The sequence below is a fragment of the Pseudomonas sp. WS 5078 genome, assembly GCF_012985745.1.
In the GTDB taxonomy this organism is placed as follows: domain Bacteria; phylum Pseudomonadota; class Gammaproteobacteria; order Pseudomonadales; family Pseudomonadaceae; genus Aquipseudomonas; species Aquipseudomonas lundensis_A.
Map to the genome: position 1 here is coordinate 1 of NZ_JAAQWX010000004.1, position 113,231 is coordinate 113,231.

A 113,231-nucleotide genomic window follows, 5' to 3' on the forward strand; every position below is an offset into this window, starting at 1 on the left:
CGATGGTAGTGTGGGGTTTCCCCATGTGAGAGTAGGTCATCGTCAAGATTAAATTCCAGAATCCCTGTCTGCTCACGCAGACAGGGATTTTGTTTTTGTGGCTGAAAAAGAGCGTGCACGCCATCTCAACCACATAGCGCGCAGAATCAGTGTTTATGCTGATTTTTGTCAAAAAAAACCTGCGGACATGCTGTTCGCAGGTGGGGGTGAAACTAAAACGCTAATTACGAAATTATTCGCCGCGATAAATGCAGCCGCTGGTACAGGTTTCGTGAATTCTTATCGCTGACAGCTCTGGCAGCAAAGGTTTTAGCTCCTGCCATATCCACTTGGCAAGCACTTCGCTCGTTGGATTTTCGAGGCCAGGAATGTCATTCAAATAATTATGATCAAGCTGTTCATATAGAGGCTTGAAAATTGCTTTGATCTCTGAAAAGTCCCGGATCCATCCAGTCGAAGCGTCTATTTCGCCGCTTAAATGGATTGCTACTTTGAATGAATGGCCGTGCAAGCGTCCACATTTGTGTCCTTGCGGGACGAAAGGAAGGCGGTGCGCGGACTCGAAGGTAAACTCTTTGAAAATTTCCACAATGTTCGAAGCTCTTGAAGAAAAGGGTCTTTCACGTGTGTGATGACAGCAGAAATAGAGTCTAACAGTTAACCCCGGTATAGCGCTCAACCTGCGCGGAACCGGAGTATGATCAGCGACAAAATGCCTGACATCTTCAGTTTAAGTTAAGCCATGACCCGTAGAGTTAACACCTCCAGCATGGAACACCATCCTCTGCGCTGGACAACAGGAGATTCCATGTACATGAGCGGGCGCGCTATAAGTCTGCTGGTTTTTATGCTTTGTGCTTTTTGCTCGCAGGCTATGGCGCGGGATTTGGGACAGGATGAAGCGCTGCGTCTGCGTCAAAAAGGGATTATTTTGCCGTTTGAACAGTTGGTAGACAGAGCCCTTAAGCGTTATCCGGGTTCTCGATTATTGGAAGTCGAGCTGGAAAAAAAACACGGTCGTTATGTGTATGAAATCGAATTGTTGACCACGCAAGGCGTTGTGCGAGAACTCAAGTTCGATGCCCGTAAAGGTGAATTGTTCGAAGATAAGGAAGACGACTAATGCGTTTGTTGCTGGTTGAAGATCATGTGCCATTGGCTGATGAGTTAATTGCTGCCCTGACCCGTCAAGGGTATGCCGTTGACTGGCTTACAGACGGGCGTGATGCTCTCCATTCGGGGCAAAGCGAACCGTATGATCTGATCATTCTTGACTTGGGGTTACCAGGCCTTCCAGGTATCGACGTTCTGCAGAAGTGGCGCGCAGGTGGGGTGACTACGCCAGTGTTGATTCTCACAGCGCGCAGTTCGTGGGCGGAACGAATTGAGGGCCTAAAGGCGGGAGCTGATGATTATCTGACCAAGCCGTTCCATCCAGAAGAACTGCAATTGCGCGTGCAAGCGCTGTTACGCAGGTCTCATGGCCATGCCAATCAACCGCTTTTAACCTCTGCAGGCCTGCAGTTGGATGAAGGGCGTCAATGTGTCACCCGGGACGGGGTCGATATTCAACTGACTTCTGCCGAGTTCCGATTGTTGCGGTACTTCATGTTGCATCCCCAACAAATCCTCTCTAAAAGTCATCTTTCGGAGCACCTCTATGATGGTGAGACAGAACGTGACTCCAATGTATTGGAAGTGCATGTAAACCATCTGCGCCGCAAGTTGGGGCGCGATGTGATTGAAACTCGCCGCGGGCAAGGATACATATTTGGATCAATCACCCCATGAGGTCGATCCAGCGCAGGCTTAGCCTTGGGCTTGTCAGTGTGTTGCTGGTAGCGGGCCTTGTGGTGGGGCAAGTTAGCCTGTGGTTATTTGAAACCGGTTTGCAGCGTTACCTGGAATCAGGTTTGCAAAATGACAGTGAAAACCTGTTGATTGCATTAAGCCGGGGGCCTCAAGGATTACAGCTGGACGAGCGACGTCTTGCACCTGCTTATCAGCGTCCGTTTTCCGGGCATTACTTCAGTATTGAGTTTGGTGATACTCACTGGAGATCTCGATCCCTCTGGGACAGTCAACTGCCAAAAACAGCCCAGCCTGGCTTGAGCGGTACACTTCAGCCGGGCCCTGAAGGCCAGATGTTGCTCGTGCTGCGCAGTGACTACAAACGTTTAGGGCAGGTGGTTTCCATCACGGTTGCCCAAGATTACTCGCCCATACGCGCCAGCCTGCGGCAAGTACAGCGCATTGGATTGGCCATGGGCGTGGCAGCGTTGATAATCATCCTGATGTTGCAACGTGTAACCGTACAACGTGCACTGCGGCCGCTGGAGATAGCCCGTAAACAAATAGCTCAGTTACAGCAGGGGCAGCGCTCTCAGTTGGATACACAAGTCCCTCTTGAGCTGGAACCGCTGGTCAAACAAATTAACCACCTCCTGGCGCACACCGAGGACACCCTCAAGCGTTCACGTCATGCATTAGGCAATCTGGGGCATGCTCTGAAAACGCCCTTGGCTGTGCTGATGAGCCTTGCCAACGACGCACGCCTCGCAGCTTATCCCGACATTCAGCGCACATTACATGACCAGCTGGAGCACATTGAGCAGCGCATGAATCGTGAGCTTAATCGGGCACGGCTCGCAGGAGATGCCTTACCGGGTGCCCAGTTTGATGCCGACGCTGAATTACCTGCGTTGCTCGCCACTTTAAGCATGATTCACGGCCAGCATCTGGCGATTACCTTTGACTCACCGCCGAACCTGCATTTGCCCTGGGATCGCGAAGACATGCTTGAGTTATTGGGCAACTTGTTGGACAACGCTTGCAAATGGGCGGATGCACGCGTCGAGCTGCGTCTACGGCAAACGACTGCCGGGTATGACATCGAAGTGCAGGACGACGGTCCAGGCATCCCGGAGGCAGAGCGCGATCAAGTGTTCAGTCGCGGTACGCGTCTCGACGAGCAGACGGCTGGCCATGGCCTTGGGTTAGGGATCGTGCGCGACATCGTCGACGCATGGGGCGGGAGCATGCAATTGACGACAGGTGAGTGGGGCGGTTTATTGGTCACCATCCAACTTGTGCAGCGTGCAAACGGGGCGACGACAGCCTGAGGCATGTCGTCGCCTTTGCACAATCAGACCCTGAACTGATCCATGAGTGTCTGTTGTTGATTGGCCAGTTCGTTAAGCGACTGACTGACCCGCGCCGATTCGTTTGCCTGTTCAGACAATGACTCGGTCACGTCACGAATAGTCGACACATTGTTGTTGATCTCTTCCGCGACCGCGCTCTGTTCTTCCGCCGCACTGGCAATCTGCAAATTCATGTCAGTAATGACTGTCACAGCATTGCCGATTTGCTGCAGTGCAGTCACGGCTTGTCCGACCTGTTCAACACTGCCTTGCGCTTGACGATGGCTATTGCTCATCGAACTCACCACCACCTGCGTGCCAGCTTGCAAGTGCTCAATGACCTGACGGGTTTCCTCGACCGATTCCTGCGTGCGACGAGCCAGGTTGCGTACCTCATCAGCCACCACTGCAAACCCGCGGCCTGCTTCGCCTGCGCGGGCCGCCTCAATAGCAGCGTTCAGCGCGAGCAGGTTGGTTTGTTCGGCAATCGCGCGAATCACTTCAAGTACCGATCCGATTTTTTCACTGTTGGCGGCCAGTCCCTCCACTTGGGTCATGGCCTCGCTCATGTCTGCAGCCAAGTGATCGATGCTGCGGGTGGTGCGATCAATGATGGTCAGACCTTCACGGGTTGCCTGATCCGCCTCACGTGCAGCTTGCGCGGCCTGAGCAGCGCTGCGGGCGACGTCTTGTGCAGTGGCGCTCATTTCGTGGGATGCCGTGGCGGCCTGATCGACCTGACGGTATTGCTGTTCCATGCCAGCGCTGGTCTGCGTGGCAATCGCCGCCGACTGATCAGCCGTACTGCGCGCATCCTGTACGGAGCGTTTAACCTCGGCGATGATCGGCTGTAATTTGTCCAGAAAGCGGTTAAACCAGCCGGCTAACTGGCCTAGCTCATCTTTTTTATCGTACGTCAGGCGCCGCGTCAGATCGCCCTCGCCACTGGCAATATCCTCCAGCATATTTGCTACGCCAAGGATCGGGCGAGTTACGCTGCGAGCCATCAACCAGACAAGCACCAGGCCTATCACCGCTGCGAGCAAGCCCAGGCTTAACTCCATCAATGCCCCGGCATTGTTGCGTTCATCAAGTTCGGCTTGCAGGGTCTCGGCAGGACCGACCAGAACTTTTTCAGGTACATCCAGTAAAACGCCCCACGGCTGGCTCCCCGGAATCGGGTAGAAAGGCGTGAGTACTTTCAGCCGGCCATGATCCCGTATGCTTTGGGCTTGCCCACCTGTGGCCATCATTTGTAGGAGCTGTGCGCCATCATTGCTGTCGACGGCGTCCAGACGCTGACTGAGTTTGCTGGCATCGGCACTGTAGCCAGCCAGCAGGCCGACCGAGCTGATAATCCCGACATGGGTCTGGCCGCCATAGAGTTTCTGGCTGGCCTCCTGGCTAAGGGCTTGCAAGCTATTGAGGTTGATATCCACCGACAGTGACGCAATCACTTTGCCGTTTACCATGAGCGGAAACACAATGCTGGTCAGCAGCACGTTTTGCCCGTCTATTTCATAAAAATAGGGCTCAATGATGCACGGTTTTAGCGTCTTGCGCGGGCATGTGAACCACGTGTTATTGGCCTGTCCGCTTGGACCGGTAGTGGTATCGGCCATATCACTTTCCGGAAGCGCCATCGACGTCAGCTTGCCCGGCGTCGGTTGCGACCAATACAGGGCAAAACGGCCTTTGTCGTTACTGCCCAGCTCTTTTTGATGATCAAACAGCTGGTCTTTGCCATCCAGCGCGTTCGCTTCAAACACAAGAGACAAACCGAGCAAGTCCGGGTTGGCCTGCAAGGCGGCTTTTACCTGACGGGTCAGGTCTTCGCGCAGATCAAACGCATCCAGAAAACGTTTTTCCGATTGCTCGCGCAGAAAGAGCACCTGACGGGCGAAGCCATTCCCATATTGATACGCATCCATGAACTGGCGACTGATGGCCAGTGCCTGAGCTTCGCCCTGTGATTCGATACGGGCTTGGGCGGACTCATTGAGCATCTGGGTGCTGGAGGCTTTCACCAGCTCCGAATTGTGCTCCATGCGATAAAGGGACAATCCCACCAGCAACGTCACAATCGCCAATAAACAAAGTCCGGAAAGCAGGGTGATTTTCCATTGAATGGAAAGCTGTCTGATCGACATGGAGACATCCTAAAAAGAGGCTTTGTCTGTTAGCGGCCGACAGACGCATTTCTTTACCGTTGAAACCTGAAATCAGGCTTTTTAAAATTTGATTTGGCCCTGTATTTATTAGGGTTAAAGCCGGATGGATGGGGTTTGAGGACGACGCATGGCACGCGCTTTGACAAGGCGGCGAAGCTGCTGCAAAGTGTGCGCCCTCAAATAAATCCTCCTTTCCAAATCCGGCGACTGGAACAGCAGTCTTTTGCCCGGAATCATCTGCATGACGGTGTTTTTCCGTCGTGTGTGCCATGAGGTTGTAATGATAAATGCAGTTGTTGCCGCGGTCGGCATCATGTTGGTGCTCAGTCTGTCCCGTGTGCATGTGGTCATCGCCCTGATCGTCGGTGCTGTCGTTGGCGGGCTGGTGGGCGGGTTGGGTGTCGAAGCCACCCTGAATGCGTTCAACAACGGGCTGGGCGGTGGCGCACAGGTCGCGCTTTCGTACGCGATGCTGGGGGCGTTCGCTGTCGCCATTGCTAAATCGGGCCTGGCACATGCCTTGGCTGACAAGGCACTGACACTGGTGAACACGCAACAGGCCGTTGGCGGGAATCGGGTGAAGTGGCTATTGATCGTCCTGTTACTGGTGGTGGCCATCTCCTCTCAGAACATCTTGCCGATCCACATTGCGTTTATTCCTTTGCTGGTTCCGCCGCTGCTGTATGTCCTGACCAAATTGAAAATCGACCGTCGTCTGATCGCCTGCGTCATGACGTTTGGTTTGATCACGCCGTACATTTTTTTGCCCGTGGGCTTTGGCAACATCTTTCTCAACCAGATCTTGCTGGCTAACGTCAGCAAAGGTGGCGTAGACGTCAGTCAGGTCAATGTCACCCATGCGATGGCCATTCCGGCATTGGGCATGTTGTTCGGTTTATTGGTCGCCGTGTTCATCAGCTATCGCAAAAAGCGTGAGTACGACTTGTCGAAAATCGAGCAGGTCGAGCAAGTTGCCATTCGCTACAACCCGCGCACCCTGTTGGTTGCCGGGGGTGCCATTGCGGCGGCATTCATTGTGCAGTTGTGGCTGGGCTCGATGATTATTGGCGCCCTGGTCGGCTTCCTGATCTTTTCAGCTTCGGGCATTGTGCGCTGGCGTGAAACCGACGATCTGTTTACTGAAGGTATGAAAATGATGGCCATGATCGGCTTCATCATGATCGCCGCCTCGGGTTTTGCCGAAGTGATGAAAGCCACCGGTGAAGTGAAATCGCTGGTCGAAGCTTCTGCTGGCTGGATCAATCACAGTAAAGGCATCGGCGCACTGCTGATGCTGCTGGTCGGCTTGCTGGTGACCATGGGTATCGGTTCGTCCTTCTCGACAGTGCCCATCCTGGCAGCAATTTTTGTTCCCTTGTGCGTGCAACTGGGCTTCAGCCCAATGGCCATCGTTTGCATCGTCGGTACTGCTGGCGCATTGGGGGATGCCGGTTCGCCTGCTTCGGACTCAACCCTCGGCCCGACCTCCGGTCTGAACGTTGACGGCCAGCATCACCATATATGGGATACCGTGGTGCCCACCTTCTTGCATTACAACCTGCCGCTATTGGCGTTCGGCTGGGTGGCGGCGATGACGCTGTAAACCGCTTGCCCGAAGTACCTGAATAAACAAGTTGTGTGGCGGGTCTTAACTTTGAGCGTTTCAGGCCGTTAACGCAGTACGTAGTCCCTAAATAGAGTAAAAGCCATGCGCCTGAGCCTGAAGGCAAAAGTATTGTCCCTCGCGGTGTTGCCGGTCTTGTTGTTTGCCCTGGTCATCAGCCTGACGACTGTCTGGATTTTGCAGGACCAGGCCGACAAGGAAGTTGAGGAAACCCGGCAACGCCTGCTCAATGATGCCAAGGCCACCCTGCAAAGCTACGTGGAAGTGGCGATGAGCGCGATCAAGCCCCTCTACGATGCGGCGCAACCCGGGGATGAGGCGGCACGGGCGCAGGTGATCAAGTTACTTTCCAACATTACCTATGGCACTGATGGGTACTTTTTCGGCTACGACTCGCAGACGGTGCGCCTGTTCAAGGGCAATAGCCCGGAAGGTGTCGGCAAAAACTTTCAGGACAACCGCGACCCGAATGGCGTGTACACCAACCGCGAGTTGGTACGCGTGGCCAAGGATGGCAGCCACTATGCCCAATACAGCTCATCATTGCCGGGGAACGAGCACGTACTGGTACCCAAGCTGGGCTATACCGAATACTTGCCCAAATGGGACATGGTGATAGGTACCGTTGTTAATCTGGATGGCATCGAAGCGCAGGTTGCAGAGGTCGAGGCGGGTGTCAAAGAACGCATGCGGGGCATGATCCTTAGCACCGTGGCCATCACCGTTGTCGTCCTGCTGGTGATCGCGGTGATTGGCATGCTCGTAGCCAACACCATCCTGCGACCGTTGCACCTGATGAAAGCCAACCTGGACGACATTGCAGCCGGAGAGGGTGACTTGACCCACCGCCTGGCAATCACCAGTCAGGACGAGCTCGGCGAATTGGCCAGTTCCTTCAACCGCTTCGTGGATAAAATTCACGCAATGGTTCGCCAAATCACTGACATGACATTTCAATTGACAGCGCTGGTCGGGCAAGTCTCTGAGCAGGCCCACCGGTCTGAGCAGGCGATGGAGCGTCAGCGTCACGAAACGGATCAAGTTGCCACCGCCATCAATGAAATGTCCTCGGCAGCCCAAGAAGTGGCACGCAGCGCTCAGGGCGCTTCCGTAGCGGCACAGAAAACCGATGAAGAAGGCCAAATGGCCAAGCGTGTTGTCGATGGCAGCATTCAGCAGATTCACGCGTTGGTCAGCGATATCCGCAGCAGTGGGTCTTCGCTGGACAGTTTGCAGCAGGATGTAACCTCTATTGTCAGCGTGCTGGGTGTGATCCGCTCGATTGCAGACCAGACCAACTTGCTGGCCTTGAACGCTGCCATTGAAGCTGCGCGTGCGGGTGAAGCAGGTCGAGGCTTCGCGGTAGTCGCCGATGAAGTGCGGGCGCTGGCCAGCCGTACACAGCAAAGTACGCAAGAGATTCAAGGCATGATCGACCGCCTGCAGCAGGGCACTGATGAGGCCGTCCAGGCGATGCGTCGATCGAGTGAAGCGGGTGTCGGGACTTCGGAGCAAGCCAACCAGGCAGGCGAATCACTGGACGCCATGGCGCAATTGATCGGCACCATCAACTCAATGAACGCACAGATTGCCAGTGCAGCAGAAGAACAGACAGCGGTCGCCGAAGAGATCAATCGCAGTGTTCACCAAATTGCTGTTGCCGTGGATAACGTGGCAGACGAGACCCAGCAAAGCGCTCAAACGACTCGCAGCCTTGCACAGTTGGGGCAGCGCCTCGGAGACCTGGTAGGGCAGTTTCGTATTTGATTGACAGATGCTGCCGAAGACAACGCACCTTTCGTTAACTTCGGCAGCGGTTTCAGGTTCAGGGTAATTCGATGCGGCCCATCTCGCCCGGCACGATTGGCCATTGCCCGGCCGCCCAACGCGCCCTGGCCCGTTCAATGAGTGCCTGATCGCTGGCGACGAAATTCCAGCTCATCCGGCGCGGCCCATCCAGTGGCGCGCCGCCGATGATTACGACGTGACAGGGGCTGTCAGCGCATAACGTCACGTCCTCTCCTGCCGACAGCACGTTGAGGGTGCGCACTTCCAGCGGCTCGCCATTGGCTTTCGCATCGCCTTCCAGCACATACACCGCACGCTCTTCATGCTCGGCCGGGATCACCAGGGTGGTCGCGGTTTGCATTTGTACGTCGGCGTAGAGCGTGGGGGAAAGCACGGGTACCGGCGAGGTCAGGCAAAACCCGGAACCTGCGATCAGGCAAATCCTTACCCCCAGGGAATCGCTCACAGGCAGGCTATCAGCCGGGTGATAGCGATAGTGGCCAGCCCCTTGTTCCTCCTCTTTGGGAGACGCAAGCCACACTTGCAGCCCGTGAATGTCAGAGCCGGCAGACAGAAAGGGTTCAGGGGTGCGCTCAATGTGAGCAATGGCGGCCCCTGCCGTCATCCAGCTGACGTCACCCGGACCGACGTGTTGATCGGAGCCCAAGCTGTCCTTGTGCTGCAAATGGCCTTCATACAAATAGGTCAGTGTCGACAGACCGATGTGAGGATGCTGTCGGATATTCATACCGCGGCCTGGCAGATAGCGGGTATGCAGGATGTGATCAAAGAATACAAAAGGGCCGACACTGCGGCAATTGGCAGAAGGTAGCGGGCGCAAAATAGGTTGACCTTCCACCTGTTCAGCGCGGGGGCGAATCACGATACGTGCAGACATGAGCCTGCTCCGGCAATCAAGGAGCGCTGAGCATAACCCAGCGCTCCCTGTTAGCGCGTACTGTTTACTGGCTGAACGCGCCTTCGGACAGGTGCGTTTCAATATCGATGTGAGCGGATGTCATCAGTTTGTGTACCGGGCATTTGTCGGCAACTTTGTGTAGCTCCTCGCGCTGTGCGTCCGTCAATACGCCCTTGAGCGTCAACTTCACGATCAGCTTGTATTGACCTTCTTTTTCCTGCTCCGCATCGTGCTTGATCTCGACGGTTACGCCTGTCAGCGGGATGTCTTTTTTTTGTGCATACATCTTCAGTGTCAGCGCTTTGCAGGCGGCCAATGACGCATCGAAGTAATCGTGAGGTGACGGTGCGCTTCCTTCGCCGCCCGCGCTTTTAGGCACGTCGGTAAACACTTCGTAGTCATCGATCTTGATGCTGTGACGAAAACCATCGTGTGACACGGTATTAACGGTAACAGTCATGGCAAACCTCGGCTTGGCAGTGATTAAAGGTCCTGATCTTTATAGAGCATCTGGGGGATTCTGCGTTCCATTTAAAACCGTGACATGAACCCCAGCGGCCCTGATCGGGTCTACCTGTATCAACAAATGAGGATGACGCATTGAGATTCACATCAGTGTTTTTGGCTTTTGGGGCGTTGGTGGTCAGTGCCGCGGTGGATGCTCGCGAATACGCCTACAGCGACGCGCATTTGCATTACGTGGATTTTTTCCAGGAAACCGCAGGCATGCCAGAACTGCTGCGAGCGATGGAGAAAAATCGCATCGAACACGTCATGATTTCTGGTATTCCAGTGGCAAAAAAATGGCATGAAGACGAGCCCAAGCGTCCTCGTTACTACGCCGGCGATGACGCTGACGCCTATTGGTACAGCGCCACCGATGTGTGGGTTGCCGAGGCGGTCAAGCAACTTAGCGCTGAGCAGCGTCGGCATTTTCACCCATTTCTGTCCGGCTTTAATCCGAATGACAAGAACTCCGCAGCGCACATACAGCGCATGCTCGACCTCAATCCGGGTCTGTGGCAGGGCATTGGCGAGGTATTCACCCGCCACGACGACCTGACGGCATTGATTTCCGGGGACACGCCGCGCGCCAATAATGAAGCCATGATGCGTATTTACACCTTGGCGGCCGAGCATGACCTGCCCGTCTTGGTGCACTCCAATATCACCTCCAAGCGTGAAAAAAACCCTTTGTACCTGGCAGAAATTGAAGAACCGTTGGGGCAGCATCCGGATACGCGCTTCATATGGGCACACGCCGGTACGAGCGCCGAGATTCATCGGCATCAAACGCAGATGGATTTTTTATTACCGACGCTGACACGACTATTGGCAACGTACCCCAACCTTTATGTCGACCTCTCCTGGAGCATGCTCACGCCTTATTTGCTGGATGAGCAAGGCAAGCCAAGGTCGGAGTGGGTGGCGTTAGTTGAGCGCTTCCCTGAGCGCTTCATGCTGGGGTCCGATGTAGTGGGACGTTTCGACAAATTAGGTCAGGAAATGCGAAGTTTTGATCCCTTTTTAAATGCGCTGCCTGTTGAAGTCGCTCACAACGTCGCTAAGGATAATTTTTTGGCGGTCTTACCAAAACATCAACCTTGAATGGGTCTGTTAGCGCAGATGCGTAACATTGTTTAAGTGAGTGCGGCCAGAGGCCTGGATGGAAGTAACGCGCATAAACATGCGTGTCAGTTCAATGATGCCTCTGGGCGCGCACTCACGGATGCAGGTCAATCTGTTGGTTTACAATCCGCGAGGCGCGGGATCATTCATCCGATGATGTAATGACCTTGGAGAGTATTTAGTTTTGCCAGCGCGGGATTGTAGTTTATTGAGGAAGACAGTAACTGAAAGTCGATTTCTCTTCTTTCACTGCTTGTTTTGCGGTCGGCGGCGGACCATGTAAGTTCAATTTCTCCGGTGTCTTCATTATGGGTGCAAGCTGTCCAGGGTTTTTTAAACAGAATTGTTCCTGGCGCCACTGTAAAAGAGACGCGCCAATAGCTGACATTTTCATCAGGTAAGTCAAGGCTAATCTTGTGGCTGTAGACGCGTCTCTTGCTGGCGTAGTCTTCCCAACTGGCCAGCAGCGCTTCTCGCATATTCAGTTCTACCCGGGGATCAAAAGGTGCTCTGACTCTCAATGGGGTAGAGACGCCTGGCACCCCTTCAGGGCTGTAATACGTGAATGTACCCAGCTCTACCACGCTTGCGTCTGCAGGTAAGCCACGAGGTGTCACCGTGACGAAAATCTCGGGCTTCCAATGTTCTGAATTGTAGGTAGGTGTGTAGTACCAATGTCCGTCACAACCATTGGCATGCGGTTGGTAACCATATTGCGTGTTGTACATGAAAATGGAGTCAACTTTACTGCCGTTGTGCATGACCGCTTCAATCCTCGCCCCGATGCGCTCCTTTTCGCCTGTTGTTTTTAGCTTGATAGTGAGTGTGCTCTTAACACCATTGATGGCGTCTGGTAACGCCGGTTGCGTCATGTTCGTCATGATCGGTTTCATCGCTCTTCCTTGTGCGCGTGAGTATTTATGTGGAGTAGGACTGTATTAACTAACCGTAGTCGATGCGAACTGTAATGCAGTAAATCGATGTTATTAAATGTGACTCAGTGCATTCAAATAATCAGAACTTACGGACGCTTTATCCGCAGTAAATGATTCTGTTGTTTTATGGCGTTAAGGGGGCGTGATCGGAAGTGGTCAAGTGGAGGGGTAACAGGCACTTAGTGCAGCGCTGTTTTCAACGCTCCAATACTACGGATGTAGCAAAGTAGCGGGCATAAAAAAGCCCTGAGCATGTCAGGGCTTTTTTAATGAGGCCAGGGATGAGCTTATTTGCCAGCCCAGCGCTTCAGAACCAGCGTGGCATTGGTGCCGCCGAAACCGAAGCTGTTGCTCATGACAGTGTCGATTTTTGCATCTTCACGGGTTTTGGTCAGGATCGGCATGTCAGCGACCGCCGGGTCCAGTTCCTCAATGTTGGCCGAGCCGGCAATGAAGTTGCCTTCCATCATCAGCATGCAGTAGATCGCTTCGTGAACGCCTGCGGCGCCCAGGGAGTGACCCGACAGGCTCTTGGTGGAGCTGATGGCTGGCGCGTTTTCGCCGAACACTTCTCGCACGCCTTTCATCTCGGCAATGTCGCCTACCGGGGTCGAGGTGCCGTGGGTGTTGATGTAGTCGATAGGCGCGTCAACGGTAGACATCGCCATCTGCATGCAGCGAATGGCGCCTTCGCCGCTTGGGGCAACCATGTCGTAACCGTCGGACGTTGCACCGTAACCTACGATCTCGGCGTAGATTTTGGCGCCACGGGCCAGTGCGTGCTCCAACTCTTCAACCACAACCATGCCACCACCACCGGCAATGACGAAACCGTCACGCTTGGCGTCGTAGGCACGTGAGGCTTTTTCCGGCGTGTCGTTGTACTGGCTGGAGAGGGCGCCCATGGCGTCAAACAGGAACGACTGGCTCCAGTGCTCTTCTTCACCACCGCCGGCAAATACGATGTCTTGCTTGCCCATCTGAATTTGTTCCATGGCGGTACCGATGCAATGAGCACTGGTGGCGCAGGCAGACGCGATGGAGTAGTTCAGGCCCTTGATCTTGAACGGTGTAGCCAGGCAAGCCGATACGGTGCTGCTCATGGTCCGCGTTACACGGTATGGGCCAACACGTTTCACGCCTTTTTCGCGCAGGATGTCGAGCGCTTCCATCTGGTTCAGGGTCGATGCGCCGCCCGAACCGGCAATCAGGCCGGTACGCGGGTTGGAGACTTGCTCCTCGGTCAGGCCCGAATCAGTGATGGCGTCTTTCATGGCCAGGTAAGCGTAAGCAGCTGCGTGGCCGACGAAACGATAAATCTTGCGATCGATCAGTTCTTCGAGGTTCAGGTCAATGGAGCCGGAAACCTGGCTACGCAGACCCATTTCGGCATATTCCGGGTTGAATCGGATGCCAGGGCGACTTGCACGCAGGTTAGCGGAGACGGTCTCTTTGTCATTGCCCAGGCACGAAACGATGCCCAGACCAGTGATAACGACGCGGCGCATGCGGATAACCCTTAGAAGTTGTCAGTTGAAGTGAAAACGCCGACGCGAAGGCCTTCGGCGGTGTAAATTTCGCGACCGTCAACGGTCACCGAACCATCGGCAATGGCCAGGTTCAGCTTGCCTTTGAGCACGCGCTTGATATGGATGTTGTAAGTGACTTTCTTGGCGGTCGGCAGTACCTGACCGAAGAATTTCACTTCACCCGAGCCCAAGGCGCGGCCACGGCCCGGCAGACCTTGCCAGCCGAGGTAGAAGCCCACCAGTTGCCACATGGCGTCGAGGCCCAGGCAACCTGGCATCACCGGATCACCTTCAAAGTGACAGGCGAAGAACCACAGGTCAGGGGTGATATCCAGCTCGGCGACCAATTCACCTTTGCCGTACTTGCCACCCTCTTCACTGATATGGGTGATGCGATCCACCATCAGCATGTTAGGGGCGGGCAGTTGCGCGTTACCTGGGCCGAACAGTTCGCCGCGGCTACAGCGCAGCAGATCTTCCCGAGTAAAGGCGTTTTGTTTGGTCATGCGAGCTCCTCAATAATCCCATGCGGCAAGGTGGGGCAAATCTTCCCGACCAACTGAAACATATCGGCTTCAGTTCGCCAGCCTACACATAGACTATTGCGTAGTAGTGAAAGTCACAGCGCCAAGGGCACAAATGTACACTTGTTCACTGAAATTTAAATTCAGGCCGGTTCAGGGCCCCAATCGGGTGCCTAAGACTGCCGCACTTTTAGGTTTTACGCCAGTCGCAGGTAGGCTAATAGCCATAAGTTACTGGACCCAGCGCAGCAGTATTTGTTCCAGATCAGTGCGTTTGAACGGCTTGGCCAGGTAATCGTTCATTCCGGCTTGCAGGCACGCTTCGCGGTCGCCCTGCAACGCGTTGGCAGTCAGCGCAATAATGGGCACGTCCCTGCAACCCACCAATTGGCGGATCTGTCGGGTCGCCTCATAACCGTCAATGACCGGCAGCCTGCAGTCCATCAGGATTGCAGTAAACGCTTCAGTGTTGGCCCGATGGATGGCCTGAGCACCGTCACTGACCATGCTCACTTCATACCCCAGGCTGCTAAGCATGGCTTCGATAACGGTCTGGTTGACCGGGTTGTCTTCCACCAGCAGTACCTTGCGTCCTTTAATGCATGCGCTGTCCGCAGTCATCGTCGGCCTTTGGTTAATGGCAATGCGCTGGTGCAATTCCAGGGGGATTTCCAGGGTGAAGACTGAGCCGTGAGCTTCTTCGCTCTGGGCAAGCAAGCGACCGCCCATGCGTTCCGCCAGGGTGCGAGCGATGGGCAAGCCAAGCCCGGTCCCACCGTAACGTCGAGAAATCGAACTGTCGGCTTGCTGGAAAGCCTTGAACATCGACTCAAGTTTGTCTGCGCCGATCCCGATCCCGCTGTCGCGTACCGTGCAAGTGAACCAGATGAGTTCATGATCCAGCGGTTGCCAGGCAGGCTCGATGCTGACTTGACCCTGCTCGGTGAACTTCAGTGCGTTGCCGATCAGGTTCACCAGTATCTGACGAATCCGGGTTGGGTCGCCCAGTACATGCAGGTCCTGCAGACCGTCCGCCATGTTCAAGTTCAGTTTCAAGCCCCGCTGTACGGCACTGTGCTGAAAAGCTTGCGCGCAATTGCCCACCAGCTCGGCAAGGTTGAACGGGATTTGCTCCAGCTCCAGGGTTGAACGCTCGATTCTGGAGAAATCGAGGATGTCATTGATCACTTTGAGCAAGTGTTCCGTGGACTCCGATGCCAGGGCGGCGTACTCGGCCTGTTCGTCTGTCATGTGGGTGGTTTCGAGCAATTGCAGCATCCCCAGAACACCGTTCATCGGGGTCCGTAATTCATGGCTCATCATGGCCAGAAAGTCGGTTTTTGCGCTGTTGGCGCGCTCTGCTTCCTCGCGGGTCTGTATCAACTGGGCAATCGCTGTCTGCTGTTCACGGCTGGCCTGTGCCAGACCTTCTGCCAGGTTATTGATGTGCCGGGCCAGGCTGCCGAGTTCCCCATCGTCAACCACCGGTAAAGGCGTGTTGAAATGGCCCTGTTGAATAGCCTTCACCGCATCGCTCATGTCGCTGATGGGGCGGGAGAGGTTGGAAGCCAGGCGCCGGGCCAGTAAGTAGGTAAAGCCCAAGGCAAACAGCGCAAGGATCATGGCTTTTAACAGAATGTCCTGCTGGCGCTGGTTGAAGGCATCACTGGACATGCCGACCAACACCCGCCCCAGATAATCCTCGGTCGCAGGTGTCATGGGATCGTTATCGGGCTTTCCTGAAATGCTCTGCACCCTGACAGGCGCCTGAAACACTTCCACATCGTTGCTGCGCCCTGTTTCATTCAACGGTTGCTCTGCATGCACCAATACGTTGTTGGCCCGATCCTGAACCTGGACGAATTGCACGTGCGGTGTGTTCAACGAGGCTTTCATCAAGGTTTCCAGCACATGCGTGTTGCCGGAAATCACCCCAAACTCAGTGGCGGGGGCCAGTTGGTTGGCAATCAGCTGGCCTGTGTGGTTGAGCTCTTGACGCAAGTCCTGCAGGCGCACGAAGGTAAAAAAGCTGATGAGCAGCAACGTCAGTAGCAGGGCGGGGCCCAAACTCATCATTTGGGTGCGGGCGTGAATATCCCAGCGGCGTCGGTCAGCCATGAGTGTGAGGTTCCGTAAGCCGGCGCCAGGGTGCCGAGATCAGCCGTGACGTGCAGTCAGTCATGCATGTGTACAGCCAGGCTGCCTCGTGTGTGAATGAATGGGCGGCATGTTAACCGAGCTGAATCAGTTTTCCAGTCAAAACCCTGCACTTTCTGAGGGAACAGACGCGCCTGGTCGCTGCAGGGGGGACTGGTCGCAGCGGATGTGCTCCGTATAATGCCGCCATTGCCACGGCTAGATGGATAACGGGATTGCTATGACTGAACAGCGCGCTATTGCGGTCTTGGGGGGCGGGAGTTTTGGCACCGCGGTGGCCAACCTGCTGGCGGAAAACGGTCACCCGGTACGTCAATGGATGCGCGACCCGGTGCAGGCCGAGGCGATTCGGCTTAACCGTGAGAACCCTCGTTACCTTAAAGGCATCAAGATTCATCCCGGCGTTGATCCGGTCACTGACTTGCAAGCCACCCTCGACGCATGTGAATTGTGTTTTGTCGCCTTGCCTTCCAGCGCGTTGCGTACTGTGCTGTCAGCGCATGCCGATCGCTTGAGTGGCAAGATGCTGGTCAGCCTGACCAAGGGCATTGAAGCCCACAGCTTCAAGCTGATGAGCGAAATCCTTGAGGAGATCGCCCCGCAAGCCCGGATTGGCGTGTTGTCGGGGCCTAACCTGGCGCGCGAAGTCGCGGAGCATGCGCTCACGGCCACGGTCGTTGCCAGTGCTGATGAAGCCCTGTGTACGCAGGTTCAAGCGGTTTTGCACGGTCGCACGTTTCGCGTATACGCCAGTGCCGACCGCTTTGGCGTAGAGCTGGGTGGGGCGCTTAAAAACGTCTATGCAATTATTGCCGGCATGGCGGTAGCCCTTGGCATGGGGGAAAACACCAAAAGCATGTTGATTACCCGTGCCTTGGCAGAAATGACGCGATTTGCTGTCAGTCAAGGCGCCAACCCGATGACATTCCTGGGATTGGCCGGGGTAGGGGATTTGATCGTGACCTGTTCTTCCCCTAAAAGCCGTAACTATCAAGTGGGGTTCGCCCTGGGTGAAGGCCTGAGCCTGGACGAGGCGGTCTCGCGCCTTGGGGAAGTGGCGGAAGGCGTCAACACGCTGAAAGTGCTCAAGGCCAAGGCCCAAGAGCTGAATGTCTATATGCCGTTGGTGGCGGGTCTGCATGCCATCCTGTTTGAAGGGCGTACCCTCAATCAGGTGATTGAAGTGCTAATGCGGGCCGAGCCCAAGACAGACGTCGATTTTATTTCCACCAGTGGTTTCAACTGAGCTCGACAGGAGCAGCCCATGAATGACAATCCGAATGCCCCCAAGTACGAATCCATAGTGTTGCGTGTGCTGTGGATGCTGGTTTTTCTGCTGGTTTGGCAAGTTGCGCAGTTAGTACTGGGCGGCCTGGTACTGGTGCAGCTGATTTATCGGCTGGTGTATGGCGCACCCAACGGCGGTCTGATGAATTTCGGTGACACGTTGAGTCAGTATTTGGCGCAAATCGGCCGCTTTGGCAGTTTTCATACTGAGCAAAAGCCTTGGCCTTTTGCTGACTGGCCTGCATCCCGAGCGCCAGAAGGTGAGGCGCCGTATGCCGAGCCTGCGTCGCAGACCAAGCAGCCATGAAGCTGTGGATTTTGCGTCATGGTGAAGCGCAACCGCACGCCCCCCGTGATGCCGAGCGCAAGCTCACCGAGCTTGGGCGTCAGCAGGTAGTGCGCAGCGCGGCCCACTTGATAGGCCAACCGCTGGATTGCATCCTGGCCAGTCCGTATGTCCGGGCTCAGCAGACGGCCGCCCTCGTGCGCGACGCGCTGGGCTTTTCTGCGGCTCTGAAAACCGTGACGTGGCTAACCCCTGAAAGTGATCCCAAGTTCGCCGTCAGCCAACTGCCGGATGCCGGTAATGTGCTGTTGGTCAGCCATCAACCCTTAGTAGGTGACCTGATCAGTCTGTTGCAGCATGGCCACTGTCGGCAGCCTCAACCTATGCACACCGCCAGCCTGGCAGAGCTCGAAGGTGAGTGGCCGCTCGCTGGCAGCCTGCGCTTGCTGCATGTGTGGCACCCGTAAGCGCAGCACGTCGCATCGCTGACGAGCCCCATTCAAATACGTTCTGCGTTGATTGCCCTGAACCGGCCCGGGCAAGCGGCACAGTTGCGCCCTCGACATATTTTGTGGCAAGACTGTATGCCTCTCACCGATCAAGGACTGAGCAATGAGCGTGTGGACAACCCCGCCAGATCTGGCACATCTCAATGCACTTCGCAAAAACTCCATTTGTGAGGTGCTGGATATCACCTTCGATGCGTTCGATGACAACTCCATCACCGCGAGCATGGTGGTCGATCATCGCACCCATCAACCGTTTGGCCTGCTGCACGGTGGGGCATCGGTGGTATTGGCTGAAACCCTGGGGTCGATGGCCAGCTATATGTGCATCGACCCAAAAAAGTTTTACTGCGTAGGACTTGAAGTCAACGCCAACCACCTGCGCGGTGTGCGCAGCGGGCGAGTGAGCGCGGTCGCACGGCCTGTGCATATCGGTCGAACGACCCATGTCTGGGATATCCGTCTGACCGATGACAGTGGCAAACTCAACTGCATTTCCCGGCTGACAATTGCGGTTGTACCCCTGGGTCAAACACCCCCGTTCGCGGAGTAATCGGCCAGGCGATGGCCGTAGTGGCGTCATTGATGGCGCATACGGTCGTTGCTGTTAAGAATTTTCCTACAGACAATAAGGCTAATTCCTAGTTTGGATGCCTTATATGTCCCGGCAGATTTTCTTCGCCCATGCCAATGGCTTTCCCTCGGGCACGTACGGCAAATTGTTTGCTGCCCTGGCGCCTGACTATCGTGTGGCGCACCTGCCCCAGCACGGGCACGACCCGCGTTTCCCGGTTGACAACAACTGGCGCAACCTGGTCGACGAACTGATCTACCACCTTGAGCAGCAGGAGGGCCCGGTGCTGGGGGTGGGCCACTCATTGGGCGGCATGTTGCACTTACATGCGGCCATCCGTTGCCCGCAGCTCTACAAAGGCGTGGTAATGCTTGATTCGCCGGTCTTGACGCGTACGGATCAGTGGGTGATTCGCGCCGCCAAACGCTTTGGCCTGATTGATCGCCTGACGCCTGCCGGGCGTACCTTGGGCCGTCGTGAAGAGTTCACTGACCGCGAGGCTGCGCGCGCGTACTTCGCCGGGAAATCGCTGTTTCGCAGCTTCGATCCGGAGTGTTTCGACGCCTATCTGGAGCATGGTTTACAGACGATGGATGACCGCTTGCGCCTGAGCTTTGATCCCGCCACGGAGATCGATATCTACCGCAGCGTGCCCCACACCAGCCCGGGTCTGGTCACGCAATTGCAGGTACCGCTCACGGTGGTGCGTGGGCGCGACAGCCGGGTGGTTATGCGCCATCATGCCAAGGCCGTAGCGCGCTTGCCGCTTGGTGAAGCCTTGAGCGTGCCGGGCGGGCACATGTTCCCGCTTGAGCAGCCGCACGATACTGCCCGCTTGTTGAAGATGATTTTTAGCCGCTGGGAAGCCCGTAATTCCGGCCTTTGAGAGTGTACGCATGAGTCCCGTGGTTGAAGAGATTCGTCTGAGCCTGCCGCATATTGAACTGGCGGCGCATGTGTTCGGGCCCGAAGACGGCATTCCGGTCATTGCGCTGCATGGCTGGCTGGACAATGCCAACAGCTTTGCGCGATTAGCGCCAAAGCTACACGGATTGCGTATTGTGGCGCTGGATCTGGCCGGGCATGGCCATTCCGCCCACAGGCCGCCTGGGGCCAGTTACTCCCTGTGGGATTATGCTTTCGATGTATTGAGCGTGGCCGAACAGCTGGGCTGGGAGCGTTTTGCGCTTTTGGGCCACTCCTTGGGGGCGATTATTTCGGTGGTGGTGGCCGGTTCGTGCCCTGAGCGTGTCACGCATCTGGCGCTCATTGATGGTGTGATGCCGCACACCGGAACTCAACACAACACCGCTGAGCGCATGGGGCAGGCGCTGCAAGCCCAACTCCAGCTGAACCACAAACGCAAGTCGGTGCACAAAACCTTCGACCGTGGCGTCGAAGCGCGCATGAAAGGTATGGTCGCCGTCAGCTGTGAAGCGGCGCAGTTGTTGGCTCAACGCGGGTTGATGCCGGTGCCGGGCGGATACAGCTGGCGCAGCGACAGCCGCCTGACGCTACCCTCACCGCTGCGCCTGACCGATGAACAAGCCCTGTCTTTCGTAGAGCGTATGAGTTGTCCTGCCACCCTGATCGTGGCCGAAGAGGGCATGCTGGCCACCCATCCCGAGCGGCTGGATAGACTACCCTTTAACCTGGAACGGTTACCCGGTGGCCATCATTTGCACATCAATGACGAATCCGGGGCAATCCTTGTTGCAGACTGTTTCAATCGGTTCTTCGCTGCTCCTTGACTTGCGGCGACCAACTGCCGAGGCTTGGCGGGTTGAAATGGGAGACAACCATGATAGATCTCTACACCGCTGCGACCCCGAGAGGCCACCCGATCTCTTTCGTAAACAGGCTGATTCACCCTTCACCTGCGGGTGACGCGTGCCGATGAAATTGACCAATCGCTTGATCGGCGTACTGGGTTTGAGTTGCCTGAGCCCTTTGTTGTGGGCGGCCGATGTACCAGGCAGTCAGGATTTGCAGGACGTGCCACGGCTGGCTGACGCACAAATTGTCGATTACACCGTTAAGCCGGATGTCGAGCGTATCTACCCGATGGGGCCGATCCGCAAAATAAGCGGGCGCCTGCGCTTTGACGGGCAAGTGGATGCGCGGGGGCAGACCACCGCTATCACGTATGAACTTCCCACCGGCCATTCGGCCACCGAAGCCTTTACGGCTGCGCGCAAGGCGCTGCAAAACAAGAACGCTGAGTTATTGTTCTGGTGCCAGGCGCGGGACTGCGGAGAAAGCAGTCTTTGGGCCAACGAGGTGCTAGGCAACGCCAAACTGGTGGGCTCCGATGAGCAACAATCCTATCTGTTGATCCGGATGGCCGCCCCAGAGCGCAATCGATTGGTGGCGCTGTATGCCATCAACCGGGGTAACCGAAAAGGGTACCTGCACGTAGAACAGCTCGTGGCCACTACCGATCTCGGGGTCTTGTTGCCCACGCCTGCAACGCTGCAGCGTCAACTGAAAACCACCGATTCGCTGGATTTCCCGATGCTGACGCAAGCGCCCGACGCTCCATGGCTGCCGTTAATCAGCCGTGCTTTAACGCTCGATACCACCACGCGGGTCAGTTTGAGCGGCGTCAAGGCGGGTGCCTGGCGTGAGGCCCTGATCAAGAGCGGCGTGCGCGCCTCGCGTCTTGAACTGAGCGACAGCGAAACCCCAGGGTTGCATATCGAGTTGCTGCGCTAAGCACTGCCCACGACGGCTACACTTCGCGTAGCCGTCGTCTTTTTGTTTTCGAATTTCTGTGGAATACACATGCTCAATAACGATCGCCTGCTGGTGCAAATCCTGCTGCTGGTGTTGTTCGGTGCCAGCCTGTGGGTCATGGCACCTTTCTGGTCGGCCCTGTTCTGGGGGGCTGTTCTGGCGTTTGCCAGCTGGCCGCTGATGCGGTTGCTGACCCGTTGGCTCAATGGTCGCGAATCATTGGCTGCTGGCATTTTGACCTTGGGGTGGATGTTGCTGGTGGCCGGGCCGCTGGTGTGGCTGGGTTTCAACTTGGCCGATCACGTGCGCGACGCCACGACGTTCGTGAAAGATGTGCAGTTGGAAGGCTTGCCCGAAGCGCCGGCATGGCTGGCTGGCATTCCGCTGGTGGGAGAACGGCTGGTGGGCATCTGGGACACCATCGATGAGCAGGGCGCTGCGATGATTGTCGCGGTCAAGCCGTACTTGGGGCAGGTGGGTAATTGGTTGCTGGCCCGCAGTGCGCAGATCGGCGGCGGGATCCTGGAGCTGACCCTCAGTATTGTCTTTGTGTTCTTTTTCTATCGTGATGGCCCGCGGCTGGCGACATTTGTACACCGTTTACTCGAACGCCTGATCGGTGAGCGCGCGTCTTACTACCAGGAACTGGTGGCGGGCACTATTCAGCGAGTGGTCAACGGGGTGATCGGTACGGCGGCGGCGCAAGCGTTGCTGGCGTTGATCGGCTTCCTGATTGCGGGTGTGCCGGGTGCGCTGGTGCTGGGCCTCGCCACGTTCCTGCTCAGCCTGATTCCGATGGGCCCGCCCTTGATCTGGATTCCGGCCACGGCATGGCTGGCCTGGAAAGGCGATTACGGGATGGCGATTTTTCTCGGTATCTGGGGCACGCTGATCATCAGCGGCGTGGATAACGTGCTCAAGCCTTACCTGATCAGCAGGGGCGGCAACCTGCCGTTGGTCATTGTGCTGCTAGGGGTGTTTGGGGGGTTGATTGCGTTCGGCTTTATCGGCCTGTTCATCGGCCCGACCTTGCTGGCGCTGGCCTACAGCCTGCTGGTGGACTGGAGCGCCAGCCATCAAAACAAAGCCCAGGGTTAAACACCCCCGCATGCAATGATGAAGGCGTGAGGCTGCGGCGCATCGCAGCCTCACACGTATGTCAGACGCTTTTCACGATTTTCCCTTCAACTTCGTCCTTCATGCGCAGCAATTCATCGCCTGCGCGTTCAATGTCAGAACGCACGCTGTGCAGTTGCTGGCGACTTTTTTCCAACAGGCGCTTGGTGGAGCTGTGGCCGGTTATGCCGCGCTTGAGCGCCATGGCACCGATGCCCACCTGAATCAGGCCGATAAACCCGCCGCGGCGAATGCCTTTGCCGAGCATCACCACGCCGCCCGCCAAAGAGCCCACGCGCTCCCAGCCCTCTACGTTTTGATACGGCACATCGTTATAGGCCGGGGATTCAATGCGCTCTACAGGATTTCTGTTGGTCATGCTCTGTCTCCAAGGGATGGTGGATACAGAGCTGACTGTCAGCGAAGGCGTGTCGTTCCCTTGAAGGGCATGTGGGGGTCAGAATTTAGGCCCTGATCGGGTGTTGTTACCCTTGGCCAAGCGGTCGTAAAGCACCACGTTGACGGTGGCCGCGAGGTTCATGCAGCCGTTGGTCGGGATGTAAATCACATCCTCACACCAGTCCAGTATTTCTTTATCCAATGAACCGTCTTCCGGCCCGAACACATACAGCGCACGATCCGGATGGGTGTACTCAGGCAAGGAGCGGGCGCCCTCTACCAGCTCCACCGCCACAGGAATGCAGCCCAGTGGCAGGATCTTTTTCAAGTCATCAATGCCAATCAGCGGAATGTCCTGATGCACTTTTTTCGTGTCGGTGACGAAGTCTCGGGCGCGTTCATAGCGCTTGCCGGTGTAGAACACTGACGCCACGTTATAGCAACCAGCCGCACGCATCACCGAGCCGACGTTTTCCGGTGATTTGGGGTTATACAAACCAATGCAGCTGTACCGTTTGTTCGCCACGTGCCCGAGCCCTTCAGAAAAAAGACGCGAGTATACGCCTGTTGAGGCTGATCCGGAGCCGCCCAGTCGGCTGCGGCTCCGGCAGGCGCGTGGCTATTCGTCCTTTTTCATCAACCCGGCCAGTGCGGCGAACGGGTTGTGGGTGGCCTTGGCCACTTTCGGGCTACTGGTCGAGCTGTCCGAAAAGTATTGCTGGTCGGTGTAGCGCGAGTGTTCGTTGTCATGGCAGTACAGGCACAACAACTCCCAGTTGGAGCCGTCCTGCGGGTTGTTGTCGTGGTTGTGGTCGCGGTGGTGCACCGTCAGCTCACTCAGGCGTTTGCCTGAGAACTCACGGGCGCAGCGGCCACACACGTGCGGGTACATTTTCAGGGCTTTGTCGCGGTAGCCCATTTCACGGTCACGCTGGGCATCGGCCAGGATGCGATCCAGCTTCGCGGTATGGGAGGGAGGGTTGGCCGAGCTCATGGGTTCACCTTTCAAGACGAATGACGGTCAGGTCGTTTAGTTTAGCTGTTGATCAGCCTTTGATTTTTTCAGCAATCCAGATGGTATGCCGCGTGCCTTTGTTGCCGTGGGCGAAGACTTGCACTTCCTCGGCCTTGAAACCGGCCTTGAGCAGTTTGTCGGAAAACTGCCTGTCTGCGCTGGCAGACCATACCGCCAGCACGCCTTTAGGGCGCAAGGCCTTGGCGCATGCGCTTAACCCGCCAGCCGAGTACAGCCAGCTGTTGGCTTTTTGAGTCAGGCCTTCGGGGCCGTTGTCGACATCCAACATGATGGCGTCAAACCCGTTGGGTTCGGCTTGCAGCACATTGGCCACGTCTTCCTGGCGGATCACCGTGCGCGGGTCCTGCAACGGATTGCCGGCTTTTTCGCCCAGCGGGCCGCGATTCCACTCCACCACCCCCGGCACCAGTTCCGCCACCACCACTTCGGCTGTTTTGCCCAAGTGCTTGAGAGCGGACGCCAGGGTGAAACCCATGCCCAAACCACCGATCAGCACGCGCGATTGCGGACGTCCTGCGACCTTGCGGCAGGGGATTTCGGCCAGAGCGTCTTCCGAGCCGTGCATGCGCGTGTTCATCAATTGGCCGCCGTCGCCCCCCTGGATCTTGATCACGAAGTCCTCGCCATACTCAAACAGGCACAGGGCGCCGCCGTTATCGGGGATCGGAGTGGTGTCGAGCAGAACAAAACGTTTCATGGGTATCTCATAGAAGAGGACAAAAACCGCAGGTTACGAGTAGCCTGAGGGCAGACAAGCCGGTCTGGCAACGGAGTGACTGATGAAACGCACTATTCTAACGGCCATTGCAGGGGCGGCGCTCTCGATAAGTGCAGCGCAAGCGGGCGGGTTAAGCCCGGTTCCCGTTATGCCGGTAACCCCCGCACCCGGTTCGCCCGGCACTGCGACCCCCACGCCTTATCCGCAGATTACGCCGCGGCCAGTGCCCAAGCCCGTGGCAGGCAGCGGCAGTTTGATCCCGCTGCCACCCATCGACTTGCCCCAACCGCCACCCAAAGACCAGCCCTTACCGGGGCTCGACAGCAAAGACCTGAAAATCAAGCCGGCTGCTGATTGAGCCCGGCCGCTGCAACAGGTGCGGGCTGTTGGTTAAATGCCCAGCACCTTGAACACAAATGCGTATTCCAGCGCCACGTCGCGCAACGCCTGATAGCGTCCGCTCATACCACCGTGGCCAGCGTCCAGTTCAGTCTTGAGCAGTAACAAATTGTCGTCTGTTTTGCTGGCGCGCAATTTTGCCACCCATTTGGCCGCCTCCCAATACTGCACGCGGCTGTCGTTGTACCCGGCAATGACCAGCATCGCGGGGTAAGCCTGTGCCCGAACGTTTTCATAAGGCGCGTAAGCCTTGATTCGCTCATAGACGTCGGGCTCCTGCGGATTTCCCCATTCGTCATACTCGGTAACGGTCAACGGCAAGTCAGGGTCGAGCATGGTGTTGAGCACGTCGACAAAAGGCACCTCGGCAATGGCCGCCTTGAACAGCTCGGGGCGTTGATTGAGGACAGCACCGATCAACAGGCCGCCTGCGCTGCCGCCACTGATGACCAGTTGCTCGGCCTTGGTCAGCCCTTGAGTTATCAAATGCTCCGCGCACGCGATGAAATCGCTGAAGGTGTTGTGCTTATTCTCCTGCTTGCCTGCGCGATACCAGGCTTCACCCAGCTCGCCGCCGCCCCGTACGTGAGCGATCGCAAACGCCACGCCGCGATCGAGCAGGCTCAGGCGCGCATGGGAGAACCACGGGTCGAGGCTTTCGCCATAGGCGCCGTAACCGTACAGGTACAGCGGCGTCGGCTGGCCAAGGGCGCTGCGCTTGACCACCAGGCTGATCGGCACCTGTGTGCCATCAGGGGCGGTAGCCCACAGGCGCTGGCTGACGTAATCGTCGGGATTGAACGGACCCAGTACCGGGGTTTCCTTGAGCACGTATTGCTCGCCAGTACTCAGCGTCAGTTGACGCACGTGCGCGGGGCGGTTCAGCGCCTCATACCGCAGGCGGATATACGGGTTGTCAAATTCAAGACTGTCTTGCACATACAGGCTGTAAGCCGCATCGGGTAATTGCACGCGATAGGGCGTTCCACCGTGCGGGCGGATTTCGATGATCGGCAGCCCACCTTCGCGCAGGCTTAAACACAGGGCGTTGGCATTGAGGGTCAGGCCTTCGAGCATGACCTTGTCGTCGTGGGCGATCAGCAACTGCCAGGCCTCGCGGGTCGGCGTAGACCCTTGAGCGTGATACAGCGCAAAGTTGATGCCGTCCTGATTGGTGCGGATAAACCAGCTCCACTGACCTTGATACAGCCCGTGATCGACGCTGTAATCGTGGCCTTCCACACGTGGCGCGAGGCAACGGAACGGGCGTGTCGGGTGATCGGCATCCAGAACCCAGTTCTCACTGGTGGTTTTGCTGTTGAGCAACAGGATGAGCTGGTGCTCTGAGCTGGAGCGGTAGCAATGCAGGAAAAAACGGCCATCCGGCTCGTGGAATACGTCGTGCGCGCCCGATTCTGTGAGGGTGTGGCGCAACAGTTTGTGCGGACGATGGGTGTCGTCCAGGGTTGCGAAAAACAGCGTCTGGCTGTCATTGGCCCACGTCATGCTGCCATCGCAGTCCTCGAACGGCAGCTCGGTCACCGTGCCGCTGGCGAGTTCCTTGACGAACAGGCGGTAGGTTTCTTCGCCGCTGGTGTCGAGGCTGTAAGCCAGCCGCTGATGATCCGGGCTGATGCTGAACGCGCCCAGAGATAAAAAACCGCCCTCGGCCAGCGCATTTGGGTCCAGCAGCAATTGCTCCGCTGTTTCGTCTACCTGCTGGCTGTCGTCGGCCGGACGCGGGCAACGGAAATGACGGGGGTATTCTTCCCCTGCCTGGGTGCGGGTGTAGTACAGATAAGGGCCCCAAGGCGACGGCAATGAAAGATCGGTCTCGCGAATGCGGCCCTTGATCTCCTCAAACAATGCTTCACGTCGCCAGGCTTCGTCAGCCAACTGGGCTTCCTGATACTGGTTTTCCGCTTTCAGGTAATCCAAAACCTCTTTGCTGTCGCGGTTTTGTAACCACGCATACGGGTCTGAACCTTGAAGCGTGGGTGCGACTGGAGCGCCATTTGCGTAGGTAGATTCGGTCATTTAGTGCTCTCGGAAACCTGAATGAAAAGACGCCGTGCTGACGGCGGGGCAGCCGCACTGGCTAAAAGCCGTTATCATAGCGCCTCATTGCCTGCCGACCATGGATACCATGACCGAGAACGACTATCTGATCGCCTGGGGCCTTTATGCCTTAGCCGCTTTGGGCTGCCTGCTCGTAGGGTGCCGCCTGACCCGCTTCATGTGGCGCTGGTTGCGTGAACCGTTGCGGGTGCTGATGGCCGTGCTGCTGTTCAGTCCGACCATCATTGACCCTGTCAAAGAAAAGTTTGCACCTGCGATCGCCATCACCGCCCTCGATCTGGCGTTCAAGGTGGGCAACAACGCATGGCGGGCCGTGTCCGACCTGTTGATGTACACCATCATTGCGTTTTGCCTGTACGGGCTGTTTGTGCTGATTCGCTGGCCCATTGAGCGCGCGAGCAAAGCCCGACGTGCGCAAGCGGCGGCGGCCGAGCAGGCCCGCCAACACGACCCTGAAGACGATCAGCCCTTCGGTACTGCTGGAGACGACCGCTACGGCCGTCCGGTAACGCCGCGGGTCAGCGGTACTACCCGGGTTGAACCCAGGTTGTAACTTTTTTCCGTCGAGCCTGAATGCGAGAGTGCGAGCGTGTGTGAATTACTGGGCATGAGCGCCAACGTGCCGACCGATATTGTGTTCAGCTTCACCGGCCTGATGCAACGCGGCGGGCGTACCGGCCCGCACCGCGACGGCTGGGGCATTGCATTCTACGAGGGGCGCGGGCTGCGTCTGTTTCAGGACCCGGCTGCCAGTTGCGACTCCGAAGTCGCACTGTTGGTCCAGCGCTACCCGATCAAAAGCGAAGTGGTCATTGGCCACATCCGCCAGGCCAATGTCGGCAAGGTCTGCCTGTCCAACACCCATCCGTTTGTGCGCGAACTGTGGGGGCGCAACTGGTGCTTCGCCCACAACGGTCAGTTGGCTGACTTCAATCCGGCCGTCAGTTTCTATCGGCCGATAGGCGACACCGACAGCGAGGCCGCCTTTTGCGACGTGCTTAATCGGGTACGCGAAGCGTTCCCGGAGCCGGTGGACGTCGAAACCATTCTCCCGGTGCTGGTGGCGGCGTGTGCGGAGTATCGCGGCAAAGGCGTTTTCAACTGCCTGCTCAGTGATGGCGACTGGTTGTTTTGCTATTGCTCGACCAAACTGGCGCACATCACCCGTCGAGCGCCCTTTGGCCCGGCGCGGCTTAAAGATGTCGACGTGATCGTGGATTTTCAGGCAGAAACCACCCCCAATGACGTGGTGACGGTCATCGCCACCGAACCGTTGACCGAAAACGAAACCTGGACGCGCTATGCGCCGGGCCAGTGGGGCTTGTGGCGACGCGGCGAATGCGTCAGCCAGGGCACAACCGAATAAGGATGGGCAAGCATGTTCCTGAGTTACCTGCGGTTGGTGTTGTTCACCCTGGGCTTGTTGATCGGCGTGCAAGTGCCGGGTTTTATCAATGACTACGCCAATCGTGTGGAAGCTCACCTGATTGAAGCGCAAACCGGTTTGGCCGGGTTTCAAAACACCGCCAACCAGTTTTTCAACGGCGACTTGCAAGCACTGGTGGCGCACTATCAGGCCAGCGAAGACCCAGTGTTTCGCAGCGATGCGTCAAGCCTCAATACATTGTTGACCCGTCAACGCCTGCTGGATAACCAGTTCCAGGCCATGCAAGGGCCGTGGTACATGCGCGCCCTGCAAGTGGCATATGCGGCAGATCCTGCGATTCGTCAGGAAACCTTCGACGCATACACCTATCAGGTGCTGCTGTCGCCCACCGCCATTGGCTGGGCCATGGCCGGGGCTCTGCTGTTTTCCTTCGTCATCGAAGGGGTGTTGCGGCTCATTGATTGGGTGGTGCTGGGCGGCAAGCGTCAACGCGAACGCATTGCGCGCCGTGAGCGCAGTTACTGAGCCTCTAAACCCGTCGTGGCTGCCTGAGCCGGCCATTGCGCCCCGGCGGTTCGGTAGCCGCTAAATAGCGGCCCCCACGGCAATCAATTTTTTTTATCCCGGTGTCTGGCTTTTATTAGTTGGACGAACAGCGTACGCCTGTCGAAAAATGTCCTACTTCTAAATTATAAAAAACACCACAGGAGCATCATCGTGAGCCGCCTGTTATTGAACTGCGACATGGGTGAAAGTTTTGGCAGCTGGACCATGGGCCTGGATGCCGAGGTGATGCCCTTCATTGATTGCGCCAACATCGCGTGCGGCTTCCATGCCGGTGATCCGGGGATCATGCGCAACACCGTGGCGCTGGCGCTGGCGCACGGGGTGCAGATCGGCGCCCATCCGGCGTATCAGGATCTGGCAGGATTCGGCCGCCGCTCCATGGCTTATACCGCGCAGGCGTTGCAAGACCTGTTGCATTACCAGATCGGCGCCCTGGATGGCATCTGCCGTGCTCAGGGCACTCGCGTCAGCTACGTCAAGCCCCACGGTGCGCTCTACAACGACATGATGGCCAACCCCGAGCAGTTGCGCGCGGTGGTGCAGGCTGTTGCGGCCTACGACGCGAGCCTGCCGCTGATGCTGATGGCGACCCGTGATAACAGCGTCGCACACGCCATCGGCGATGAGTTTGGCGTCACCCTGTGGTTTGAAGCGTTTGCCGATCGCGCCTATGACGCGGCCGGGCACCTGGTCTCGCGTCAACTGCCGGGCGCGGTGCACCACGAGCCGCAGCGGATCGTTCAGCAAGCGTTGACCCTCGCCGCAGGCCAACCGCTGACAGCGATTGATGGCAGCCCCTTGCACCTGCACGCTCACACGTTGTGCGTGCATGGCGACAACGCCAGTTCGGTGGCCGCCGTGCAGCACATCCGTATGGCCCTGAACGGGCAATCGGCATGAAGCCGCGTATTGAGGTGGCAGCCATCGACTGCCTGATGTTGCGGCTGTTCGACGAGATTGCTGAACACAACATGCCGTGGATGCTGGCCGCCACAGAGCGGGTGCGCAGCGGCTTTGCAGGTTTTCTGATCGATCTGGTGCCGTCCTACACCACGTTGATGATTCACTACGACGGGCTGGCGCTGAGCTCGGCCCAGGCGCGCGAACTCATTCATCAAGCAATGACCGACCTGCAACCCGAAACCCGGGACCGTGGCCAATGCCATGTGTTGCCGGTGTGGTACGACCTGAGCGTCGGGCCCGAACTGATGTTGCTGGCGCAGCGCACGGGGTGGTCGCAGCGCGAAGTGATTCGCCGTCACAGCGAGCGTCCGTATCAGGTGTTCGCGCTGGGGTTCGCCCCCGGTTTTGCCTTCATGGGGCTGGTGGACGAGGTGCTGGCTGCGCCACGCCTCAACACGCCGCGTAAACGGGTGGCAGCGGGCAGTGTCGGGATTGCCGAACGCCAGACGGCGGCCTATCCGGCCCAGTCGCCCGGCGGCTGGAACCTCATCGGGCGCACGCCGGTCAGGCTGTTTGACCGGGAGCGAGAGGGGTACAGCCTGTTGCAACCCGGCGACCGCGTGCAGTTCGAGCCAATCAGTCATAGCGAATTCATCCGCCTGGGCGGCGACGACACCCCACAGGAGCCCTTGGCATGAGCCAATTGTTGATTCAGGCCAGCACCCCGTTATGCCAGTTGCAGGATGCAGGGCGTTTTGGGGTCCGGCATTTGGGCGTGACCCAAGGCGGTGCGGCCGATTGGCAGTCGATGACGTGGGCCAACTGGCTGTTGGGCAATGAGCTGGAGGCAGCGGTGATTGAAATCACCCTGGGCGGTTTTAGCGTAATGGCTCAGTGCGATTGCACGTTAGCGCTGGCGGGCGCGGACCTGGCCGCCACTGTGGATGGCCAGCCGCTCAAACCGTGGCGCAGTTTCAGCCTGCGCCAGGGGCAGACCCTGTGTTTCGCGCAGCCACTCGACGGTGCTCGAGCCTACCTGGCCGCGCCGGGAGGCTTCGACGCGCCGCGTGTGTTGGGCAGTTGCGCCACGGTCGCCCGGGAGCAGTTGGGTGGGCCGGATGGCAGGGGGAATGCGCTGGAGAAAGGCGCCGAACTGGGCTTCAGGAACGCCCGGCCGGCATTACGTGAAATGAATCACGCCTGGATTCCCGCGTTCACCGGCGTCCCGTTGCTGGACATGATCATGGGCGCACAGATCGGCGATTTCAGCGGGCAAAGCACGTTCGACGCCTTCAATTGCCCGTGGGTGCTCGACAGCCGCGCCGACCGCATGGGCATCCGTTTGCTGGGGCCGACGCTGGTGTATCAAGGGCCACCGATGATTTCCGAAGGGATTGCGTTGGGGGCGGTGCAAGTGCCGCCAGATGGCCAGCCCATCGTGTTACTCAATGACCGACAAACCATTGGTGGCTACCCGCGACTGGGGGCATTGACGCCGCTCTCATTGGCGCGGCTGGCACAGTGTTTGCCGGGGCAACGTGTGTCGCTGCACCCGGCCACGCAGGAAGCCGCGCAGCGCCAACAGGTGGAATGGATGCAGCGCGTCAAGCGCGTCTGAACTTCACCCCGGCGAGGAGGGTGCGTTGCTTCATTTCGCCAAAAAACGCATCCCTTCTTCTAGCCCCTCCAGCGTCAGCGGGTACATGCGGTCTTCAATCAAATCCCGCACGATGCGTGTTGAGGCGGTGTAGTTCCACGTGTCTTTGGGGTACGGGTTGATCCAGATGAGCTTTTTATATTTCTCCATAAAACGCTGCATCCACAGGTAACCCGGTTCTTCGTTCCAGTGCTCCACGCTCCCCCCGGCATGGGTGATTTCGTAAGGGCCCATGGCCGCGTCGCCAATAAAGATCACTTTGTAATCAGCGCCGTATTTGTGCAGCACGTCCTGGGTGGCAATGCGCTCAACCTGACGCCGCTGGTTGTTCTTCCACACCGATTCATAAATGAAGTTATGGAAGTAGTAGTACTCCAGGTGTTTGAACTCAGTCTTGCAGGCTGAGAACAGCTCTTCGCAGATCTGTACATGGGAGTCCATCGAGCCGCCAATGTCGAACAGCAACAGCAGCTTGATGGAGTTGCGCCGCTGCGCACGCATCTGGATATTCAGCAGGCCGGCGTCGCGGGCGGTGTGGTCGATGGTGCCGTCGATGTCCAGTTCATCTGCCGCGCCTTGGCGTGCGAATTTTCGCAAGCGGCGTAGCGCGACTTTGATGTTGCGCGTGCCCAACTCGACCTGATCGTCGAGGTTTTTATACTCGCGCTGTTCCCAGACTTTTGCCGCCTTGCCCTGGCGCGCTCCGGCATCACCGACGCGAATGCCTTCGGGGTGGTAGCCACCTGAACCGAACGGGCTGGTACCGCCGGTGCCGATCCACTTGTTACCCCCGGCGTGGCGTTCCTTTTGCTCTTCCAGGCGCTGCTTGAACGCTTCGATGAGCTTGTCCAGGCCCCCCAACGACTGGATCTGCGCACGCTCTTCATCGCTCAACGAGCGCTCGAACTCTTTGCGCAGCCATTCGTCCGGAATCAAGGCTTCAAGGTGTTGATTGAGGGTTTGCAGCCCGTTGAAATAAGCACCGAAGGCGCGATCAAACTTATCGTAGTGGCGCTCGTCCTTGACCAGAATGGTGCGCGCCAAAAAGTAAAATTCGTCCATGTCGGCGAAGGTCACCCGGTGTTTGAGCGCATTGATCAGGTCCAGCAGCTCACGCACCGAGACCGGCACCTTGGCTGCGCGCATTTCATTGAACAGATTCAGCAACATGCTTATCGCCTCGGGTCCATCAACGATTGCCGCGACGGCTCATGAACGCCAGGCGCTCAAGCAATTGCACGTCCTGCTCGTTTTTCACCAGCGCGCCCGCCAGCGGCGGGATGGCCTTGGTCGGATCACGCTCGCGCAATACCGCTTCGCCAATGTTGTCGGCCATTAGCAGCTTGAGCCAGTCCACCAATTCCGAGGTCGAAGGTTTTTTCTTCAGGCCTGGCACTTTGCGCACATCGAAGAACACGTCGAGCGCCTCGCTGACCAGTTCTTTCTTGATGTCGGGGAAATGCACGTCGACGATTTTTTGCAGGGTGGTGCGGTCCGGGAAGCTGATGTAGTGGAAGAAGCAGCGGCGCAGGAAGGCGTCCGGCAGCTCTTTCTCGTTGTTGGAGGTAATGATGATGATCGGGCGCACCTTGGCTTTGATCGTTTCGTCGGTCTCGTAAACGTAGAACTCCATCTTGTCGAGTTCTTGCAGCAAGTCATTCGGGAACTCGATGTCGGCCTTGTCGATTTCGTCGATCAGCAAAATCACCCGTTCTTCGGCCTCAAAGGCTTCCCACAATTTCCCTTTTTTCAGGTAATTGCGCACGTCGTGGACTTTGTCGACGCCCAGTTGGGAGTCGCGCAGGCGGCTTACCGCATCGTATTCATACAGGCCCTGATGGGCTTTGGTGGTGGACTTGATGTGCCAGGTGATGAGCTTGCAACCGAAGGACTCGGCCAGTTGCTCGGCCAGCATGGTCTTGCCGGTGCCGGGCTCGCCTTTGACCAGCAGCGGGCGTTCCAGGGTGATGGCCGCGTTGACCGCCAGCTTCAGGTCATCAGTGGCCACGTAGGCGCGGGTACCTTCAAACTTCATCTGCACATCCTCAAACCATAACCCCGGTCTGCACAGGGCAGGGCGGGTGACTAATAAAAAAGCATGTCCGACTATAACGCGGCACCCGCGTTGCGTGAACGCAAACGCCTCATTCAGTCTGTGAACGGGCCGTCACGGCATGACTGGACGCACGCGAACACGAAGCCTACCCTTGAAGCCTTTCCGAAAAGTGCATAAGGGACCCCCCGTCATGAGTCGCATTTTTGCAGATAACGCTCAATCCATCGGTAATACGCCGCTGGTACAGATCAACCGCATCGGGCCCCGTGGCGTCACTATTCTGGCCAAGATCGAAGGGCGCAACCCGGGGTATTCGGTTAAATGCCGGATAGGCGCCAACATGATCTGGGACGCCGAGAGTCGCGGTGTGCTCAAGCCAGGCATGACCATCATCGAGCCCACGTCGGGCAATACCGGTATCGGCTTGGCCTTTGTGGCCGCTGCACGCGGTTACAAACTGATGCTGACCATGCCTTCATCCATGAGCCTTGAGCGTCGCAAAGTGCTCAAGGCGCTGGGTGCCGAGCTGGTGCTCACTGAACCGGCCAAAGGCATGAAAGGCGCCATCGACAAGGCTGCTGAAATCCTGGCCAGCGACCCATCGAAATACTTTATGCCCCAACAATTCGAAAACCCGGCCAACCCTGCAATCCACGAAAAAACCACTGGCCCTGAAATCTGGAACGACACCGATGGGCGTGTCGATGTACTGGTGTCAGGCGTGGGCACGGGCGGCACGATTACGGGTATTTCGCGGTATATCAAGCACACACTGGGTCAACCGCTGATGTCAGTTGCCGTTGAACCCATCACTTCGCCAGTCATCACCCAGGCGCTGGCCGGTCAGGCAATTCAGCCTGCGCCGCACAAAATCCAGGGCATCGGTGCCGGTTTTGTGCCGAAAAACCTCGACCTGTCGATCGTCGATCAGGTCGAACTGGTCAGTGACGATGAGTCCAAGGTGATGGCGCGGCGCCTGATGGATGAAGAAGGCATCCTGTGCGGCATCTCCTGCGGTGCGGCCATGGCGGTGGCCGTGCGTATGGCTGAAAAGCCGGAAATGCAGGGCAAAACCATTGTCGTGATCCTGCCGGATTCGGGCGAACGTTACCTGTCGAGCTTCTTGTTCAGCGACCTGTTCAGTGAGCAGGAACTCGAGCAGTAAGACGCACTGTAGTTGCTGTTGCAGGCTGCGAAGGGGGAGTGCAAAGCGTTCTTGTGCACGCATCGCACCTTTCGCACCCTGCGTCTGCAACGGGCTTTGCCTGACTCACATCAAGCGATTTCCCCTCGGCTTATGCTATTTAATGCGCTGTTACGTAATGCTTAACACTGAATGTTGGATCACGCGGGTTTTGTCCTGCGCCGGTAGTGTTTATCATGCCCGGCTGCCACATCGGGCTATCGGTGCCGCACAGTTTTTTCGAGGAGTTGTTGCATGACCTTATCCTTCGCCATCAAGGCAGGGCTGATACTGCTGTTTGTCGGCAGCATCCTTTACGTGCATTTGCGCGGTAAGGCGCGTTTGCCGGTGTTGCGTCAGTTCGTCAACCACTCCGCTTTTTTCGCGCCGTACAACGCCTTGATGTACCTGTTCTCCGGTGTGCCTTCCAAGCCTTATCTGGACCGCAGCAAATTCCCCGAGCTGGATATCCTCAAGGACAACTGGCAGGAAATCCGTGAAGAAGCCATGCACCTGTTCGACGAAGGCTATATCCGCGCCGCCGAAAAGAACAACGACGCAGGTTTCGGTTCTTTCTTCAAAAAAGGCTGGAAGCGCTTTTACCTCAAGTGGTACGACAAGCCATTGCCTTCCGCTGAGCTGCTGTGCCCGAAAACCGTGGCGCTGGTCAACAGCATTCCTAACGTCAAAGGCGCGATGTTTGCGCTGTTGCCGGGCGGCAGTCACCTCAACCCGCACCGTGACCCGTTTGCCGGCTCGCTGCGTTATCACCTCGGGCTGTCGACGCCCAACTCCGATGCGTGCCGCATCTTTGTGGACGGCGAGGAGTACGCATGGCGTGATGGCGAAGACGTGATGTTCGATGAGACGTACGTGCACTGGGTCAAAAACGAAACCGACATCACCCGCGTCATCCTGTTCTGTGACGTGGAGCGCCCGTTGACCAATCGCATCATGACCCACATCAACCGTTGGGTCAGCGCTCAGTTGGGCAAAGCCACCGCGCCGCAAAACCTGGATGACGAACGTGTAGGCGGCATTAACAAAGCCTACGCATGGAGCAAACGCTTCAGCGATCGCTTCAGTGGCGTGGTCAAGCAGTGGAAACGCCGTAACCCCAAGCTGTACCGCATCTTGCGCCCGGTGTTGGCGGTGCTGGTGCTGGTGCTGCTGTGGCGCTGGTTGTTCGGTTAACGTATTGCAAATTGTATCGGGCGCTGGTTATAGTCGGCGCTCACTACCCTTCACAGCGATCAGCTCATGCCGGTTTCCCTTCCACGCCGCGTTGTCAATTCAGCAGTCACTGCTGACGCAGTGCCGTGTGCGAATCAGCAACCGGGGCAGATCAGTCACTATCCCCCTCCTGTCAGCAGCACTGTGGTGTACGTGGTCGTATCGCCACCGGGTGTTGTGACGGGCTGAGCCGAGTCGTCGGTTGCCCGTACCCGTCTGAAAACCACTGAACTTCAGCCTTGGCTGAGTTGGCTTTTTTGCCTGATGACAGGTGTTACTCATGTTTTCGATCTCAAAAGAATCCGCGCTGGCGGCTGCCTCCACCTGTGCGTTTGTGTTGCTGTGGAGCAGCGGCGCGATTTTCTCCAAGTGGGGGTTGGCCCACGCGTCGCCCTTCGCTTTTTTGTTGATTCGCTTTGCCATCGCGTTACTGGCGCTGGTGCTATTGATCCCGTTGCTCAAGCTCCAGCGTCCGCGAGGTGCTCGAGCGGTGTGGTATGCGTTGGTCACGGGCGCCGTCTTGCTGGGCGCCTACCAGATTTTTTATATGCTGGCGCTGGCTCTGCACATCACGCCGGGTGTGATGGCCACGGTCATGGGCGTCCAACCGATTCTGACCGCCGTGATCCTGGAGCGGCGCCAGTCCTGGAGTCGACTGCTGGGGTTGTTTCTGGGGTTGGCCGGGCTGATTCTGGTGGTCTATCAAAGCATCGGTCTGGCCGGGATGTCATGGCAGGGCATGCTATTGGCGGTACTTGCGTTGATGAGCATGACCCTTGGCACCCTGATGCAGAAGCGCATCACCGATAACCCGCTGGGCACCTTGCCGGTGCAGTACTTCGCCGGGTTGCTGGCATGTGCACTGTTTGTACCGTTTCAACCCTTCAGCATTCAGTACAGCGCGGGATTTGTGATACCGGTGTTGTGGATGGGACTGGTGGTCTCGGTGCTGGCCACCTTGTTGCTGTACCGGATGATTGCGCGGGGCAACCTGGTCAATGTCACCAGCCTGTTTTACCTGGTGCCTGCTGTCACGGCGGTCCTGGACTACGTGATTTTCGGCAATACCCTCGCAGCCTTGAGCCTGTTGGGCATGGCCATGATCATCGTTGGCCTGATGTTTGTGTTTCGTAAAACCGCGTAATCGCTGACCCAGGCTGCGAAGGGAGCCTTCGGCTTGCTTCGCAGCGTGCTTCATTCCTTTGTCAAAGCCGGGCGGGTCTGAGCACCAACCACAGCGCCACGGCGATCAGCAGCCCGCCATACACATGCGCCATCGACAACGGTTCGTCCAGAAACAGCGCGCCCCACAGCACGCCGAACGGCGGGATCATAAAGGTCACGGTCATGGACTTGACCGGGCCGATGCTGGTGAGTAGCCGGAAGTACAAAATGTACGCAAACGCTGTGCACAACAGGCCCAACCCCAACAGAGACAACCACACGCTCATCCCACCCCAACTGGCGGGTGGCTGATGGATCAGGCTGACCGCAAACAGCGGCAGCAGGAACAGCGTGGCCCCTAGCATGCTGCCCAGCGCCGAAAGTCGCGGGTCCAGGCCGCCTTGTTGATCCAGCCAGCGGCGCGCCAAAAAGCCGGCGAAACCGTAGCAGGTCGTAGCCAGCAAGCAGGCGAGGGCGCCCATCAGCAAATCCATGTCAAACGCGACAGGCCCCGCCCGGGTCAGAATACCCACCCCCAGCAGGCCCAAAAACACCCCCGCCATTTTGGTCAGCGTGAGTTTTTCGCTGAAAAACAGACCGCCAATCAACACCCCCATCAGCGGCGTGGTGGCGTTGAAAATGGCTGAGTACCCGGCAGGTAGCACTTGGGCTGCCACGGAATACAACGTGGCCGGTATGCCGGAGTTGATGACCCCGAGAATCAGCACCACGTTGAACTTGCCGCCGAAATTCCAGCTAACGCGCATCAGCGCCAGAATGACCAACAAGCCGGTGGCCGCGATGGACACACGAAAAAAAGCGGTCGGTAGGGAGCCGAGAACCGGTGCGATTATCCGCATAAACAAAAAGCTGGCGCCCCAAATGCCTGCTAGCGACAGCATGCGCACGATATCGACGAGTTTCACGGTTGTTTCCTTACGCGTTTTGTGGCGGGCAGTGTAGGGGATGCAGCGCACAAGGCAATGGTTGCGTCTGGTAACAATTGGCCTCTAAGCTCAGGCGAACACCCCCATCAACGACGTTCGTGCAGAGGTTCACCCATGCCCCGTACCTGGCCGGCTGACGCCATCGCGACACTGATTCTCGATGGCTTCGATGATTACCGTGAGCACTTTCGGCACATCACTGACGGTGCCCGTGCCCGTTTTGAAGGTGCGCTGTGGCAGGACGCGCAGGAGGCTTCAGCGGCACGGATCAACCTCTACGAGCAAAAAGTCAGTCAGGTCAGCCAGCGCTTGCAATCGGCGTTCGGTGAACAGGGGTTGCTGGACGCCAGCCAGTGGCCGTTGGTCAAGCGCGCTTACATCTGGCTGATTGACCCGCGGCTGGACGATGAGTTGGCCGAGACGTGGTACAACTCAACGTTTTGCAGCCTGTTCAGCCACGACCTGATCAGCGACGAGTGCATGTTTATTCACACCACGCGCCCGGCCTTGCGTCAGCCGCGGGCCGCACAAACCCGGACATATCGCCCTGCAGGGCAGTTAAGCCTCACACTCACGCAGATCTTCAGTGACTTTGCGTTCAGCGAGCCGTACGCCGATTTACCAGAGGATGTGCGAAGGCTGGAAGTACACCTGCGTGAAAATCTGCCCGACTGGGTGTGCAAAGACCCGGACATGCACATCGAACTGTTTGGCTCGGTGTTGTATCGCAACAAAGGGGCCTACTTGGTGGGGCGTCTGTACACCCGCGACGAACAGTGGCCGCTGGTGATCCCGCTGCTGCACCGCGAAGGACGGGGCATTCAGATTGACGCCTTGATCACCGATGAAGCCGAGGTGTCGATCATCTTCTCCTTCACCCGTTCGTACTTCATGGTCGACGTGCCAGTGCCTGCGGAGTTTGTCGGCTTTCTCAAACGCATCCTGCCGGGCAAGCACATTGCCGAACTCTACACCTCCATCGGTTTTTACAAGCACGGGAAGTCCGAGTTCTACCGCGCCCTGATCAACCACCTGGCCACCACGGATGACCGCTTCATCATGGCCCCCGGCGTGCGCGGCATGGTCATGACCGTGTTTACCCTGCCGGGCTTCAACACCGTGTTCAAACTGATCAAGGACAAGTTTTCACCCTCGAAAAACGTCAACCGGGCCACGGTCATCGAGAAATACCGGCTGGTCAAAAGCGTGGATCGGGTCGGGCGCATGGCCGACACCCAGGAGTTCGCGGATTTCCGTTTTCCGCTCAGCAAGTTCGAACCCGAATGCCTGGCCGAACTGTTGGACGTGGCTCCCTCCACGGTTGAAGTTGAAGGCGACACGGTACTGATTCGACACTGCTGGACGGAGCGGCGCATGACCCCGCTCAACCTGTACCTGGAACACGCCAACCCCGCGCAAATCCGTGAAGCCCTCGACGACTATGGGCTGGCGATCAAACAACTGGCGGCGGCCAACATCTTCCCAGGCGACATGCTGTTGAAAAACTTCGGTGTCACCCGCCACGGCCGAGTGGTGTTCTACGACTACGACGAAATCTGCTTTCTGACCGAAGCCAACTTCCGCCACATCCCCCAACCGCGCACCCCTGAAGACGAAATGGCCAGCGAGCCGTGGTATTCCATAGGCCCGCTGGACGTGTTCCCCGAAGAGTTTCCGCCGTTCCTGTTTGCCGATGCCCGCCAGCGCCGTTTGTTCGACGAGCTGCACGGCGAGATCTACGACGCCGATTACTGGAAAGGCCTCCAAGCCTCCATCGCGTCTGGCAAGGTGATGGACGTGTTTCCTTATCGGCGTCGGGGGTGAGGGTATCGGACGACCTTGCACCTCTCAGAGAATTTGACAGGGTTGGCGTTTTTTGACGCCTCGTTGCTACCTTAAAATTAGCCCCGTTTTGCTACAGATTCGTGCTTGGCACCCTAAATCTGCGACAATCCGCCCCCTGCATTTACCAAGACTTTTACGCACCTGATGACTGACGAATCGCCTGCTATCGACAAGCTGTTGAAAAACCTCGATCACGCCATGATTGCCGACCGCCACAAGCTGCGTCGGCAGTTGCACGAGCTGCGCAAAAAACCGGACGACGCCAAGCTGGCAGCCTGGGTAGCGCGGGTCGAGGCGTCGTGCGCGCAGGTGACAGCGCGGGCGGCCAGTGTGCCGTTGATTCGCTATGACGAACATTTGCCGATCGCCGCCAAGCGCGATGAGATCAAGGCCGCGCTGCTCAAGCATCAAGTGCTGATTCTGGCCGGTGAAACCGGTTCGGGCAAAACCACCCAGTTGCCGAAAATCTGTCTGGAAATCGGGCGCGGTCAGCACGGTTTGATTGGCCATACGCAGCCCCGGCGCATCGCGGCCCGAAGCGTGGCCAGTCGCGTGGCCGAAGAGCTGGGTACGCCGTTGGGCGCGCTGGTCGGCTATCAGGTGCGGTTTGAGGATCAAAGCGATTCCAACACGCTGATCAAATTGATGACCGACGGGATTCTGCTGGCCGAAACCCAGCACGACCGCTTTCTGGAACGCTACGACACGATCATCGTCGACGAAGCCCACGAACGCAGCCTGAACATCGATTTTTTGCTCGGTTACCTGAAAATCCTGCTGCCCCGGCGTCCGGACCTCAAGGTCATCATTACGTCGGCCACCATCGATCTGGAGCGTTTTTCCAAGCACTTCAACGATGCGCCCATCGTGGAAGTGTCTGGCCGCACGTTCCCGGTCGAGACCTGGTATCGCCCGTTGACCTCGGAGCAGGACGAGGAGGGCAACAGCGTCGAAGAGGACTTGAGCGTCGATCAGGCGATCATTGCGACGCTGGACGAAATTGCTGCCCATGAACGCCATGAGCGCAAAAGCCCCGGCGACGTGCTGGTGTTTTTGCCCGGCGAGCGTGAAATCCGCGATGCTGCCGATATGCTGCGCAAAGCCCAGCTCAAGCACACTGAAATCCTGCCGTTGTATGCCCGACTGTCTCCGGCCGAGCAGCAGCGGATCTTCCAGTCACACCCTGGGCGCCGCGTGGTGCTGGCGACCAACGTGGCGGAAACGTCCCTCACGGTGCCGGGCATTCGCTACGTGATCGACAGCGGCACCGCGCGCATCAGTCGCTACAGCTACCGGGCTAAAGTCCAGCGTTTGCCGATCGAAGCCATTTCCCAGGCCAGCGCCAATCAGCGCAAAGGCCGATGCGGGCGGGTTGAGCCGGGGATTTGTGTGCGTTTATACGCCGAAGAAGACTTCAACGGGCGCCCGGAATTTACCGATCCCGAGATTCTTCGCACCAACCTCGCTGCGGTAATCCTGCAAATGCTGCACTTGCGTCTGGGGGAAATAACCGCATTCCCGTTCATCGAACCGCCAGACGGCAAAGCCATCACGGACGGCTTCAACCTGTTGCAGGAGCTGTCCGCGGTCAACCGCGAGAACCAGCTGACTCCACTGGGGCGCCAACTGGCGCGCCTGCCGGTCGACCCGCGCATGGGGCGCATGCTGCTTGAAGCGGCGAAGCTCGGCAGCTTGCAGGAAGTGTTGATCGTGGCCAGTGCGATGTCGGTGCAAGACCCGCGCGAACGTCCACCGGAGCGTCAGCAGGCGGCCGATCAGGCCCACGCGCAATGGAAGGATGTGGATTCGGACTTTGCGGCGCTGATCAATGTGTGGCGTGGTTTTGAAGAGCAGCGCCAAGCGCTGACCGCCAGCCCTCTGCGCAACTGGTGCCGCAAGAACTTCCTGAACTACCTGCGTTTGCGCGAGTGGCGCGACTCTCACCGCCAACTGAGCCTGATCTGCCGTGACCTGCAACTGTCGGTCAATAAAGAACCGGCGGATTATCCGAAACTGCACAAAGCCGTGTTGTCGGGTTTGCTCAGCCAGATCGGACAGAAGTCAGAAGACGGCGATTATCTGGGCGCGCGTCAGCGTCGATTCTGGATTCACCCGTCTTCGGGGTTGGGCAAAAAACGCCCGCAATGGTTGATGACCGCCGAACTGGTGGAAACCACCAAGCTGTATGCGCGCATGGTGGCCAAGATCGAACCGGACTGGATCGAGCCATTGGCCGGGCATCTGGTCAAAAAGAATTACGTTGAGCCGCACTGGGAGAAAAAACGCGGCCAAGTGGTGGCATTTGAGCAAATCACGCTGTTCGGTTTGATCGTGGTGGGCCGTCGCCCTGTGCATTACGGGCCGATTGACCCGGTGTTGTCCCGCGAGCTGTTTATCCGCGAAGGCCTTGTACGCGGTGAGATCCAGTCGCGGGCCAAGTGCCTGGCGGCCAATGCCCGGTTGCTGGAACAGCTCGACGAACTGGAGGCCAAAGCCCGCCGTCGTGACATTCTGGCGGACGAAGAGACGCTGTTTGCGTTCTACGACGCGCGCTTGCCCGCCGAGATCCATCAGACCGCGACCTTCGACAGCTGGTACCGGGTCAACAGCCAGAAAGACCCGCAGCTGTTGATCATGCGAGAAGAAGACGTGCTGGCCCGCGAGGCCACTGAAATTACCGCCCAGCATTACCCGGACACGTTGCGGCTGGGGGAGTTGACGCTGGAACTCAGTTATCACTTTGAGCCCAATCACCCCCGTGACGGCGTGACAGTCAAAGTGCCAGCGCCGCTGCTGTCTGTTCTGCCGCCCGAGCGCCTGGAATGGCTGGTGCCGGGGATGATCGAGGCCAAGTGCATTGCGTTGGTGCGCAGTCTGCCCAAGGCTTTGCGCAAAAACTTCGTGCCGGTGCCGGACTTCGTCAAGGCTGCCTTGCAGCGTATGGAGTTTGGTCAGGGCTCGTTGCCACAAGCGCTAGGACGTGAACTGCTGCGCATGACGGGCGCGCGGGTCAGTGATGAGGCGTGGGCCGAGGCCGCGCAGCAGGTCGAAAGCCATCTGCGGATGAACCTGGAGATCGTCGACGCCAATGGCAAGTTCCTTGGCGAGGGTCGCGATCTGGCCGAACTGACCGCGCGATTCGCTGAAGCCAGCCAGGCCGCCCTTGCGGTGCCGCAGAGCGCCAAAAGCCAGCAGCCCGTGGAAGCAAAAGTATTTGCCCCGGTGGCGGAGAAAACCCAGCAAAAGATTGCCGGTCTTTCAATGACGGTGTACCCGGCGCTGGTAGAAGAGGGCAATACGGTCAAGGAAGGTCGATTCTCGACCCCGGCCGAGGCGGAATACCAGCATCGACGCGCCTTGCAACGCTTGTTGATGCAGCAGTTGTCGGAGCCTGCGAAGTTCCTGCGGGGCAAGTTGCCGGGGCTGACCGAGCTGGGCTTGCTGTACCGTGAGTTGGGACGGGTCGACAGTCTGGTGGAAGACATTCTGCTGGCCAGCCTCGACAGCTGCATTCTTGAGGGCGAGGCCGTGCTGCCTCGTGATGGCGCCGGGCTGGCTTCGCTGGCCGAGCGCAAGCGCGCAGGCTGGACGGAGCATGCGGAGAAACTGGCGAAGCTGACGTTGGAGATCCTCACACTGTGGCACGGCCTGCAAAAGCGTTTCAAAGGCAAGATCGACCTGGCCCAAGCCGTGGCGTTGAATGACATCAAGCAGCAACTGAGCCATTTGGTGTACCCGGGATTTGTTCGGGAAACCCCGCCGATGTGGCTCAAGGAACTGCCGCGTTACCTCAAGGCCATTGAGTTGCGCCTGGAAAAACTGCCGGGTCAGGTGCAAAAAGACCGGGTGTGGAGTGGCGAACTCGGCGGGCTGTGGGCGCAGTATCAGGCCCGAGCAACCAAGCATGCGCAGGAAGGCAAGCGCGACCCGCAACTGGAGTTGTACCGCTGGTGGCTGGAAGAATACCGGGTGTCGCTGTTCGGTCAGCAGCTGGGCACCAAGGTGCCGATTTCTGACAAACGCCTGAGCAAGCAGTGGAGTCAGGTAGAGGCTTAACCATCCCCCTGGCCCCTTTACAGGGTCAGGGGCATCATTGCGGCTATAACGCAAATGTTGCCGTTTATGGCAAACTTCGCGGCTATAACATCCAGACACGAACAGGACCCAAGGCACTTCACTTCCCTTGTCCGGGGTGAGTCCTTTTATGATTTGGTACGAAAGTACCAATATTTTCTGCTTGAACAGAACAGAGGAACGACCGTGCATAACGTCGTCATCAGCGGCACCGGCCTGTATACCCCGGCCAACAGCATCTCCAACGAAGAGCTGGTGCAGTCTTTCAATACCTATGTGCAACAGTTCAACGCCGAACACGCGGCTGCCATCGAGGCCGGTGAGATCCAGCCTCTGGCTGAATCCAGCGCGGCCTTTATCGAAAAAGCGTCCGGCATCAAAAGCCGCTTTGTGATGGACAAGGACGGCATCCTTGACCCGCAGCGCATGCGCCCGCGCTTGCCGGAGCGCTCCAATGACGAAATGTCGGTGCTCTGCGAAATGGCGGTTGGCGCGGCGAAACAGGCGTTGGAGCGCGCAGGCAAAACCGCTGCCGATATCGACGGTGTGATCGTGGCGTGTTCCAACTTGCAACGCCCGTACCCGGCCATTGCTATTGAAGTGCAACACGCGCTGGGCATTCAGGGGTTTGGTTTTGACATGAACGTCGCCTGCTCGTCCGCGACCTTCGGTATCCAGACCGCCAGCAACAGTGTGCAGTTGGGCCAGGCCCGCGCGGTGCTCTTGATCAGTCCGGAAGTGTGCACCGGCCACCTGAACTTCCGTGACCGCGACAGCCACTTCATCTTTGGTGATGCCGCCACGGCGGTGGTCATCGAACGTGCCGACCTGGCAACCTCTGCGCATCAATTCGACATCGTTAGCAGCAAGTTGCTGACGACCTTTTCGAACAACATCCGCAATAATTTCGGTTTCCTCAATCGCGCCTCGGACGAACCTGCTGACAGCCCGGACAAACTGTTCGTGCAGGAAGGGCGCAAAGTGTTCCGTGACGTGTGCCCGATGGTGGCCGAACTGATCGGGCAGCACCTGGAAGAAAACCAGCTGGACGTGGCGCACGTGAAGCGTTTCTGGCTGCACCAGGCCAACCTGAGCATGAACCACCTGATCGTCAAGCGTTTGCTGGGGCGTGAAGCCTCCGTTGAAGAAGCACCTGTGATTCTTGATACCTACGCCAACACCAGTTCGGCGGGGTCGGTGATTGCCTTCCACAAATACCAGGACGACTTGCCCGGCGGCGCGCTGGCCATTCTCAGTTCGTTCGGTGCGGGCTACTCCATCGGCAGCGTGATCTTGCGCAAGCGTTAATCCCGTCGCAGGGGCGTTGCCCGCGTGTGGCAGCGGCCCTGCAATTGTGAGGCCTGATGGCTGACTCTGAACTGCTTTCCCGCCTGTTGGCCGGTGAAGAACGCGCGTTTCGCGAACTGGTCAGCACCTATCAAGGCGCCATGCGTGCCGTGGCGTTTGCGATTGTCGGCACCCGTCACGCCGATGAAGCCGTGCAGGACGCCTGGCTGTCGGTCGTGCGCAACCTGGATGGATTCGAAGGCCGTTCCAGCCTGAAAACCTGGTTGCTGACGATCACGGCCAACGCTGCCAAAAACCGTTACAAGCAGAACCGGCGCGAAGTGCTACTCGATGACCTGCCGTCGCCCCACGGCAGTGTTGACGATGACCGTTTCTCCCGTGATGGCCATTGGCTGTTGGCGCCGTTTGCCTGGCATCAGGACACCCCGGAAGCCTTGCTGACTGAGGACGAACTGCGCGAGTGCCTGGAGCACACGCTGCTCAGCCTGCCGCAGTTGCAAAACAGTGTGCTGGTGTTGCGTGAGCGCGAGGGGTTGGCGCTGGAAGAGATTTGTAATCTGCTGCAGATAACGCTCTCTAATGCCCGGGTGCTGATACATCGGGCCCGGCTTAAAGTCTTTGCGACGGTGGAGCATTTCGAGGAAACCGGTGAATGTTGACCTGCAAGCAGCAAGTAGCGCGTTCAAGTGACTATCTGGATGGCCAGTTGACCTTTCGTGAGCGGTTGCTGGTGCGTCATCATTTACTGTTTTGCCCCAACTGCCGTCGGTTCATCAAGCAAATGCGGTTGCTCAATGCCACCCTCAAACGCTTGCCGCAGGCACCGCCAGCGGATCTGGAGGCGACGATTGAGCGAATGCTGCGTGAGCGGTCGGGTCACAAACAAAGGGATTAAAGACAAGGCGCCGTCGACGGATGAGAGGGGATCGACGGCGCCGTTTCTTTAATTCAAGTGTGGTTTAGAACTTGGCTTCTACATCCAGTTGCAGGGTGTTGGTGTTCGCGTCTTTCTGCGTTGTGGTGGCGTAGTCGGCCTTGGTCAGGTAGTACGTCACGCCGACACCGAAGTTCTTGTCGATTTCGTAACCCAGTTTGACCTTGTGCCCACGCGAGCCCGTGGTGCCGTTGGCAAAGTCGGAGTCAGTGAAGGCACCGACCACGGCGTTACGTTGAACGTCGCGGTAGTTGTAGTCCAGGCTGAAGGCATCCAGCTTGCTTTTGAAACCCACCAGCCAAGCGTCGTCCTGATCGCTGTCGGTGGCGGCGTTGTGCACGTACTGACCGTACAGCGACAGAGGCAGTGGCAGGTTGGCGATGTCGACCTGACCAAAACCTTCATACAGGCGGAATTCGCTGGTGCTGTTGCCATTGACGGCCAGTGCGCACGGCGTGGTTTTGGTGCCAGTGGTCGGGCACTTGCTGTCATCGTCGTTTTTGTAGCCATACACGCTGCCGCCCAAGGTTACTTTGAGGCTGTCGTTGGGTGCGAAACGTGTACCCAACTGGCCGGCATACATGCTCAGGTCGTGACGAAACTGCACACCTTCGCCGTCGACGTTGTCCTTTAGGGTGTAGTAACCCGCACTGCCGAACATTTCGACACCGCTGTTACCCAGGTCGTGTTTGTACGTCGCGGCGACGCCTTCGGGGTTGATATCGCTGTCCCAGATCACATCACCGATGCTGACCCAGGGTTGTGGCATTTTGCCGCCGATCAAGTGCAAGTCTTTGACGGCGGTCGGGTGATAGTCGATGTAAGCCTGATCCAGCCACAGCTGTTTCTTGTCGAAATAGTTGTCCAGGTCCTGGTTAGTCGAACGCGCATCGTCTCCGCCGCCGGTGGCGATACGAATGCCGGTGTTCACTTGCGGGTTGATCTGCGTGTATGCCCCCAGGCGTGCACGGATACGCTGGCGGTCCTTGTTCTTGCCGTCGGACTCGCCGTCGATTTTGATGTTTTCATGGCGCACCCGCACGTCACCCTTGAACTCGGTCTTGGCGGCCCAGGCCACTTTTTGTTCAAACGCACTGAGGTCGGATTTTTTCACCTGATTGGCGGCAGCTTCCTGCTGAGCCTGTTTTTCACTGGCGAGTTCGGTTTGCAACTCGGCGTATTGCCCTGGGGAGATGGACCCGTTTGCCTTGAGCATTTCCAGCAGTTTGGCATCGACCCCGGCGCTGGCCGGAATACTCATGGCTAACGCCAGGCCGCCACATAGTCCCGCCGCAACCCGTGTAGATACAAGACGCATATGAATCTCCCAGTGGTGGAATGGCGATGACCATCCCCGGAAAAACGGCCCTTGGTGGGCTCAAAATGGGTGCGGGGCGAGTGTGTTATTGGCGTGTTGGCAGCCGTCCACTCATAACCCCGCGCTCTAAGAAGCGGCGCCAGTATCGCGGCTGGATATGACAGAAAAGTGGCAAACTGATAGCAAGTCCGTGACACCGTTCCAGCCCTCGGTTCGCAGGCGTTGTCGGATGATGAGGTGTCGCCCAGACCCTGTTTATTGCGGTAGTCGCTATCAGGCACAAGGTGTTCAAGGGCGTTTTCAAACACTGGCGGGGTGATACCATCGCCGCTCTGAAGCGCGTGCCGGAGCCCCTCAATGCCGTTACATCGTCTGGACAGTCTGTCGGCTATCAGCGCCCCTGAATGGGATGCCTTGGTCCCGACCTCCCAACCTTTTTTGCGTCATGCTTTTCTCAGCGCGCTTGAAGACAGTGGCAGCTTGAACCCGCACTCAGGCTGGCAGCCCGAGCATTTGTTGCATTACGCGGACGGCACCTTGCAGGCCGCGTTGCCCAGTTATCGCAAATGGCATTCCTATGGCGAGTATGTGTTTGATCACGAGTGGGCCAACGCCTGCGATCGTGCGGGTATTGAGTATTACCCCAAGCTGTTGACTGCCGTGCCTTTCAGTCCTGTGAGCGGCCCGCGCCTATTGGCCGCCAGTGCCGAGCAAGGGCGTGAGTTGTTGGCGGCGTTGCCCGGCTATCTGGAGGTCGAAGGGCTGTCCGGCGCGCACATCAATTTCACTGACCCGTTGGCAGACAGCGCGCTGGCGCAACAGCCCGGCTGGCTGCAACGTCTGGGCTGCCAGTTTCATTGGCAAAACCGTGATTACCGGGATTTTCAAGACTTTCTCGATGCGCTCAGTTCGCGCAAACGCAAACAAATGCGCAAGGAACGCGAGCAGGTCGCGGGGCAAGGAGTTGCATTTGAGTGGCTAGAAGGTCGACAGGTGAGCGAGGCGCAGTGGGATTTCGTCTACGCCTGTTACGCGCACACCTACGCCGTGCGTCGACAAACCCCGTATTTAACCCGCGAGTTCTTCAGCCTGTTGGCCGAACGCATGCCTGAAGCCATCCGCGTGGTAGTGGCCAAACAGGGCACTACACCGGTTGCCATGGCGTTCAGTTTGGTAGGGGGCGACAGTCTGTACGGCCGTTACTGGGGCTGCCTGGCCGAATTCGATCGCCTGCACTTTGAAACCTGTTTTTACCAGGGCATGGAGTACGCCATCGCCCACGGTATTCAGCGTTTCGATGCCGGCGCTCAAGGTGAGCACAAGCTGATCCGCGGCTTTGAACCGGTGATTACGCACTCATGGCACTACCTGCGGCATCCGGGGCTCAAAGCCGCTGTCAGCGATTTTCTGGAGCGCGAACGCGTGGGCGTGATGGCTTACGCCGAAGAGGCGAGGTCGGCGCTGCCCTACCGGCAGGCCTGAGCCACGCCTCGTTGCGCGTCAGTGGTGTTCCTTGCCCAGCCATCGGTAGGTCAGCCCGCCGATGGCCGCGCCCACCAGTGGCACCAGCCAGAACATCCACAGTTGTTGAATCGCCCAGCCTCCCACAATCAGCGCCGGTCCCGTGCTTCGGGCGGGGTTGACTGAGGTGTTGGTCACGGGAATCGAGATCAGGTGGATCAGGGTGAGCGCCAGCCCGATAGCAATCGGCGCCAGCCCGGCCGGTGCCCGTTTATCCGTGGCGCCCATGATGATCAGAATGAACATGCTGCTCATCACCAGTTCGCACACCAGCCCTGCGGTCATGGAATAACCCCCCGGCGAGTGCTCGCCATAGCCATTGGCAGCCAGCCCGCTGACGGCCAGGTCGAACCCGGGTTTACCGCTGGCGATGAAATACAGCACGCTGGCGGCAATGATCCCGCCCACAACTTGAGCCCCGATGTAGGCGGGCAGTTCTTTGGCCGGGAAGCGTCCGCCTACCCATAAGCCGAACGACACGGCGGGATTGAGGTGACACCCGGAAATATGGCCGATAGCGAAAGCCATCGTTAGCACCGTCAAACCAAAGGCCAGCGCGACCCCGAGCAATCCGATGCCGACATCAGGGAAAGCAGCGGCCAGTACCGCGCTGCCACACCCGCCGAGGACTAACCAGAAAGTGCCGATCAACTCTGTGATGGAGCGTTTGAACAGGTTCATGTCAGGGTCCTGGATAGATGGCTTGATCTATCAGTGATCACTGGGCGCATCCTGCATGTTTAACGACAGAATTCCTCCGAATCCTTTATTCATTACAGCAGTCGGCAACGGATTTTCCATTGCCCATAAAAAAACCAGAGCCCTTTAAAACCGGGCCCTGGCGATGTGTTTCAGGGGGTTTACATGCGGTGTTTTTTTGGATCAGTCGATACCGACAAAGCCACCCGTTTGATGTTGCCACAGACGTGCATATAAACCGCCATGGGCGAGCAATTCGGCATGGGTGCCGCTTTCTGCGATACGGCCTTTTTCCAGTACCACCAACCGGTCCATGCGGGCGATGGTGGACAGCCGGTGGGCAATGGCGATCACGGTTTTGCCTTGCATAAGGGTTTCGAGGCTTTCCTGAATCGCCGCTTCAACCTCAGAGTCGAGCGCTGAGGTGGCTTCGTCCATGATCAGGATCGGCGCATTTTTAAGCAGCACCCGTGCAATCGCAATGCGCTGGCGCTGCCCACCCGACAATTTGACCCCGCGTTCGCCCACATGGGCGTCAAAACCGGTGCGGCCCTGTGCGTCGGACAGCAGCGGGATGAACTCATCGGCCCTCGCCTTGTGCACGGCGGCCCACAATTCTTCGTCGCTGGCGTCCGGCTTGCCATACAGCAAATTGTCGCGGATCGAGCGGTGCAGCAACGAGGTGTCTTGAGTGATCATGCCGATCTGTTCGCGCAGGCTTTCCTGCGTCACCTCGGCAATGTTCTGATCGTCGATCAGGATGCGGCCGCCTTGCAGGTCATACAGCCGCAGCAACAAGTTGACCAGCGTCGATTTACCCGCGCCTGATGGGCCGATCAGGCCGATTTTTTCTCCGGGTTTGATGGTCAGGTTCAGGTCGCTGATGATCCCGCTGCGTTTACCGTAGTGGAAATCCACGTGCTCGAAACGCACTTCGCCACGGGTCACGCTGAGGCGGGGGGCGTTTTCGCGGTCAGTGACCGCCACCGGCTGGGCAATGGTTTGCAGGCCATCCTGGACCATGCCGATGTTCTCGAAGATGCCATTGACCACCCACATGATCCAGCCGGACATGTTGACGATACGAATCACCAGGCCCGTGGCCAGGGCGATGGCGCCGACGCTGATCAGCGACTGGCTCCACAGCCACAAGGCCAGGCCGCTGGTGCTGACAATCAACAGGCCGTTCATGCTGGTGATAGTGACGTCCATGCTGGTCACGACACGGCTGGCCAACTGGGTTTTTTCAGTTTGCTCAATGATGGCTTCGCGGGCGTACTGCTGCTCGTAATGGGTATGGGCAAATAACTTGAGGGTGGTGATGTTGGTGTAGCCATCGACGATGCGGCCCATCAGTTTGGAGCGCGCATCGGAGGACACCACGGAGCGTTCCTTGACCCTCGGCACGAAGTAATAGAGTGCACCGATATACAGCACGATCCAGGTCAGCAGCGGAATCATCAGGCGCCAGTCCGCCTCGGCAAACAGCACCAGCGAACTGATGGCGTAGATCAGCACGTGCCACAGGGCATCGACGGCCTGCACAGCTGAGTCGCGCAACGAGTTGCCGGTTTGCATGATGCGCTGGGCGATGCGCCCGGCGAAGTCGTTCTGGAAGAAATTCAGGCTCTGCCTGAGCACATAGTTATGGTTCTGCCAGCGGATCATGCTGGTCATGCTGGGGCTCAGGGTTTGGTGGACGAGCAAATCGTGCAGGCCGAAAAAGACCGGGCGAATGATCAGCGCCACCACGGCCATCCAAATCAGCTCGGCACTGTGGACCCTGAAAAAGTCAGTATTGGGCGTGCCTTGAGCCAAGTCGATCAAGGTACTCAGGTAACTGAACAGGGAAACTTCAATCAGCGCTGCCACCAGCCCGACCACCAGCAATGCGGCAAAAATTGGCCAGACCTGACGCAAGTAATACAGATAAAACGCCCAGACCGTCGCGGGTGGCGCAGAGGTGGGCGGTTCGCGGAAGATATCGATCAGTTTTTCAAAGCGGCGATAAAGCATGGGCACTGACGCCCGCAGCGCGGGCTCTCCTTTCGTGGTGTGACCGCTGACCCGATGACTGCGCGGCGATTGAAGAGTGCGAGCCGCTCAAGCAGCGTTGGCAGCGCGCACGCTTGGGCAGCGGCTACGTTCAAGGGCAGCGGTCTACGCTTCCTGCAAGACTCAATCCGTCAGTCAATGCGCTTGGCAGACTTGATCAAGACCGGGTCGATGGGCACGTTTTGCATGCCTTGTTTGGTAGTGGTTTGCGAATTGACGATTTGGTCCACAACGTCCATGCCATTGACCACCTTGGCGAACACGGCGTAGCCGGCATCACGGCCCGGGTCGAGGAATGCATTGTCGGCCACGTTAATAAAGAACTGGCTGGTGGCGGAGTTCGGGTTGGAAGTGCGTGCCATCGACAACGTGCCACGTACGTTGTGCAGGCCGTTGGAGGCTTCGTTCTTGATGGGGTCGCGGGTCGGCTTTTGCACCATTTGCGCTGTAAAACCGCCGCCTTGCACCATAAAGCCCGGGATCACGCGGTGGAAAATGGTGTTGTTGTAGAAACCATTGTCGACGTAATCCAGGAAGTTCTTGCTGCTAATCGGGGCCTTGACCGGGTCCAGCTCAATCTCGATCTGGCCGAAACTGGTATCCAGCAGCACGTGGGGAGCCTTTGGAGGTGTGCCCGCCATCAGGTTGGCGGCAAACAGCAGGGCGCCAGCGGCGAGGACAATTTTTTTAAGCATGGGTGTGATCCTGAAATAGTGGGGGTGACGGTTAAGTGTCACGCAGACACACAAGCAGATGTCGCGAGTGGTGGACAGGATATGCCCGAATCCGGTTCCTGCCCACCGCTGTCACGCTTGCAGGGGCGCTGCAAACGGTGCGTCCAGCGGGGCCGTGTCGAAGGTGCGTAATAGCTCGACAAGAATTTGCGTGGCAGGCCCCAAGGGTTTGTCTTTGTTGGAGTACAGATAAAACACCGGGTGACGTGTGCCGCCTTGATGAAGTGGCAACGGTTTAAGCACGCCTTCGTTGATTTCCCGTTCAATCATGTGCCGCGGCAGCCAGGCAAACCCCAGCCCACTGCCGACAAAGGCCGCAGCGGTGGCCAGGCTGCCGACGGTCCAGCGCTGCTCTGCACCCAGCCAGCCCATGTCACGGGGTTGCTGGCGGCCAGAGTCGCGAATGACCACTTGCAGCTGGCTCTCCAGGTCCTGGAATTGCAACTCACGCTGCAGGCGATGCAATGGATGGTCGGGGTGGGCCACGGCGACAAACTCCACAGCGCTAAGTTCGGTGCCCAGATAACCCGGAATGTTGAAGCTGCTGATGGCCAGATCGGCCACGCCTTCGAGCAACACTTCTTCAACGCCGGACAGCACTTCTTCGCGCAATCGCACCCGGCAGCCCCGGCTCTGCGGCATAAATGCACTCAAGGCGCGGACCAAACGTGCGTTGGGGTAGGCAGCATCGACAACCAGGCGTACCTCAGCTTCCCAGCCTTGCTCCATGTGATGGGCCAGGTCTTCGAGCTGGCTGGCCTGTTTGACCAGTTGCCGGGAGCGGCGCAACAACACGCCGCCAGCCTCAGTGAGCACAGCCTTGCGCCCATCGATGCGCAGCAGCGGCACGCCGAGCTGATCCTGCATGCGGGCCACGGTGTAACTGACGGACGATTGCGAGCGGTGCAGCACTTCGGCAGCTTGGGCAAAGCCGCCATGGTCGACCACCGCTTGCAGGGTGCGCCATTGATCAAGGGTCACGCGGGGCGCTTTCACGATGAGTACCTCTGAAAATGAATAGATGAAGGCGGAGGTAGCCGCTTTGGGTCAAGAGAAGTGGGGCTGATGTTCGCACCGACACAACGATTAATAAACAACTTTATAGATAGGTTGTAGCAGGTATTTGCGCTTTTTCATCGAAGCTGTGCCCTATAACCTTCACTTCATCGCCTTACAGCATTTAGAGATGGAGCCTACCTATCATGTCCCGTGTTTTGATCATCGAAAGCAGTGCCCGCCAGCAGGATTCCTTTTCCCGTCAACTGACCCGGCAATTCATTAGCCAATGGCAAGCGGCGCATCCGGCTGACCAGATCACGGTCCGCGATGTGGCGCGCAACCCCGTACCGCACCTGGATGCCAACCTGCTGGGTGGCTGGATGAAGCCTGAAGACCAGCGCAGCGAGGGGGAGCACGCCTCGTTGCAGCGCTCCAACGAACTGACCGATCAGTTGCTGGCTGCCGATGTGCTGGTCATGGCAGCACCGATGTACAACTTCGCGATCCCCAGCACGCTCAAGGCCTGGCTGGATCACGTATTGCGCGCCGGCGTGACGTTCAAATACACCGAAACCGGGCCACAGGGTTTGCTGACGGGGAAAAAAGCATACGTGCTGACGGCGCGGGGCGGCCTATATGCGGGTAGCACCACGGACCATCAAGAACCCTACCTGCGTCAGGTGATGGCGTTTATCGGGATTCACGATGTGACCTTTATCCACGCAGAAGGTATGAATCTGGGTGGGGACTTCCAGGAAAAGGGATTGAACCAAGCCAGATCCCTGATTTCAGAGATTGCATGACGTCTTAATCGGCAGGTAATCGCCCGTTGGCTTAATCGCTTCATTGCTCCTTCAAGCATGCGGTTCGCGCATCGAACCTCCCTTTGCACTTTGCTTCTGAGTGCTCCAGCCCGATCAGCTTTTAGCTGTATCGGGTTTTTTTTGCCCGGGATTTCGTTGCCGGTGGAAAACCGCTAAGGTCGCGCTCATTCCGTTGGGCGGCAGGCGAAAGAGTTATGGGCTATTTATTGATTGTTACGCTGATTCAGGCGTTTTCCTTCAGCCTGATTGGCGAGTACCTGGCAGGTCACGTTGACAGTTACTTCGCCGTTCTGGTCCGGGTCGTGCTGGCGGGGCTGGTGTTTATCCCGCTAACTCGCTGGCGCGCGGTTGAGCCGGGTTTCATGCGCGGCATGCTGCTGATCGGCGCATTGCAATTTGGCATTACCTACGTGTGCCTGTATTTGAGTTTTCGCGTCCTCACCGTGCCGGAAGTGCTGCTGTTTACCATCTTGACGCCGCTGCACGTGACGCTGATTGAGGACGCGCTCAACCGTCGTTTCAACCCGTGGGCACTGGTCGCGGCGGTGGTGGCCGTGAGCGGTGCGGCAGTCATTCGTTTTGACAGCATTAGCCCGGACTTTTTCAAAGGCTTCCTGCTGCTGCAACTGGCCAACTTTACCTACGCTGCCGGGCAGGTGATGTACAAGCACCTGGTGGCGCGCTACCCCAGCGACCTGCCGCACTATCGGCGTTTCGGATATTTCTACCTGGGCGCACTGGCCGTGGTGCTGCCGGCTTTCCTGCTGTTCGGTAAAGCCCATTTCTTGCCCGACGCGCCATTGCAATGGGGGGTGCTGCTGTTTTTAGGGTTGGTATCGACCGCGCTGGGCATGTACTGGTGGAACAAGGGCGCCTGTCTGGTCAGCGGGGGCACGCTGGCCGTGATGAACAACCTGCACGTGCCGGTGGGCTTGTTGCTTAACCTGTTGATCTGGAATCAGCACGAGCCGCTGGGGCGGCTGTTCTTGGGCGCGTTGGTGATACTCGTCGCCGTGTGGCTCAGTCGCCTCGACCGCAGGCCAGTGAGCAGCTAAGGTCACGGGGACTATCCAGCATCCAGAGGAGAGCAGGGATGACCGTCAGAGTGTTGATATTGCCCGGGTTACTTGATTCAGGTCCCGATCATTGGCAATCCCGTTGGGAGCAGCGTTTCAGCGGCTTGAAACGCGTTAAACAGAGCGACTGGCAGACGCCATCTTGCGCCGACTGGGTGCAGAAATTGCACAAAGAGGTGACGAAGAATAATCGCCCTGTGGCTCTGGTGGCGCACAGCCTGGCCTGTACCTTGATTGCCCGGTGGGCACAGGAATACCCGGAAGCGGCAAAGCGGGTGAGGGGGGCGTTGCTGGTGGCGCCCAGTGATACTGAAGCTGAGAGTTATCCGTCAGGCACACAGGGTTTCACCCCCATGCCTTTGAACCCGCTGCCGTTTCAGTCCATCACGGTCGCCAGCACTGACGATCCCTACGTCACACTTGAGCGGGCAAGGGTTTTTAGCGAGGCGTGGGGCAGTACAAAGCTGCAAATACTCGACAGCGCGGGGCACATCAATGCGCAAAGCGGTTTGGGACATTGGCCGCTTGGGATTAGCCTGTTGTTTGACCTGACGGGAGACCAGCAATTCCATACCGCAGCCGGTCACTGAGTAATACGGCCAATGCAGGAGCGCCAGGCGGCAGCTCCTGCTCTTCAGATCATGCGTTTCAGTCGTCAGCGTTGGCCGCTTCAGGCACCACCAATGGTGTTTTGATCTTGTTCAGCAGCCCGTTGCGCAAGTCATTGCCGCTCGGTTGCTGATAAACGCTGAGGCCGAACTCCGGCATCACCGACAGCAAGTAGTCAAAAATGTCGCCCTGGATTTGCTCGTATTCGTCCCACACCGTGGTGCGGGTAAAGCAGTACACCTCCAGCGGCACGCCCTGAGCGGTGGTCTGCATCTGGCGCACCATGCAGGTCATGTTCGGCTGAATCTCGGCATGGCTTTTCAGGTACGCCAGCGCGTAGGCGCGGAACGTACCGATGTTGGTCATGCGCCGACGGTTGGCCGACAACGCGGCAACGTTGCCCTGGGCCTCGTTCCAGCTCTTGAGTTCGGCTTTTTTGCGCGTCAGGTAATCGCGCAACAAGCGCACTTGCTCCAGCCGCTCTTCTTGTTCATCGGTGAGAAAGCCGATTTCGGCCGCATCAATAAACAAGCTGCGTTTGATCCGGCGTCCACCGGACTGCTGCATGCCGCGCCAGTTTTTAAACGACTCGGACATCAGGCGCCAAGTCGGAATCGAGACGATGGTTTTGTCAAAGTTTTGCACCTTGACCGTATGCAGGGTGATGTCGATGACATCGCCGTCGGCGCCTACTTGCGGCATTTCGATCCAGTCGCCCACGCGTAGCAGGTCATTACTGGTCAACTGCACACTGGCGACGAACGACAGCAGGGTATCTTTGTAGACCAGCAAAATGACCGCAGACATCGCGCCCAGGCCCGAGAGCAGCAGCATGGGCGAGCGGTCGATCAGGGTGGCGACGATGATGATTGCCGAAAACACATACAGCAGCATTTTGGTCAGCTGCACATAGCCTTTGATCGGGCGGGTTTTGGCGTAGTTGGTACGCGAGTAGATATCCAGCATCGCGTCCAGCAGTGCGCTGATGACCCGTGTCAGCACGAAAATGGTAATGGCCAGCGCCAGGTTGCCGAGGAAGTGGCGACCGTTGTCGCTCATGTCCGGCACCAGGTTGCGCCCGAACTGCACCATCAGTGATGGCGTCAGTTGCGCCAGGCGGTGGAACACCTTGTGCTCGCGCAAGTCGTTGATCCAGTGCAGCGCCGGTTGGCGGGCGAGGATCTTGGTCACTCGTAAAATAACAATGCGTGCAATGTGGCCTGCGATCAGCGCGATGCTCACCAGCACGATCAGGCCGAGCAGCGCCGACAGCCAGGGATGATCGTCAAGGTTGGCCCAGAGCGTCTGGAATTGAACCCAGAGTTGTTGAATATCCATAAGCGAAAACGTTACCCCAAAAGTAAATGGCGCGTGAATTAGAGCATTTACTGGCGCTTTAGGGGCTGACGTAGGACTAAAGACCTTAAAAAAGCAGTTGTTTCGCGCCGTTTGTACAAAGAAACTCGGCCTCAGCGCTCGAAACCGTTACTCTATGCCGCTGATTTTTTGCATTTCTTCGAGGTAGCACCCGTGTTTTCCGATTTCGCCCTGCACGAACGCCTGCTTAAAGCTGTGGCCGAGCTTAAATTTGTCGAGCCTACGCCTGTGCAAGCAGCGGCCATTCCGCTCGCGCTCGAAGGGCGTGACCTGCGGGTGACAGCTCAGACCGGGAGTGGCAAAACCGCCGCTTTCGTCCTGCCGATCCTGAACCGCCTGATCGGCCCGGCCAAAATCCGCGTGAGCATCAAAGCGCTGATCCTGCTGCCGACCCGCGAGCTGGCACAGCAAACGCTGAAAGAAGTGGAGCGTTTCTCGCAATTCACGTTCATCAAATCCGGCCTGATCACCGGTGGTGAAGACTTCAAGGTTCAGGCCGCCATGCTGCGCAAGGTGCCGGATATCCTGATCGGCACGCCGGGCCGTCTGCTGGAGCAACTGAACGCGGGCAACCTGGACCTCAAAGAAGTTGAAGTGCTGGTGCTCGACGAAGCCGACCGTATGCTCGACATGGGGTTCTCCGAAGACGTTCAGCGTCTGGTGGATGAATGCCCTAACCGCCAGCAGACCATGTTGTTCTCGGCCACCACCGGTGGTTCGGGCCTGCGTGAAATGATTGGCAAGGTACTGACCAATCCTGAGCACTTGCAGCTCAACCAGGTCAGCCAGCTGAACGCCACCACGCGTCAGCAGATCATCACTGCCGACCACAACCAGCATAAAGAGCAGATCGTTAACTGGTTGCTGGCGAACGAGACTTATCAAAAGGCCATTATTTTCACCAATACCCGTGCCATGGCTGACCGTATCTACGGCCGTCTGGTGGCGCAGGAGTACAAGGCGTTTGTCTTGCACGGTGAGAAAGACCAGAAAGACCGCAAGCTGGCCATTGACCGCCTGAAGCAGGGTGGCGTGAAAATTCTGGTGGCGACCGATGTCGCAGCCCGTGGTCTGGACGTTGAAGGCCTGGACCTGGTGATCAACTTCGACATGCCGCGCAGTGGCGACGAGTACGTGCACCGTATCGGTCGCACCGGCCGTGCGGGTAATGATGGCCTGGCGATCTCGCTGATCTGCCACGGTGACTGGAACTTGATGTCCAGCATCGAGCGCTACCTCAAGCAAACCTTTGAGCGCCGCACCATCAAGGAAGTCAAAGGCACGTACGGCGGTCCGAAAAAGGTCAAGGCTTCGGGCAAGGCGGTTGGCGTGAAAAAGAAAAAGACGGATGCCAAAGGCGACAAGAAGAAGTCAGGCGCCAAGGCTCCTACCAAGCGCAAGATTGCCAATCGCCCCAAAACTGACGCTCTGTCGCTGGTCAGCAAGGACGGTATGGCGCCGCTCAAGCGTCGCAAGCCAGAAGCACCGGCAGCGGAATAACGCGCCCGCGTGCTCTGCCAAAACCCGGCTCAGGCCGGGTTTTTTTTGCCCGCTAAACTGCGTATGAACGACTGCGAGGTTTGTCAGTCACTACTTAGGAAGGCTCTTTTATCCAACCGTACGGAGAGTGAAGCTGATGAATATTTACAACTGGCCCCTGATTGAATGTCTTTTGCACAAGGCTCAAAACGGTGCTGGCGAGCCGTTTACCCCGCGTGTGTACGCTGAAGAGCTCGCCGTTACCATGAGCAACAGGGGCGACCCTGTGGGTAACCTTGATGAGTTCAAAGTGCTGGCCACGGATTACGAAGCCATGTTGTTAAAGCAGGGTTACATCGAGCCGCGTCGTGAAAGCGAAGGCGGAACGGGTGAAAACTATGAGCTGACAGAACGTGGGTCTCGCTTGCTAAGCCTGATCGACAGCTCAATACCGGGCGACAGCCATCCGTTAGAGGTGCTGGATGCGCAACAGGATCCGCTCGATCCGCAGACCTTTGATGCGCTGACTGCGCAGCCGCAAATTGCTTGAATGACGCTGCGGTAGTTGCAGGATCAGTAAAACGCGCGCTCGGCCTTGAAGGTGACCAGTCCGTCACATTGCGCGTTTTGCCCCGAATAGGCTGAGCATTGCGTGCCATCAAGGTTTGAGTCGCTGTAGATCAGATTCAGATCAATGCCCATGAACGGGCGTGAGAATTTGATCGACCAGTCATTGAAGGTGCGCACACTCCCGCCCTCGGCAATCGAGACCGGCGAACTGAGCTGGTGCGTGGTGTATTTCATGCTTACGCCAATGCCCAATGGCTGGTTGACACCCAAATCTGCAAACAGGGTGGTGTCCTTTCGGTCCGGGTCGTTGCTGAAGGCCGCGCCGAAGCGGGTGCCCAGAATGGTCAGCCCGGCATAGAACTGTTGGCTGTCGAGCGGGCTGAGCTTGGGGTAGCTGTAGTGAATCATTCCCAGTTCATAGCTCAGGGTCTGGTCGAAGGGGTGTTTGTAGCCCAGATAAGAGTCGATTTCGAGGTTCGTGCCAGGCTTGATGCCCATGGTGGGCGCCCATTGGCCGACGTACCAGCCGCTGTCGTGGGTCAGGTCAAGGCCACCGTGGAAGGTTGAGCCCGCGCTGGTGGGTTTGACCAGGCCCTGTGCCATGCTGCGGCTGGGTTGAGTGGCCAGTTTGAGGTCGAAATCCCCCAGCTCGCGGGAGAAGACGTGTGCATCAACTAACGTGCTGGTCAACAGGGTGCCGGCCAGCATCAATGCCCGGGTGAGCATGGTTCCCTCCTGTATAGGCTCAAAGGCTTGATCTAGAGGCCTTAGAGGATACGGATGAATGCCGGGCACAGGGTGCCGTTGGTCGATTACTCGACGATGGGAGGCGGATCGGGGAGTAGGGCTCGGTAGTCCTAGCGCTTTGTAGGCAAAGCGCAAGAGGACCAGGTCATGCGAGGGGTATTACTTTTTGCCGAGCGTGATTTGCTTGGACGGGCCGAAAGTTTGACCGCTGACACCTTTATCAATTTGCTGAATTTCGCCACCGGATTTCAGGAAGGCGGCAATTTGTGCATTGATAGAATCACTGGTTTCAACAGCAGGAGCTGGCTTTGCTTTGCTGGCGGATGCTTTTACACGCATGGCGGCTATTGACCTGTAGAAAATAACTTGGCCAGCGATAATACCTGAAAGGCTTGACAATTGCTTGTTAAATATCGGCGTAAAATAATTAACGCGTGCGAACATAAGTATGTTGAACCGCTTATTACTCCGCTAACTCGCTGTTTTAATTCATAACGGCGGGCGTTTTTTTAGCCTTTTGCTACTGCCTTTCAGCGCCGGCGGACTGACGAGCGGCACTTGGTAGCGCCCGTGCATGCCGCCAAATCAGGCGTGGCGCAGATTTTTTAAGGCCGCGACCTTGCGGCTTCGATGTGCCCGCCCAAACTCGGGTAGAATGCCGCCCACGTAATGAGGGTATTGGACATGGCTTTAATCGGTCGCTACAACAGTTTGCAAGTGGTTAAACACACTCACTTTGGTTTGTATCTCGATGGCGGGGCTGACGGGGAAATCCTGTTGCCCAATCGTTATATTCCCAAGGATATTCCCAGTGAAGATGAAGATTGGCTCAACGTATTTGTTTATTTGGACAGTGACGACAAGTTAATTGCCACCACTGAAAAACCAAAAGTTCAGGTCGGTGAATTCGCCAGTCTTAAAGTGGTTGAAGTTAATAGCATCGGTGTTTTCCTGGATTGGGGTTTGCCCAAGGATTTGCTGCTGCCGTATTCGGAAGAAAAGCGCCAGATGAAGGCGGGCGAATACGTGGTGGTGCACGTCTATCTGGACAAACATACGCGCCGCATTACGGCCACTGCGCGTCTGGACCGTTACCTGGATAAAACCCCGGCCACCTATCAAGTGGGGCAGGAAGTCGACTTGCTGGTGGCTGAAGCCACTGACATGGGTTTCAAGGCGGTGATCAACAACAAGCATTGGGGCCTGATTCACAAGAATGAAATCTTCAAGTTCATGCGCGCAGGCAAGCAAGAGAAAGGCTTCATCAAAGAAATTCGCGCAGATGGCAAGATCAGCCTGAGCTTGCAGCCGGTCGGCCAAGAGGCCGCCAGCAGCCTGAACTCGAAGATCCTCGGCAAATTGCGCGAAAATGATGGGGTGCTCCCGGTGAGCGATAAAAGCGCCCCTGAATTGATCAGCAGTCTCTTTGGCGTGAGCAAGGGCAACTTCAAAAAAGCCATCGGTTCGTTGTACAAGGAAGGCAAGATTACGATCCACCCGGACCGTATCGAATTGATCTGATCCACCAGCCAAGAGGGTTGTCGAGATGAGGAAAAGTGTTTGGGCGTATATCGGCGTATTACTGGCTTTCCTGATTCTCGACGGCCTGTGGTTGGGCGTGCTCATGAGCTCTACCTATAAAGAGCTGTTCGGCCCCTTGATGCTGGCCTCCCCCAACTGGGGGCCGGCGGCTGTGTTCTATTTGCTGTATGTGGTGGGCGTGGTGTTTTTTGTCGTGCGCCCGGCGTTGGCTCACGGCAGTGCGCGCAGGGCGGCGGTCACCGGCGCCTTCTTTGGCCTGATCGCCTACGGCACCTATGACATGACCAACTGGGCCACCCTCAATGGCTGGTCGGCGCAACTGGCGCTGATGGACATGGCATGGGGCACTTTGCTGACATGCCTGGCCTCGCTTTCAGGTTATTGGACTGCCCGTAAAATGGCTGCGTGACAGACGTGCGTGACCGACGCGTTCTTTGATGGACCCAGGGTGTTGATATGAATGTTTCGCGGCGGCCGACGGATGCGTTTGCACTGCAAGTGATGGTGGGTCTTTGCCTGATCTGGGGCGTGCAGCAAGTGGTGATCAAGACGGCGGCCCCGGACATCGCGCCAGTCATGCAGGCGGCAGGGCGTTCCGGGATTTCAGCGTTGCTGGTGGGCTTGCTGATCTGCTGGAAAGGTGGCTGGGACCAAGTACCGGCTACGTGGCGCGGTGGCTTGCTGGCTGGCAGTCTGTTCGGTCTGGAGTTCTTCTTTATTGCCGAAGGTCTGCAACTGACCAGTGCCGCGCATATGTCGGTCTTCCTTTACACAGCCCCCATTTTTACTGCCCTTGGCGTCAACTGGCTGTTGCCCAGTGAGCGCTTGCGACCGTTGCAGTGGCTGGGGATCTTTCTCGCGTTCCTCGGCATCGTGTTTGCCTTCGCGGGCGGCGTGTCGTTGGCCGACATGGATCGCAACATGCTGTTGGGCGATGCCTACGGGATTTTCGCCGGCATGGCCTGGGGCGCGACGACGGTAGTGGTGCGTGGCTCGCGATTGTCTGAAGCACCGGTCACCCTGACCCTGTTTTACCAATTGATGGTCGGTTTTATTGGGTTGCTGGTGATCGCGGCGGCCAGTGGCCAGATCAGTCATGTCAGCCTGACCACCGTGGCGGTGGCCAGCGTGCTGTTTCAAGGGTTAGTGGTGTCGTTTTTCAGTTATCTGGTGTGGTTCTGGATGCTCAAGCGTTATCTGGCGTCCAACCTGGCGGTGTTCTCGTTCATGACCCCGCTGTTCGGCGTGACCTTTGGCGTGCTGGTGCTCGACGAGCCGCTGAGTTTCAACTTTGTCGTCGGTGCCGTCCTCGTGCTGTTCGGCATCACATTCGTAAGTGCAGAGCAGTGGTTGCGGCGGCGTCTACGCACGCTGTTGGGCCATTGAGCGCGTGCAACGCCGGGTCTAGGGTAAGAGGCTGCAACATGGCGTAATGCCTTCAGTGCAACTTGCTGCATTGGCATGAGTCAGAGTTGTGCGAGATTAGCCTAAAGTTCATTGACTTCTGGCAAGCATTGCGTAGGACTTAGGACTATTATCTGTATGAAGCGACCAAAGATTAAGGGTCGCCGTCGTCACCCCAAGGGGGATCTATGAAAGATAAACTGCAAAGCTGGCTGCATGACTTGGGCGTAGCGCTGGGCCTGATTGAGCCGCCGCTGCAACCTGTACCAATTCCGGTCGAGGAACCGCGTCGTCGCCCGCAACGCCGCCGCTAGGTTCTCACCTGCAGGGGTTGCAGGTGTTGGCTGTCATGAAAAAACGGGTACGACTTGCGTCGTCGCACCCGCTGAAGAACGCATTGAGTCAAACAAAAGACCTTATGCCGTGCGGGTCACCGGGGCAAGTCGCCACGCCATCAGGCTGATCCGTGCGTCATTCACCCCGATAACGCCGAGGTGTAGTTGATCGGTCTCTTGACATTCAGCCCCTCCTTGAACATAAACCCCCCTCGCTGTAATCAAGCTCAGGTTCCTGCTGCAAATTTGAAGAGTTTTTGATCCATGTCTCGTGCCCAATGCCCACTCTGCTTACGCCCTCAATCCCACTGTTTATGTGAACTGATCCCCCGGTTGGATAGCCGCACCCGAGTGTTGGTGCTGCAGCATCCTAGCGAGGTCAACCATGCGCTCAATACGGCGCGTCTGGCTGCGCTGGGGCTGATAAATGCCGAGCTGCGGGTCGGAGAAACGTTTGATGATCTGGACGTGCTGCTTAACGCACCGGGGTATCAGGTGCGGTTGTTATTCCCGGGGGACGATGCACAGTTAATTGGGGCGCCATCCTCTTTAGAGGACAGTCGTCCATGGTTACTGGTGGTGCCGGACGGCACGTGGCGCAAGGCACGCAAGCTGCTGCACCTCAATCCGGGGTTGGCGCAACTGCCGCGCGTAACGCTGGCGCCGGGGGCTGTGTCGCGCTATCGCCTGCGCAAGGCACCGGGGCCGGGGGCTTTGTCTACGCTGGAAGCCATTGTGCAAACCCTGGACATTCTTGAAGCACCGACGTCTTTTGCGTCCCTGCTGCGCCCCTTTGAAGCCTTGATCGAGGGGCAGATTGCCGCGATGGGGCACGACACCTTCCAGCGTAACCATGGGCAGGCTTGAGTTGGAGGGCTCGACCAAAAGGTGAGGGAGAGTCAGGGCTTTTCGAGGGTTTTTTGACGCAGGATGTAAATGCTGACCAGCACTGCACTGGTCAACATGAAGCCGCGGGCCCAGGGGAGCGGCACCAGGTAGCACGACACGCCAATGCTCAACCACATCAAACCGATTGCATAGACTTTGCCTTTAAGCGGGATACCGTTGCCGTCCAGGTAATCGCGTATCCAGGGTCCCAGTCGCGGGTGATCCACCAGCCATTGATAAAAGCGCGGGGAGCTGCGAGCGAAACAGGCGGCGGCCAAAAGCAGAAACGGGGTGGTGGGCAAGACGGGGAGGAAGATACCGATAACCCCCAGCGCTACACTCAGCCAGCCGATGGCGAACAGTGTGTAGCGCAGCAACCGGGGCCGGTTGCCGGGTAAGGGGTTAGCCACTGATCACTCAGTGATGACGAGGTTTGAGAATCGCCGGTTTTTCATCAGGTGCCTGGCACAACAGGTACAGGGCAGTCAGCGCCTCGGGGATCTGAACGATCATGTCGTCCATCAGGTTGGCGTCCTTGGCGATGTCTTCGAACTCGGGTTGTTCGTCGAACAGGCCCGATCCGACCATGATCGGCAGGAGCATTTCGCTGACTTCGTCTTCAGCGGTTTCAAACCAGGCTTCTTCACGCATGAATACGCCTTCCATAAAGCCGATGCACCAGCCGCGCAGCTCGGAATCGTCCGGCTCATCACCCAGATCCAGGTCGCACGGCAGCTCGAACTCTTCGTCGGATGCCAGTTGGCGGGCGATGTGGGCCTTGAGTTGAATCAGTGTGGCTTCGATCTCTTCGCGCTGGGCGTCGTCTTTGTAATGCGGTGGCTCAGAGAAAACAGCGTCGATCCACTCGCGCTCAGGAACGTCTTCAGCGCAGATGGAAAGGGCGGTCAGAAAGCCGTGGGTGGCCACGTAGTCCAGCGCCTCGTCATGCAGATCGTCAGCGTCGAGGAAGACTTGCAGGCGGGTTAGTTGCTCAGCGAAGGACATTAGGACTACCTAGAAAATATACGATGCCGAATTCTAGGCTTTCTTGAGCCCGCAGGCCAGCCGCAGCACGCATTTGCCATCACTTCCCGGTGATCGGTCACGCAATCACAAGGCCCTGCGCAGTAGAGCGCTCGGGTATACTGCCGCGTTTTGTGATGCCCTGCGCTGTATGCAGTGCGTCCCGCGCTGTGTGCCCGGGCCTTTGAACGGGCCCGAGGCCGCGCCGGACGCCCCGCGTGCGCAGGGGTGTTTCAGCGATTTCTGGAGTTTCTATGCTCGAACAGGCTCAACGCGTACTCAAAGACATCTTCGGCTACGACAGTTTCCGTGGCCGTCAGGGTGACATCATTGAGCGCGTGGCCAGTGGCGGCGACGCGTTGGTGCTGATGCCTACCGGCGGCGGAAAATCCTTGTGCTTCCAGGTTCCGGCCTTGTTGCGTGACGGGTTGGCGGTGGTGGTCTCACCCTTGATCGCGCTGATGGACGACCAGGTCGCTACCCTGGAAGAACTCGGTGTGGCAGCAGCCTCACTGAATTCGACGCTGAGCGCTGAGCAGCAGCGTGATCTGGCCAATCGGATCAAGCGTGGCGAAGTAAAAATGCTTTACCTGGCGCCCGAACGACTGGTGCAGCCGCGCATGATGGCTTTTTTGCAGAGCCTCGATATTGCGCTGTTTGCCATTGACGAAGCCCATTGTGTGTCCCAATGGGGGCATGACTTCCGCCCGGAATACCTGCAGTTGGGCCAGTTGGCCGAAATGTTCCCCCAGGTGCCGCGCATCGCCCTGACCGCTACCGCCGATAAACGTACCCGCGAAGAAATCGTCACCCGGCTGCACCTGCAAGACGCTGAGCGTTTTCTGTCGAGTTTTGACCGCCCGAACATCTTTTACCGCATTGTGCCCAAAGAACAGCCGCGCAAGCAGCTGCTGGCGTTTCTTTCCGAACGGCGCAGCGATGCAGGCATTGTTTACTGTCTGTCGCGTAAAAAGGTGGATGAAGTCGCGCAGTTCCTCTGCGACCAAGGATTTCCGGCACTGCCGTACCACGCCGGTTTGCCCAGTGAGACCCGTGCTGCTAACCAGAAGCGCTTCCTGAACGAGGAAGGCCTGATCATGGTCGCGACCATCGCGTTCGGCATGGGCATCGACAAATCCAACGTGCGGTTTGTGGCGCATCTGGATTTGCCCAAGTCCCTTGAGGCGTACTACCAGGAAACCGGTCGTGCCGGTCGTGACGGTTTGCCGGCCGACGCGTGGATGGCTTATGGCCTGCAAGATGTGGTGATGCTCAAGCAAATGCTGCAAAACTCAGAGGGCGACGAGCGCCACAAGCGTCTTGAGCATCACAAGCTCGATGCCATGCTCGCCCTGTGTGAAGAAACGCGCTGCCGCCGTCAGACGCTGCTGGCCTACTTTGACGAAGACATGCCGCAACCTTGCGGGCATTGCGACAACTGTGTCGACGGTGTGCAAACCTGGGACGCCACCGAGCCGGCGCGCCAAGCGTTGTCGGCGATTTACCGCACCGGGCAGCGTTATGGCACCGGCCATTTGATCGACGTGCTGTTGGGCCGCGACAATGAAAAAGTCCGTAGTTTCGGGCATCAGCATTTGTCCGTTTTTGGCGTGGGCAAAGACCGTTCCGAAGGCGAGTGGCGCACCCTGTTCCGACAGTTGGTGGCCCGTGGTTTGGCTGATATTGATATCGAAGGCTACGGCGGCTTGCGCTTGAGCGACAGTTGCCGGCCATTGCTGCGCGGGGAGGTGACCCTTGAACTGCGTCGCGAACTCAAGCCGCAAACCACTGTGCGCAGCAGTTCTGCCAGCCCGGCCAGCCAGCTGGTGCGTGGCGAAGAGCGCGAACAATGGGAAGCACTGCGTGCACTGCGCCGCAAGCTGGCCGAAGAGCACGGCGTACCGCCTTACGTCATCTTCCCCGACTCAACCTTGCTGGAAATGCTGCGCAGCCAGCCCACCTCGTTGTCCGACATGGCCAAGGTCAGCGGCATTGGGGCGCGCAAACTGGAGCGTTACGGCGAAGCATTCCTCGAAGTACTGGGTGGGCAGGCCGAAACGCCGAAAGTGGTGGCCGATATTCGCCACGAGCTGACCAGCCTGGCCCGTGCAGGCATGACGCCGATGCAGATCGCCGGTCAGTTGCAGTGTTCTGAAAAGAATGTTTACACAATGCTGGCTGAAGCCATTGGTCGCCAGGAACTCTCGCTCGAGCAGGCGCTGGACCTGCCAGAAGCACTCATGGAGGAAGTCCAGGACGCTTTCCTGGACGGTGAAGGCGAGCTGCCGAGCGTGGCCAGCATCGCTGAGCAATTCAAGGGCCGGGTACCCGAAGGTGTGCTGTATTGCGTGCGCGCAGCCTTGCAATCGGAGTTTGAAATTTAAATCAAACAGCGATATGTAACGTTTCAGTGACTTCAGGGTCTTGCCTATTAACAGGCTCCATGCTTAGCTGCCTAACAATTAGTTTCACTCTATTTCAGTCTAATCATTGAGTTTTTTATGCCTTTAACCGATCAACACCGTTTCGGTATGCAACTGGCCCAAATGTCTCGCGGTTGGCGTGCCGAACTGGATCGGCGCCTCGCGGGTCTGGGGTTGTCGCAGGCGCGCTGGCTGGTGCTGTTGCATCTGGCCCGTTTTGAAGGGGCGCCCACTCAGCGCGAGCTGGCTCAAAGCGTTGGTGTAGAAGGGCCAACGCTTGCCCGTTTGCTGGACAGCCTGGAAGCGCAGGGCCTGGTGCAGCGCCATGCTGTGATGGAAGACCGCCGGGCAAAAAAAATCGTTTTGAGTGAGACCGCTCGGCCCTTGATTGGCCAGATTGAAGCCATTGCTTCGGCCCTGCGCCAGGAGTTGTTTGTGGGCATTACCGAAGAAGAACAACAGATCTGCATGCGGGTGCACAAGCGGATCCTGGACAACCTCGAAAAAAATTGAGCAACCCCCTTTCCTGCAAGGGCCTGCGCCAGCCCTTGCAGTCCAGACGTCAGAACGTCTGTCCCAGATTCAAATACAACGCCTTCTGATCATCATCATTAAAGCCATAGCTGAAGTTGAGCGGGCCCAATGGTGTGTCGAACCCGATAAAGACGCTGGCGGCATTGATGTAACCGCTGTCGAATTCATTGTCGTTGTTCCAGGCGCGCCCGCGCTCCAGCGAGGCACCCGCATACAGCGGGAAATCAAACGGCAAGTAGGAGCGCGGCGTCAGGCGGCGGTAGTAGACGGCGCGCATCAGGCTGATGTTTTGCCCTGAGATGGCGTCCTGACGGAACCCGGACAGTTGCCGCGCACCGCCTAGCAGGAAGCTGGAGGTCACCACTTCGGCCTTGTCCAGTGTGCGTCCGTAGCGTCCACCCAGAATCCATGTGTTGGGACCGGCGCTCAGCGCTTTGTCCAGGTGGAATTCCCACTGGCGGTAACGATCGTCCGACCCAAGCGCCGGGTCGAACTGACGCACGCTTAAGCCAATGTCTTCGCCCTCATGGGGGAAGTACACGTTATCCAGCGAGTCGAATGAGTACTTAATGTCATAAAAGCCTTCGTTGAAGCTGGTGCTCGGCAGGTCGCGTTCGCCAATTCTCACGTCCGCTTTACCCCACGCTTCACCAACACCCAGACGAATCTCACCGCTATTGCCAATTTGACGGCCAAAGTTCAAGCCAAAACCGTAGCGCTCCAGCCGGTACTCGGCAATCGGGTCATTGTCGAGAATGGCTTCTACGTTCTGCGACTGTGCATGCAGGTAGGGCGCGACAAAATACCGCGAACCCGCATCGAGTGGCTGATAGAACTCGCTGTACAGCTCTTGCTGATCGCCGATCTGCACCCGCGTCAGCCATTCGGCGCCCAGGGTGTTGATGCCGTTGACCCGGTAACTGGCGCCGATGTTGAAGGCGCTGTCGCCTCGCATGTCGTCGGACAGGTTCAGCCCCAGGCGCAGGTAATCGGTGCCGCTGCGTTTGCCGCGTGCGCTGATGACCAGGGTCCGCTCATTGCCCTTGTGCACCACGCGGTATTGCACCTGTTCGAAATAATCCAGCCCGTACAACGTGCCCATGTCCCGCTGCAGGCGACCCAAGTCCAACGGCTCGCCCACGGGTTGGCGGATGTAATAGCGAATCACCGAGTCGCCGATTTTCGAGTCGTTTTCGATTTTGATGGCGGTGATGACCGGGGTGCGCTCTTCGGGAGAACGGGCGGCGTTGAGCTGTGCGTCAGACGGCTGACGCAACCCGCTCATGCGCGTGGCGAGGACTTGAGTGGCGCGGTAGCCAGCGTCAATGATGTCTTGCGAGCGGCCAAAGTCGGTCACGCCATAACTGGCCAGTGCGGGCTGGATCAGGATGTCGTCGGGCGTCAAGGAGGCCAACTGCACTTCTGAGTTGCTGCGGGTCATCAGCGTGATGGATTGATTCAGGATGTCGAATACCGTGTTGAGCTGCTTGCGGCCGCGCAATGGCGTGCCGATATCGACCACGATCACCAGGTCGACGCCCATTTCGCGGGCCACATCCACGGGGATGTTGTCGACCATGCCACCGTCCACCAGCAACTGCCCGTTGATCTCGACCGGTGCGAACACAGCCGGAATCGACATGCTGGCGCGGATCACTTGCGGGAGGTGGCCTTTACGAAAAACCACCTTCTCGCCATTGACGATGTCGGTGGCCACGGCGCGAAACGGGATCGGCAGCTTGTCGAAATCGCGGACATCACTGCTGTGTGCCAGCAGACTTTCGAGCAGCAATGACAGGTTTTGCCCCTGAATCACGCCGAGCGGCAGGCCCAGGCTGCCATCATCACGGAAGCTCAGTTTTTGCTTGACCAGAAAGTCGCGGTCATCCTGTTTACGTCGGAACGGGACGTCTTCGCGCGCCGGCGCGTCGGACAGCGCTTCTTGCCAATCGATGCCGAGTGCGAGTTTTTCCAGTTCGTCGATTTTGTACCCCGAGGCGTACAGCCCGCCGATCACTGCGCCCATGCTGGTGCCCGCGATCGCGTCAATGTGGATGCCTTGCTCTTCCAGCGCCTTGAGCACGCCCACGTGGGCCAGCCCGCGGGCAGCGCCGCCGGAGAGTACCAGCCCGATTTTCGGCTGCGTTTTTTCAGCGGCAAACAGCACCAATGGGCACAGGCAAAGCAGTAAACAACAAAGCAGGCGGCGCATCTTGAATCTCTGGGCAAGCGACAAAGGCGGCTATTATAGCGGCGCCTTTCTCTTCAAGAGCTTTCGAACATCATGTCAATGAACAAGCCGCACATCGTCATCACGTATTGCACTCAATGCCAATGGCTACTGCGCGCGGCGTGGCTGGCTCAGGAACTGCTCAGCACCTTCGCGGACGACCTTGGGCGTGTGGCGCTGGAGCCGGGCACTGGTGGTGTCTTTCGCATCACCTGTGACGACGTGCAGATCTGGGAGCGCAAAGCCGACGGTGGCTTCCCGGAGGCCAAGGTACTCAAGCAGCGGGTGCGGGACCAGATTGACCCGCAACGCGAACTGGGGCACAACGACCGGGCTCAGTGAGCGGCGTCCGGCTTCACGTTGGCCGGGACGGGGCCACTGGCCATACGGCTGGAAACCACAATCGCGATGATGATCAGCGCGCCGCCCAGCAGCATGCGCAGGGTTGGGGTTTCGTGGAACAACAGCCACGCCAGTGTGATGCCATACACCGGCTCTAGCGCGAACACCACGGCCGCCGTGCGGGCCTTGATGACCGCGAGGCTGGCCACGAACAGGCTATGGGCGACGCCGGTGCAGAGCACGCCGAGCAGGCCGATCCACAGCCAGTCGAGCGGGCGTACGGTGCTCAGTTGCGGCGCGCCAAACGGCAGCAGACACACAGCGACCACTGCGTTTTGCCACATGGCCGCTTGCACGGCGGGGACGCGCCCGGCATTGGCGCGGTTGTTGAGTGACAACAATGAAAACGTCAGGCCTGAAGCGATGGCCCACAGCAGCCCTTCCGTGGCCTGACTCGCCAGGTCAAAACTGGGGGTGACCAGAATCAGCCCGACGCTGACCAGTACCACCAGCACGATTTCGTTGAAGCGAATGCGCTCGCGAAAGATCAGCCCTTCGAGCAGCACGGTAAACGCCGGGAAGCTGGCAAAGCCCAAGGTGGCAATGGCGACCCCGGCGACCTTGACCGCGATAAAAAAACTCACCCAGTGCGCGGCCAGCAGCAATCCGCTGAGCAGCAGGTTGCGTGCGTCTTTTAACGTAATCGGGTGCCAGCGCGATTGCCGGGAAAGGCTGGCGAAGCAGGCGAGGGCGATGACGGCGAAACCGGCGCGGCCCAACACAATCACACTGGCCGACGCCGCCGCAAGTTTGCCGAACACGCCGGTGAGGCCAAACATCAACGCGCCGATATGCAAGGCGCCCAAGGCGGTACGCGGAGTCATTACAATCCTTAAGTCGTTTCAGGCTTGGCGTGCAGTCTAGGGTGTCGGGCGAGCCGTTGTCTGTCGCGAAACAGGGCTTAATTGTCGCCAGACTCGCGGCGCAATGCGCGAGGGGACGCGCCGAACTCGCGCAGCATGGCCGCGGCAAAAGCACTTTGTGAGTTGTAACCGACGCGGCTGGCCACCTCACCCACTGCCAGCGAGGTCTGGCGCAGCAGGTACAACGCGTGACGCAAACGGCGCTGGCGAGCGTAGTCCATAGGCGTTTGCCCGCACTCGCTAAGAAAGCGGCTGTGTAAACGGGCGCAGGACAGACCTGCAACACGTGCCAGATCGGCCACTTGCAGCGGGTAAGCAGCGTTCTGATCGATGTAGGCATCGAGCGTGGCAAAAGGCAGGCGTTTACCCGGGGCAGGGCTGGAGGCGTTCAAACTGGCGAGCAACAGGATCGCCCCTTGCCGGGCGATCAACGGGTCTGCTACCGGGCTTGCGGCGAGCCACTGCACCAGTTGCTTTTGACGCGGGTCGAGGGTGTGTTGGGCTGCGGTGCCCAGCAAGCGTCGACTGGCCTCGGCGTGGGTACCCAGCGTGTCTTGCAGCCATTGCTCGTCAGGCACATCCAGCACCAGGCATCGACTGCCCTGTGGGCTGTCGCAGGCATGGTGGGCACCGGCAGGGATCACCATGACGTGTTGCTGGCGCAACAGGCTGGCACGACCCTCGACTTCAAAATCAAGGGCGCCGGACACATTGATCACCATTTGCGCATGTTCATGAACGTGAGCAATCACGTCTTCATGGTAGTGGCGCAGGGAAAGAATGTGGCCCATTGAGACCTCCGGTCAGTGCCGCCAAAATGCCGGGATGCACAGCACGAACACGGTGATGATCTCCAACCGCCCGAGCAGCATGCCCAACGACAGGATCCACTTGGCCGCATCCGGCAGACTGGCGAAGTTGCCGGACGGGCCAATGATTTCGCCCAGCCCGGGACCCACGCCGGACACCGTACTGGCCGCGCCGGTCAACGCCGTCATCCAGTCCAGCCCCAGCAGCGACAGCGCCAGTGCAATCACGCAGATAGTGATGGCAAAGAAGAATGAAAACGTCAAAATCGAACGCACGATTTCTTCGTCGAGCCGATGGCCGTTGTATTTCTGTTTGATAACGGCGCGCGGGTGAATCAACTGATTAAGGTTGGCCTTGAGCAGGATGTACGCAACCTGAAAGCGGAAAATCTTGATGCCGCCCGCCGTCGAGCCGGAACAGCCGCCGATGAAGCCCAGGTAGAAAAACAGCATCAGTGAGAAGTTGCCCCACAAGCTGTAGTCGCCCAGCGCAAAACCGGTGGTGGTGACCACTGACGTTACGTTCAGCGCAACGTGGCGGAAGGCGTCCCACCAGGGCATGTCGGTGGTCCACCACAACCATGCGCTCAGTACCAGCCAGGTCACCAGCAGCAGGCCCAGCAAGCCTTGCACCTGCTGGTCCTTGATCAAGGCTTTGCGATGGCCGCGCAGGGTGGCGACGTAGAGTGTGAAGGGCATGCTGCCCATGATCATGACGCCGATGGCCACCCAGTGCACCGCCGGTTGCGACCATTTGGCCAGCGACTGGTCGGAGGTCGAGAACCCGCCGGTGGAAATGGCTGACATGGCATGGTTGATCGAATCGAACACGCTCATCCCGGCCCACCAGAATGCGAGGCTGCCGAGGATCGTAATACCGACGTAGGTCGCAACAATAAGGCGCGCAACCATGTGTGAGCGCGGCATGACTTTTTCGGAACGGTCAGAGGATTCGGTCTGGAACAGGCGCATGCCACCGATGCGCAGCAGCGGCAGGATCGCCACCGCCATGCCGATAAAGCCGATACCACCGAGCCAGTGCAGCATGGAGCGCCACATCAGGATGCCGGGGGACATGGTGTCCAGCCCGCTCAAGACAGTGGAGCCGGTGGCGGTGATGCCGGACATGCTTTCGAAAAACGAGTCGGTGTAACTGATGTGCTGGGTGAGCAAAAACGGCAGCGCAGCAAAGATGCACACGATGAGCCAGCTCGACACGGTCAGCAGGTACATGTCACGGGGGCGCAGGTGTACTTGCTCGGGGCGGCCCGGAAGCACCAGTGCCAGGCCGGCGATGAAGGTGATCAGGCTGGCCCACAGAAAGGACGGCAGATCGCCCATATGGTCGTAAATCACCAGGGTGAGCATGGGCACGGCCATGCTGATTGCCAACGTAATCAGGAAGATGCCGATTACAAAACCAATGATGCGTAGAGTCGGCAACGCCATGAAGTCAGCTCGGGCATGAAAGAGGGGCGCCATTCTACCTGTGGGCCCGGCTATGTAAACCGCCAGACATTGAGGAGATACCGTTAGAATAGCCGCACATTTTCTTCAGGAGGTGGCCAATGGAGGCTCTCGACGCTTTGCTCAATCGTGTTTCTGCCCCGCGTCTGGTTGAACCGGCGCCCACGGCCGAGCAACGTGAGGTACTGTTTGCGGCCGCCCTGCGCGCGCCGGATCACGGGCAATTGCGCCCATATCGGTTTTTGAGCATCGAAGGCGATGCGCGCAACCGTTTGGGTGAAGTCCTGGCGCAGGCCGTGCAGGCCCAGGGTGGCGAGGTGACGGAGGCTGCGTTGGACAAGGCGCGTGCCATGCCCCTGCGCGCACCGTTGGTGGTGGTGGTGATTGCGCGCTTGCAGGATCACGTCAAAGTGCCCAAAACCGAGCAGTTGATTACTGCTGGCTGTGCGGCGCACGCCATTGAACTGGCGGCTTATGCCCAAGGCGTTGGCGCTGTGTGGCGCACGGGCGAGTTGTCCCATGCACCGTTGGTCACGGCCGCTTTAGGGTTGCAAGAAGGCGAAGAAATCATCGCGTTCCTGTACCTCGGCACACCGCTCAAAGAAATGCGCGATGCGCCCAAGGTCGATACTGCTGAATTTGTACAGGTGTGGTCGGCGGCCAACTGATCGCCACCCGCCCGCGCTGACCGGCTGCGCGGGGCTGCTTCACAGGTTGCCGTCGGGTGTCAGCGGCAACTCCAGCGTGGCGATGAACCCGCCTTCGGGATGGTTGGCCACGATCAGCCTTCCGCCATGCCGTTCAGCCGCGCGCCGGGCGATGGCCAGTCCAAGACCATGGCCTGCGGCCGTCTGACCGGGCGCGCGAAAGAACGGCTCGCCCAGTTGAGCCAGGTGCTCGGGTGCCACCCCCGGGCCGTGATCGCGCACGCTAACGTTGATGTGCTCGCCTTTACTAAATGCCCTCAACTCAATCGGCTGGCCCGGTGGGTTGAAGCGCTGCGCGTTACGCAGCAGATTATCCACGGCACGCTCAATCATAGTGGGCCAGCCCGTCAGGCTCAGCCCCGGCTCGGCCTCCAGCTGAATCCTTTGCTCCGGTGCGCTCAGGGCCGCGTCTTTTTGCAGGTTATTGAGCAACGGGTTGAGGTCAACGTGCTCGGCGCTGGCCTGGTCGGCGTCTACGCGGGCCAGCGCCAGAATTTCACTGATCAAAGATTCCAGCCGGTCACATTCGCGGGTCAGGCGCGGCCATAGCTTTTCGCGTTCTTCGGGGCCTGCGCGTTCAGCCAGCGCTAATGCGATGCGCAGACGCGCCAAGGGTGAGCGCAACTCGTGGGACACGTCGCGCAGCAGTTGACGCTGGCTGCTGATCAAGCTTTGCAGGCGCGCGCCCATACGGTTGAAGTCGGTGGCCAGGACACCAAACTCGTCGCGCCGCGAGGCCAGCCGCGCCAGGCTGTTCTGCTGGTAGGTGGTTTGTCCCAGGTCATGCACGGCCACGCGCAAGCGGCTGAGCGGGCGGGTGATAGACAAGGTCACCAGCAAGCTGAAGAGGGTCAGCACCACCAGCGCTATGCCCAGCGCACTCAGTGGCCAGATCAGGCTTTGACGGTGCCAGGCGTCCAGTTCTGGGTGCGGGATGCGGTAGATCAGCAGGTACGTGTCGGCTGTTTGCGGGCTGGTGTACTCGACGGTCAGGCGGCGCCATGGCAACGGGTCTTCACCCGGATGCTGGCGGGCCTCCCAGGCAGCCGCCCGGCGTGGGAAGGTGCCGCGCACCACAGGGTCGCCGCTTTCGTTGAGCACCTGCACATCAATGTGATAACGGCGCTTGCGCCGCTCAAGGAATTCCTGGGCTGCGTCTGCGCCCTGGGTTTCATAGCGCTGGGTCCATTCTTGCGCCAGATTCGAGATGCCGGGGTGACGGCTCAGAATCCACGCGTCCTGGTTGAGCATGTGCCCCAGCAAGAGTGACAGCCCGGCGACCAAGGCTATCGCCAGCCAAAAGCTGGCCAGAATGCGCCAAAACAGTGATCGCACGGTAGGTCCTCATCATGACGTGAGTGAAACGCGCAAAGCCCAACGGCTGGGAGGCCGTTGGGCTTGGCATGTGCGCGGATTATTGCGCTTTTTGAGTTTGCTGTGCTTTCCAGTCTTTGAACTCTTTCCATTCAGCTTTACGTTCGGCGCGCTGCTTTTGCATTTCGTCGAAGCGCTTTTGCTGTTCAGGCTTGAGCAGGGCACGAATGTCCTTCTGGGTTTTTTCGTGCTTGGCTGCGATTTCGTCTTTCAGCGCTTTTTGATCAGCGGCTGGCAGTTTTTCCAGGTACTTGTCGACCAACTGTTTGCGTTCGTGCATTTGCTCGCCCATCAGCTTGCCGATTTGCTGGCGCTGTTCGCGGGTCAAGTCCAGTTGGCTGTAAGGTGCGTCGCCGCGACCATGGTGTTCACTGCCGTGACGTGGACCCATTGGGCCTTCGCTACCCGGCATGGCCATTGCGACGGTTGGCAGAGCTGCAGCAAACATCAAAGCAATAAGCGTCTTACGCATGGTGTGTCTCCTTTTAGTACGTTCCGGTGAATCCGGATGCGCTCAGTTTAGGGACATCAAGGTCAAGCGCTGTCAGCCAAGCGTAAAGCTTGAGTAAAGAGGGGTTTGCCTCGGGTTTACACACGCGCATCAAGCGCTATAGAAATACCCGCGGCTGCGCAGTGCCACAATGCGCGGGCGACCGTCCGGATGAGGGCCGATCTTCTTGCGCAGGTTGCTGACATGCATGTCCAGGCTGCGGTCATACAATGTCAGTTTGCGGCCCAGCGCCAGTTGCGCCAGTTCCTGCTTGTCAAGCGGCTCGCCCGGTTGGCGCAGCAGCGCTTCGAGGATGCGGCTTTCGGAGACAGTGAGGGTGATGTCATGTTGATTGAGGGTGACCACGCCGCGCATGGGGCTGAAGCACAGGTCGCCCAGCTCCATCTGGCTTGACGCGGGCGCCGGGTGGCTGCGTCGCAGCACGGCACGCAGGCGCGCGGTCAGCTCCCGCGGGTCGCAAGGCTTGGCCAGGTAATCATCGGCCCCCAGCTCCAGCCCCAGAATGCGGTCCAGCGGCTCGCCCCGGGCCGAGAGCATCAGCACCGGCAGCTCCGGGTGGTCGTTACGCAATTGCTTAAGCAGTTCCAGGCCGCTGCCGTCGGGCAGCATCACATCCAGAACTACGGCGTCGGGGCTTGATTCGCTCAATGCCTTGCGTGCGCTCAAACCATCGTGGCAGGCGCGCACATGAAAGCCTTCCTGGCTCAGCCAACTGGTCAGGAGTTCACACAACTCCTGGTCATCATCTATCAGTAACAGGTCGCTCATGACTCACTCTATTTATAGCCATTGCCGACGCTGTTTACGTCCGCCGCCGGCGAAGATACCGCAGAGTAGGGCCAATAGGGCAACTGCGCCACCAATCACAAACCACTGTTGTGAATCAGTCAGCAGATTAAAACCCGGGCTGGAACCGTTTTTTTCGAGCTGCTGCTTGAGTTGCTGGTTTTCCTTGCGCAGTTGTGCGAGCTGGCTGCTTTCGCGCGGGGTGTCGGCGTTTTTCAGGGCCTGAGTCAGTTCACCGCGCAGGCGTTCACTGTCGGCCAGGCGCTGCTGCAAGTCAGTGATGCGCGCACCGGCGCTCAATGAAAGCGGCACGGAAGTATCGGGGGCGGGAGCGTCTTCAGCATGGGCGAGATGGCCCAGCGATAACATGATCAACAGCACACACAGCAAACCTTGGCGCATCGCAACTCCTCATTCCTGGCGGGATTCGGAGAGGTTGTCGGCCGCTGATCGGAAAGAATGAGGCCAACAGCGCAGCGAACCGCAGGTGCGGTCACGCTGCGCCGTGGGCTCAGGGCAGAACTTGCTTGAACGGCTTGACGGTCACGTGGGCATACACGCCGGCAGCCACGTACGGATCGGCGTCGGCCCATGCTTGCGCAGCGCTGAGCGAGTCGAACTCCGCGACAATCAGGCTGCCGCTGAAACCGGCCGGGCCCGGGTCATTGCTGTCGATGGCCGGGTGCGGACCAGCCAGGACCACTCGGCCTTCCTGTTTGAGTTGCTGCAAGCGCTCAAGGTGCGCCGGGCGTGCGGCCAGACGTGCTTCAAGCGAGTTGTCGACATCAGTGGCAATGATTGCGTAGAGCATGTCAATCCTCGGTTTTGGAGGTTGGAGTGTCGGAATCATGCAGGTGGCGCGACAGGTAAATGCCCTGGCCCACCAGGAACAGCACGGTCATGCCGAGGCTGCCGAAGACTTTGAAGTCGACCCAGATGCTCTGGAAAGTGAACGCCACAAACAGGTTGGCGGCACCGCAGAACACAAAAAAGGCGATCCACGCCAGGTTCAGGCGTGTCCACACGGCATCCGGCAGGCTCAGGGCGTGGCCCATGACGCGTTTGATCAGCAGTGTGTTACCGATAAAGTGGCTACCGGCAAACACCAGCGCAAACAGCCAGTTCACCACCGGGGCTTTCCACTTGAGGAAGGTCTCGCTGTGGAACGCAAGCGTCAGGCTGCCGAATACCAGGCAGGCAATTAGCGTCAGCCATTGGCTTTTTTCAAGTTTGCGTTGTTTGAAAAACAGAATGCCGTACACCACCAGTGAGCTGATGATCAGCATGGCGGTCGCGCTGAAAATGCCCCCGAAGGTCAGGCTATGGCCTGCAATGTCGACGGCGCGTGGCTCGATTTTGTAGACGATGAAAAACAGTAGCAGCGGGATGAAGTCGATGAATTGTTTCACAGTGGCAGCCAGAAGCAGGATGTGGCGGCATAATAACAAACATCAATGACAGCGAAAGCGTCAGCTAGAGGTTATTAAATCCCCGTGGAAATTGACTTGCATTGCCATAGCACAGCGTCGGACGGCGCGTTGGCGCCTGCGGTTCTGGTGGCGCGTGCGTTCGAGAAAGGTGTGCGAGTCCTGGCCCTGACCGATCACGACACACTTGAAGGCCTTGATGAGGCTCGCACAGCGGCTCAGGCGCTGAACATGCAACTGGTGAACGGCGTTGAATTGTCCTGTACCTGGGGCGGCGCCACGATTCATATATTGGGTTACGGTTTTGACGTTCAGGCCCCGGCGTTGGTCCAGGCCATTGCGGCGTTGCATGATGGTCGCTGGCTAAGGGCCGAAGAAATCAGCCGCAAGCTTGCCCTTAAAGGCATGCCCGGCGCACTCGAAGGCGCGCGGGCCATTCAGGCTGCGCTGGGTGACAGCGGTAACGCCCCGGCGCGTCCACATTTCGCTGATTTTCTGGTCGAGGCCGGCTACGTCAAGGACCGCGCCGAAGCGTTTCGCAAATGGCTGGGCGCCGGCAAGCTGGGCGACGTCAAGCAGCATTGGCCGACGCTGGAAGAGACCGTGGGCACCCTGCGTGCAGCAGGGGCCTGGGTCAGCCTGGCGCATCCTTCGCATTACGATTTCACTCGCAGCAAGCGTCGGCGCCTGATTGGCGACTATATTCAAGCGGGAGGTCACGCAATCGAGGTGGTCAATGGCTATCAACCCGCCGATCAAGTGGGCAGCCTGGCGATTCTGGCCCGTGAGTTCGGTTTGCTGGTGACTGCCGGCAGCGATTTTCATGGCCCGGGAGGATGGTCCGAGATCGGCGAATACCGCCCGCTACCGGACGACCTGCCGCCTCTGTGGTCTCGTTTCAAATTGGACCCGTCCACAGCCAACGTCTGAACAGGTACACAACGTGAGTCAATTTTTCCAGATTCATCCGGAGAATCCTCAGCCGCGTCTGATCAAACAGGCGGTCGAGATCATTAAAAAAGGCGGTGTGGTGATTTATCCCACCGATTCGTCCTACGCTGTCGGTTGCCAAATGGGCAACAAGGATGCGATTGATCGCATCAAACGCCTGCGTAATCTGGACGACAAACACAACTTCACTTTGATGTGCCGCGACCTGTCGCAACTGGGCCTGTTCGCCAAGGTCGATACCGGCACGTTCCGGTTGCTTAAGGTTCATACGCCGGGCCCGTATACGTTCATTCTCAACGCCACCCGTGAAGTGCCGCGCCTGCTGTTGCATCCCAAGCGCCGTACCATCGGCATGCGCGTGCCCAGCCATCCGCTGGCCTTGGCCCTGCTGGCTGAACTGGGCGAGCCGCTGATGAGTGTCACGCTGATCCTGCCGGGTGAAACCGAGCCGATGGAAGATCCCTACGAGATCCGCGACAGGCTGGAAAAACAGGTCGACCTGATCATTGATGGCGGTTTCGGTGGGCACAAAGCCAGTACCGTAATCAGCCTGGTGGATGACGAACCGCAGGTGGTACGGGTGGGTTGCGGTGATCCCACGCCCTTTATGGTCGAGGCCTGATGTCTGACGTTGAAGTGATTGAACCTGTAGACCCGCAAGCCGATGCGCAGCAAGAGTTGCCGTTCGCCATGGTCTACGGCCAGGCCGTCATTGAAATGCCGCAAGACCTGTACATCCCCCCGGATGCGCTGGAGGTGTTTCTCGACGCGTTCGAAGGCCCGCTTGACTTGCTGCTGTACCTGATCCGCAAACAGAATATCGACATCCTCGACATCCCGGTGGCGGAAATCACTCGCCAGTACATGGGGTATGTCGAGCTGATGAAGACCGTGCGTCTGGAGTTGGCCGCCGAATACTTGGTGATGGCGGCCATGCTGGCCGAAATCAAATCGCGCATGCTGTTACCGCGTTCAGCCGAGGTTGAAGAAGACGAGGGCGACCCACGTGCCGAACTGATTCGCCGCTTGCAGCAGTACGAGCGTTTTAAAGCTGCGGCGCAAGGCATTGACGAGCTTGAGCGGGTAGGGCGTGACGTGTTTGTGCCCAAACTGGATGCCCCCGAAGCCCGGGCGCGCAAGCTGGTGCCGGACGTGGCCCTTGAAGAGTTGTTGATGTCGATGGCCGAGGTGCTGCGGCGCACCGACATGTTTGAAAGCCATCAGGTCAGCCGCGAAGCCCTGTCCACCCGCGAGCGCATGAGCGATGTGCTGGAACGCCTGAAAGGCGGTGGCTTTGTGCCATTTGTCGAACTGTTTACGGCACAAGAAGGGCGTTTGGGTGTGGTGGTGACGTTTATGGCCATCCTTGAGCTGGTCAAGGAATCCTTGATCGAGTTGGTGCAAAACGAGCCCTACGCGGCGATCCATGTGCGGGCGCGAGCCGAATAAAGAGCTGAAACCATGAATTTGACTGATCCCCGCGAGCTGGCCCTGTTGCTGGAGGCGTTTCTGTTGGCCTCGGGCAAGCCGCAAAGCCTTGAGCGTTTGTTCGAGCTGTTTGAGGAAGGCGAGCGTCCGGAGCCGCCCGTGTTTAAAAAAGCGTTGGAGCTGCTGCGAAAATCCTGCCAGGGCCGCTCTTTTGAGCTTAAAGAAGTAGCGTCCGGCTACCGCCTGCAAATCCGCGACACGTTTTCGCCGTGGGTCGGGCGTTTGTGGGAAGAGCGCCCGCAGCGCTATTCCCGGGCGATGCTTGAAACCATGGCGCTGATTGCTTACCGACAGCCCATCACCCGTGGCGAGATCGAAGATGTGCGGGGCGTGGCGGTCAATAGCCACATCGTCAAAACCTTGCTCGAACGTGAGTGGATTCGCGTGGTGGGCTATCGCGAAGTGCCGGGCCGTCCTGCGATGTTTGCCACCACCAAGGCATTTCTCGATCACTTCAACCTGAAAAACCTCGACGACCTGCCGCCACTGGCCCAATTGCGCGAACTGGAGCCCGACCCGATTCTCGATTTCGACGATGCGCCTGTGCCCGAGCACATTCAGGCGTTGGCGGATGCCAGCGCCGAGCCTGAAGAGCCGAAAGACGAAACCAGTTTCCGCACCCTGTTGACGGAACTGGATTCCATGGAAGAAGGTCTGAAAATCGACTTTGACGACTTGCTGCGTGACGACTTGGTCAAAGAGGCGGTTGTGCCTGACATGGCGGTTGAACCTGAAGTCGAACCCGCGCTGCCGCCAGGTGATGCGGAGCAGGCACGCAGCCAGTTACTGGCGGCGGTGGCGGCACTGGAGTTGCCCCCTGTCATGAGCGACGAAGACGCCGAAGCGCTGGCATTGGCCGAAGCCATCGAGCAGGAGCGTCTTGAACGCGAAGAGTGATCCGGCTAACCGCGCATTCTCAGCGACCCCACGTAACGGGAGCACAGGTGATGAGTTCAACCAAAGACCCCTGCATCAGCGTCTGTAGGTTCTCCGATGACGTCTGTATCGGGTGCGGGCGCACCAAGCGTGAAATCAAGGCCTGGAAGAAACTCGACAAAGACGAAAAGCGTGGGGTGCTGGCGCAAGCTGACCTGCGTTTGCTTGCGCTTGGCGCCACCGGCCGGCGGAAAAAGAAATAGACCGGGCATAACACGCCCGGCCTTTGATGCGAAATGCGCAAGATCAGCGTATGATTCGCGACCCTTCGGCGCGCAGTCGCGTGCCAGGGCCTATTTTTAACACTTCAGGCGCCCGCCTGAATTGACACACCGGGAGGTGCCCAGATGAGTGATTTAACCCCTAAAGACGACCAGGAAATTGGCCCAGCAGGCGAGAAGCTGCAAAAGGTCCTCGCCCGTATTGGCGTCGGTTCGCGTCGCGACGTAGAGGCCTGGATCAGTCAGGGCCGGATCAAGGTCAATGGCAAGGATGCAACGCTGGGTTTGCGCGTTGACCTGCATGACGCCATTTCCATCGATGGCAAAGTGATCAAGCGCGAAGAGGCTGCCGAATCGGTGCGCCGCGTGATCATGTACAACAAGCCCGATGGCGAAATCTGCACCCGTGACGACCCGGAAGGCCGTCCAACCGTGTTCGACAAATTGCCGCGTCCGAAAGAAGGCCGCTGGATCAATATCGGTCGTCTCGACATCAACACCACCGGTTTGCTGATGTTCACCACTGACGGTGAGCTGGCCAACCGCCTGATGCACCCTTCCTACGAAATGGACCGTGAATACGCGGTACGTGTGCGTGGTGAAGTGGATGACGAGATGATCGAGCGCCTCAAGGCGGGCGTGGTGCTGGAAGACGGCCCTGCGCGCTTTACCGACATCAAACAGGCACCGGGTGGCGAAGGGTTCAACCACTGGTATCACTGCGTGGTGATGGAAGGCCGTAACCGCGAAGTGCGTCGTCTGTGGGAATCCCAAGGGTTGGTGGTCAGCCGCCTGAAACGCGTGCGTTTCGGCCCGGTGTTCCTCAACTCTGACCTGCCGATGGGTCGCTGGCGTGAAATGAGTCAGTACGAGGTGGACATCCTCAGTGCTGAAGTCGGTCTCACACCGGTTGCCATGCCTGAGATGAATGCCAAGAGCAAAGACAAGCTTGAGCGTATGCAGCGCAAGTCGTCGCGTCCTGTGGCCCGTGCCGACCGTGTTGCCCGCACCTTGCGCCCTGCCAACGGTGAGCCTGCTGCCCCGCGTCCAGCGCGTCAGCCGCACATCGAAGGTGAGCGCCCGGGTCGTCCGGCCCGTGATGAGGCTGCGCGTCCTGCGCGCAAGCCAGCCGGCCGCACTGATCGCGTGCCTGCGGGCCGCGGTGCGCCGGTTGCCGAGCGCCCGAGCGACGTCAACAAGCGTCCTGCCAAGCCGTCTCGCCAGGGTCCAAAACTGGTTGACGATGCGCCGTCAGGCAAGCGTCGTGGCGCCCCGGCCGGTTCGGGTCAGCGCCCTGGCTTCGGTCGTCGCAAGCCGCAATAAGCGTTTAACGCCGTTCAGGAAACGCCAGCCTTCGGGCTGGCGTTTTTTTTTGGGGGTTTCAAAAACCCGATGCGCACAATGGCGCTGCCAGCTGACTGAGTGTTTGGTTTATTCATTCAAAATCAATGAATTAGACCTGCGGCAATCGGTCGCTCAGTGCCACGGGGCGTTTACAGTGGAAATATTTCTTTACGAGTCGTCAAGTAAACGTGACGTTTTGTGCCGTTTATCGAGCGTTCGCGCGAAATGATCACTTTGTGTATAGGAAATGTTCCGCGTTTTACAGATTTGTGACGTTTGAGGACTCATCTGCGGCTTGTTTCGTATTGCAAGCGGCGGTGTGATGGGATCTTGCCTTCGAGCAGGTGTACAATGCGCGGCGTTTTACCTGTGACTCAATTGCGTACCCGCGCATTTTGCGCCGCTCAGCGATGTGCTGACTGGCCAAAACCTCGAGGCAAACCCGCCTTGTAAACTCCGCGATGCCATAAGCATTGCGGGTCCGATTCCGTCACAGATAAAAACAAACAGGTGACGCATGACTCGTGAAACAACCTTGGATTCCTGGCGCCTGCGCTGGGGTTTGATTTGTGTTGTAGACCCTTCGATCACTGCCGGTGCTCAAGCGAAAACGCACTGAACGACATCAAACCTTGTGTGGGACCCTTTTCAATGAGTGGACAAACCTCGCATTCGGGCGAGCTTAAACGCGGCCTGAAAAATCGTCATATCCAACTGATTGCCCTGGGTGGCGCGATTGGTACAGGCCTGTTCCTCGGCTCGGCCGGTGTGCTGAAATCGGCCGGCCCGTCGATGATTCTGGGCTATGCGATCTGCGGCTTTATTGCCTTCATGATCATGCGCCAGTTGGGCGAAATGATTGTCGAAGAGCCGGTTGCCGGCTCTTTCAGCCACTTTGCACATAAATACTGGGGCGGTTTCGCTGGCTTCATGTCGGGCTGGAACTGCTGGGTGCTGTACATCCTGGTAGGTATGTCAGAGCTGACCGCGGTCGGTAAGTACGTGCACTACTGGTGGCCCGAGATCCCGACCTGGGCCTCGGCGGCGGCTTTTTTCGTGCTGATTAACGTCATCAACCTGACCAACGTCAAAGTCTTTGGCGAGGCTGAATTCTGGTTCGCCATCATCAAGGTCGTGGCCATTGTCGGCATGATTGCTCTGGGCAGCTATTTGCTGGTCAGTGGCAGCGGCGGCCCGCAAGCGTCGGTCAGCAACCTGTGGGAACACGGCGGGTTTTTCCCTAATGGCATGACCGGCCTGGTGATGGCCATGGCGTTCATCATGTTCTCTTTCGGGGGGCTCGAAATGCTCGGTTTCACCGCCGCTGAAGCCGACAAACCACGCACCGTGATCCCGAAAGCGATCAATCAGGTGATCTACCGCATCCTGATTTTCTACATCGGCGCCCTGGTAGTGCTGTTGTCCCTGACGCCATGGGATTCGCTGCTTGAAACCCTGAACGCCGGTGGCGACAGCTACAGCAGCAGCCCGTTCGTGCAAGTGTTCTCGATGCTGGGCAGCAACACCGCGGCACACATCCTCAACTTTGTGGTCTTGACCGCTGCATTGTCGGTGTACAACAGCGGCACGTACTGCAACAGCCGCATGCTGTTGGGTATGGCTCAACAAGGTGACGCACCGAAAGTGCTGTCCAAAATCGACAAGCGCGGCGTGCCGGTCAACTCGATTCTGGCCTCGGCTGCCGTGACCGTCATTGCGGTGCTGCTCAACTACCTGATGCCTCACGATGCACTGGAACTGCTGATGTCGCTGGTGGTAGCTACCTTGGTCATCAACTGGGCGATGATCAGCTTTTCCCACGTCAAGTTCCGCCAGCACATGAACAAAACGGCACAAACCCCGTTGTTCAAGGCCTTGTGGTACCCCTACGGCAACTATGTGTGCCTGGCGTTTGTGGCGTTCATTCTGGTCATCATGCTGATGATCCCGGGCATCCGCGTGTCGGTTTACGCGATCCCGGTGTGGGTGATCTTCATGTGGGTCTGCTACCTGATCAAGAGCAAGCGCGAGGTGCACGCCTCGGCAGCGGCTTACAGTTCAGCCAAATAAGCTGAGCGGTTCGTCATGACAAACCCGGCCATTGCGCCGGGTTTGTCGTTTGTGGGGTATCCTGCAGGCCCTGATAAAGGACCCTTTTTAATGCTGGTCATCTCCAACAACGTCCACATCCCTGACGCCGAGATCGAACTCACGGCCATTCGCGCCCAGGGTGCGGGCGGGCAGAACGTCAACAAAGTTTCAAGCGCCATGCACCTGCGCTTCGACATTCCCAACTCGTCCTTGCCGCCGTTTTACAAGGAGCGGTTGCTGGCGCTGCGTGACAGTCGGATTACCAGTGAGGGCGTGCTCATCATCAAGGCGCAGCAATACCGTACCCAGGAGCAAAACCGCGCCGATGCCCTTGAACGCTTGCTTGAGCTGATCGTCAGTGCAACCAAGGTGGAGAAAAAACGTCGTCCGACCAAGCCGACGTTGGGGTCTAAAACCCGTCGGCTGGAGTCCAAGAGCAAGCGCGGCACGATCAAGGCCGGGCGCGGCAAAGTGGATTTCTAGGCGTCGCTGGTTAGCGGTTGCGTGCCTGTCGGTACAGATACAGGCTCAGCATCAGCCCGCTGAACGCGGCCAGTGCGGCGAACAGGAAGATCGACGCAAAGCCGAAACCGGCTGCCACGGCGCCCACCAGCGGGCCAGTAATGCCCAGTGACAAGTCAATGAACAGCGAATACGCCCCAACGGCCGCGCCCCGGCTGGAAGCGGGCACCAGGTTCACCGCCTCGACCCCCAAGGCCGGGAACACCAGCGAAAAGCCAAACCCGCTCAATGCCGCACCGGCCAATGCCAGTTGCGGGTTTGGCGCCAGCCATAACAGCAGCAAGCCCACGGTTTCGACGCTCAGGCAGGCGATCGCTACCCGGAAGCCGCCAAGGCGATTGATCATGTTGCCAAACAGCAGCCGCGCCCCGATAAAGCTGGCGCCAAACAGGCTCAGGCACAGGACGGCGTTTTCCCAGTTGCGGGTTGCGTAGTACAGGGTGATAAACGTGGCGATGGTGCCAAAACCGATGGAGCCCAGTGCCAGCCCGGTGCCATGGGGCAGCACCCGGCCCAGCACATGCAGGAACGGCAGGCGTACGCCACTGACAATCGGCGCGGCCAGCTTTGGCCATGCCAGCAGCAGGCCCAGGGTGGCCAAGGCGATGATGCTTGCGCCCATGCTCCACATGCCCCAATGGTTGACCATCATTACCCCCAGCGGCGCGCCGATGGCGATTGCGCCATAGCTGGCGATACCGTTCCAGGAAATGACCTTGGCCGTGTTCTGTGCACCGACGCGACCGATGCCCCAGCCGATCGAACCCGAGCCTACCAGGCTTTCGGCGCTGCCCAATACCAGTCGGCCGAGCAGCAGGCTGGTGAGGCTCAATGCAGGCATGGCCGACAACCCGCTGGACACCAGCATGAAGACGCCGCTCAGCCCGCACCCGGCCAGGCCATACATCACTGCGCGTTTGCTGCCCAGGTTGTCGATGATGCGGCTGGCATAAGGGCGGCTGAGCAAGGTGGCCAAATACTGCACGCTGATCACCAGCCCGGCGATGACCGTGCCGTAGCCCAAATGGTTGTGCACGTAGCCGGGCAGAACGGCCAGCGGGATGCCGATATTCAAATAGCCAATGAAGGTAAACAGAACGATGGACACCACTTGCAGGGTGATCGCCAGTGGACGTTGTTCGGTCATGGGGCAGGTCCTGCGGGGTTAGAGCGGTGCAACCAGTCGGGTTGCGATCAGGGCGGCCAGTGCGTTTTCTTGCGTGCCGAAACGCTGGAGCAGGGTGGCTTGTTTTTCCGGGGTAAGACGGTCCCACAGCTCGATCATTTGCTCGGCTGTGCCGATCAGTACGCTGGCCTGTGTGTCGTCGAAAGAGTCAGTCACGCTGTTGTCCGGGGGAATAGAGAAGAGGGGCGATTGTGTCAGGCGGTATGAAAAGCTGAAAGCTTTTCGCACCGCCTGAGTGCGAACCGTCAGTCTTCGCTGTCGGCCTTGAGGCTTTCAGGCGCCTCGTCCAGTGCGGTTTTTTCGCCGCTGGTGTGTTGCGGGGTTGGCTGCTGAGTTTCATGCAGGCTTGGGAAGGGGAGGTTTGGGATTTCGTGCATCGTCGCGCTCCTCGCAAGGTGTGTTTTTAAATCGCCGGGTAACTCCGCGCTTTTAAAAAGCTAGGACAGGATACATGACCGGGTGTGACAATTTGTCTTTTTTTATGTCTGGCGGGGGATTGTGGCGAACGTTTCATGTAGCGGTTGTCGTGTTGCTGCCGGAGCGAATGTGCCCGCTCCGGCAGATTCAACGCGTCAGTGCGTGCAGACCTGTGCGATGGCTTTAGCCAGCAGGTTCAGGCGCGTGCCGTCGACCCCGGCCATGTTGGCGCGTCCAGAACCGACCATGTACACGCTGTGCTTGTCGCGCAGCAATTGCACTTGATCGGCGCTCAAGCCAGTGTAGGAAAACATCCCGCGCTGTTGAGTGATATGAGCAAAATGCTCGGCCAGGCCAAAGGGCGTCAGTGCCTCCACCAGACCGCTGCGCAATTGCGCGATCCGGCTGCGCATGGCTTCTACTTCAGCGGCCCACAGGGTTTTAAGTTGCTCGTCACCCAGGATGGTCGCCACCACCGCAGCGCCATGGTCCGGCGGGTTGGACCACAGGTTGCGCGCCAGGTAGGCCAGTTGACTGCGGATGTCCGTCAGTTTCTCGGCGTCACTGGCGCACACGATCAAGGCACCCACACGTTCGCGGTACAGGCCGAAGTTTTTCGAGCAGGAGCTTGTGATCAGCAGTTCAGGCAGTTCACGGGCAAACAGGCGCGTGGACCACGCGTCTTGCTCAAGGCCATCACCGAAGCCCTGATAGGCGAAATCGATCAGCGGCAACAGCTCGCGACGCTTCACCACGTCCAGTACCTGATGCCAGTCGTCTTGCGACAGATCGAAGCCGGTCGGGTTGTGGCAGCAGGCGTGCAACAGCACCACGTCACCTTTGGGTGCCTGTTCCAGCGCCGCCAGCATCGCGGCCACGTTTAGCGTGTTGTCACTGCCCACATACGGGTAGTGGCTGATCTTCAACCCGGCGGCGGCAAAAATGGTTTCGTGGATCGGCCAGGTCGGGTCGCTTAACCAGATACCACGCCCCGGCAAGCACTGAGCAATAAAGTCGGCACTCAAGCGCAAGGCACCGGTGCCACCCGGGGTTTGGGTGGCGCCGGCGCGTTTGGCGCTCAAAAGTGGCGAATCGGCACCCAGCACCAGTTCGCTGATCAACTGGCCAAAACGGCTGTCGCCATGCCCGCCGATGTAGGTTTTGGTCTGCTGCTGGTCCACCAGGCGCTGTTCGGCCTGTTTGACCGATTTCAAAATCGGCGTCAGCCCGTTGGCATCCTTGTACACGCCCACGCCCAAATCGAACTTGTTCGGGTTGGTGTCCTGATTGTAGGCGTCCATCAGGCCCAGAATCGGGTCCCCCGGTACCCGGCCAATGGCCGCGAAGTGCTTCATTTGCGGCCTTCGGCGGTTTTAGCCACTTCGTCAGTGCGCGCGGCCATGATGAAGTCGTTACGGTGCAAGCCCTTGATGGAGTGGCTCCACCAGGTCACGGTCACTTTGCCCCACTCAGTCAGCAGGCCCGGGTGATGGCCTTCCGCTTCGGAAATTTCACCGACGGCGTTGGTGAATGCCAGGGCGAATTTGAAGTTTTTGAACAGAAAGACCTTTTCCAGTTGCATCACGCCGTCGCGAACTTCGATGTTCCAGTCCGGGATCTGTTTGATCAGTACCGGCAGTTCTTCGTCGCTGACCTGTGGAGCATCGGCGCGGCAGGCTTCGCAGTGGGCTTGGTTCAGTGCGTTCATGGTGTGTTCCTGAAGTCAGTTTTTCTTATGTGTGCAAAAAAGTAAGCAAAGGGGGCGGATCACGCCGCCTTGGGTTTAGGCGGAAACTTGGGCGCATGCAGGCCCAGCGCCATGCCTTTTTCAACCAGCCCCATGATGTCTTCATGGGCGAGGTCGAACAGTCGCTTCAAGTCCGGCAAGACAAAATACAGCGGCTGCAAAATGTCGATGCGGTAAGGCGTGCGCATCGCCTCCAGCGGGTCGAAGGCCTGATGTTCCGGTTCTGAGGACAGGCTGTAAACCGTTTCTTTTGGCGATGAAAGAATACCGCCGCCATAGATGCGTTTGCCCTCAGGCGTATCCACCAGCCCGAACTCAATGGTCATCCAGTACAGGCGGGCCAAATACACGCGCTGTTCCTTGGTGGCTTGCAAACCCAGCTTGCCGTAGGTGTGGGTGAACTCTGCAAACCAGGGGTTGGTCAGCAGTGGGCAGTGGCCGAAAATCTCGTGAAAAATGTCAGGCTCTTGCAGGTAATCCAGCTCTTCAGGCGTGCGAATAAATGTCGCGACCGGAAACTGCTTATTGGCCAGCAATTCGAAGAAGGTTTGAAACGGGATCAGCGCCGGGACGCGTGCGACCTGCCACCCCGTGGTTTCACCCAGGACTTTGTTGATCTCGCTCAACTGCGGAATGCGGTCGTGGGGCAAGCCCAGTTTGTCGATGCCTTGCATGTACTCAGGGCAGGCACGGCCTTCAAGCAGCTTCAACTGGCGGGTGATCAGCGTGTTCCACACCCCGTGCTCGGCAGGTGTGTAGTCGATAAAGCCATCGGCATCAGGCTCGCGGGCGACGTATTTCGTTTGCTTCATGGGGCTCTCCGCAAGGAAATCGTTTTTATTATTCGGTGTGTGGCGATGACCTAGTGATACCCCAAAAGACCCGAGAGTGGTGCTGGCGAAAAGCCGTTAATGCTGGGATGATGCACGGCATTCGTAAACTATTCGTTACGAGCTGGGTTCCGGGCAGAGCTTCTTATGCCAATCTAACGCCAAACTGTCACAAAAACGTGACGTTGAAATCGCCGGTAGCGCACAAACGCACTGCTGCCTGGACCCTTCGCCCACCTATTCGAGCCTGCCGCCATGCGCATCAAAGTTCACTGCCAAAACCGGATTGGCATACTGCGTGACATCCTCAACCTGTTGGTAGCCTACGGTATCAACGTCAAGCGCGGTGAAGTGGGCGGCGACCAGGGCAATGCGATCTACTTGTACTGCCCGAACCTGATTAACCTGCAGTTTCAGGCGCTGCGCCCCAAGTTCGAGACCATCGCCGGTGTCTTTGGCGTCAAGCGCGTAGGGCTGATGCCCAGCGAGCGTCGGCACATGGAGCTCAATGCATTGCTCGGCGCGCTGGAGTTTCCGGTCTTGTCCATCGACATGGGCGGCTCCATTGTGGCGGCCAACCGCGCTGCGGCTCAGTTGCTCGGGGTACGCGTGGATGAGGTGCCCGGCATCGCGCTGTCGCGCTACGCCGAAGATTTCGACCTGCCGGAGCTGGTGCGCGCCAACAAGTCGCGGATCAACGGGTTGCGGGTCAAGATCAAGGGGCACGTCTTTCTGGCGGATATTGCGCCCCTGCAATTGGAAAGCGATGACAGCGAGGCCATGGCCGGCGCCGTCCTGACCCTGCACCGCGCCGACCGCGTGGGCGAGCAGATTTACAACGTGCGCAAACAAGAGCTGCGCGGCTTTGACAGTATTTTCCAGAGTTCCAAAGTGATGGCCGCGGTGGTGCGTGAGGCGCGGCGCATGGCGCCTCTGGATGCCCCTCTATTAATAGAAGGCGAAACCGGTACGGGCAAAGAGCTACTGGCGCGCGCCTGCCATCTCGCCAGCCCGCGCGGGCAGTCGCCGTTGATGGCACTCAACTGCGCCGGATTGCCGGAGTCCATGGCCGAAACCGAGCTGTTCGGTTACGGCCCCGGGGCTTTTGAGGGGGCACGGGCCGAAGGCAAGCTCGGGCTGTTGGAGCTGACCGCAGGCGGTACGTTGTTTCTCGATGGTGTGGGCGAAATGAGCCCGCGGTTGCAGGTCAAACTCCTGCGTTTCTTGCAGGATGGTTGCTTCCGTCGGGTGGGCAGTGATGAAGAGGTCTACCTCGATGTGCGGGTGATGTGCGCCACCCAAGTGGATTTGTCGGAACTGTGCGCAAAAGGTGAATTTCGTCAGGACCTTTATCACCGCCTGAACGTGCTGTCGCTGCACATCCCGCCTTTGCGCGAATGCCTGGACGGGCTTGAGCCGCTGGTCGAGCATTTTCTGGACCAGGCCAGCCGTCAGATTGGCTGCGCGTTGCCGCGCCTGGCGCCCGCTGCGATGGACCGCCTGCGTCATTACCACTGGCCGGGCAATGTGCGCCAATTGGAAAACGTACTGTTTCAGGCCGTGTCTTTGTGTGATGGCGGCGTGGTCAAGGCTGAGCACATTCGCTTGCCGGATTACGGGGTGCGTCAGCCGCTGGGCGAGTTTTCGATGGAGGGCGGGTTGGATCAGATTGTCGGCCGTTTCGAGAAAACGGTGTTGGAACGTCTGTATTCCGAACACCCCAGTAGCCGTTTGCTCGGCAAGCGGCTGGGTGTTTCGCACACCACCATCGCCAATAAACTGCGCGAATACGACATCCTCAAACCCGGCAAAGACTGAGCCAGGCGTGTAATCGCTGCACCGGCACGGTGTCGCATGGGCGACGCCTTGCCGCAAACGGCACCCTTGCGCCGTTTTTACGTCTTATCGTGCTCTTCACTTTCCTGTCGTTTACCTCCTGGCCCAATCAAACCGGGCTTTTTCGCCGTCAAAAAAAAGTTGGTGCGCAAATTGCTTAGAGCTCTGCAGTACAGCGGTGGGCGGCAAGCGTCCGTCAGGCAGAGGAAAGACTGTGGACAAGTACCTTTATGTGGCAATGACCGGCGCCAGCCAGAACGCACTGGCGCAGAAGGCGCATGCCAACAATCTGGCGAACATCTCAACCAACGGTTTTCAACGTGACCTTGAACAGGCGCGTTCGATGCCGGTGTTCGGCGACAGCTTTCCGGCGCGTGCCTTTGCACTGTCGGAACGCCCGGCCACGGACTTCACACCCGGCGCACTGGTAGAAACCGGGCGTGACCTGGACGTGGCGGTGCAGGGCAATGGCTGGCTGGCCGTGCAAGCGCCTGACGGCAGCGAAGCCTACGTGCGCACGGCGAGCATGAACGTCGATGCCCTGGGCATTTTGCGGGCCGGCAACGGCATGCCGATCATGGGCAATGGCGGGCCGATTGCCGTACCGCCGCAGCAACAGATCGAAGTCGGGGAAGATGGCACCATCAGCATCCGCGCCATGGGCGAAGGCCCGCGAGTGATGGCTGAAGTCGACCGGATCAAGATGGTGCAGCCCGACCTGAAGAACATGACCAAGGGCCTCGACGGTTTGATCCACACCAAAGACGGTCAGCCAGCGGTGGCGGATGCCAACGTGCGTGTGGTGTCGGGCTTTCTGGAAGCCAGCAACGTCAACGCGGTGGATGAAATGACCTCGGTGCTGGCCCTGGCCAAGCAGTTCGAGCTGCACATCAAGATGATGAACACCGCCAAAGAAGACGATCAGGCCATGACGCGCGTCCTGTCCATCAGCTAATTATTTAACGCGGCGCCGAAAAACCGGCGCGCGAGGAGAACTGCATGCTTCCGGCACTCTGGGTTGCTAAAACAGGTTTGGCTGCACAAGACACCAACCTGACCACTATTTCCAACAACTTGGCCAACGTATCGACCACGGGCTTCAAGCGTGATCGGGCCGAGTTCCAGGACTTGCTTTACCAGATCAAACGCCAGCCCGGCGCGCAATCGACCCAGGACAGCGAGTTGCCTTCGGGCCTGCAAGTGGGTACGGGTGTGCGCATCGTGGGCACGCAGAAGAACTTTCAGGCCGGTAGCCTGCAAACCACCGAGCAGCCGCTCGACCTGGCCATCAACGGCCGTGGTTTTTTCCAGATCATGCAGCCGGACGGCACCACGTCCTACACCCGTGACGGTACTTTCCATCTCGATTCCAACGGCCAGATCGTGACGGCCAATGGTTTTGCGCTGGAGCCGGCGATTGTGGTTCCGCCTGACGCGCAGACCTTCACCGTGGGCCAGGACGGCACCGTGTCGGTGACCATCGCCGGCAACCCGGCCGCGCAAGTGATCGGCAACCTGCAAACCGCCGACTTCATCAACCCGGCCGGCTTGCAGGCTCAGGGCGGCAACCTGTTCCTGGAAACCGCTTCCAGCGGTGCGCCGCAAATCGGTACACCGGGCCTGAACGGTTTCGGTCTGACCATGCAAAGCATGCTTGAGACGTCCAACGTCAGCACCGTGGAAGAAATGGTCAACATGATCACCACGCAGCGCGCCTACGAGATGAACTCCAAAGTCATCTCTACCGCCGACCAAATGCTGTCGTTCGTTACGCAAAATCTGTAATCACGTAGACAAGGCGGCCTGACGGTCGCCTGCACGCGCGGGAGAGGTCATGAAACGCTTGTTTTCTGTTCTGGCATTGGGCGGTATCACCTTGCTGGCCGGCTGTGTCAGCCCACCACCACGGGCGAACGATCCGTACTATGCGCCAGTGTTGCCGCGCACGCCGTTACCGGCGGCGGCCAATAATGGCTCGATCTACCAGGCAGGCTTTGAACAGAACCTGTACAGCGACCGCAAGGCGTTCCGGGTCGGTGACATCATCACCATCACCCTGAACGAGAAAACGCAGGCGAGCAAAAACGCCAACTCGCAGATCGGCAAGAACAGCAACACCAGTATCGGCCTGACCTCGTTGTTCGGCAGTGGCCTGACCACCAACAACCCGCTGGGCAGTGGTGACCTGAGCCTGAACGCCGGGTACAGCGGCAGCCGCGCCAGCAAGGGCGACAGCAAGGCCGGGCAGGGTAACAGCCTGACCGGTTCGATTACGGTGACGGTGGCTGACGTCTTGCCCAACGGCATCATCGCGGTGCGCGGCGAGAAGTGGATGACCCTCAATACCGGGGACGAGCTGGTGCGTATTGCCGGTCTGGTGCGTGCCGATGACATCGCCACCGACAACACGGTGTCGTCGACCCGTGTGGCCGATGCGCGCATCACTTACTCGGGCACCGGCTCGTTTGCCGATGCGAGTCAGCCGGGCTGGTTCGACCGTTTCTTCCTGAGCCCGCTGTTCCCGTTCTAAGCGGACCTTTTATCAGTGTTTTTATTCAAGTGATGGCCCGAACCATGTTCAACCTCAAGCATCTGCTGGCAGCTGTACTGCTACTGTCCACAGCCCTTGGCGCCCACGCCGAGCGGTTGAAGGACATCGCCAGCATTTCTGGCGTGCGGTCCAACCAATTGATCGGCTACGGCTTGGTGGTCGGGCTTAACGGCACGGGCGACCAGACCACGCAAACCCCGTTTACCCTGCAAACGTTCAACAACATGCTGTCGCAATTCGGCATTAAAGTGCCGCCGGGTTCGGGCAACGTACAGTTGAAAAACGTCGCCGCGGTGTCGGTCAGTGCAGACTTGCCCGCGTTTGCGAAGCCGGGGCAGGTGGTTGATATCACCGTTTCCTCCATCGGTAACTCCAAAAGCCTGCGCGGCGGGACGCTGTTGCTGACACCGTTGAAAGGCATCGATGGCAATGTGTATGCCATCGCCCAGGGCAACCTGGTGGTGGGCGGTTTTGATGCGGAAGGTCGCGACGGCTCGAAAATCACGGTTAACGTGCCCTCGGCCGGCCGTATTCCCGGCGGTGCTTCGGTTGAGCGCGCCGTGCCCAGTGGTTTCAACCAGGGCAACAGCCTGACGCTGAACCTCAATCGCTCTGACTTCACCACCGCCAAGCGCGTGGTGGACAAGATCAATGACTTGCTCGGCCCTGGCGTCGCGCAAGCCATCGACGGCGGCTCGATCCGCGTCACCGCGCCCCTGGACCCAAGCCAGCGCGTGGACTACCTGTCAATTCTGGAAAACCTGGAAGTGGACCCGGGCCAAGCGGTGGCCAAAGTCATCATCAATTCGCGTACGGGCACTATCGTAATCGGCCAAAACGTCAAGGTATCGCCTGCGGCGGTGACCCACGGCAGCTTGACCGTGACCATCACCGAAGACCCGATTGTCAGCCAGCCCGGCCCGTTGTCCAACGGCCAGACGGCTGTGGTGCCGCGCTCGCGGGTTAATGCGCAACAGGAAGCCAAGCCGATGTTCAAGTTCGGTCCGGGCACCACACTGGATGAAATCGTACGTGCGGTGAATCAGGTGGGGGCGGCGCCAGGCGACTTGATGGCGATTCTTGAAGCACTGAAACAGGCCGGCGCGCTGCAAGCCGACCTGATTGTGATCTGAGGCCGGCATCATGGATATGCGTAAGAGTGGTGTCGTCAGCGGCAGCGATTCGGGGGCGTTCACCGACCTGAACCGTCTGAACAACCTGAAAGTGGGCGACCGCGAAAGCGACGGCAACATGCGCAAAGTGGCGCAGGAATTCGAGTCGCTGTTTCTCAACGAAATGCTCAAGTCGATGCGCTCGGCCAACGAAGTGCTGGGCAAGGACAACCCGCTCAACACCCCGGCGGCCAAGCAGTATCAGGAAATGTACGACCAGCAGTTGTCCGTGACGTTGTCGCGGCAGGGTGGCGGCATTGGCCTGGCAGACGTGTTGATGCGTCAGATGTCGAAAAACAAAGCGGCCGTGCCGGGCGAAACACCCGCGGCTACGGCCCTGACCACTGAGGCCAAGGCCGCCACCCCAACCGCAGCGGTGACCCCGGCTGACAGCCCGTTTGTCCGTTCCAATGGCCAGCGGCCGTTGTGGGCGGCGCGGGTGGCGCTGGCACCGGGTGCAGGGCAGGGCGGCCATCAAAATGACATGGCACTGCTCAATCAGCGGCGTCTGGCCTTGCCCACCAAACTCACCGACCGGTTGCTGGCAGGCATTGTGCCATCGGCTGACCCGGCCCGCGCCACGATCAATACGGCGGCAGTGCCGGAGCGCACCAGCGCGTCAATGGACGCCGTGCTCAAGGGCAGTCGGCAGCCGATGGTCAGTGCCGCTGGCGCGCAGGGGCGGATGCAGGTGTATGGCCGTGCCGTGGCCCAGCCACCCTTGGCGCCCGCCAAAAAAGCCTTTGAATCGCCGGATGCGTTCGTGGCCACCATGTTGCCGATGGCCCAACAAGCCGCCGACCGCATCGGCGTCGACCCGCTGTACCTGGTGGCGCAAGCGGCACTGGAAACCGGCTGGGGCAAATCGGTCATGCGTCAACAAGATGGCACTAGCAGCCACAACCTGTTCGGCATCAAGGCCACCGGCAGTTGGCAGGGTGCTCAGGCGCGTGCCATCACCAGTGAGTTCAAAGGCGGGCAGATGGTCAAGGAAACGGCGGCCTTCCGTTCCTACGACTCTTACCAGGACAGCTTCCACGACCTGGTCACGTTGTTGCAGAGCAACAATCGTTATAAAGAAGTGCTGAGCGCTGCCGATAAACCAGAACAATTTGTACGCGAGCTGCAGAAGGCCGGTTACGCAACCGACCCGAATTACGCCAGCAAGATTTCGCAGATAGCCAAACAAATGAAGACCTACCAGAGCTATGCCTCAACAGGTTCCTTCGCGCATTTATAAGGTTTGAACCATGGCGAGTTTGATCAACATCGGGATGTCGGGGCTGAACGCCAGTCAAGGGGCATTGGCCACGGTCGGCAATAACATTGCCAACGCCAACGCGGCGGGCTATTCGCGCCAGCAAATCGTGCAGGGCACGGCAGGCTCGCAGCAAGTGGGCGGGGTCTTTATCGGCACCGGCACCACGCTGGCGGACGTGCGTCGCGTCTACAACGCCTACCTCGACGCCCAGTTGCAAACCACCACATCGCTCAATGGCGACGCGCAAGCCTACCTCGACCAAATCGGCCCGATCGACAAACTGCTGTCGGATAAGAGCACGGGCGTGTCGGCGGCGTTGAGCAGTTTCTTTGCCTCGCTGCAGACCGCAGCGGCAGCACCGGGCGACGCGTCGTCTCGTGACTTGCTGCTGGGCAATGCCAAGACCCTGAGCAACCGTTTCAACGCCATTGCCAGCCAGCTCAACCAGCAAAACGAAGGCGTCAACAGCCAGCTGGAAACCCTGACCTCTATGGTCAACCAGCACACGGCGACCATTGCTTCGCTGAACAAGCAAATCGCCCAGGCGACGACGGGCGGCAACACGCCCAACGACCTGCTGGATGCGCGTAACGAAGCTGTCCGTTCGCTCAACGAACTGGTCGGCGTGACGGTGCAAGAGCACGACAACGTGTACGACATCACCCTCGGCACCGGGCAATCGCTGGTGTTGGGCAACACGTCCAATACGTTGTCGGCCGTGCCGGGTAAAACCGACAAGAGCCAATACACGATCCAGATCAACTACGCGTCTTCCAGTTCGGATGTGACGTCTGTCATCAGCGGCGGCAAGATCGGCGGCCTGCTGCGTTACCGTGATGATGTGCTGGCGCCTGCGATCAATGAGCTGGGGCGCACCGCGCTGGTGGTTGCCGATGCGATCAATCAGCAACTGGGGCAGGGCCTGGATGCTAACGGCGAATTCGGCGCGTCACTGTTCAACAACATCAACAGTGCCAAAGCCATCAGCGAACGCAGCCTGGCCTCGACCGGCAACAGCGCCGGGTCAGGCAATCTGGATGTGACCATTACCAACAGCGGCGCGCTGACCACCTACGACTATGAGGTGACGTTCAGCAGCAGCAATGACTACACGGTGAAGCGTTCCGACGGCACGGTCATGGGCGCTTACAAACTGGACCAGAAGCCAGCACCTGAAATTGACGGTTTTACTCTTAATCTCAATGGCGGTGGTCTGGATAAGGGCGACACGTTCAAAGTCAGCCCGACCCGCAGTGGCGCGACCAATATAGGCGTGCAAATGACCGACGCCAGCAAGTTGGCGCTGGCCGGCCCGCTGGTGGCGAGCCAGGGTGGCTCCAACAGCGGCACCGGTTTGGTCAGTGGTCTGGACTTATCCCAGGCGCTGAATATCTACGGCGGCGCGGACCTGGGCCTGGCGCAAAGCGAGATCGAAGGCGCCATGCCTGTTCGTCTGGCATTTGATGAAGCGGCCAACGGCGTTCAGGGCTATCGCGTACTGAATGAAAAAGGCGAAGAAATCGGCAAAGGCACGATCGTGCCGGGTCAGGACAACAAGGTCACGATCAATGTGCCGGTACTGGACGCCGCCGGTCAGCCGGTGCTGAATCCGGACGGTTCGAAGAAAACCGTCGGCTTCGAGACCACCATCAGTGGTTCTCCCGGTAAGGGCGACAGCTTTGACATCAAGTTCAACAAAGACGGCAAGGCGGACAACACCAACGCCAACAAACTGCTCGACCTGCAAACCAAACCCACCGTCGGCGTGAACAGCGGCGGCGGTGGCGTGAGCATGGCCACGTCCTACAGCCAGTTGGTGTCCAAGGTGGGCGGCAAGGCCAGCCAGGCTCAAGTTGACGGCACGGCCACCAATGCAGCGTTGTCTTACGCAGCTGCCAGCCGCAGCTCGGTATCGCAGGTCAACCTGGACGAAGAAGCGTCCAACCTCGTCAAGTTTCAGCAGTACTACACGGCATCGTCGCAGATCATCAAGGTCGCGCAGGATACCTTCACGACGCTGATCAACAGTATTTAAGGGAGTTATCGACGATGCGTATTTCTACTGCCCAGTTCTTCGAGACCACCTCGTCCAAGTACCAGAGCAATTACTCCTCGGTGATTAAAACCCAGGAGCAGATCGATTCCGGCGTGAGAATCCAGACAGCCGCCGATGACCCGGTCGGTGCCGGGCGCCTGCTGCAACTTCAGCAACAGCAAGACATGCTGGCGCAGTACACCACTAACATGAACAGCATTAAATCGTCTCTGGCCAATCAGGAGTCGGTGCTCGACACGATCAACAATGCCCTGCAAAAAGCCAGCGAGCTGGCGTTGCAAGCGGGCGGTGGCGTGGTCAGTGATGCAGACCGGCTGTCGATAGCCAATGAATTGGGCAATATCGAAGATCAGGTGTTCAGCCTGCTCAACAGTAAGGACGCTTCGGGTAACTACATGTTTTCCGGCTCCAAAACCGATACGCCGCCGTATACCCGTAACAACGACGGGACCTACACCTATCAGGGTGATGACACGCAACTGAACCTGAAGGTGTCTGACACGCTCACCCTCGCGGGCAGTGACACTGCCAAAAGCATCTTTGATGGTGCTATCAATACCGGTCGAACGCAGGCTGAACTCACCACCAAGCCCGCGACGGCTGTGGATGGCACGGTCTCGGTGTCGGGTGGCCTGATCACCTCAAGTCCTGTGTTCAACAAAGATTTTTCCCAGGGCCAGCCTTATCAGGTGGAGTTCCTCAGCAGCACGCAGTACGTGGTGCGCGACGGCTCGGGCAACGACATCACCTCCGAGGTGCCGGGCAACGGCGTGTTCGACGCCACCAAGGAAGGCGCTCATAGCATCAGCCTGCGGGGGGTGGATTTTGATATCAACCTGAACCTTAAGGACGTCGCGGCAGCGGATCAGGACGATGCGGTCAAGGGCCACATCTTTACCCTTGAAGCCAAGCCGGACTCGTTCAACGCATCACGTTCGCCGGGTAATGCTTCGACCGCGCAAATCACTGGCAGCACCGTTAACGATCCTAAGGCCTATGGCGACAGCTTTCCGGCCAGTGGCGCGGTGATCAAATTCACCAGCGACACCGAGTATGAAATTTATGCTCAACCCATGACGGCCAACAGCAAGTCGATTGCCAAGGGCACCATGACGGGCGATTCACTGACGGCGATGGGCGTGACGTTTGACTTTAACGGCGCGCGCGCAGCGGGCGACCAGTTTGTGGTCAGCGCAAATAATCATCAGAGTCAGAGTGCGCTGGACACCATCAGCCAGTTGCGACAAGCGCTGGCCACGCCCAGTGATGGCGATGTGCTTGCGCAGCAGAAGCAGCGGGATGCGATCAACTCGGCCATTGGCAACCTGAAAAACGCCAGTGCCGGTGTCGACACGGCGCGGGGTTCGATTGGCGCACGATTGAAAGCCGTGGACACCCAGACGGCCGAAAACGAAAGCATGGTGATGGCCAACAAGTCGACGATTGCGGCTATTGGCAACACGGATCTGGCCGGGGCATCCATCGATCTGGCCTTCCAGAAAGCCATGCTCGAAGCCTCGCAGTTGGCCTTCGTGAAAATCTCCCAGTTGAGCCTGTTCAACAAGATCTGATCCCGCCTTGTGCGCCGTGACAGCTTCTCGATGAGTGGCTTGTCACGGCGAGCGCACTGTAAACCCTCTCTTTTCCCCAACTGGCGGCCCCTGTGGCGGCATCAGCGTGCGCGTGCTTATCTGAAAGTCGCGTTGAAACGTTTTGTATAAACCACACAAAATAGAGTGACCTATGAGTCATAACGCGCATCTTCACTGTATCGTGTGAAACGTACGGGCGGGTGCCGGGCTTTTCACAGGCCGTTTTGGGTATTTTCAGGCATCCACATTCGCTGCATTTTTGGCGCGGCGAAGCCCTTTTATTGTTAACGCCCCTCGATTCCTGAGCGGGTGATCTCCAGCTATTCAGTATTGGGAAGCCACAATGATTGGCATTAAAAGCATCGCCAGTTACGTGCCTGCAAACGGCGTAGACAACTATGCCCAGGGCGCGAAGTTCTCCAAGGACGAAGAATTTATTCTGGGCAAGATTGGTTCGGCATTCCTGCCGCGCAAAGATGCTGACCAGGAAACCTCGGATCTGTGTGTCGAAGCGGCCAATGCGCTGTTCGCCAATAACCCTCATCTCAAGCGCGAGTCCATCGATGCGCTGATCGTCATCACCCAAAACGGTGATGAAGAAGGCTTGCCCCATACCGCCGCCATCGTGCAGGACAAGCTCGGCCTGCCGACCCACGTCGCGGCATTTGATATTTCCCTCGGCTGCTCAGGCTATGTGTACGGCCTCTACGCGATGAAGGGCTTCATGGAGGCCACTGGCCTGAAAAACGGCCTGCTGATCACCGCTGACCCGTACTCCAAAATCGTCGACCCGGAAGACCGCAACACCACCATGCTGTTCGGTGATGCCGCCACGGCCACCTGGATGGGCGAAGACGCGCTCTGGCAGCTGGGCAAGGCCAAATTCGGCACCGACGGTTCGGGCGCGCCGCACCTGAAAGTTACCGATGGCGTGTTCTTCATGAACGGGCGTCAAGTGTTCAATTTCGCGTTGCTCAAAGTGCCGGCGCACTTGCACGAGTTGCTCGATGAATCGGACCTCAAGGCTCAAGACATCGACGCGTTCTGTATCCACCAGGGCAGTGCGGCCATTGTGGATGCCGTGGCGCGGCGTTTTGAAGGCGAGCCCGAGAAGTTCATCAAGGACATGGTCGAGACCGGTAACACCGTGTCGTCGAGCATTCCGCTGCTGTTGGAAAAACACGCCATGGACACCACCTGGAAGCGCGTGGCGCTCAGTGGCTTTGGTGTGGGCCTGTCCTGGGGCTCGGCGATCATCTACCGCCCCTAAGTCGTTTTATGCAATTACCCAACGCCCGTGGCCGCCAAAGCCATGGGCGTTTTGCATTCTGCGGCCGCTTAACCCCCTGAAATACAAGGGATGGCACCCGGCCAGTAAAAAAATTCAAAAAAGCCCTCAAGCAACCTGCTTTCACGACGATAACTATTACGAAGGTTCTCTAGGCCACACCCGGCGGTTGCCAGGGCCGGAAGCCGCAGTATTCAACCCACGAGGAATTCGTCATGGCTTTATCAGTAAATACCAACATCACGTCGCTGGGTGTTCAGAAGAACCTCAACAAGGCTGCCGACGCTCTCAGCACTTCGATGAACCGCCTGTCTTCTGGCCTGAAAATCAACAGCGCCAAAGACGACGCGGCCGGCATGCAAATCGCCAACCGTCTGGGCAACCAGGTGAAAGGTCTGAACGTAGCCATCGCCAACGCCAACAACGGCGTTTCGATTGCTCAGACCGCTGAAGGCGCAATGCAAGAGTCCACCAACACCCTGCAACGTCTGCGTGAGCTGGCTCTGCAAGCTTCCAACGGTGACAAAAGCGATGCTGACCGTGTGTCCCTGCAGCAAGAGTTCACCGCTAAAGTGGGCGAGCTGACCCGTACCGCCAACACCACTACCTTCGGTGGTCGTAACCTGCTGGACGGTTCGTTCAACAACGTGGCTTTCCAGATCGGTGCTGACGCCAACCAGACCATCTCCTTCGGCATGACCGACATCAGCGCCACTGGCCTGAAAGGTTCGTACAGCGAAGCCAAAACCAATGGCGCAGACATGGCTGGCCTTACCGCTACTTCGATCGGTTCGGCTGTCAATGCCTCGGTTACTGGCACAGTCGCCGTTAAGCCAACGGCTGACATTTCTGTAAAAATCAACGGCACTGATGTTGCACTAGCTAAAGACGCCACAGCAGCTGATATGGCCAAAGCCATCAATGACGCAGGCATCTCGGGTGTTTCGGCTTCGGCAGACACGGCTGGCAAAATTACCCTGAAATCTGCCAATGCTGACTTGGTCGTAGAGGGCACTGCTGGCGCCGCAGCCCTGGGCGTTGCAGAAGCAACTACCAAGGCTGAAGATTCCCTGGTGCCTGCCGGTACCATCACCGTTAACGGTGAAGACCTCGTTCTTGCGGGTACTGAAAAAGTCAGCGAGGTAGTTACCAGCATCGCTAGCATGGCAGGTATCGCTTCGGCCAAGCTGAATAACGGCCGTATCGAAATCACTTCTAAAGATGGTTCTGATGTCGCGCTGAGCAATAAAACCAGTGGTGCTCTGTCGGCTCTGGGTCTGGCTCCTGGCACTTCGCAGGCCAAGCTGCAGGCCGATACTTCGATTAGCCTGAATGGCGTTGAAGTCAAGTTCAAGAAAGGTGACACCGCCGACGCGATCGTTTCTTCGATTAACAGCGCAAGCACTGGTGTCACTGCCAGCAAGAACTCTGACGGTACCTTGGCTCTGTTTGCTGACAAAGATATTGTGATTGCCGACGGTAGCGCAGGTGGCGGTCTTAAAGCTCTGGGTCTGGACGCAGGTAAAACTGCAGCCGTGACTCTGGAAACCACCGTTTCCGACCTGAGCGTTCTGACTGCTGCTTCCGCTCAGCAAGCGATCCAGGCTCTGGACGGCGCCATGCAACAGATCGACAGCCAGCGTTCGCAGCTGGGTGCCGTTCAAAACCGTTTCTCAAGCACAGTGTCCAACCTGCAAAGCATCGCGCAGAACTCTACCGCTGCTAAAGGCCGTGTAGAAGACGCCGACTTCGCCGCTGAAACCGCTGAGCTGACCAAGCAGCAAACCCTGCAACAGGCTTCCACTGCGATCCTGTCTCAGGCTAACCAATTGCCATCCTCCGTACTGAAACTGCTTCAGTAATCACGGCGCTTGGTCAATAACGGAAGGGCGCGTTTACGTGCCCTTTCGTTTTTTCAGTGTTGAGGTGATGACATGGACATGAGCGTCAAGCTGAACGCGGCTTACACCGCCACTGTTGCTCAACAAGCTGCTACGGCATCGACTCCGGCTCCTGCCGCCCCGTCCACGGTTCAAGACGCAGTGACCCCTGCGCCAGCGCCCAAGCGCGAAGACCTGGAAAAGGCCGTCAACGACATTCGTGAGTTCGTGCAGTCCACCCAGCGCCAGCTGGATTTTTCCATTGACGACTCCACCGGTGTGGTCGTGGTCAAGGTAATCGCCACGCACAGTGGTGAAGTGATACGTCAACTCCCCTCAGAAACCGCATTGAAGCTGGCTCAAAGCCTGAGCGATGCCGGTAGCTTGTTATTTCAGACAAATGCCTGAGGTGGCATGAATTTTGTTGTTGTCTGCCGAGAAGGTGCAGTTAGCCAATAAAACGGCAGCCAACGAAAAGGAGATAAAAAGATGGCCAGTTCAACGATAAGCGGCGTCGGTTCGGGGGTTGATACACAATCCATCGTCAAGGCTTTGGTGGCTGCCGAAAAGGCACCTAAACAGGCGCAGATCACCAAGCAGCAAACCACGACCACGATCCAGCTTTCAGCATTGGGTACGGTGAAAGGCGCGCTTGATGCTTATCGCACGGCCATCGGCAAGCTCAAGGATGCGTCAAGCTTCAGTGGCTTGGCAGGCACTACCTCGGATGAGAAAAAATCCAAGGTAACCATCGATGCCACGGCGTCTACGGGCAAGTACGACTTGGTCGTGCACAACCTCGCAACCGCTTCCAAGGTGAGTAGCCCGGTCTTTGCCGGGGGGAATTCGGCCGTCGTCAACAGCGGTGATGAGGCAACCACGCTGACCATTTCGCAATCGGGTGTGGATTACGACGTGAACGTGCCCGCGGGTGCGACCATGAAAGAAGTGCGTGAAGCCATTAATACGCAGCTTCAAAGCAAAGGCATCAGTGCCAACGTTTTGAATGATGCAAGCGGTTCACGGCTTGTGCTGACGTCGTCGACTATGGGTAAAGGGACTGAAATTACCATGAGTGGTAATTCTTCTTTATCTGAGGGCTACACCACGCTGGTTGAGCCGAAGAACGCCACGTATTCGATTGATGGGCTGGAAATGGAGTCTGCCAGCAATAAAGTGGACTCGGCCATCAGTGGGGTAACGCTGGAGTTTTTGGTCGGTGGTGATGCCGCGTCGACCATTTCGGTAGGTGCCAACACGGACACCTTGAAAACCTCTGTGCAGGCATTTGTCACGGCTTACAACGCATTGATGGGGTCCATTAATACCCAGACCAAAGTGACTGCCACCGGTGATTCGGCCACCACCACTTCCGGGGCGTTGACAGGCGATGCATCCATGCGTCAATTGGTGTCAGGCCTGCGTAATGAGTTGCTGAACAGCAGCGGCTCGAATGCGGCCATAGGCCTCGCGCAGATGGGCGTAAGCACTGACTCTAAAACGGGCTTGCTAAGTCTGGATGACAAGGCGTGGAACAAGGCCGTCGCCTTGCCTAATGGCGCCACTAACATTGCCAAAGTCTTCACTGGGGATGCCGGTCTGATCTCGCGCATGACCAAGATGACAGAGCCCTATGTCGGCACCACCGGTACGCTGTCCCAGCGCACCACCGACCTGAACAACAAACTGACCGATCTGACGACCCAGCAAGCTGAGCTGGACCGCCGTATCGAGAGCCTGCAAACTTCGCTGTCGGCCAAATACAACGCCATGGACACTCTGGTGGCCCAGCTCAATGCCAGCAGCTCCAGCATCATGACCACGCTGAACTCGCTGAATAATCCGAAGTCGAGCTAAGGCGGGCAGGGCAGGGCCGGTTAAAGTTTTGACGGGCCCGGTCGAAACAAGTAGTAAGTCACCCTATTTTTGCCGGTCATCTGTTACGAGGTAGAAACATGAACCCGATGCGCGCCCTTCGTCAGTACCAGAAGGTCAATTCCCACGCTCAAATCTCCGAGGCCAGCCCGCACCGGTTGATTCAGATGCTGATGGAAGGTGCTCTGGAGCGCATGGCTCAAGCCAAAGGTGCCATGGCGCGAGGTGATATTGCTCAGAAGGCCCTGCTGATAACCAAGACCATCGACATCATCACCGGCTTGCGTGCGGGCCTGCGTGAAGAGAATACCGATGACAAGGAAGCGCTGCGTCAATTGGACAGTCTGTACGAATACATGACCAAACAATTGACCCTGGCCAATGCCAAAAACGATCCAGAACTGATCGACGAAGTCGCCCGCCTGCTGATCACTGTGAAAAGTGGTTGGGATGCAATCGCGCCAGAATAAGCCTGCCGGTCCGAGGAGTGCATCATGAGCCAACTGCAACGAATTCAACAAACCCGTGATGCGCTGATCGATGCCCTGGCCGAGCGTAACTGGGAAGCCATTGGCGAGCTGGATACCGCTTGTCGGGATTGTGTTGAGCACGTGCTGGACGAAAAGCCGGTGGACGAAGCCGTGCTACGCGAGAATCTTGAGGGCTTGCTGGTGGTGTATCGCATGCTGCTGGAAGCCGCGACAGGGGAGCGTCAGCTCGTGGTTAACCAGATGGCGCAGATCAACCAAGCAAAAAGTGCTTCAAAGGTTTACCATCTATTTGGTTAAGACCTAAAAATTTTGTGGTTAAGCGTGTTTTGAGCGCCATAAAATTGACTGCATACAATTTTTTGACTTAACTAGTGCTGTTTTCTGATTTCAGTCGTCTTAAATATCCAAACGGGTCAAGGCGTCTACCTTGCCCCTCAATCAGGGCATTGAGTTGACTAGGGAAGTTGCTATTGCATGTGGCGTGAAACCAAGATTCTGCTAATCGATGACGATAGCGTCCGTCGCCGCGACCTGGCGGTGATTTTAAATTTTCTGGGTGAAGAAAATTTAACTGCCGCGAGTAACGATTGGCAGCAGGCTGTCGGTTCCCTGGCGTCCAGCCGTGAAGTGCTCTGCGTGCTTGTAGGCAACGTGAGTATTGCAGGCGGGACTGCGAGCTTGCTTAAGACACTCGCTACGTGGGATGAGTTCCTTCCAATTTTGCTTTTGGGTGAAATTTCTTCGGTTGACTTGCCCGAAGACCAGCGCCGCCGTGTGTTGTCCAGCCTCGAAATGCCCCCCAGCTACAGTAAATTGCTCGATTCGCTGCACCGTGCCCAGGTCTATCGCGAGATGTATGACCAGGCCCGCGAGCGCGGTCGGCACCGTGAACCCAATTTATTCCGCAGCCTCGTCGGCACCAGTCGTGCAATTCAGCACGTGCGGCAGATGATGCAGCAAGTGGCCGACACCGACGCCAGCGTCCTGATCCTTGGTGAGTCCGGCACCGGCAAGGAAGTGGTTGCGCGTAACCTGCATTACCATTCCAAGCGCCGTGACGCGCCGTTTGTGCCAGTCAACTGCGGGGCGATTCCCGCTGAGCTGCTCGAAAGCGAACTGTTCGGCCACGAGAAGGGCGCATTCACCGGCGCCATCACCAGCCGCGCCGGGCGTTTTGAGCTGGCCAATGGCGGCACGCTGTTCCTGGACGAGATCGGCGACATGCCCCTGCCGATGCAGGTCAAACTGCTGCGTGTGTTGCAGGAACGCACGTTTGAGCGCGTGGGCAGCAACAAGACCCAGTGTGCCGACGTGCGCATCATTGCGGCGACCCACAAAAACCTCGAAAGCATGATTGAAGTCGGCGCCTTCCGCGAAGACTTGTACTACCGCCTGAACGTGTTCCCGATTGAAATGGCCCCCTTGCGCGAACGCGTTGAAGACATTCCGTTGCTGATGAACGAGTTGATCTCGCGCATGGAGCACGAAAAGCGCGGGTCTATCCGCTTCAATTCAGCCGCCATCATGTCTTTATGCCGCCACGGCTGGCCGGGGAACGTGCGTGAACTGGCCAACCTGGTGGAGCGCATGGCGATCATGCACCCGTACGGGGTGATCGGTGTCGCTGAGTTACCCAAGAAATTTCGCTACGTGGATGATGAAGACGAGCAACTGGTCGACAGCCTGCGCAGCGACATGGAAGAGCGCGTGGCCATCAACAATGCCACACCGGATTTCACGGCCACCGCCATGCTGCCGCCAGAAGGGCTGGACCTTAAGGACTACCTCGGCGGCCTTGAGCAAGGGCTGATTCAGCAAGCGCTGGACGACGCCAATGGCATCGTGGCCCGTGCCGCTGAGCGTCTGCGAATCCGTCGCACCACCCTGGTGGAAAAGATGCGCAAGTACGGCATGAGCCGTCGTGAAGGCGAAGAACAGGCGGATGATTGACGCCTGTTTTTTAACCTGCTGATTTTTAAGTCCTTTTTTTTAGGCACGGGTATTGCTAAGTCTCTGCTAACGAACCGTTTAATGACGGTCAGCCACGCGAGAAAGTCCCATGCCTCAGTCCGCCCAGCAGTCCTCCGTCCCTGATCTCGCAGGGCAAGCCATGTCTCTCGCCGCTCAGCCCTTGAACGCAGTTGAGCAGGCCAGTCGGGAAGGGCTCGAGCAGGCGTTCTCGCTGTTCAGTCAGATGTCGACTCAACTAACCGATTCCTACAGCTTGCTGGAAGCCCGGGTGACCGAGCTCAAGGGCGAGTTGGCTGTGGTCAGCGCCCAGCGCATGGCCGAGCTGGCGGAAAAGGAGCGGCTGGCCAATCGCCTGCAACACCTGTTGGACCTGCTGCCGGGCGGCGTTATCGTGATCGACGACCGTGGCCGTGTGCGCGAAGCCAACCCGGCTGCCTGTGAACTGCTGGGGCTGCCGCTGGAAGGCGAACTCTGGCGGCATGTCATCGCACGCTGCTTTGCGCCTCGCGAAGACGATGGTCACGAAATCTCCCTGATTGACGGTCGGCGCTTGTCGATTTCCACCCGCTCGCTGGATGCCGAGCCGGGTCAACTGGTCTTGCTCAACGACCTGACAGAAACCCGTCGCCTGCAAGACCAATTGGCGCGCCATGAGCGCCTGTCCTCGTTGGGCCGCATGGTCGCATCGCTGGCGCATCAGATCCGCACCCCGTTGTCGGCGGCGTTGATCTACGCCAGCCATTTGACTGAGCAACAGCTGCCGGTCGAGACCCAGCAACGCTTCGCCGGGCGCCTTAAAGAGCGTCTGCATGAATTGGAGCATCAGGTCCGGGACATGCTGGTGTTCGCCCGCGGTGAATTGCCCCTGACAGATCGCGTCACACCCAAGGCGCTGATGCAGTCCCTGCAAGCCGCCGCGCAGCCCCATGTGGAAGGCGTTGCAATGCGCTGGCAGTGCGACATCCATGATGGCGAAGTGCTTTGCAATCGCGACACGTTGGTCGGTGCGCTGCTGAACCTGATTGAAAATGCGCTCCAGGCGGGCACCGCGCAGGTGCGACTCAAGGTGCATGTGTACGCCCGCCATAACACCCTGCGCCTTTGCGTGAGTGACAGCGGCAGCGGTATCGAACCTCGCGTACTGAGCCGTTTGGGGGAGCCGTTTTTCACCACCAAAGCCACGGGCACCGGTCTGGGGCTGGCCGTGGTCAAGGCCGTGGTGCGCGCGCATCACGGCGAGTTGCAACTGCATTCGCGCCTGGGGCGTGGCACCTGTGCGCTGCTCAGCTTGCCGCTGATCACTGGCGCTGGGGAGGCGAACTGATGGTGATGCGCATCAACGTGCTGCTGGTGGAAGACGATCGGGCCTTGCGTGAAGCGTTGTCAGACACCTTGCTGCTGGCCGGTCATGGCTTTAAGGCGGTGGGTTCTGCCGAAGAAGCGCTACAAGCCGTTTCGCGCGAAGCCTTCAGTCTGGTGGTTAGCGACGTCAACATGCCGGGCATGGACGGTCATGAATTGCTCGGCCTGCTACGGGCGCAGCAACCCCAATTGCCGGTGTTGTTGATGACCGCCCATGGCGCGGTTGAACGGGCGGTGGACGCCATGCGCCAAGGCGCAGCGGATTATCTGGTCAAGCCGTTCGAGCCCAAGGCATTGCTGGACCTGGTGGCGCGCCATGCGCTGGGCAGTTTGGGCGCGGCCGAAGCCCAAGGCCCGGTAGCCATCGAGCCGGCCAGCGTGCAGTTGCTGGAATTGGCTGCCCGCGTGGCGCGCAGCGATTCCACGGTGCTGATCTCGGGTGAATCCGGTACCGGCAAAGAAGTGTTGGCGCGTTACATTCATCAGCATTCCCGTCGGGTGGATCAGCCCTTTGTCGCAATCAACTGTGCGGCGATTCCGGACAACATGCTGGAAGCGACGTTGTTCGGCCACGAAAAGGGCTCTTTCACCGGTGCGATTGCGGCCCAGGCGGGCAAGTTTGAACAAGCGGACGGTGGCACCCTGCTGTTGGACGAAATTTCCGAAATGCCCTTGGGCTTGCAGGCCAAGCTGTTGCGGGTGCTGCAGGAGCGTGAGGTCGAGCGGGTGGGCGGGCGCAAGCCAATTGCGCTGGATATTCGCGTCGTGGCTACCACTAACCGCGATCTGGCGGGCGAAGTGGCGGCGGGGCGGTTTCGTGAAGATTTGTACTACCGGCTTTCAGTGTTTCCACTGGCTTGGCGCCCGCTGCGCGAGCGCACTGCCGACATTCTGCCGCTGGCTGAGCGGTTGTTGGCCAAGCACATCAGCAAAATGAAGCACACCGCCGTGCGTTTTTCGCCTGACGCGCAGGCGTGCCTGACCCACTATGGCTGGCCGGGGAATGTGCGTGAACTGGACAACGCTATTCAGCGCGCATTGATCCTGCAGCAGAGCGGGCTGATCGAGGCGGCGGATTTTTGTCTGTCGGGGCCTGTGGCTTGTGCGCCGTTGTCAGCTGCCGGTGGCGCCAGATTGTCGGCGCCTGTCGAAGCCTTGGGCGTGGAGCCGCTAGAGTCGGCGGGCGCGTTGGGCGATGACCTGCGTCGCCGCGAGTTTCAGATGATTATTGACACCTTGCGCGCCGAACGCGGTCGCCGCAAAGAGGCCGCCGAGCGTTTGGGGATCAGTCCGCGCACTTTGCGCTACAAGTTGGCGCAAATGCGCGATGCGGGCATGGATGTCGAAGCGTACCTGTTCGCCACCCCTTAATAGCTGACGCTTGTCACGGCAGCGGCTCGGGCGCCACTCATCCGTCTGCGACCATTTGTAACGCTATTTGTTCCAGATCAATAAATAACTGGCACCCTTGTTGCTAACACCTCAGTAGATGCTGTGTGAGTGTCAAAAAATTGCGGGCCGTCGGAGACAGTAGTCCATGAGCCAAGGTATTGAATTTAATCGAATGATGTTGGACATGCGGGCCATGCAAATGGACGCCATGGCTCAGCCTAAATCGGCTGTGCAAGCGCCGGCTGAAATGGGGGCGCCCAGCTTCTCCGACATGCTCGGCAACGCGATCAACAAGGTCAGCGAAACCCAGCAGGCATCGACCCAGTTGTCGAATGCGTTTGAAATCGGCAAGAGCGGTGTTGACCTGACTGACGTGATGATTGCATCGCAGAAAGCCAGTGTTTCTTTTCAGGCATTGACCCAAGTACGCAACAAGCTGGTTCAGGCGTACCAAGACATCATGCAGATGCCGGTTTAAGGACGATATTAGGTCATGGCAGAAGCAGTCGCTGATAACGTCCCGGCTAAAGCGGGCTCTACAGAAAGCAAGCCGCCGCTGTTCGGGCTGTCTTTTCTGGAAAACCTTTCCGAGATGACCATGCTGCGTCAGGTCGGCCTGATGGTCGGCCTGGCGGCGAGCGTGGCGATTGGTTTTGCCGTGGTGCTGTGGTCGCAACAGCCCGATTACCGGCCGCTGTACGGCAGCCTGGCCGGTATGGATGCCAAACAGGTCATGGAGACCCTGGCCACCGCCGACATCCCCTACACCGTCGAGCCCAACTCCGGCGCCTTGCTGGTCAAGGCCGATGACGTCGCCCGTGCCCGCCTGAAGCTGGCAGCTGCGGGTGTGTCACCGACGGACAGCAACATCGGCTTCGAGATTCTGGACAAGGATCAGGGCCTGGGCACCAGCCAGTTCATGGAAGCGACGCGTTATCGCCGTGGCCTTGAAGGCGAGCTGGCGCGCACCATTTCCAGCCTGAACAACGTCAAGGGTGCCCGCGTGCACCTGGCCATTCCGAAAAGCTCGGTGTTTGTACGCGACGAACGCAAGCCCAGCGCCTCGGTACTGGTTGAGCTGTACTCGGGCCGCTCGCTGGAGCCAGGTCAGGTGCTGGCGATTATCAATCTGGTGGCCACCAGTGTCCCGGAGTTGACCAAGTCGCAAATCACCGTTGTCGACCAGAAGGGCAACTTGCTGTCGGATCAGGCGGAAAACTCCGAA

The 113,231-nt window shown here is 58.3% G+C and carries 113 protein-coding genes (1 of these 113 running past the window's edge); 71 read left to right on the forward strand and 42 right to left on the reverse strand.

Translation table 11 applies throughout. From position 1 onward, the window contains the following. Positions 1-232: 232 nt before the first annotated feature. On the reverse strand, positions 233-589 hold the full coding sequence (gene queD / locus HBN68_RS07120) for a 6-carboxytetrahydropterin synthase QueD (protein WP_094992385.1): 357 nt from the start codon (positions 587-589) through the stop codon (positions 233-235). A 219-nt stretch (positions 590-808) separates the two neighbouring features. On the opposite strand from queD, the gene HBN68_RS07125 reads away from it, so the two are divergent. Genes HBN68_RS07125 through HBN68_RS07135 form a run of 3 tightly spaced genes read left to right on the forward strand, consistent with a single transcriptional unit; the run spans position 809 to position 3,122 of the window. Then, positions 809-1,123, forward strand: coding sequence for a PepSY domain-containing protein (locus HBN68_RS07125; protein ID WP_169963639.1), 315 nt, complete (start codon positions 809-811; stop codon positions 1,121-1,123). Beyond that, positions 1,123-1,791 carry a response regulator transcription factor gene (locus HBN68_RS07130; RefSeq protein ID WP_094992383.1) on the forward strand — a complete coding sequence of 223 codons (669 nt, stop codon included), beginning with the start codon at positions 1,123-1,125 and terminating at the stop codon, positions 1,789-1,791. The genes HBN68_RS07125 and HBN68_RS07130 overlap by 1 nt, the downstream gene beginning before the upstream one ends. Next, entirely contained in the window at positions 1,788-3,122 is a 1,335-nt protein-coding gene (locus HBN68_RS07135; protein ID WP_094992382.1) for an ATP-binding protein, read from the forward strand. Before HBN68_RS07130 ends, HBN68_RS07135 begins: the two co-directional genes overlap by 4 nt. Before the next feature lie 23 nt (positions 3,123-3,145). Here the strand turns inward: HBN68_RS07135 and HBN68_RS07140 are convergent, their stop codons facing one another. Beyond that, complete coding sequence (locus HBN68_RS07140) at positions 3,146-5,293, reverse strand: methyl-accepting chemotaxis protein (RefSeq protein WP_169963614.1); 2,148 nt, start codon at positions 5,291-5,293, stop codon at positions 3,146-3,148. Between the two features lie 304 nt (positions 5,294-5,597). Here HBN68_RS07140 and HBN68_RS07145 point away from each other — a divergent pair, with 304 nt between their 5' ends. Then, entirely contained in the window at positions 5,598-6,917 is a 1,320-nt protein-coding gene (locus HBN68_RS07145) for a Na+/H+ antiporter NhaC family protein (protein ID WP_169963636.1), read from the forward strand. Positions 6,918-7,022: 105 nt separating this feature from the next. Beyond that, positions 7,023-8,705 carry a methyl-accepting chemotaxis protein gene (locus tag HBN68_RS07150; protein ID WP_169963612.1) on the forward strand — a complete coding sequence of 561 codons (1,683 nt, stop codon included), beginning with the start codon at positions 7,023-7,025 and terminating at the stop codon, positions 8,703-8,705. Positions 8,706-8,763: 58 nt separating this feature from the next. Here the strand turns inward: HBN68_RS07150 and HBN68_RS07155 are convergent, their stop codons facing one another. Then, a complete protein-coding gene (locus HBN68_RS07155; RefSeq protein WP_169963610.1) occupies positions 8,764-9,624 on the reverse strand; it encodes a pirin family protein in 861 nt (286 codons plus the stop codon). Between the two features lie 64 nt (positions 9,625-9,688). Then, on the reverse strand, positions 9,689-10,105 hold the full coding sequence (locus HBN68_RS07160) for an OsmC family protein (protein ID WP_094992377.1): 417 nt from the start codon (positions 10,103-10,105) through the stop codon (positions 9,689-9,691). 140 nt (positions 10,106-10,245) lie between these two features. Between HBN68_RS07160 and HBN68_RS07165 the strand changes: the two genes are divergently transcribed. Further along, the gene (locus HBN68_RS07165) at positions 10,246-11,253 is read left to right on the forward strand and encodes an amidohydrolase family protein (RefSeq protein WP_169963608.1); all 1,008 of its coding nucleotides are present in this window, start codon (positions 10,246-10,248) and stop codon (positions 11,251-11,253) included. 167 nt (positions 11,254-11,420) lie between these two features. Here HBN68_RS07165 and HBN68_RS07170 read toward each other — a convergent pair whose 3' ends face one another. The 4 genes from HBN68_RS07170 to HBN68_RS07185 all read right to left on the reverse strand — a co-directional run bounded on the left by HBN68_RS07170 (position 11,421) and on the right by HBN68_RS07185 (position 16,380). After that, complete coding sequence (locus HBN68_RS07170) at positions 11,421-12,167, reverse strand: hypothetical protein (RefSeq protein WP_169963606.1); 747 nt, start codon at positions 12,165-12,167, stop codon at positions 11,421-11,423. Between the two features lie 329 nt (positions 12,168-12,496). Next, positions 12,497-13,717, reverse strand: coding sequence for a beta-ketoacyl-ACP synthase I (gene fabB / locus HBN68_RS07175; RefSeq protein ID WP_047276123.1), 1,221 nt, complete (start codon positions 13,715-13,717; stop codon positions 12,497-12,499). 11 nt (positions 13,718-13,728) lie between these two features. Further along, a complete protein-coding gene (gene fabA / locus HBN68_RS07180; protein WP_032859207.1) occupies positions 13,729-14,244 on the reverse strand; it encodes a 3-hydroxyacyl-[acyl-carrier-protein] dehydratase FabA in 516 nt (171 codons plus the stop codon). A 249-nt stretch (positions 14,245-14,493) separates the two neighbouring features. Further along, complete coding sequence (locus HBN68_RS07185; protein ID WP_094992374.1) at positions 14,494-16,380, reverse strand: response regulator; 1,887 nt, start codon at positions 16,378-16,380, stop codon at positions 14,494-14,496. A gap of 259 nt (positions 16,381-16,639) precedes the next feature. On the opposite strand from HBN68_RS07185, the gene HBN68_RS07190 reads away from it, so the two are divergent. The 8 genes from HBN68_RS07190 (at position 16,640) to HBN68_RS07225 (ending at position 22,906) form a co-directional block, all read left to right on the forward strand. After that, on the forward strand, positions 16,640-17,665 hold the full coding sequence (locus HBN68_RS07190) for an NAD(P)H-dependent glycerol-3-phosphate dehydrogenase (protein WP_169963604.1): 1,026 nt from the start codon (positions 16,640-16,642) through the stop codon (positions 17,663-17,665). 18 nt (positions 17,666-17,683) lie between these two features. Then, entirely contained in the window at positions 17,684-18,013 is a 330-nt protein-coding gene (locus HBN68_RS07195) for a DUF4389 domain-containing protein (RefSeq protein WP_094992372.1), read from the forward strand. Continuing rightward, positions 18,010-18,459 carry a phosphohistidine phosphatase SixA gene (sixA, locus tag HBN68_RS07200; protein WP_169963602.1) on the forward strand — a complete coding sequence of 150 codons (450 nt, stop codon included), beginning with the start codon at positions 18,010-18,012 and terminating at the stop codon, positions 18,457-18,459. The genes HBN68_RS07195 and sixA overlap by 4 nt, the downstream gene beginning before the upstream one ends. A 145-nt stretch (positions 18,460-18,604) precedes the next feature. Next, positions 18,605-19,051 (forward strand): hotdog fold thioesterase, encoded by a 447-nt coding sequence (locus tag HBN68_RS07205; protein ID WP_169963600.1) that lies wholly within the window; start codon positions 18,605-18,607, stop codon positions 19,049-19,051. Positions 19,052-19,157: 106 nt separating this feature from the next. Continuing rightward, complete coding sequence (locus tag HBN68_RS07210; RefSeq protein ID WP_094992369.1) at positions 19,158-19,958, forward strand: alpha/beta hydrolase; 801 nt, start codon at positions 19,158-19,160, stop codon at positions 19,956-19,958. A 10-nt stretch (positions 19,959-19,968) separates the two neighbouring features. Next, complete coding sequence (locus tag HBN68_RS07215) at positions 19,969-20,823, forward strand: alpha/beta hydrolase (protein ID WP_169963598.1); 855 nt, start codon at positions 19,969-19,971, stop codon at positions 20,821-20,823. 145 nt (positions 20,824-20,968) lie between these two features. Further along, a complete protein-coding gene (locus HBN68_RS07220) occupies positions 20,969-21,787 on the forward strand; it encodes a DUF4892 domain-containing protein (protein WP_169963596.1) in 819 nt (272 codons plus the stop codon). Between the two features lie 69 nt (positions 21,788-21,856). Beyond that, positions 21,857-22,906 (forward strand): AI-2E family transporter, encoded by a 1,050-nt coding sequence (locus HBN68_RS07225; protein ID WP_094992366.1) that lies wholly within the window; start codon positions 21,857-21,859, stop codon positions 22,904-22,906. 61 nt (positions 22,907-22,967) lie between these two features. Here the strand turns inward: HBN68_RS07225 and HBN68_RS07230 are convergent, their stop codons facing one another. The 4 genes from HBN68_RS07230 to HBN68_RS07245 form a co-directional block, all read right to left on the reverse strand. After that, entirely contained in the window at positions 22,968-23,303 is a 336-nt protein-coding gene (locus HBN68_RS07230; protein WP_094992365.1) for a DUF2892 domain-containing protein, read from the reverse strand. 78 nt (positions 23,304-23,381) lie between these two features. Next, positions 23,382-23,849 (reverse strand): RNA methyltransferase, encoded by a 468-nt coding sequence (locus HBN68_RS07235; protein ID WP_047276062.1) that lies wholly within the window; start codon positions 23,847-23,849, stop codon positions 23,382-23,384. Between the two features lie 93 nt (positions 23,850-23,942). Beyond that, positions 23,943-24,317, reverse strand: a complete 375-nt coding sequence (locus HBN68_RS07240) for a YajD family HNH nuclease (protein ID WP_094992364.1) — start codon at positions 24,315-24,317, stop codon at positions 23,943-23,945. A 52-nt stretch (positions 24,318-24,369) separates the two neighbouring features. After that, positions 24,370-25,056 (reverse strand): hypothetical protein, encoded by a 687-nt coding sequence (locus HBN68_RS07245; RefSeq protein WP_169963594.1) that lies wholly within the window; start codon positions 25,054-25,056, stop codon positions 24,370-24,372. Positions 25,057-25,138: 82 nt separating this feature from the next. Between HBN68_RS07245 and HBN68_RS07250 the strand changes: the two genes are divergently transcribed. Beyond that, positions 25,139-25,435 (forward strand): hypothetical protein, encoded by a 297-nt coding sequence (locus HBN68_RS07250; RefSeq protein ID WP_094992362.1) that lies wholly within the window; start codon positions 25,139-25,141, stop codon positions 25,433-25,435. Positions 25,436-25,467: 32 nt separating this feature from the next. On the opposite strand, the gene HBN68_RS07255 is transcribed toward HBN68_RS07250, so the two are convergent. After that, on the reverse strand, positions 25,468-27,513 hold the full coding sequence (locus HBN68_RS07255; RefSeq protein WP_169963592.1) for a S9 family peptidase: 2,046 nt from the start codon (positions 27,511-27,513) through the stop codon (positions 25,468-25,470). A 100-nt stretch (positions 27,514-27,613) separates the two neighbouring features. Here HBN68_RS07255 and HBN68_RS07260 point away from each other — a divergent pair, with 100 nt between their 5' ends. From HBN68_RS07260 to HBN68_RS07285, 6 genes are all read left to right on the forward strand, one after another. Beyond that, positions 27,614-28,108, forward strand: a complete 495-nt coding sequence (locus tag HBN68_RS07260) for an MFS transporter (RefSeq protein WP_169963591.1) — start codon at positions 27,614-27,616, stop codon at positions 28,106-28,108. Positions 28,109-28,144: 36 nt separating this feature from the next. Further along, positions 28,145-28,921, forward strand: a complete 777-nt coding sequence (locus HBN68_RS07265; RefSeq protein WP_094992360.1) for a class II glutamine amidotransferase — start codon at positions 28,145-28,147, stop codon at positions 28,919-28,921. 12 nt (positions 28,922-28,933) lie between these two features. After that, entirely contained in the window at positions 28,934-29,467 is a 534-nt protein-coding gene (locus tag HBN68_RS07270) for a DUF2937 family protein (protein WP_094992359.1), read from the forward strand. 192 nt (positions 29,468-29,659) lie between these two features. After that, on the forward strand, positions 29,660-30,409 hold the full coding sequence (locus HBN68_RS07275; protein ID WP_169963589.1) for a 5-oxoprolinase subunit PxpA: 750 nt from the start codon (positions 29,660-29,662) through the stop codon (positions 30,407-30,409). Next, entirely contained in the window at positions 30,406-31,110 is a 705-nt protein-coding gene (locus tag HBN68_RS07280; protein ID WP_169963587.1) for an allophanate hydrolase subunit 1, read from the forward strand. The genes HBN68_RS07275 and HBN68_RS07280 overlap by 4 nt, the downstream gene beginning before the upstream one ends. Further along, positions 31,107-32,030: a biotin-dependent carboxyltransferase family protein gene (locus HBN68_RS07285; RefSeq protein ID WP_169963585.1), complete on the forward strand. Its 924-nt coding sequence runs from the start codon at positions 31,107-31,109 to the stop codon at positions 32,028-32,030. Before HBN68_RS07280 ends, HBN68_RS07285 begins: the two co-directional genes overlap by 4 nt. Before the next feature lie 30 nt (positions 32,031-32,060). Here HBN68_RS07285 and HBN68_RS07290 read toward each other — a convergent pair whose 3' ends face one another. Both HBN68_RS07290 and HBN68_RS07295 read right to left on the reverse strand, forming a co-directional pair. Next, positions 32,061-33,239 (reverse strand): VWA domain-containing protein, encoded by a 1,179-nt coding sequence (locus HBN68_RS07290; RefSeq protein WP_169963583.1) that lies wholly within the window; start codon positions 33,237-33,239, stop codon positions 32,061-32,063. Positions 33,240-33,258: 19 nt separating this feature from the next. Further along, a complete protein-coding gene (locus tag HBN68_RS07295) occupies positions 33,259-34,104 on the reverse strand; it encodes a MoxR family ATPase (RefSeq protein ID WP_094992354.1) in 846 nt (281 codons plus the stop codon). Positions 34,105-34,315: 211 nt separating this feature from the next. On the opposite strand from HBN68_RS07295, the gene cysK reads away from it, so the two are divergent. From cysK to HBN68_RS07310, 3 genes are all read left to right on the forward strand, one after another. Further along, positions 34,316-35,290 carry a cysteine synthase A gene (gene cysK, locus HBN68_RS07300; RefSeq protein ID WP_094992353.1) on the forward strand — a complete coding sequence of 325 codons (975 nt, stop codon included), beginning with the start codon at positions 34,316-34,318 and terminating at the stop codon, positions 35,288-35,290. Positions 35,291-35,563: 273 nt separating this feature from the next. Beyond that, positions 35,564-36,502, forward strand: coding sequence for an aspartyl/asparaginyl beta-hydroxylase domain-containing protein (locus HBN68_RS07305; RefSeq protein ID WP_169963581.1), 939 nt, complete (start codon positions 35,564-35,566; stop codon positions 36,500-36,502). 319 nt (positions 36,503-36,821) lie between these two features. Further along, positions 36,822-37,685, forward strand: a complete 864-nt coding sequence (locus tag HBN68_RS07310; protein WP_094992351.1) for a DMT family transporter — start codon at positions 36,822-36,824, stop codon at positions 37,683-37,685. Positions 37,686-37,746: 61 nt separating this feature from the next. Here the strand turns inward: HBN68_RS07310 and HBN68_RS07315 are convergent, their stop codons facing one another. Further along, the gene (locus HBN68_RS07315) at positions 37,747-38,631 is read right to left on the reverse strand and encodes a DMT family transporter (protein ID WP_094992350.1); all 885 of its coding nucleotides are present in this window, start codon (positions 38,629-38,631) and stop codon (positions 37,747-37,749) included. Between the two features lie 135 nt (positions 38,632-38,766). On the opposite strand from HBN68_RS07315, the gene aceK reads away from it, so the two are divergent. The 5 genes from aceK (at position 38,767) to HBN68_RS07340 (ending at position 46,774) form a co-directional block, all read left to right on the forward strand. Continuing rightward, on the forward strand, positions 38,767-40,476 hold the full coding sequence (gene aceK / locus HBN68_RS07320) for a bifunctional isocitrate dehydrogenase kinase/phosphatase (protein ID WP_094992349.1): 1,710 nt from the start codon (positions 38,767-38,769) through the stop codon (positions 40,474-40,476). Between the two features lie 165 nt (positions 40,477-40,641). Next, positions 40,642-44,553, forward strand: a complete 3,912-nt coding sequence (hrpA, locus tag HBN68_RS07325) for an ATP-dependent RNA helicase HrpA (protein ID WP_094992348.1) — start codon at positions 40,642-40,644, stop codon at positions 44,551-44,553. Positions 44,554-44,757: 204 nt separating this feature from the next. Beyond that, positions 44,758-45,879 carry a beta-ketoacyl-ACP synthase III gene (locus HBN68_RS07330; protein WP_094992347.1) on the forward strand — a complete coding sequence of 374 codons (1,122 nt, stop codon included), beginning with the start codon at positions 44,758-44,760 and terminating at the stop codon, positions 45,877-45,879. A 56-nt stretch (positions 45,880-45,935) separates the two neighbouring features. Next, the gene (locus HBN68_RS07335) at positions 45,936-46,538 is read left to right on the forward strand and encodes an RNA polymerase sigma factor (protein WP_169963579.1); all 603 of its coding nucleotides are present in this window, start codon (positions 45,936-45,938) and stop codon (positions 46,536-46,538) included. After that, the gene (locus tag HBN68_RS07340; protein WP_169963577.1) at positions 46,532-46,774 is read left to right on the forward strand and encodes a zf-HC2 domain-containing protein; all 243 of its coding nucleotides are present in this window, start codon (positions 46,532-46,534) and stop codon (positions 46,772-46,774) included. Before HBN68_RS07335 ends, HBN68_RS07340 begins: the two co-directional genes overlap by 7 nt. Before the next feature lie 64 nt (positions 46,775-46,838). Here the strand turns inward: HBN68_RS07340 and HBN68_RS07345 are convergent, their stop codons facing one another. Continuing rightward, positions 46,839-48,131: a putative porin gene (locus HBN68_RS07345; protein ID WP_169963575.1), complete on the reverse strand. Its 1,293-nt coding sequence runs from the start codon at positions 48,129-48,131 to the stop codon at positions 46,839-46,841. A 357-nt stretch (positions 48,132-48,488) separates the two neighbouring features. On the opposite strand from HBN68_RS07345, the gene HBN68_RS07350 reads away from it, so the two are divergent. After that, positions 48,489-49,613 (forward strand): GNAT family N-acetyltransferase, encoded by a 1,125-nt coding sequence (locus HBN68_RS07350; RefSeq protein ID WP_169963573.1) that lies wholly within the window; start codon positions 48,489-48,491, stop codon positions 49,611-49,613. Positions 49,614-49,631: 18 nt separating this feature from the next. On the opposite strand, the gene aqpZ is transcribed toward HBN68_RS07350, so the two are convergent. The 4 genes from aqpZ to HBN68_RS07370 form a co-directional block, all read right to left on the reverse strand. After that, positions 49,632-50,333, reverse strand: a complete 702-nt coding sequence (gene aqpZ, locus HBN68_RS07355) for an aquaporin Z (RefSeq protein WP_094992342.1) — start codon at positions 50,331-50,333, stop codon at positions 49,632-49,634. 201 nt (positions 50,334-50,534) lie between these two features. Then, a complete protein-coding gene (locus HBN68_RS07360; protein WP_169963571.1) occupies positions 50,535-52,367 on the reverse strand; it encodes an ABC transporter ATP-binding protein in 1,833 nt (610 codons plus the stop codon). Between the two features lie 170 nt (positions 52,368-52,537). Continuing rightward, on the reverse strand, positions 52,538-53,101 hold the full coding sequence (locus HBN68_RS07365; protein ID WP_094992340.1) for a peptidylprolyl isomerase: 564 nt from the start codon (positions 53,099-53,101) through the stop codon (positions 52,538-52,540). 111 nt (positions 53,102-53,212) lie between these two features. Then, positions 53,213-54,136, reverse strand: coding sequence for a LysR family transcriptional regulator (locus tag HBN68_RS07370; protein ID WP_169963569.1), 924 nt, complete (start codon positions 54,134-54,136; stop codon positions 53,213-53,215). Between the two features lie 206 nt (positions 54,137-54,342). Between HBN68_RS07370 and HBN68_RS07375 the strand changes: the two genes are divergently transcribed. From HBN68_RS07375 to HBN68_RS07385, 3 genes are all read left to right on the forward strand, one after another. After that, positions 54,343-54,942, forward strand: a complete 600-nt coding sequence (locus tag HBN68_RS07375; protein ID WP_169963567.1) for an FMN-dependent NADH-azoreductase — start codon at positions 54,343-54,345, stop codon at positions 54,940-54,942. A gap of 215 nt (positions 54,943-55,157) precedes the next feature. Then, entirely contained in the window at positions 55,158-56,018 is an 861-nt protein-coding gene (locus HBN68_RS07380) for a carboxylate/amino acid/amine transporter (protein ID WP_094992337.1), read from the forward strand. Between the two features lie 38 nt (positions 56,019-56,056). Next, complete coding sequence (locus HBN68_RS07385; protein ID WP_094992336.1) at positions 56,057-56,629, forward strand: alpha/beta hydrolase; 573 nt, start codon at positions 56,057-56,059, stop codon at positions 56,627-56,629. Between the two features lie 58 nt (positions 56,630-56,687). Here HBN68_RS07385 and HBN68_RS07390 read toward each other — a convergent pair whose 3' ends face one another. Further along, the gene (locus tag HBN68_RS07390) at positions 56,688-57,986 is read right to left on the reverse strand and encodes a mechanosensitive ion channel family protein (protein ID WP_094992335.1); all 1,299 of its coding nucleotides are present in this window, start codon (positions 57,984-57,986) and stop codon (positions 56,688-56,690) included. A 192-nt stretch (positions 57,987-58,178) separates the two neighbouring features. On the opposite strand from HBN68_RS07390, the gene HBN68_RS07395 reads away from it, so the two are divergent. Then, the gene (locus HBN68_RS07395; protein WP_094992391.1) at positions 58,179-59,525 is read left to right on the forward strand and encodes a DEAD/DEAH box helicase; all 1,347 of its coding nucleotides are present in this window, start codon (positions 58,179-58,181) and stop codon (positions 59,523-59,525) included. A 136-nt stretch (positions 59,526-59,661) separates the two neighbouring features. After that, positions 59,662-60,054, forward strand: a complete 393-nt coding sequence (locus tag HBN68_RS07400) for a transcriptional regulator (protein ID WP_094992334.1) — start codon at positions 59,662-59,664, stop codon at positions 60,052-60,054. A gap of 23 nt (positions 60,055-60,077) precedes the next feature. Here HBN68_RS07400 and HBN68_RS07405 read toward each other — a convergent pair whose 3' ends face one another. Both HBN68_RS07405 and HBN68_RS07410 read right to left on the reverse strand, forming a co-directional pair. Further along, complete coding sequence (locus HBN68_RS07405) at positions 60,078-60,800, reverse strand: TorF family putative porin (protein ID WP_094992333.1); 723 nt, start codon at positions 60,798-60,800, stop codon at positions 60,078-60,080. Between the two features lie 180 nt (positions 60,801-60,980). Continuing rightward, positions 60,981-61,160 carry a hypothetical protein gene (locus HBN68_RS07410; RefSeq protein ID WP_019410559.1) on the reverse strand — a complete coding sequence of 60 codons (180 nt, stop codon included), beginning with the start codon at positions 61,158-61,160 and terminating at the stop codon, positions 60,981-60,983. Positions 61,161-61,505: 345 nt separating this feature from the next. On the opposite strand from HBN68_RS07410, the gene HBN68_RS07415 reads away from it, so the two are divergent. The 5 genes from HBN68_RS07415 (at position 61,506) to HBN68_RS07430 (ending at position 64,969) form a co-directional block, all read left to right on the forward strand. Beyond that, positions 61,506-62,342, forward strand: a complete 837-nt coding sequence (locus HBN68_RS07415; RefSeq protein ID WP_094992332.1) for a S1-like domain-containing RNA-binding protein — start codon at positions 61,506-61,508, stop codon at positions 62,340-62,342. 25 nt (positions 62,343-62,367) lie between these two features. After that, the gene (locus HBN68_RS07420; protein ID WP_094992331.1) at positions 62,368-62,772 is read left to right on the forward strand and encodes a DUF2177 family protein; all 405 of its coding nucleotides are present in this window, start codon (positions 62,368-62,370) and stop codon (positions 62,770-62,772) included. 47 nt (positions 62,773-62,819) lie between these two features. Further along, complete coding sequence (locus tag HBN68_RS07425) at positions 62,820-63,749, forward strand: DMT family transporter (protein ID WP_094992330.1); 930 nt, start codon at positions 62,820-62,822, stop codon at positions 63,747-63,749. 206 nt (positions 63,750-63,955) lie between these two features. Next, positions 63,956-64,081 carry a PA1414 family protein gene (locus tag HBN68_RS22130; protein ID WP_262373483.1) on the forward strand — a complete coding sequence of 42 codons (126 nt, stop codon included), beginning with the start codon at positions 63,956-63,958 and terminating at the stop codon, positions 64,079-64,081. Between the two features lie 285 nt (positions 64,082-64,366). Then, a complete protein-coding gene (locus tag HBN68_RS07430) occupies positions 64,367-64,969 on the forward strand; it encodes a DTW domain-containing protein (protein ID WP_169963565.1) in 603 nt (200 codons plus the stop codon). A gap of 32 nt (positions 64,970-65,001) precedes the next feature. On the opposite strand, the gene HBN68_RS07435 is transcribed toward HBN68_RS07430, so the two are convergent. Together HBN68_RS07435 and HBN68_RS07440 are read right to left on the reverse strand one after the other, a co-directional pair. After that, positions 65,002-65,400 carry a YbaN family protein gene (locus HBN68_RS07435; RefSeq protein WP_169963563.1) on the reverse strand — a complete coding sequence of 133 codons (399 nt, stop codon included), beginning with the start codon at positions 65,398-65,400 and terminating at the stop codon, positions 65,002-65,004. A gap of 7 nt (positions 65,401-65,407) precedes the next feature. After that, positions 65,408-65,995: a YecA family protein gene (locus tag HBN68_RS07440; RefSeq protein ID WP_094992328.1), complete on the reverse strand. Its 588-nt coding sequence runs from the start codon at positions 65,993-65,995 to the stop codon at positions 65,408-65,410. Between the two features lie 272 nt (positions 65,996-66,267). On the opposite strand from HBN68_RS07440, the gene recQ reads away from it, so the two are divergent. Together recQ and HBN68_RS07450 are read left to right on the forward strand one after the other, a co-directional pair. Further along, positions 66,268-68,397 (forward strand): DNA helicase RecQ, encoded by a 2,130-nt coding sequence (gene recQ, locus HBN68_RS07445; protein WP_169963561.1) that lies wholly within the window; start codon positions 66,268-66,270, stop codon positions 68,395-68,397. Between the two features lie 117 nt (positions 68,398-68,514). Then, complete coding sequence (locus tag HBN68_RS07450; RefSeq protein ID WP_094992326.1) at positions 68,515-68,949, forward strand: MarR family transcriptional regulator; 435 nt, start codon at positions 68,515-68,517, stop codon at positions 68,947-68,949. Between the two features lie 49 nt (positions 68,950-68,998). On the opposite strand, the gene HBN68_RS07455 is transcribed toward HBN68_RS07450, so the two are convergent. Then, positions 68,999-71,182 carry a patatin-like phospholipase family protein gene (locus tag HBN68_RS07455; RefSeq protein ID WP_169963559.1) on the reverse strand — a complete coding sequence of 728 codons (2,184 nt, stop codon included), beginning with the start codon at positions 71,180-71,182 and terminating at the stop codon, positions 68,999-69,001. A 72-nt stretch (positions 71,183-71,254) separates the two neighbouring features. Between HBN68_RS07455 and HBN68_RS07460 the strand changes: the two genes are divergently transcribed. Further along, positions 71,255-71,542 carry a SelT/SelW/SelH family protein gene (locus HBN68_RS07460; RefSeq protein WP_169963557.1) on the forward strand — a complete coding sequence of 96 codons (288 nt, stop codon included), beginning with the start codon at positions 71,255-71,257 and terminating at the stop codon, positions 71,540-71,542. Here the strand turns inward: HBN68_RS07460 and HBN68_RS07465 are convergent. The 3 genes from HBN68_RS07465 to HBN68_RS07475 all read right to left on the reverse strand — a co-directional run bounded on the left by HBN68_RS07465 (position 71,536) and on the right by HBN68_RS07475 (position 74,723). Continuing rightward, positions 71,536-72,426 (reverse strand): DMT family transporter, encoded by an 891-nt coding sequence (locus HBN68_RS07465; RefSeq protein WP_169963555.1) that lies wholly within the window; start codon positions 72,424-72,426, stop codon positions 71,536-71,538. The genes HBN68_RS07460 and HBN68_RS07465 overlap by 7 nt on opposite strands. Before the next feature lie 77 nt (positions 72,427-72,503). Then, positions 72,504-73,256, reverse strand: coding sequence for an AraC family transcriptional regulator (locus tag HBN68_RS07470; RefSeq protein ID WP_169963553.1), 753 nt, complete (start codon positions 73,254-73,256; stop codon positions 72,504-72,506). Between the two features lie 12 nt (positions 73,257-73,268). Next, a complete protein-coding gene (locus tag HBN68_RS07475) occupies positions 73,269-74,723 on the reverse strand; it encodes a TrkH family potassium uptake protein (RefSeq protein ID WP_094992389.1) in 1,455 nt (484 codons plus the stop codon). A 119-nt stretch (positions 74,724-74,842) separates the two neighbouring features. Between HBN68_RS07475 and HBN68_RS07480 the strand changes: the two genes are divergently transcribed. Further along, positions 74,843-75,409 (forward strand): NAD(P)H nitroreductase, encoded by a 567-nt coding sequence (locus HBN68_RS07480; protein ID WP_169963551.1) that lies wholly within the window; start codon positions 74,843-74,845, stop codon positions 75,407-75,409. A 39-nt stretch (positions 75,410-75,448) separates the two neighbouring features. On the opposite strand, the gene HBN68_RS07485 is transcribed toward HBN68_RS07480, so the two are convergent. The 6 genes from HBN68_RS07485 to HBN68_RS07510 all read right to left on the reverse strand — a co-directional run bounded on the left by HBN68_RS07485 (position 75,449) and on the right by HBN68_RS07510 (position 79,528). Further along, a complete protein-coding gene (locus HBN68_RS07485; protein ID WP_169963549.1) occupies positions 75,449-76,783 on the reverse strand; it encodes a HAMP domain-containing sensor histidine kinase in 1,335 nt (444 codons plus the stop codon). A gap of 79 nt (positions 76,784-76,862) precedes the next feature. Continuing rightward, positions 76,863-77,294 carry a Spy/CpxP family protein refolding chaperone gene (locus HBN68_RS07490; RefSeq protein ID WP_094992319.1) on the reverse strand — a complete coding sequence of 144 codons (432 nt, stop codon included), beginning with the start codon at positions 77,292-77,294 and terminating at the stop codon, positions 76,863-76,865. Positions 77,295-77,423: 129 nt separating this feature from the next. Then, positions 77,424-78,101: a response regulator transcription factor gene (locus HBN68_RS07495; protein ID WP_094992318.1), complete on the reverse strand. Its 678-nt coding sequence runs from the start codon at positions 78,099-78,101 to the stop codon at positions 77,424-77,426. A gap of 12 nt (positions 78,102-78,113) precedes the next feature. Further along, positions 78,114-78,521, reverse strand: coding sequence for a translation initiation factor 2 (locus HBN68_RS07500; RefSeq protein ID WP_169963546.1), 408 nt, complete (start codon positions 78,519-78,521; stop codon positions 78,114-78,116). A 109-nt stretch (positions 78,522-78,630) separates the two neighbouring features. Next, positions 78,631-78,930 (reverse strand): YciI family protein, encoded by a 300-nt coding sequence (locus tag HBN68_RS07505; RefSeq protein ID WP_094992316.1) that lies wholly within the window; start codon positions 78,928-78,930, stop codon positions 78,631-78,633. A gap of 1 nt (position 78,931) precedes the next feature. After that, positions 78,932-79,528, reverse strand: coding sequence for a septation protein A (locus HBN68_RS07510; RefSeq protein ID WP_094992315.1), 597 nt, complete (start codon positions 79,526-79,528; stop codon positions 78,932-78,934). Positions 79,529-79,612: 84 nt separating this feature from the next. Here HBN68_RS07510 and HBN68_RS07515 point away from each other — a divergent pair, with 84 nt between their 5' ends. From HBN68_RS07515 to arfB, 8 genes are all read left to right on the forward strand, one after another. Further along, a complete protein-coding gene (locus HBN68_RS07515) occupies positions 79,613-80,476 on the forward strand; it encodes a PHP domain-containing protein (protein ID WP_169963542.1) in 864 nt (287 codons plus the stop codon). 13 nt (positions 80,477-80,489) lie between these two features. Then, positions 80,490-81,119: an L-threonylcarbamoyladenylate synthase gene (locus HBN68_RS07520; protein WP_094992313.1), complete on the forward strand. Its 630-nt coding sequence runs from the start codon at positions 80,490-80,492 to the stop codon at positions 81,117-81,119. 128 nt (positions 81,120-81,247) lie between these two features. Further along, positions 81,248-81,946 carry a ScpA family protein gene (locus HBN68_RS07525; protein ID WP_169963634.1) on the forward strand — a complete coding sequence of 233 codons (699 nt, stop codon included), beginning with the start codon at positions 81,248-81,250 and terminating at the stop codon, positions 81,944-81,946. A gap of 12 nt (positions 81,947-81,958) precedes the next feature. Then, positions 81,959-82,882 (forward strand): SMC-Scp complex subunit ScpB, encoded by a 924-nt coding sequence (gene scpB, locus HBN68_RS07530; RefSeq protein WP_169963540.1) that lies wholly within the window; start codon positions 81,959-81,961, stop codon positions 82,880-82,882. A gap of 50 nt (positions 82,883-82,932) precedes the next feature. Beyond that, complete coding sequence (locus HBN68_RS07535; protein WP_169963538.1) at positions 82,933-83,124, forward strand: DUF1289 domain-containing protein; 192 nt, start codon at positions 82,933-82,935, stop codon at positions 83,122-83,124. Positions 83,125-83,268: 144 nt separating this feature from the next. Then, positions 83,269-84,465: a 23S rRNA pseudouridine(2605) synthase RluB gene (gene rluB, locus HBN68_RS07540; protein ID WP_169963536.1), complete on the forward strand. Its 1,197-nt coding sequence runs from the start codon at positions 83,269-83,271 to the stop codon at positions 84,463-84,465. Between the two features lie 672 nt (positions 84,466-85,137). Then, a complete protein-coding gene (locus HBN68_RS07545; RefSeq protein WP_094992308.1) occupies positions 85,138-86,556 on the forward strand; it encodes an amino acid permease in 1,419 nt (472 codons plus the stop codon). 90 nt (positions 86,557-86,646) lie between these two features. Continuing rightward, positions 86,647-87,060 carry an alternative ribosome rescue aminoacyl-tRNA hydrolase ArfB gene (gene arfB / locus HBN68_RS07550; protein ID WP_094992307.1) on the forward strand — a complete coding sequence of 138 codons (414 nt, stop codon included), beginning with the start codon at positions 86,647-86,649 and terminating at the stop codon, positions 87,058-87,060. 10 nt (positions 87,061-87,070) lie between these two features. Here the strand turns inward: arfB and HBN68_RS07555 are convergent, their stop codons facing one another. The 6 genes from HBN68_RS07555 to phhA form a co-directional block, all read right to left on the reverse strand. Continuing rightward, complete coding sequence (locus tag HBN68_RS07555) at positions 87,071-88,246, reverse strand: MFS transporter (RefSeq protein ID WP_169963534.1); 1,176 nt, start codon at positions 88,244-88,246, stop codon at positions 87,071-87,073. A gap of 18 nt (positions 88,247-88,264) precedes the next feature. Then, on the reverse strand, positions 88,265-88,441 hold the full coding sequence (locus HBN68_RS07560; protein ID WP_094992305.1) for a hypothetical protein: 177 nt from the start codon (positions 88,439-88,441) through the stop codon (positions 88,265-88,267). A gap of 89 nt (positions 88,442-88,530) precedes the next feature. After that, positions 88,531-88,662, reverse strand: a complete 132-nt coding sequence (locus tag HBN68_RS22135) for a hypothetical protein (RefSeq protein WP_262373482.1) — start codon at positions 88,660-88,662, stop codon at positions 88,531-88,533. Between the two features lie 195 nt (positions 88,663-88,857). Beyond that, positions 88,858-90,057, reverse strand: coding sequence for an amino acid aminotransferase (locus HBN68_RS07565; protein ID WP_169963532.1), 1,200 nt, complete (start codon positions 90,055-90,057; stop codon positions 88,858-88,860). After that, complete coding sequence (locus tag HBN68_RS07570; RefSeq protein ID WP_094992303.1) at positions 90,054-90,410, reverse strand: 4a-hydroxytetrahydrobiopterin dehydratase; 357 nt, start codon at positions 90,408-90,410, stop codon at positions 90,054-90,056. Before HBN68_RS07570 ends, HBN68_RS07565 begins: the two co-directional genes overlap by 4 nt. A 59-nt stretch (positions 90,411-90,469) precedes the next feature. Next, entirely contained in the window at positions 90,470-91,261 is a 792-nt protein-coding gene (gene phhA, locus HBN68_RS07575) for a phenylalanine 4-monooxygenase (RefSeq protein ID WP_094992302.1), read from the reverse strand. Between the two features lie 273 nt (positions 91,262-91,534). On the opposite strand from phhA, the gene HBN68_RS07580 reads away from it, so the two are divergent. From HBN68_RS07580 to fliF, 19 genes are all read left to right on the forward strand, one after another. Continuing rightward, on the forward strand, positions 91,535-93,097 hold the full coding sequence (locus HBN68_RS07580) for a sigma-54-dependent transcriptional regulator (RefSeq protein ID WP_094992301.1): 1,563 nt from the start codon (positions 91,535-91,537) through the stop codon (positions 93,095-93,097). A 232-nt stretch (positions 93,098-93,329) separates the two neighbouring features. Then, complete coding sequence (locus tag HBN68_RS07585; protein ID WP_047275987.1) at positions 93,330-94,070, forward strand: flagellar basal body rod protein FlgF; 741 nt, start codon at positions 93,330-93,332, stop codon at positions 94,068-94,070. A 44-nt stretch (positions 94,071-94,114) separates the two neighbouring features. Continuing rightward, positions 94,115-94,900, forward strand: coding sequence for a flagellar basal-body rod protein FlgG (gene flgG / locus HBN68_RS07590; protein ID WP_047275985.1), 786 nt, complete (start codon positions 94,115-94,117; stop codon positions 94,898-94,900). A 49-nt stretch (positions 94,901-94,949) separates the two neighbouring features. Beyond that, positions 94,950-95,645, forward strand: coding sequence for a flagellar basal body L-ring protein FlgH (flgH, locus tag HBN68_RS07595; protein ID WP_094992300.1), 696 nt, complete (start codon positions 94,950-94,952; stop codon positions 95,643-95,645). Between the two features lie 44 nt (positions 95,646-95,689). Next, a complete protein-coding gene (locus HBN68_RS07600; RefSeq protein WP_094992299.1) occupies positions 95,690-96,799 on the forward strand; it encodes a flagellar basal body P-ring protein FlgI in 1,110 nt (369 codons plus the stop codon). A gap of 10 nt (positions 96,800-96,809) precedes the next feature. After that, positions 96,810-98,078, forward strand: coding sequence for a flagellar assembly peptidoglycan hydrolase FlgJ (gene flgJ / locus HBN68_RS07605; protein WP_169963530.1), 1,269 nt, complete (start codon positions 96,810-96,812; stop codon positions 98,076-98,078). A 10-nt stretch (positions 98,079-98,088) separates the two neighbouring features. Next, positions 98,089-100,134 carry a flagellar hook-associated protein FlgK gene (flgK, locus tag HBN68_RS07610; protein ID WP_094992297.1) on the forward strand — a complete coding sequence of 682 codons (2,046 nt, stop codon included), beginning with the start codon at positions 98,089-98,091 and terminating at the stop codon, positions 100,132-100,134. A 14-nt stretch (positions 100,135-100,148) separates the two neighbouring features. Next, on the forward strand, positions 100,149-101,726 hold the full coding sequence (locus HBN68_RS07615) for a flagellar hook-associated protein 3 (protein ID WP_094992296.1): 1,578 nt from the start codon (positions 100,149-100,151) through the stop codon (positions 101,724-101,726). A 364-nt stretch (positions 101,727-102,090) separates the two neighbouring features. Continuing rightward, positions 102,091-103,017 carry a ketoacyl-ACP synthase III gene (locus HBN68_RS07620; RefSeq protein WP_047294556.1) on the forward strand — a complete coding sequence of 309 codons (927 nt, stop codon included), beginning with the start codon at positions 102,091-102,093 and terminating at the stop codon, positions 103,015-103,017. A gap of 233 nt (positions 103,018-103,250) precedes the next feature. Further along, complete coding sequence (locus HBN68_RS07625; RefSeq protein WP_169963528.1) at positions 103,251-104,897, forward strand: flagellin; 1,647 nt, start codon at positions 103,251-103,253, stop codon at positions 104,895-104,897. A 72-nt stretch (positions 104,898-104,969) separates the two neighbouring features. Next, positions 104,970-105,323: a flagellar protein FlaG gene (locus tag HBN68_RS07630; protein WP_094992294.1), complete on the forward strand. Its 354-nt coding sequence runs from the start codon at positions 104,970-104,972 to the stop codon at positions 105,321-105,323. 81 nt (positions 105,324-105,404) lie between these two features. Then, the gene (gene fliD, locus HBN68_RS07635) at positions 105,405-106,772 is read left to right on the forward strand and encodes a flagellar filament capping protein FliD (RefSeq protein ID WP_169963526.1); all 1,368 of its coding nucleotides are present in this window, start codon (positions 105,405-105,407) and stop codon (positions 106,770-106,772) included. 98 nt (positions 106,773-106,870) lie between these two features. Beyond that, complete coding sequence (gene fliS, locus HBN68_RS07640) at positions 106,871-107,260, forward strand: flagellar export chaperone FliS (RefSeq protein WP_048375740.1); 390 nt, start codon at positions 106,871-106,873, stop codon at positions 107,258-107,260. Between the two features lie 24 nt (positions 107,261-107,284). Further along, positions 107,285-107,578, forward strand: coding sequence for a flagellar protein FliT (locus tag HBN68_RS07645; RefSeq protein ID WP_094992292.1), 294 nt, complete (start codon positions 107,285-107,287; stop codon positions 107,576-107,578). Positions 107,579-107,755: 177 nt separating this feature from the next. After that, positions 107,756-109,231 (forward strand): sigma-54 dependent transcriptional regulator, encoded by a 1,476-nt coding sequence (locus HBN68_RS07650; protein ID WP_094992291.1) that lies wholly within the window; start codon positions 107,756-107,758, stop codon positions 109,229-109,231. Between the two features lie 160 nt (positions 109,232-109,391). Beyond that, a complete protein-coding gene (locus tag HBN68_RS07655; protein ID WP_169963524.1) occupies positions 109,392-110,576 on the forward strand; it encodes an ATP-binding protein in 1,185 nt (394 codons plus the stop codon). Between the two features lie 5 nt (positions 110,577-110,581). Then, complete coding sequence (locus tag HBN68_RS07660) at positions 110,582-111,985, forward strand: sigma-54 dependent transcriptional regulator (RefSeq protein ID WP_094992388.1); 1,404 nt, start codon at positions 110,582-110,584, stop codon at positions 111,983-111,985. Between the two features lie 166 nt (positions 111,986-112,151). Beyond that, positions 112,152-112,484: a flagellar hook-basal body complex protein FliE gene (fliE, locus tag HBN68_RS07665; RefSeq protein ID WP_094992289.1), complete on the forward strand. Its 333-nt coding sequence runs from the start codon at positions 112,152-112,154 to the stop codon at positions 112,482-112,484. A gap of 15 nt (positions 112,485-112,499) precedes the next feature. Further along, positions 112,500-113,231, forward strand: partial view of a flagellar basal-body MS-ring/collar protein FliF gene (gene fliF / locus HBN68_RS07670; RefSeq protein WP_169963522.1) — the 5' end (the start) only. Its footprint extends 1,062 nt past the window's final position; only the first 732 of its 1,794 coding nucleotides appear in the window; the start codon lies at positions 112,500-112,502; its stop codon lies beyond the right edge, outside the window.

Excerpts from the sequence above, each read along its gene's own strand:
- HBN68_RS07440 (WP_094992328.1), bottom strand. The coding sequence starts at position 65,995 with ATGTCCTTCGCTGAGCAACTAACCCGCCTGCAAGTCTTCCTCGACGCT.
- HBN68_RS07410 (WP_019410559.1), bottom strand. The coding sequence starts at position 61,160 with ATGCGTGTAAAAGCATCCGCCAGCAAAGCAAAGCCAGCTCCTGCTGTT.
- HBN68_RS07260 (WP_169963591.1), top strand. The coding sequence starts at position 27,614 with ATGGATACCATGACCGAGAACGACTATCTGATCGCCTGGGGCCTTTAT.
- HBN68_RS07650 (WP_094992291.1), top strand. The coding sequence starts at position 107,756 with ATGTGGCGTGAAACCAAGATTCTGCTAATCGATGACGATAGCGTCCGT.
- flgK (WP_094992297.1), top strand. The coding sequence starts at position 98,089 with ATGGCGAGTTTGATCAACATCGGGATGTCGGGGCTGAACGCCAGTCAA.
- HBN68_RS07170 (WP_169963606.1), bottom strand. The coding sequence starts at position 12,167 with ATGAAACCGATCATGACGAACATGACGCAACCGGCGTTACCAGACGCC.
- fabB (WP_047276123.1), bottom strand. The coding sequence starts at position 13,717 with ATGCGCCGCGTCGTTATCACTGGTCTGGGCATCGTTTCGTGCCTGGGC.
- HBN68_RS07250 (WP_094992362.1), top strand. The coding sequence starts at position 25,139 with ATGAAACGCACTATTCTAACGGCCATTGCAGGGGCGGCGCTCTCGATA.
- HBN68_RS07460 (WP_169963557.1), top strand. The coding sequence starts at position 71,255 with ATGTCAATGAACAAGCCGCACATCGTCATCACGTATTGCACTCAATGC.
- HBN68_RS07415 (WP_094992332.1), top strand. The coding sequence starts at position 61,506 with ATGGCTTTAATCGGTCGCTACAACAGTTTGCAAGTGGTTAAACACACT.
- HBN68_RS07130 (WP_094992383.1), top strand. The coding sequence starts at position 1,123 with ATGCGTTTGTTGCTGGTTGAAGATCATGTGCCATTGGCTGATGAGTTA.
- HBN68_RS07385 (WP_094992336.1), top strand. The coding sequence starts at position 56,057 with ATGACCGTCAGAGTGTTGATATTGCCCGGGTTACTTGATTCAGGTCCC.
- HBN68_RS07140 (WP_169963614.1), bottom strand. The coding sequence starts at position 5,293 with ATGTCGATCAGACAGCTTTCCATTCAATGGAAAATCACCCTGCTTTCC.
- fliD (WP_169963526.1), top strand. The coding sequence starts at position 105,405 with ATGGCCAGTTCAACGATAAGCGGCGTCGGTTCGGGGGTTGATACACAA.
- HBN68_RS07645 (WP_094992292.1), top strand. The coding sequence starts at position 107,285 with ATGAGCCAACTGCAACGAATTCAACAAACCCGTGATGCGCTGATCGAT.
- aceK (WP_094992349.1), top strand. The coding sequence starts at position 38,767 with ATGCCCCGTACCTGGCCGGCTGACGCCATCGCGACACTGATTCTCGAT.
- HBN68_RS07405 (WP_094992333.1), bottom strand. The coding sequence starts at position 60,800 with ATGCTCACCCGGGCATTGATGCTGGCCGGCACCCTGTTGACCAGCACG.
- HBN68_RS07245 (WP_169963594.1), bottom strand. The coding sequence starts at position 25,056 with ATGAAACGTTTTGTTCTGCTCGACACCACTCCGATCCCCGATAACGGC.
- HBN68_RS07620 (WP_047294556.1), top strand. The coding sequence starts at position 102,091 with ATGATTGGCATTAAAAGCATCGCCAGTTACGTGCCTGCAAACGGCGTA.
- HBN68_RS07240 (WP_094992364.1), bottom strand. The coding sequence starts at position 24,317 with ATGAGCTCGGCCAACCCTCCCTCCCATACCGCGAAGCTGGATCGCATC.
- HBN68_RS07310 (WP_094992351.1), top strand. The coding sequence starts at position 36,822 with ATGTTTTCGATCTCAAAAGAATCCGCGCTGGCGGCTGCCTCCACCTGT.
- HBN68_RS07375 (WP_169963567.1), top strand. The coding sequence starts at position 54,343 with ATGTCCCGTGTTTTGATCATCGAAAGCAGTGCCCGCCAGCAGGATTCC.
- HBN68_RS07380 (WP_094992337.1), top strand. The coding sequence starts at position 55,158 with ATGGGCTATTTATTGATTGTTACGCTGATTCAGGCGTTTTCCTTCAGC.
- HBN68_RS07295 (WP_094992354.1), bottom strand. The coding sequence starts at position 34,104 with ATGAAGTTTGAAGGTACCCGCGCCTACGTGGCCACTGATGACCTGAAG.
- phhA (WP_094992302.1), bottom strand. The coding sequence starts at position 91,261 with ATGAAGCAAACGAAATACGTCGCCCGCGAGCCTGATGCCGATGGCTTT.
- HBN68_RS07155 (WP_169963610.1), bottom strand. The coding sequence starts at position 9,624 with ATGTCTGCACGTATCGTGATTCGCCCCCGCGCTGAACAGGTGGAAGGT.
- HBN68_RS07545 (WP_094992308.1), top strand. The coding sequence starts at position 85,138 with ATGAGTGGACAAACCTCGCATTCGGGCGAGCTTAAACGCGGCCTGAAA.
- HBN68_RS07400 (WP_094992334.1), top strand. The coding sequence starts at position 59,662 with ATGAATATTTACAACTGGCCCCTGATTGAATGTCTTTTGCACAAGGCT.
- HBN68_RS07535 (WP_169963538.1), top strand. The coding sequence starts at position 82,933 with ATGAGTTCAACCAAAGACCCCTGCATCAGCGTCTGTAGGTTCTCCGAT.
- HBN68_RS07280 (WP_169963587.1), top strand. The coding sequence starts at position 30,406 with ATGAAGCCGCGTATTGAGGTGGCAGCCATCGACTGCCTGATGTTGCGG.
- HBN68_RS07205 (WP_169963600.1), top strand. The coding sequence starts at position 18,605 with ATGAGCGTGTGGACAACCCCGCCAGATCTGGCACATCTCAATGCACTT.
- HBN68_RS07580 (WP_094992301.1), top strand. The coding sequence starts at position 91,535 with ATGCGCATCAAAGTTCACTGCCAAAACCGGATTGGCATACTGCGTGAC.
- HBN68_RS07420 (WP_094992331.1), top strand. The coding sequence starts at position 62,368 with ATGAGGAAAAGTGTTTGGGCGTATATCGGCGTATTACTGGCTTTCCTG.
- HBN68_RS07475 (WP_094992389.1), bottom strand. The coding sequence starts at position 74,723 with ATGGCGTTGCCGACTCTACGCATCATTGGTTTTGTAATCGGCATCTTC.
- scpB (WP_169963540.1), top strand. The coding sequence starts at position 81,959 with ATGAATTTGACTGATCCCCGCGAGCTGGCCCTGTTGCTGGAGGCGTTT.
- HBN68_RS07390 (WP_094992335.1), bottom strand. The coding sequence starts at position 57,986 with ATGGATATTCAACAACTCTGGGTTCAATTCCAGACGCTCTGGGCCAAC.
- HBN68_RS07600 (WP_094992299.1), top strand. The coding sequence starts at position 95,690 with ATGTTCAACCTCAAGCATCTGCTGGCAGCTGTACTGCTACTGTCCACA.
- hrpA (WP_094992348.1), top strand. The coding sequence starts at position 40,642 with ATGACTGACGAATCGCCTGCTATCGACAAGCTGTTGAAAAACCTCGAT.
- HBN68_RS07285 (WP_169963585.1), top strand. The coding sequence starts at position 31,107 with ATGAGCCAATTGTTGATTCAGGCCAGCACCCCGTTATGCCAGTTGCAG.
- HBN68_RS07425 (WP_094992330.1), top strand. The coding sequence starts at position 62,820 with ATGAATGTTTCGCGGCGGCCGACGGATGCGTTTGCACTGCAAGTGATG.
- HBN68_RS07160 (WP_094992377.1), bottom strand. The coding sequence starts at position 10,105 with ATGACTGTTACCGTTAATACCGTGTCACACGATGGTTTTCGTCACAGC.
- HBN68_RS07125 (WP_169963639.1), top strand. The coding sequence starts at position 809 with ATGTACATGAGCGGGCGCGCTATAAGTCTGCTGGTTTTTATGCTTTGT.
- HBN68_RS07500 (WP_169963546.1), bottom strand. The coding sequence starts at position 78,521 with ATGCGCCAAGGTTTGCTGTGTGTGCTGTTGATCATGTTATCGCTGGGC.
- HBN68_RS07185 (WP_094992374.1), bottom strand. The coding sequence starts at position 16,380 with ATGGCTGACCGACGCCGCTGGGATATTCACGCCCGCACCCAAATGATG.
- HBN68_RS07465 (WP_169963555.1), bottom strand. The coding sequence starts at position 72,426 with ATGACTCCGCGTACCGCCTTGGGCGCCTTGCATATCGGCGCGTTGATG.
- HBN68_RS07340 (WP_169963577.1), top strand. The coding sequence starts at position 46,532 with ATGTTGACCTGCAAGCAGCAAGTAGCGCGTTCAAGTGACTATCTGGAT.
- sixA (WP_169963602.1), top strand. The coding sequence starts at position 18,010 with ATGAAGCTGTGGATTTTGCGTCATGGTGAAGCGCAACCGCACGCCCCC.
- HBN68_RS07615 (WP_094992296.1), top strand. The coding sequence starts at position 100,149 with ATGCGTATTTCTACTGCCCAGTTCTTCGAGACCACCTCGTCCAAGTAC.
- HBN68_RS07480 (WP_169963551.1), top strand. The coding sequence starts at position 74,843 with ATGGAGGCTCTCGACGCTTTGCTCAATCGTGTTTCTGCCCCGCGTCTG.
- flgH (WP_094992300.1), top strand. The coding sequence starts at position 94,950 with ATGAAACGCTTGTTTTCTGTTCTGGCATTGGGCGGTATCACCTTGCTG.
- HBN68_RS07220 (WP_169963596.1), top strand. The coding sequence starts at position 20,969 with ATGAAATTGACCAATCGCTTGATCGGCGTACTGGGTTTGAGTTGCCTG.
- HBN68_RS07195 (WP_094992372.1), top strand. The coding sequence starts at position 17,684 with ATGAATGACAATCCGAATGCCCCCAAGTACGAATCCATAGTGTTGCGT.
- HBN68_RS07270 (WP_094992359.1), top strand. The coding sequence starts at position 28,934 with ATGTTCCTGAGTTACCTGCGGTTGGTGTTGTTCACCCTGGGCTTGTTG.
- cysK (WP_094992353.1), top strand. The coding sequence starts at position 34,316 with ATGAGTCGCATTTTTGCAGATAACGCTCAATCCATCGGTAATACGCCG.
- HBN68_RS22130 (WP_262373483.1), top strand. The coding sequence starts at position 63,956 with ATGAAAGATAAACTGCAAAGCTGGCTGCATGACTTGGGCGTAGCGCTG.
- flgJ (WP_169963530.1), top strand. The coding sequence starts at position 96,810 with ATGGATATGCGTAAGAGTGGTGTCGTCAGCGGCAGCGATTCGGGGGCG.
- HBN68_RS07455 (WP_169963559.1), bottom strand. The coding sequence starts at position 71,182 with ATGCGCCGCCTGCTTTGTTGTTTACTGCTTTGCCTGTGCCCATTGGTG.
- rluB (WP_169963536.1), top strand. The coding sequence starts at position 83,269 with ATGAGTGATTTAACCCCTAAAGACGACCAGGAAATTGGCCCAGCAGGC.
- HBN68_RS07565 (WP_169963532.1), bottom strand. The coding sequence starts at position 90,057 with ATGAAGCACTTCGCGGCCATTGGCCGGGTACCGGGGGACCCGATTCTG.
- HBN68_RS07150 (WP_169963612.1), top strand. The coding sequence starts at position 7,023 with ATGCGCCTGAGCCTGAAGGCAAAAGTATTGTCCCTCGCGGTGTTGCCG.
- HBN68_RS07505 (WP_094992316.1), bottom strand. The coding sequence starts at position 78,930 with ATGCTCTACGCAATCATTGCCACTGATGTCGACAACTCGCTTGAAGCA.
- fabA (WP_032859207.1), bottom strand. The coding sequence starts at position 14,244 with ATGACCAAACAAAACGCCTTTACTCGGGAAGATCTGCTGCGCTGTAGC.
- HBN68_RS07365 (WP_094992340.1), bottom strand. The coding sequence starts at position 53,101 with ATGCTTAAAAAAATTGTCCTCGCCGCTGGCGCCCTGCTGTTTGCCGCC.
- HBN68_RS07135 (WP_094992382.1), top strand. The coding sequence starts at position 1,788 with ATGAGGTCGATCCAGCGCAGGCTTAGCCTTGGGCTTGTCAGTGTGTTG.
- HBN68_RS07450 (WP_094992326.1), top strand. The coding sequence starts at position 68,515 with ATGCCTTTAACCGATCAACACCGTTTCGGTATGCAACTGGCCCAAATG.
- aqpZ (WP_094992342.1), bottom strand. The coding sequence starts at position 50,333 with ATGAACCTGTTCAAACGCTCCATCACAGAGTTGATCGGCACTTTCTGG.
- HBN68_RS07255 (WP_169963592.1), bottom strand. The coding sequence starts at position 27,513 with ATGACCGAATCTACCTACGCAAATGGCGCTCCAGTCGCACCCACGCTT.
- HBN68_RS07495 (WP_094992318.1), bottom strand. The coding sequence starts at position 78,101 with ATGAGCGACCTGTTACTGATAGATGATGACCAGGAGTTGTGTGAACTC.
- flgG (WP_047275985.1), top strand. The coding sequence starts at position 94,115 with ATGCTTCCGGCACTCTGGGTTGCTAAAACAGGTTTGGCTGCACAAGAC.
- HBN68_RS07210 (WP_094992369.1), top strand. The coding sequence starts at position 19,158 with ATGTCCCGGCAGATTTTCTTCGCCCATGCCAATGGCTTTCCCTCGGGC.
- HBN68_RS22135 (WP_262373482.1), bottom strand. The coding sequence starts at position 88,662 with ATGCACGAAATCCCAAACCTCCCCTTCCCAAGCCTGCATGAAACTCAG.
- HBN68_RS07350 (WP_169963573.1), top strand. The coding sequence starts at position 48,489 with ATGCCGTTACATCGTCTGGACAGTCTGTCGGCTATCAGCGCCCCTGAA.
- HBN68_RS07335 (WP_169963579.1), top strand. The coding sequence starts at position 45,936 with ATGGCTGACTCTGAACTGCTTTCCCGCCTGTTGGCCGGTGAAGAACGC.
- recQ (WP_169963561.1), top strand. The coding sequence starts at position 66,268 with ATGCTCGAACAGGCTCAACGCGTACTCAAAGACATCTTCGGCTACGAC.
- HBN68_RS07190 (WP_169963604.1), top strand. The coding sequence starts at position 16,640 with ATGACTGAACAGCGCGCTATTGCGGTCTTGGGGGGCGGGAGTTTTGGC.
- HBN68_RS07225 (WP_094992366.1), top strand. The coding sequence starts at position 21,857 with ATGCTCAATAACGATCGCCTGCTGGTGCAAATCCTGCTGCTGGTGTTG.
- HBN68_RS07655 (WP_169963524.1), top strand. The coding sequence starts at position 109,392 with ATGTCTCTCGCCGCTCAGCCCTTGAACGCAGTTGAGCAGGCCAGTCGG.
- HBN68_RS07570 (WP_094992303.1), bottom strand. The coding sequence starts at position 90,410 with ATGAACGCACTGAACCAAGCCCACTGCGAAGCCTGCCGCGCCGATGCT.
- HBN68_RS07490 (WP_094992319.1), bottom strand. The coding sequence starts at position 77,294 with ATGCGTAAGACGCTTATTGCTTTGATGTTTGCTGCAGCTCTGCCAACC.
- HBN68_RS07470 (WP_169963553.1), bottom strand. The coding sequence starts at position 73,256 with ATGGGCCACATTCTTTCCCTGCGCCACTACCATGAAGACGTGATTGCT.
- HBN68_RS07660 (WP_094992388.1), top strand. The coding sequence starts at position 110,582 with ATGCGCATCAACGTGCTGCTGGTGGAAGACGATCGGGCCTTGCGTGAA.
- HBN68_RS07360 (WP_169963571.1), bottom strand. The coding sequence starts at position 52,367 with ATGCTTTATCGCCGCTTTGAAAAACTGATCGATATCTTCCGCGAACCG.
- fliS (WP_048375740.1), top strand. The coding sequence starts at position 106,871 with ATGAACCCGATGCGCGCCCTTCGTCAGTACCAGAAGGTCAATTCCCAC.
- HBN68_RS07345 (WP_169963575.1), bottom strand. The coding sequence starts at position 48,131 with ATGCGTCTTGTATCTACACGGGTTGCGGCGGGACTATGTGGCGGCCTG.
- HBN68_RS07290 (WP_169963583.1), bottom strand. The coding sequence starts at position 33,239 with ATGTTGCTGAATCTGTTCAATGAAATGCGCGCAGCCAAGGTGCCGGTC.
- HBN68_RS07430 (WP_169963565.1), top strand. The coding sequence starts at position 64,367 with ATGTCTCGTGCCCAATGCCCACTCTGCTTACGCCCTCAATCCCACTGT.
- arfB (WP_094992307.1), top strand. The coding sequence starts at position 86,647 with ATGCTGGTCATCTCCAACAACGTCCACATCCCTGACGCCGAGATCGAA.
- HBN68_RS07215 (WP_169963598.1), top strand. The coding sequence starts at position 19,969 with ATGAGTCCCGTGGTTGAAGAGATTCGTCTGAGCCTGCCGCATATTGAA.
- HBN68_RS07555 (WP_169963534.1), bottom strand. The coding sequence starts at position 88,246 with ATGACCGAACAACGTCCACTGGCGATCACCCTGCAAGTGGTGTCCATC.
- HBN68_RS07230 (WP_094992365.1), bottom strand. The coding sequence starts at position 23,303 with ATGACCAACAGAAATCCTGTAGAGCGCATTGAATCCCCGGCCTATAAC.
- fliE (WP_094992289.1), top strand. The coding sequence starts at position 112,152 with ATGAGCCAAGGTATTGAATTTAATCGAATGATGTTGGACATGCGGGCC.
- HBN68_RS07630 (WP_094992294.1), top strand. The coding sequence starts at position 104,970 with ATGGACATGAGCGTCAAGCTGAACGCGGCTTACACCGCCACTGTTGCT.
- HBN68_RS07305 (WP_169963581.1), top strand. The coding sequence starts at position 35,564 with ATGACCTTATCCTTCGCCATCAAGGCAGGGCTGATACTGCTGTTTGTC.
- HBN68_RS07625 (WP_169963528.1), top strand. The coding sequence starts at position 103,251 with ATGGCTTTATCAGTAAATACCAACATCACGTCGCTGGGTGTTCAGAAG.